Source organism: Paenibacillus doosanensis, from assembly GCF_025060755.1.
Taxonomy (GTDB): Bacteria; Bacillota; Bacilli; order Paenibacillales; family NBRC-103111; genus Paenibacillus_S; species Paenibacillus_S doosanensis.
This window is the reverse complement of sequence record NZ_JANYUY010000010.1, coordinates 1-115,343: the sequence shown is the minus strand read 5'-3', so window position 1 is coordinate 115,343 and position 115,343 is coordinate 1. Positions and strand designations below refer to the sequence as shown.

Genomic DNA, 115,343 nt, shown 5'->3' with positions numbered 1-115,343 from the left:
CACGTTCAACGGCAAAACTTACGGCGTCCCCTTCACTATGGACGGAAAGGCGTTCTTCTACAACAAGAAAGCGTTTGACAAAGCGGGCCTTCAGAAGCCTAAAACTTGGGAGGAATTGATCGCCGCGCTCGACAAGCTGAAAAGCTCCGGCTACGATACGCCGCTCATCGAAGGGCTGCAAAATACATGGGCCATCTCCCACTATCTCGGTACTATGACTCAACGGATGATCAGTCCCGATGTTATCGCGAAGGATTATCAAGCGCAAACCGGCCAATTCACCGATCCGGGATACGTTAAAGTGCTTGAATATTGGGATAAGCTAGTATCTTATATGGGGCCCAATGCGACTTCTATCGATCATGAAGCGGCCCGTAACCTGTTTATTGCGGAGAAGGTGCCGGTCATGTATATGCAATTTGCCGAGCTCGGCTATTTGACGAAAAACGCCGATCTGCAGTTCGATTTCTTCAACTTCCCCGCGTTCGCCGAAGGCAAAGGCAATCCGGCCGCATTAACCGGCGCTCCGGAAGGATTTATGATCAGCAATGTCGGCAAACATCAGGAGCTTGCCGAAAAGTTCGTGAAGTTTATCGTATCACCGGACAATGCGGCGAAATTCCAGAAAGATGCGGGAGCGATGACGGTCGTTAAGGGCTCCGCTACCGCCGACAACTCGCCGAAGGGAACTTTGCAGGCGATCGACGTCATCCTGAACGCCACCGAGACGAGCCCTTGGCAGGACAATGCCTTAAACATTACGGTGGCGGACGCGTTTATGAAAGGCGGACAATCGATGGCAGCCAAGTCGAAAACGCCGCAGCAAGTGATGGACGATGTGCAAAAAGCGGCTAAAGCGCTCCATAACGCCAAGTAGCTCACAAGAGACGGGGGATTTTACGCGCTTGCCCTGAAGACATTGAAGGCGTCTGATCCCCCCATTTTTTTGAAAAGATCAGTCTTGAAAGATCGGAGGAGGCTTAGTGAAACTGAACAAGCGGATGGCTCCTTTTCTGTTTATTCTCCCTTGCGTGCTTATGCTGGCGGCGTTCGTTTATATGCCGCTCATTCAAAATTTTGCGTACAGCTTTCAGGATTTCTCCATTCTTTCCGGAGAAAGAAGCTTTGCCGGATTGGACAACTACAAGACGCTTCTGTCCGACTCCGTCATGGTCACCGCCTTGATCAACAATGCGAAATACGCGATCATCTCCGTCATTTTCCAGGTGGGCCTCGGATTGATCCTCGCCGCGCTGCTGGAGGACGAAGCGCTCCGCAAAATATCTCCGTTTTTACGGACCGTTTATTTTGTCCCGGTCGTCATTTCGATCACGGTGGTCTGCCTGCTGTTCACGTTTATTTACCATCCGACCGACGGCCTGCTCAATCTGTTTCTGAAGGCGATCGGACTCGAAAGCTGGGCGAAGCCTTGGCTCGGAACAGGCTCCACGGCGATTTACGCCGTCATTGCGGTATCGCAATGGCATAGTATCGGCTACTGCATGATGCTGTTCATCGTCGCCATTCAGAAAATACCCGCCGATTTGTACGAGGCCGCCAAAATCGACGGCGCGGGAAAAATCCGCAGCTTCTGCAACGTTACCTTACCACAAGTAAAGGAGATGTTATTTGTCACCTCGGTCATCACGGTCACCGGCGCGTTCATGGTGTTTAACGAACCGTTTATTATTACCAAAGGCGGAGGGCCCGGAACAAGCTCGATCACAATTGCCGTGCATATGTACCAATCCGGATTTTTCAAGGACAATATGGGATATGCCTCCACCATTGCAATGGTCATGTTTCTGATAACTGCTGTTCTGGCGCTCGTACAGACTGTGCTCTTTAGAACAGGCAAGGGGGACTAATCCGTGGTTACGAAATTCGTTATCGGCAGAAGTATTGTCACATTTTTGCTTTTTGCAGGAGTTGTCCTTATCTTCTATCCGTTGTTCTGGATGGTCGTCTCGTCGTTCAAAAGCTACGATGAAATTTTCGGATCGGTTTGGGGGCTGCCCAGCAAATGGCTGTTCTCCAATTACGTGACCGCCTGGAACAAAGGCGTGGCCGGCTATTTTCTGAACAGCGTGATCGTAACGGCGAGCACGGTCGCCGGCGTGGTTCTGATCGCATCTTTATGCGCTTTCGGCTTAAGCAGGTATTCGTTCAAGCTGGATAAAGCGGCGCTGCTGTTTATCATGGGCGGGATGATGCTGAATCCGCAAGTTTGTCTGATACCGCTCTACGTTTTACTGCAGCAAACGCATCTGCATAATACGTATTTGGCGCTGATTCTCACTTATATCGCGTTCAGGCTGCCGCTGATCGTGCTGCTCATCCGTTCGTACTTTCTCGGGGTGTCCAAAGAAATCGAAGAATCGGCGAAAATAGACGGCTGCTCGGCGCTGCAAATTTACTGGCGCATCTTCATGCCCATGTCGATCCCTATCTTGTTGACCTCCACCATATTGATTGCTTATTATGCGTGGAATGAATTTTTATTCGCGATCATCTTCATCGATTCCGACAAATACAAGACGATTCCGGCAGGGCTGATGAGCTTCAAGGACGCATTATCGACCGACTGGGGCGTGCTCCTGGCAGGCTTGGTCATCTCGGCGCTGCCGCTGATCATATTATTTATTTTTATGCAAAAGTATTTCATTAGAGGAATTGCCGCAGGTTCGGTGAAAGGATAAATGAGCTTGACTATGGGAGGAGAATCGGTATGAAAATGATCGCGATTGGAGATAACGTCGTCGATTGCTATCTGGATCAGCAGCTGTATTATCCGGGGGGAAATGCAGTCAACGTGGCGGTCCATTGCAAACGCAACGGCTTTGAGGAGTGCGCATACATCGGCATATTCGGAAACGATAAAAAAGCGGACCATATTCGACGAACGCTTGAGCTTGAGCAAGTGACCTATGAGCTTTCCCGGCAAGTATTCGCCCGCAGCGGCGCGCCCGGCGTTCAACTCGTCGAAGGCAACCGCGTCTTTGTGGCCGGTCCCAAGGATACGGCGCAGCATATCGTCCGGTTAAGGCTGATGCCGCATGATCTGGAATATATCGCCACCTTCGATGTATGCCACACCAGCTGCTACTCGAATATCGAAGGGGAGCTTGGCTCGATCAGCAAGCACTGCGACATCTCCTTCGACTTCTCGACGAATTACAGCACGGAGTATTTGCAGGCGGTATGCCCTCATATCCGATACGCTTTCTTCTCCGGCGCCGAGCTTCCGGAGGAGCGGCTTGATCTGCTGATTGAAACATGCCATTCCTTGGGCACCGCAATCGTCGGCATTACGCTGGGCGAGCGCGGCGCCTTGTTCTCGAGGAACGGCGAACGCTATGTTCAGGCCGTCAAGCCAACGACGGTTGTCGATACGATGGGTGCGGGCGACAGCTTTATCGCCGGATTTCTCACGTCGTTCATCAAGCACGGTCATATGGAGCAAGCGCTCGATTATGCGGCCGATCGCGCGGCAGTAACATGCACCTTTTACGGCGCTTACGGCTACCCCCATCCTTTCGAAACGGAAGAAGCGTGGTGAACAAGTCCGCTTCGGCGCCCATTAGCATAACGAGCAACATAAGCGTTCCAAGACATCTTTCCATTTCAACATCGTTTTGACAGCCTCCACATCATGAGTCATTATGATAACACTGCATTCACGCTTGCCTCTATCTGTCCTAATCGCACACGGCAAAAATAGACTGACTCGAAAGAGCTATATACAAGCTTTACTGCAAAATGCTACTATGATTCCGATATTTTAAGGAGGGATCATATGTATAAATGGACCATGTCCGTCTTAATCGGTATTGCCTGTGTCGTCGGGATTACCGTTCTGTTTATGACAACGAAGCAGGAGGCCTCCGCACCGGCGCTTCCCGACACGCCTCTCAACAGCCAAGCTGCCGAAGCCATTTATAAACAATCGTGCATAGCTTGTCATGGCAACGACCTGGAAGGAAAAATCGGCCCCAATCTGCAAAAAATCGGCGGCAAATATTCGGATAAACAGCTGTACGGCATCGTGCAAAACGGACGCGGCGGCATGCCCGCCTTCAAGAGCACGCTAAAGGATGAAGAAATTGTAAATCTGGCCAAATGGCTGGCGGAAAAACAATGAAGCAGCATCGCTTCAAGCTGCTGGTCAGCCTCTTGATGTGCTTGATGATCGCAAGCGTATACAGCTGGATGAAGCAGGAGCAGCCGGCGCTTCCTGCGATCAAGCAAGCGCCCGATTTCAAGCTGTCCGGCCTTGACGGCAAGCCGGTACAGCTTCATGAAACGGACGGAAAAGTCCGGCTCGTCGAGTTTATGTTCACCAGCTGCCCGGACATATGCCCTATGACGACCTATAACATGGTCAAAATTCAAAACGAGCTTAAGCAGCAGCAGCTCTGGGGGACCAAGGTTCATTTTATGTCGATCACCTTCGACCCGCTGCAGGATACCCCGGAGGTGTTCAAAGCTTACGGCGACAAAATGGGGATCGATTATAGCGGCTGGACCTTGCTGACCGGCACAGAACAGGAAACGGCCGACGTCGCCAAAAATTTCGGGGTGATGGTTCAAAAAATGCCCGACGGCACCTTCGTACATACGGTCACTTCCTTAATGCTTGTCGACACGCAAGGCAAAATCCGTAAAATATACAAAATGGGCGATGAAATGAATAACGATGAAATAATAGAAACGATCCGGCAGCTGGCCGAATCGTCATCATAAACTATTCCTGGAGCAGCGGATCGTAACCATCCTCTGCTCCGTCTTTTTCTTGGCGATACCATTGAAAAAAAATATAGCCCAGCATACAGCCGTAGGATACTTCCTGGACGATTTTCATCACGACGCCTCCCAGCTGTTGATCGTTTAGCGGCGTCAGCCAGTCCAGGCTAAGCGGTAAACGCTCGACGGTTACCGAATAAAACGGCAAGCACAGCAAATGCGTGCTGCCGGTATACGTCGTATACAGCAGGTCGCCGGCAAAGATAATCAACGCGCAAGCCGGCGTCAGCATAATGCCGTTGATGAAAATATATGCCATTTTTTTAAGCGGACTGAGCGAATATAATCCGGCCGGATTATATACAGGCCACCAAAGCCCGAAGGCGGTCAATAACAGCAGCAGGTGGAGCATATTATGAAGCGCATAGTTCGACATCGTCGCATCGAATATAAACGGAATATGGTAGAACGACAATGCCCCGTTAAACAAAAATATTGCGATGAGCGGATTCCCGATGACAGCGATGACGGCTTTGCAGACTTTGTTTTGCAAAATATGCTCAAACCATTCCGCAGGCATCCCCCTATAAATTAGCGGCGGAGCAACCAGATACAATATCGACTGCTGAAGCATGTGAACGCTGAACCAGAAATGACCGAATAAATTGAGCGGCCCTCCCAAAGCCAGGTAGAACAGAAATAACCCCAGCAAGAAATAAGCCGTTTCCGCACGTGAATTCCCGCCCCTTCGATATTTCACATAAAAATAAGCTATAGCCGCAATACCGATCAGCAGTTCGGGGCTGAAGACGGCCCGGAATCCGTAAGCCTTGACGATGGTCAGCAAATCCATGGGTATCGTAAAACTCCTTCACCTTTTTTCATAGCCCGCTTTGTTTACGCGAATCCATCCTTTTTCATAGGCATAGCGGGTCAGTTGAACCCGATTGTTCAGATGCAGCTTTTGCAGAATGTTTTTCAAATGGTTCTTTACCGTATGCTCCGATATGAATAGATCATTAGATATTTCTTTATTCGATTTCCCGCGGGCGACGCAGGTCAATATCTCTTTTTCCCTCGATGTCAAGGGGGATGTCTCTTGAGCCGTCGTTTGCACGGAAGAAAATTCCTTCAGCAGGCGCACGGCCAGCTCCCGGGACATCGGCGCTTCGTCGAAGGCGACCGCCCTTAAATATTCGTGCCAGGAGGCCGGATGAAGGTTCTTAAGCAAATATCCCTGGGCTCCCCGCTTAATCGCTTCAAACAAATGCGTGATGTCGTCCGACACGGTCACCATAATAATTTTAATATGCGGGAACCGTTCTTTAATTTGCTTGGTTGCCTCCAGACCGTCCATGTCAGGCATCGAAATATCCATCAGAATCATATCCGGAAGCTGCTCTTCCGCCATACGAACCGCTTCATACCCGTTCACGGCCTCGCCTGCGATTGCAAAGGAATCGTCCGTCAATATAATCTCTCTCATCGCTTCCCGGGCCAGGGCATGGTCATCCGCAAGAAGAATTCGTTTCGGATTCATAACTGGCCTCTTCTCCCCTCTTCAGCATCGTGCGTTCAGTCTGTCATTAAGAACAGCCGACCGTTTACGGCCCCGGCTGTGGCTGCGGCTGAACACTCTCCATTAACGAACGGATTTGCTGCGTATTCGTCAACTCTCCGGGAATGATCCGCTTCACCAGTCCCTGGGCGTTGATCAGGAACGTGGCGGGAAGCCCGTTCACCCGGTATGCATTGGCCGCTTCGCCGCTCGGATCGGTCATAACGTGAAAAGGAATCGCGTGAAGCCGGATAAATTCCATAATCGTTCCCTTGGATTCTCCGACGTTCACAGCCACTATTTCTACCCCGTGAATATCTTCCGATTCATAAGCCGCTTTCAATCTGGGCATCTCGCTTACGCAAGGGACGCACCAGGAGCCCCAGAAGTTCAGCAGTACACCTTGTCCCCGATAGTCCGACAGCTTGACCGGCGAACCGTTCATATTCGTCACCTGAATATCCGGTGCAGGCCGGCCAACCTGGACCGGTTCGTCCGTTTTATGCCGGTTCGCTGTAACGAACGTATACGCCAGCAAGATCAATAACGCCGCTCCCGCTATCCGCATCCTGCCGCTTTTCATTCCATTTTGTTTGATACTCATCCTCAATGGAGTCTGGCTCCCTCCTTGTCTAATCCTGCTTCTCGCCGGCATGCAAACCGAACAGACGTTGAAAAGCGCCTTGAAGACCGTGACTTCCGTATTTATGATTGAACGAATCTACCGTTCCTTCTTCCATGATCCGGCCTTCTTTCATAAATACGACATGATCGGCGACGACCTCGGCGATCGTAAGCTGATGGGTCGAGAAAATGACTGCATGCCCTTCCTGCCTGGCCGAACTGACCAGGGCGATGAACGATTCCAGCCAATAGGGGTCCAATCCGTTCGTCGGCTCATCCATAATGATAAGCGGAGGCTTCGTAAGCAGCGCCTGAGCGAACAGAAGACGCTGCCGCATACCTTTGGAGAAGGAAGACACGGCGCTGCCCTTCACATCTTCAAGACCGACGATCCGCAGCGTCTCTCTGACTCTATCCTTGGAAACTTTGCGCAGCGTTCCCCAGAACGTTAACGTTTCTTCGGCGGATAAGCCTTGACCGAACAAATAGTCATCCGGCATATAGCCGATTTGCTCCGCGTAAGCTCGGCGATTGTGCTTCCAGCTTACTCCGCTCACCTCGATGCTTCCGCCCGTCGACTGCAGGATGCCGGCAATCATGCGCAGCAGGGTGCTCTTGCCTGCGCCGTTGCCCCCGCACAGCGCAAGCACTTGGCCTTGATACACCGTAAGATCAAGCGGATAAATAATCTGCTTCCTGCCGATTTGTTTGGTAACTTCCCTGACTCTAAGCACCGGCTTATCCACGGACCCGCCCCCTTTCCCATACCCAGTGTGCCAATCCGATAGCCGCGCTTACCCAAATCAGACAAATCGCCAGAAAGCTGACAGTCCCCGACGGAGCCTGAATCCAGCGAACCCATTCATAATATTCCGGTCCGAGGGCCGAGCCCCCGCCTAACTTCACTACGACGAACAGCCGCACCAGCTCGGCCGGATTAAGCACGGTTAATGCCGTCAGCAGCGGCTTGATCCACATATAAGGCAGCAGACCGAGCACGGCAACGAGCAGCGTCGGCCAGCCGATCACTGCAAAAAACCAGATCGCAACCCCGATCGTCAGCGCCTGCCACCGGTTGCGAACCCATGTGCCGACGCATAGAGCGACGGCAAGGAATAATATTATAAGTCCGGCGGAGAAAGCTATAAATAATCGATACGTCTGAAAATCAAGCCCCCTGCCGAACAGAGAACCGGCGATACCGGTCACTCCGTAACCGACGGCGATAATGATCAGCAGTACGACGGCTACACCGGTATATTTGCCGACGATGAACGAAAAGGTGCTTATAGGATACGTCGAGAGCAGCGTCCAGCTTCCCTCTTCCTTCTCGGATGTCAGGGAGAACGACCCGATCAGCAGCGTCATTAACGGAAGCAGATATAGTATGAAATTCAGCATTGTCGAGGTGCCGCTGGAATAGCCCTCGATAAAGCTTTGCGTGTTGATCAGCAACAACGACAAGCTGAAGACGGTGAATAGTATCATGAAGGAGTAAGCCCACGGATTACGGAATCCGAGCTTAACCTCCCTCACCGCAATATGGAGAAGATTCATAATTAATGCTTCCCGCTGTGATCCGTCTTCATATCACTTCCGGATTCCGAAGGGGCGCCGCTGTCGTGACTGTGCATATCGCCCATATCCATCGCGCCCTTGGCCCGCTCCCAAGTATGATTTTTCAAATCGGCGGCGCTCATCAATTTTCCTTTTTTCTGCTCGTCGATAAATGTTTGCGCAGTGCTTTTATCCTTGAAGGAATAAATCCCGTAGGCCATCGGCGTTTTAAAGGAAGCGTCGTACACGTAGGTCGCCTTATCATAGTTGATCCATTCCTTCGTATTGTAATCCCGCACGAACTCCGCTCCTACGGTATCGATTCCATATTTGCCGACCCATTCGTTCATGCAGCCGATATCGTCGAATTTGTAGTTTTTCCCCTCCTTCGTCGTCAGCTGCGTAGCAAAGGCATCGTCTTTGACCTGCATATTGCAAATCGCGCATTTATCCGTCGCTTCATTGATCGGCACGGCGGCGTACTTTTCTTTACCGCATCCGGACAGCATCACAATCAGAATCATTAAAAATACCGAAGCCGCTGCAAATTGTTTCATATTCTTTTTACCCCCATCATGGTTATTATCGTTAATGAAAATAATGTAAACAGCAAGCCTAACATCAACACGCCCGTCGTTCCTCCGCCTCTCCCGTCCCCTTGCCGTTGTTCTTCAGCTGCAGGGTTCATCAGCGGCGCCGTGTCAATCGTCCATTCATCTTTCCCGGACGAATACATGCCTTCCAGAAATTGCATACCGGGGGATTGGAAAAACAGCTGAAACGCGGGAGTCGCCGAGGTCAGACGCTGGAAGAACGGATTCATCGCATAGGCGATATCGCTGATCCCGTCTCCGTCGGCATCAATTCCGTGAAATTCATCCCAATAATTGCGTTCGAAACGGTTATCGCTGCTTTCGTTGGCTTCCGCCTGAATCACGTTACCCGCCAAGCGATTATGGGTAAACCGGTTTTGATTGGACTCCAGAAACTGAATTCCGACGAAATTTTGAACGACAACATTGTCAATAAATTCATTCTTATCCGATTGCTCGATATACAACCCTACTCTATTACCCTCCACTTTATTATTCGCAATGCGAGACGTCTGTACGTCAAAAAACAACAGCCCTTGCGAGTTGACATTCTCGCTTTGTTTCATAAACGTATTCCCCGTCACTAAGGCATCGCGAACTCCCATCACCATGCCGCCGGTTACATTGAACTCCCCGTAATTGTCTTTAACTACGGTACCGTCCGTATACATACAGTGAACGCCGTACCGGGAACGATCTATCGAATTATGTTCTACGACATTTCGGTGGCTGCTCTCCAGATAGATTCCGTCGTTCATCCGGGAAATCCGGTTATCGTGAATCCGGTTGTCGTGCGAATTATACAGATCGATGCCGTTTCGCTTCAGCGAGGTTTCATCGGATGGCTGTGATGCATCGACCGGCTCCCAATCAATGGTCGTTCCGGAGATGTCATGCTGTCCGCTGTCGCGCAGGACGATGCCGTAAGAGCGGGTGCGGATCGTTAACGTATCCAGCACCGCTTGATTCCCCGCAACCAGCACTGCGGCGTTATCCCCGCCCGACGGTTGAATAACGGCTACGTTGCGCAGGCTGACGCGAGCCGCTTCAATCCGGATCACGGGCGAGTCGCTCCCGTCTCCGGTGATGACGACATGACCTGTTCCTTGTACGGAAATCGCTTTCCTGATCACGAGCGGGCCTTGGTAGCTGCCTTCCGGAAGCTTGAGCGTGCCTCCATCCGGCGTGTTGTCCGCCATCGTCTGAAGCTCGTGGTCTCCACTTGGCGCTGCAATAACGCTGCCGGGAATCCAGATCCATATCCACGCTAAGACGAGCAGGCCCATCGCCGTTAAGAAGCGCGTCCACAGCTTCGGTATCCTTCTCATGACACCTCCAGCTCTTTCTTCTTCGTAATGTGCAGATCCCCTTGATACAGATGAATATAGATCGAATACGCTCCGGGCTTATCGAAGGTTTTTTCTGCCGAATATTGCCCGTTTCCAACCGTTTGTGCATCCTTCGTATCAGGAAGAAGACTGTTGTCCGATTTGCGGATGTCAATCTGCACGTTAGCTCCCTCCTCTTTCACCAGGCCCGCGATTGTGGCCGTCAGCTTGACCTTCTGCCCTGCTTGCACCGTGACCGGATCTGTCGACAGCTCGACTTTGATCTTGGCCGGGTCCTGCCCTTGCCGGCCGGAGGAACACGCCGTAGCGATTATCCAGAGCCCTGCGAGTACCAATAAAATGATAGCTCGTCTCAACGCCGCCGCCCCCTTTCTTTTTATATCCATGTCTTATTTTACGGATAATCGCCCCTATTCCTATCACCCGATAGGGCTATTACGGTTACTATCATGTGAAAAATTTGCAACAAGATTAGGAAGCCAATTGGCTTGTACTTTTGTCAAATTGATCGCCAATCCGGTTAAAGCAGGCGTTTTATTGTACAATTGTTGAAATAGAAATAAAAATTTAATATAATATTGTCGCCGCACCAGCGGGTGGGAGGACACGCCATGAACAAAGAAGATCAGGTCATACTGGGTTTCAGGGACTTATACAACAAGATGGTTTGGCTTAATAAAGATAAGATGGAGAACAGTCTTAAGGGTTATAAGCCTTCTGAAGTACATTGCATTGAATACATTGAAAAAAATGCAGATTCCAACGTGACAAAACTTGCGGAATCCTTTTATATGACTCGCGGTGCCATAAGTAAATTAACTAAGAAGCTCATCAAAAAAGGCCTTATCGAAAGCTACCAGAAGTCGGATAACAAGAAAGAAATCTATTTCAGGCTTACCGAGCAGGGGAAAGTCATTTATAAAATCCATGAGGATCTGCACAAAGAGTTTCAAGATCGGGATAAAGCCGTATTTGAGCAGGTAACCGAGGAGCAATTTGACAGTATGCTTAGATTCGTGGAAAAGTATAATAAGCATCTGGATGCGGAAATAAAGAAACTGGGTATAGATTTTAAGGCCGAATAAATGAATACTGAAAATGAAATCACGGGGCAGCCCAGTTCTATCGAGAGCGGGCTGCATTTTTATCGTCATCAATTTGTTGACAAGGAAACAAAACAGCGTTATTATTTTGTTGCCAAGGAAATAAAACCGTAACTATTGAGAGGAGAATTTAATGTTCAAATTTAGATCACACTATGAACAAAGCACAGAACAAACCGTCGATAAACATGCTTTACTATTCGGTCTTATCTCTGTGTTTCTTTGCGGAATAGGCTTCAGTATCATTGCACCAGTCGTCCCCTTCTTAGTGCAGCCTTACACAAGCAATCCCGAAGAACAAGCTATAGCCGTTACTCTGCTGACCTCTGTTTATGCAATCTGCGTATTTTTTGCGGCCCCCGTGGTTGGTGCTTTGAGCGACAAATACGGCCGCCGTCCCTTGCTCTTAATATGCCTTCTTGGTTCCGCAATCGGGTACTTCGTTTTTGGCATAGGGGGAGCTCTATGGGTGCTGTTTGCCGGGCGCATAATAGAAGGTATAACGGGCGGGAGCATCAGCACGATCTTCGCCTATTTTGCCGACATCATTCCTCCCGATCAGAGAACCAAATACTTTGGATGGGTAAGTGCGGTTGTAGGCGTAGGCACCGTCATCGGCCCAACTCTAGGCGGGATGCTTGCCAAGTTTGGTTATTCCGCACCTATGTATTTTGGAGCCATAATCACTTTACTGAACGTTATTTACGGATTGTTTTTTATGCCTGAGAGCCTCAGCAAGAATAATAGACTGAAAGAGATTACCTTTGTAAGGCTGAATCCTTTTACACAGCTTGCCAATATACTTTCCATGAAAAACTTAAAATGGCTGCTTGTCTCGGCGTTCTTACTTTGGATTCCCAACGGGTCCTTACAGGCCGTTTTTTCACAGTTCACAATGGATACTTTCAACTGGAAACCCGCGCTAATCGGGCTTATGTTTTCAATTATGGGTGTCCAGGACATCATTTCACAAGGCTTCATTATGCCCAAACTTTTGAGGAAACTTAGCGATAAACAGATAGCGATTCTTGGAATGGTATCGGAGATGGTAGGCTACAGTTTCATTGCGCTATCTGCGTTGTTCACATTCTACCCTCTTCTTATCGCTGGAATGTTTATATTCGGGTTTGGCGATTCGATCTACGGGCCTTCATTCAACGGAATGCTCTCCAAGTCTGTCGATGCCAGCGAGCAAGGAAGGATTCAAGGAGGCAGCCAATCCATTCAGGCTTTGGCAAGAATGATTGGGCCTATCGCGGGAGGTCAAATCTATGTATCGTTCGGTCATGCCGCACCCGCTTTTATGGGGATGATCCTTATAGCGGCGGCAATACCGGTTTTATATAAGAGGAAGCATGTCAATATGTGATCTACCTGCTTTATTGGGGCAAGCACCCCTATAATAATAAGGGTTCAGAGCTTAAGGACAAGTTCTGAACCCTTCTTCGTCTACAGTCAGCCCCTATCCCTATCGGCGGGACTAATCTTTTTTTATTTTGGAGATGCCCCCGCTGTACAGCTTCGCGTCGACTTCGACCGATGCCAGAGAGTTTTCGTCCAGCGGAATGGCTCCATTGTTCTCCAACCGGTGCCAATCCTGCGGTTTCGCACGGAATAAAACCTCCGACAAATTGAGGGCGTCGATCCCTTTGGACAATCCTTTGGCGTACGACTCCCTGATTTCTTTTTCGATTTCCTCCGAAGCCAGCCGGTTCAGCTGCTTTTCCGTCAAGTTTTGGATCAATTGCGGAATATTGCCCTGAGCCGACACTTTGATCCGAAACTGGGCCTTCCCTTCCTTCATCTCCGGTTGAATTTGAAATTTCACCTTCTCCATCACCAGCATCACTTGGGGAATATTATCTTTCCTGACGAATACGTTGGTCCTTTTCAATTTCGCGTTAAACCATCGCAGCCCGCGCGTCTGCGCTCTCGGCAAATCCCCCAAATACCGGTTGTTTTGAAAAAAACCTATACCGTTCATTTCCAATTTGGGCGAAACCTTTTGATTTTCGATCCAATTGTCGGTCACTTTTAAAAACGGAACTTTAAGCGTCTGGCTCTTATCGTACCAGCTGCGCATGAAATCGAATAAGTAGAGCGGTTCGATCACCGAATTTTGCGAATACGTATCGTTCGGGTCGTTCAGCTGCGAATACACTACGGATATGTTTTGTACCGGAGTAGCGTAAAACACGGATTCAATGGAATCTTTTGTCGCATATACCCAATTCGTATAGCGAAATTCGTAGTAGCGGTCCCATACGTCCAGCACCTGGTTAATGATCTTTTCATTTAAAGCCGCTTCGCTGAACAGTACGGTCTTGACATGACTCCAGGCGATGCGCTGCTGGGCGGTTGCATACAGATTAAAGATCGCCTTATCGAAGGTTTCTCCTTCTGCTCTGGCAACGGAGATCACCTGCTGTTCGTCCTGAGCTCCCGCTTCCTTTTTGGCGATATTGAAAAAGCTTGCCAATTGCACGTAAATGACGATTTTATTGTTGGCATAGTCGATCCCCACCGAGTTGACGTAAATCAGATGCTCGATTTCCCGGAGTCCCCAGCAGCCGGTCAACAGTGAAGACAGCATGACGATCGCCAGCATGGAGCGAAGCCACCTTATCGTTTTTTATCCCCTCCGCTTTGTTTCAGAAACGTCGGCACGTTGACGATCTTGCCCCAAGGAGTCCGTACCCAAGCCGCCCAGATGCTCTTGATCGAAGGAGGAGCGAGCGGCTCCATATAATAGACGCCGAAGGAACGCTGGTTGACCAGGTATACGACCAAACCCATGAGGCATACGAGAAAACCGAACAAGCCGAGCATTCCGCTTATAATGAGGACGATCATTCTAAGGATGCTGACCATGCCGACCATACTCTGATTAGTCAAGGTAAACGTCGATAAAACGGATAGAGCGATCACGACAAGTATCCCCGGCGCCGTAATTCCCGCGCTGATGGCGGCTTGACCGATAATTAGTCCTCCGACTACGGACAAGGTTTGGCCGAAGGTGGACGGCAGGCGCATCCCCGCTTCGCGGAACAGTTCGAATAGCAGCAGCATGACCAGGGCTTCCAAAGGAACCGGGAGCGGAACCCCTTGTCTTGATATCACGAGCGTTGCAAGCAATGAAAAAGGGAGCTGATCTTGGTGAAAGGTCAGCAGCGCAATCCAGAACCCCGGCAGGAACAAAGAGAATAACAGACCGAGCATTCTCATGCAGCGGGTGAACATGACGAATAAATTGAAATTATAGGAGTCCTCCGATGAGTTTAGTATGAATGTTAAATTCACCGGAGCGACCGAAGCCGTAGGCGAACCGTCGATAATTAGCACAAAACGCCCGTGCAGCAGCGAGCTTACGATGTAATCGGGTCTGCCGCTGTACACGAACATTGGAAATAGCGAGAATCCGGCAAGCGCCTCCTCCAGTTGAGTAGAGGTGGTAAGCTCCTTGATGCGCAGTTCGCCAAGCTTTTGCTCGATTTCTGCGAGCGTTTCCTGTTTAATGATGTTTTGCATAAACAGCAGGCTGACTTTCGTTTCGGTCTGTTCGCCGAAAGTATAGGTACGCACGGCCAAACGGTTCGTTTTCAAACGTTTGCGAATTAGCCCGATGTTGACGATGCGCTCCTCCGTGAAACCGTCCCGGGGCCCTTTAATAGAAACCTCCGTGTTGGATTCCTCGGTTCCCCGGCTCGGCGGATCTGCCAGATTGACGCTGTAGAGCTCCTGCATCGGTTCAAAGAGCATCAGCAGATCGCCTCTAAACACACGGTTCACGATATCCTCCGTATCGGACCGGTCCGTTATGCGCTCCAATCTCATCGCGGCATGCCGTTCCAATGCTTCGCTGCCGGCGATTTCGCTCCTTTGATACATGTCCAGCAAACTGGGAACGACAAAAGAATTCATTTGTTTGACATCGCACATGCCTTCGCAATAAATCAATAACACTTTGGCGGGCTGCGCTTGATTAGGAAGATTGAGCGGATCGAACATCACGTCGTCGCACCGACCGAATAACTCGCGAAGCCTGCATTCCGGCGACGGATCATTCATGCGGGACTCCCCCTCTTTTTTTCCAATGAATAAGAGCTATGACGATGAGGCTGTAGATGACCATGGACAGTACCGACAGCGGTAAAATAAGGTCGCGCAGCATGTCCAGAAAGTAGTTATCGCTGAAGGGAAGCATGGAAAAAGCGACCGATAGCAAAAAGACGCAGGCCATAATCACCCGCTTTTGGCGATAACTGCGGATCATCACAATATCCGCTATCAGAAACATCGTCAGCGAAATGCGCACGAATGCGCCGGAAAACCATTGGTAAATGCTTAAAAAATCAAGATGCTCGATGTAGCGCCCTATCGATACCAGCCTCCACTCCTCATAGGCCGGATATCTCAGCTTAGACAGCTGCTCCGGTCCGAACTCCGCTATGCCGCCCATGATCGGTCCCGCCGTCAAGCCGATAAGTATAACCGTCAGCAGAAGCACGCTGACCAAGGAATATTTATTGCGTATATGCGGTTGAAGAAACAGCAGCATAATCACCTCGATAAAGCCGGCTCCGGCGTAAACCATGCCTTCCCAGACGGGATGCATGCCCATTTCCAAAAACGGCTTCAAGAGAGCGTATCGTTTGTTGGGGAGATTGGCAAGGCTGACAAAAATACCGAATAAGATCACGAACGGAACCAGCAGCGCAGATGTGTTCGCGATGGATCGGATGCCGCAAGCCGCGTTAATAAAGCACAGCAGACCGAAGATAAAGGCAAGAGGCAGCATAGGCACTCTCGGTAAAAAGGTCAGATGAATCCAAGTGGAAGTGTCCCGCAGCGTGACCGCGCATAAAACGAGCATGTATAACCCGGCGATCCCAGCGAGCGCATGTCCCAAGACGGGCGAATAAGCCTGTTTGATCCATTGGAAAATATGCACTCCCCGCGTCTTGTTCAAAGCGGTGTATAACAAACCGACCCAGACGATTCCCGCTAATCCGGCCAGGCCTACGGAAATCCAGGCATCCCTCTTCGCCGCATCCAGCAGAATCGGAATGACAATCACGTGATCCATTAAACCGATGGCTAATAGCAGGATCATCACAGTCTGGATAAATGTAATGGTGCCGTTCACCGCTCCTCCCCCCGTTCCGATGTTTTATTTCCTGAAATGGCATTTAATAGTATGCCTGTTGTTCCGGGAAAACATGTGTACCGGGAGATTATTCATCATGATCATACCGGGAACCCTTGACGATAATTCGTATGGTGCATAGTATTGCCAATTCATGTATCTTTATAGTAAGGGCAAGCGTTCAAAGCTTGCACTGCGCGCGTCCTAGCGCACGCATAACGGAGGAGGTGGATGTTCATGGAGCATAATGGAGGTTCGCTTGGCAGTTTGATTCTTGTCGTGTCCATCTCGTTTATCATTCCCGTGCTGTTATACCAGTTAAGACTGAGAGTAGTGCCTGTTGTTGTTGCGGAGATTTTCGCCGGTCTTGTCATAGGAAGAAGCGGATTCAACCTGGTTGGGGATGATCCGTGGGTTGAGCTTCTCTCCCTGCTCGGATTTATTTACCTGATGTTTCTAAGCGGCCTGGAGATCGATTTCAGTTCGTTTACGAAACAGAAAGGCGGAAAAAAAAGGAAATACGAACCTTTGACCGCGGCCGCCGTGATTTTCTTGGGAATTTTTATCCTTTCCGGCATATTGTCGTGGCTGCTCGTCGCCGCCGGATTCATCGACCGAGTATTTCTTACCACGTTGATTATCGGCACTATATCGCTCGGTGTTGTCGTTCCTGTCTTGAAGGAAAGAAAACTGCTGGCGACGGATTTGGGACAAACGCTGCTGCTGGTTACCGTTCTCGCCGATTTTTTCACAATGATTCTTCTTTCGTTTTACGTAAGCTTTCTTTCTAAAAGCATGTCAAAAATGCTGCTGCTCTTGTTATTTTTCTTTCTAATCACCTTCATCTATATGTTCGTCAAGCGATTTGCTTCCGGCAAAGCGTTTCAAGTTCTGGAGGAAGGCTCGATCCAGTTCGGCACCAGATTTATATTTACCTTGATTATGGTGATCGTGTTTATTTCGGAGCGGCTCGGTGTGGAAAATATTTTGGGAGCTTTTTTGGCCGGTGTCATCGTCTCCTTGATCAAGCCCAAGAAAGAATTCGTTCATCAACTCGAATCGTTCGGCTACGGCTTTTTAATTCCGATTTTTTTCGTTATGGTCGGCGCCAAGCTGGAACTGAAGTATTTGTTCGCAGACTATAAAATTTTGTTATCCATCCCCCTGCTCTTGATCGTGATGTTCGTAGCCAAGCTCGTTCCGTTGATTTTATTAAAAAAATGGTATAACTGGAGGGACGTCATTAGCTCGGCCATACTGTTATCCTCCAAACTGAGCTTGGTTATAGCTGCGGCAACGCTCGCCCTGGATTTGCATCTGATCAGCGAATCGTTCCACGGAGCGTTAATCTTGGTCGCCATTCTCAGCTGCTTGATATTTCCCATTCTCTTCAATAAATTGGCCCCTAAGCAGCAGAATAAGAAAATATCGATCTCCATCATCGGCCTGAACCATATTTCGTTGCCTGTGGCGCAAGACCTGTCCCATGAAACGGTGTATAACATCCGTATATTCACCAAGGCCAGCTCAGAGAGAAAAGAAATGGATATTCAGCCGTCGTCGCTGCTAAACATATACCATCTGCCGCAAATGAACGAAGCCGCATTAAAGGAACGGCAAGCATTCGAAGCGGATATCCTGGTCATCGCGACAATGGATGATGCATTCAACGCGAGCCTGGCCAAAGAAGTAAAGGCGCAGTATAACGGCAGAATTCTCGTGCGCATAGAATCGCCAGAGCTGCAATCGGACATGGTTCACTACGGATTCGAAGTATTTTCTACCCTATATGCCGCCCGTACCGTGCTGAGGGCGCTTATCGACAGTCCGGGCGCGCTTAAACTGCTCTCTGAAGACGAAGGCATGATTTTTGAAGTGACGATTCAGCATCTGCCTTACCGGACAACCTATCTCCGGCAATTGCCAGGGCTGGAACATATATTGATTTTACGTATATATCGCGGACAATCTTTTATCATTCCGCACGGCAATACGGAAATTCGGCTCGGAGACCGTCTGCTGATTAGCGGCAATGCGGAGCAAGTTGATTTCTTTCGTTCGCTGGTGACGAGTTGAAGCTTGACCTCCTGCAATTCAATGCATCCAACCGCTGTTTGCAGCCGGTTCCGGCAGCGTACATCATCGATAAGGATAAAATCATCCGTCACTCCTATGTCAACCCCGACTTCATGCAGCGGATGGAGCCGCAAGAGATCGTCGCTCAGTTGAACAAGCTTTCCGGCTCGAATTAGCGCTCTAGTATTAACGCAGCAAGGCTGCCGGTCGATGCCGGCAGCCTCCCTACATGCTGGATGCTCTCATTTTCGAACATGCCGTGTTATTGAATGATTGCGCTGGCAACAGCCGCCAGATCGGCAATATCAATGATGCCGTCATGGTTGCTGTCCATGTATTCGATCGAGCTCCAATCCGGACTTGCCGAATTTTTGCCGTAGTTCGCTGCGACAAGCGCAAGATCGCCGATGGTTACCTTGCCGTCCCCGTTCATATCGCCCGGCACGGAGCCGTTGACCGACTCTTTAAATTGCTGCAGCGCTTGATTCAAGGCGATAACCGCCTGATCGATTTCAGCCTGGGTATTGGCGTTTGCGGATACTGCCGCAGCAGCATCGATGGCCGATTGCAGAGCCGCTTTGGAACCTGCCGGATATTGCCCCGGCGCGCTGCCTTCCACCGCCGCGTTCAGAACCGACCGCGCTTGATCGATCAACGCATTCAACGCTTCTTTGTTCAAATCCTCCTTGCCGATAATTTGCACGTTATACGCAACCGGATCGAGCGAATTCTCTTCGCCCGCAGCATTGGCAAGCAATAACCGTGAGAGCGTAATGCCGGTTCCGGCCGTCTTCTGGACCGCTCTCCAGTTTAATGTAAGCAGTTCTCCGTCCGAGGTGACGGAATGATCCGCGCCTTGGCTCGCAAGCAGAATGCGTACCTGGCCGGGAATATCCTTCTTCACCGCCAGGATCATAAGACCTTCCTTCAAGGGTTCGGCAGACACGAAATCAAGCTTATCCGGGTCATATGTGAACTGCAAATCCTGGGCGTAGATAGCATGAGCCGCTCCGCCCGGCACACGGGTTAACCCGTAGCGCAGCTCGAAGCTTTGTCCCGCCGGAATTTCAGAGACGCCTGCCAGCGTTCCGGACAGCTTGGTCGGCACGACCGGATTCGGCACATCCGCCTTGTACATCGTTATATAGTCCAGATTCACATTGCCGATGGAACCGTTGTCAATCCGGTAGCTGATGACATTTTTCCCTTTCTTCAGCGCCAGCCGCTGCGAATCCGTAAACCATTCATCCCAGCTGATAGCCGTTTTATCCGGTGTAATCGATTTGACATGAATCCCGTTGACAAATACGTTGATCAGCGCTCTTGACGGAAGCTGCACCGTAGGATTATTGGTCGACTCTCCTTCTGCCTGCTCGCCGTAAGCATATCTGGCTCCTACGATATAATCTCCTTCCTCCGCCGCACTGACGACAAAGCTGGCTTCGGCGCCGGCCGTTTTGGACAAGTGAACATACCCCGTCCCTTGATAATTGGCGTGGCTGTTATCTTTGGCAGCATCGCCGTACAACACGGCATCCTCGGCTTGATACATATCGCCTTGTCCCAAATCGCCGGATGGCAGCTGCTGCCAATCATAAGGAGAAGCAGGCTGGCCGAAATTAGGCGTTCCATCGGCATTCCAATCGAATTTCTTAAGATTGACTTCGCGCCACCAGTTACGATTTGTATCCTTATATACCCGCGAATGATAAATCATCCAATCCTCCGTACCGTCCACCGATTTGACGAAGCCCGCTCTGCCGGGGCCGGATACGTCGGCAGTCGACACGAAAACGTTATTGGTACGGGTCCATGAACCGGGGTTCAGGAAATTGCCGTCCGTATTCATAAAATAAGATAACCGGTAGCCGTTGGACGCATAATCGCCTTCCGACACGGTAACGAATACTTTGCCGTCCTTCTGCAGCACGCGCGGGCCTTCTCCGCCGCCGCCGGGCAAAATCGAACGGTCCGCCGTAATCGTATAAGGGTTATCCATCGGAGCTATGGCAGGCCCCGCCGGCTCTCCGGAGCCTAAAGTTCCCCAAATCGCATAGAGCTGGCCGTTATGTTCAAATACCGTAAAATCGTTCGCTTGCTTGTACTCGCCACGTTCGCCGGTATACAAAGCGCCTTTGTCCACATAAGCCCCCTGCGGATCGGAGGTAACGGACTCCAGCACGGTAGCCATATGCTTGTACCCGTAATCTTTCAGATCGGCGCAATAATAGATATACCATTTACCGTTAAAGAAGAAGATTTCCGGAGCAAAGATCCGGGTTTGCGTGCCCTTCGAATCAAACACCATGATCTTTTCCCCTTGATCCGTCAAGGTGCGCGATTTGGATACGTACACTTTGTTGTTCGAGTCCAGATTGCTCGAGGACACGAAATAGTAGAAGCCGTCTTTATACGTTACGAACGGGTCTTGTCCTTGATAGAGCGGATTGCTGAATTTGCTAAATACGGATGAGCTTGTCACTCCCATCTCTTTCATGAAATCGGACCGGGCAGCCGACACGCGATTCATCGTTCCCATTAATAATTGCACTTTCTCTTCGTCGCCGATGCTTTGGCTATCGATGGTAAGAAGCAGCTGCTCCGCGTCGTTTTTAACGGCAATGAAGCCGTTCAATGCCGATGGGTCGACTTTATCGGCGAAGTTGTCGGCCAAATAAGCCGCCTTTTGAATTTCTGCGGTCAAATCGGCTTTTTTCGCCTTCATAACGCGGTCCAGCGGCAAATAAAGCGCGGATTCCGGCACGATTTCCCGCTTTTGGCTTGCGCTTTCCCATTCCATGCGAAGCCAAGTGCCGCCCCAGCCTTGCAAATATTCTACTTTGATATCGTAATGCTTGCCGGCTTCCAAACTAATCGGCTTGCTGACTTGCGGAACTTCCCAAACCTGCTGCCAAAAATCGATGATCAGCTCCCCGTTAATCCACAGCCGAAACCCGTCATCCCCCTCCATGTGAAACGTATAGTCTTCCGTGTACTTCGGTACGATCGTACCGGTAAACCGTGCGGTATTATAATCGGGCGTTCCGGTCAATTGTTTGAAAATGCTTTCAAAAGAATCGCCGTTTAAGTTCGCCACCGTGCGTTCTCCCCGAAAATCGTCAAATGTAAATACGTTAATATCGCTCCGGTTATCGGGATTTTTCTCGCATTTGAAGAACTCCCCCAACAAACCGTGGCCATCCATCGTCGGATCTGCCGCAAGAACATTCGCAGGGATGTTCCACGCGCTTACCATGAAGATGATCGCCATGACCAGTATTCCGATCGTTCTTTTCATTGATGCGCCTCCCGGTTTCCAAATTCGTTTTCGTCTCTTCGCTCCGCCGCCATGCCGATTTTCGTTTATTGTCCGTATGGTTGTAGCCCGATCCCCCCTAACCGAATGCATTCAGACTGCATAACTCCAAGGATAGCTTTCTTGCTGCTTGACCAGTGTCGATGCGAGCGAGATGATCATACGCTGCATTTGTTTCTAACTTACCATATTTTTAAAATTATAGATTTGTAATAACCGGACCTTTTTTACGTTTTTCTCCCCTTCTTTTCTATCGGAAACCGCGCGCTCGCCTTCCCGGTAAACGCAGCGAGGCCGCCGTTAAATAACGGCAGCCTCTATTGATTGATACTATTTAATTAAAGCTTTTCCGTGCTTCCTTCTGCTTCCCCGCAAGGAGATTGCAGCGATCCAAGCGGCTGCCGCAGCGATGACCACAACGGCAACCCACAGCCAAATGCGGACATGGGCGTGCTACTGCAGCAGCATCAGCCATACATAAAGCCCTGCAAGAGTAATAAACAGCGTAGGGACGGTCAGCAGAACGCCCGTTTTAAAATAATATCCCCAGGTGATCTTCACTTTTTTGGCGGACAATACGTGCAGCCACAATAAGGTCGCCAATGAGCCTATGGGCGTCATCTTCGGACCCAAGTCCGACCCGATGACGTTGGCGTAAATCAGCGCCTCCCGGACGAAGCCCTCGGTCTGCGTTCCTTTGATCGCCAAAGCATCGATCATGACCGTCGGCAGGTTGTTCATGATCGAGGAGAGAATTGCCGCGATAAAGCCCATACCGACCGCTGCGGCGAACAGCCCACGGTCTGCGACAGCTTGAATGACTTGGCCTAGAGCATCGGTCAAGCCCGAATTTCTAAGGCCGTACACCACCACGTACATCGCGATGGAAAATATGACGATGGTCCACGGAGCGCCTCGGACAAGCTGCCACGTCTTAACGGCCGGGCTTCTTCTCGCGGCGATCAACAGAGCGGCCGCTGCGGCCCCCCCGATCACGCATACCGGAACCGGTAGCAGCTCGCTGCCGAAATAGGCGGCGAGCAGCGCGGCTAATATCACCCACGATAATCGGAACAGCCTCGGATCTTTAATCGCCTCCTCCGGACTTTTCAGCTCAGCGAGAGAATAGCTCCCGGGAATACTGCTCCGGAAATATAAATACAGTACAAGCAGACTGGCTGCGATGGAAAAGCAATTCGGCACGATCATCCGGCCGGCATATTCCGCAAAGCCGACGCCGAAATAATCCGCGGAGACGATATTGACCAAATTGCTAATGACAAGCGGCAAAGAAGCCGTATCCGCTATAAATCCGCTCGCCATAATAAACGGGAGGATCAGCTTGCCGTCAAACTTGAGGGCGCGTACCATAGACAAAACAATCGGAGTCATAATCAAAGCGGCGCCGTCGTTGGCAAACAAGGCGGACACCGCCGATCCGAGCAGAACGATCAGGAAGAACATGCGCAGTCCATGGCCGCGCGCAAGCCTCGCCATATGTAGAGCCGCCCATTCAAACAATCCGATTTCATCCAACACTAGCGAAATAATAATAATGGCGACAAACGTTAACGTTGCATTCCAAACGATACCGGTGACCGTACCTACATCCTCTAGGCTGACTACACCGAACAGCAAAGCGAGAACCGCCCCCGCGCTTGCCGACCATCCGATGCTTAACCCCTTTGGCTGCCAAATGACGAAAACAAGGGTGAGCGTAAAAATTAGAAATGCCGTGACAGCCATAACATCCTCCTAAATAATGAATGACGCCAAAAAACGGCAAGCTTCCAAAAATAGGAATTCTTGCCGTCTCGATTAATGAAGCAGACGGGGTAAGCCGGATTACTTCGCTTGAATATAGCCTTCCGCTTTGAGCAGCTCGGCGATCAGTACGGCTCCGCCCGCCGCGCCGCGAAGCGTATTATGGGAAAGACCGACAAATTTATAGTCGTACACGGAGTCTTCGCGCAATCTGCCTACGGACACGCCCATGCCGCGTTCAATATCGCGGTCCAATTTCGTTTGCGGTCTGTTGTCTTCTTCGAAATAAGTAATGAATTGCTTAGGCGCGCTTGGCAAGCCCAGCTCCTGCGGACGTCCTTTGAACTGCAGCCAGCGGCTGAGAATTTCTTCTTTGGACGGCTTGTTCTCGAACGATACGAAGACGGTAGCCAAATGCCCATCCGTTACCGGAACGCGAATACATTGCGTTGTAATAAGCGGCGCGCTCGCTTTGACAATCTGGTCGTTCTCAATGCTGCCCCAGATGCGCAGCGGCTCCTGTTCGCTTTTTTCTTCCTCGCCGCCGATATACGGAATCACATTGTCCAGCATTTCCGGCCAATCGGTGAAGTTTTTACCGGCGCCGGAAATCGCTTGATACGTCGAGGCGACCACCGTCGTCGGTTTGTAATCGAGCAGCGCGTTAAGCGCCGGAACGTAGCTCTGAATCGAGCAGTTCGGTTTCACGGCGATAAATCCGGTCGAAGTGCCGAGCCGTTTTCTCTGCGCCTCAATGATTTGGATGTGCCCCGGATTAATTTCCGGAATGACCATCGGGATATCCGGCGTCCAGCGGTGAGCCGAGTTGTTGGAAATGACCGGCGTGCCCGTTTTGGCGTAAGCTTCCTCCAGCGCTTGAATTTCATTTTTCTTCATATCGACGGCGCAGAATATAAAATCGACCCCGGCGGCAACCTCTTCCACCTTGGAAGCGTCCTGCACGACGATATGTTTCACGGCTTCAGGAATCGGGCCGGACAATTTCCAGCGGTTTTGCACCGCTTCTTCATACGTTTTGCCTGCCGATCCGGCGCTTGCCGCAATCGCCGTTACTTCAAACCAAGGGTGCTGATCCAGCAGCTGCACAAACCGCTGCCCTACCATTCCCGTTCCTCCGACAATACCTGCTTTTAATTTTTGCGTCATAATACCATTCCAATCCTTTCCGTAGGGTCTGATTAAGCGCTCTTTTTCATCATATACGTCTGGCTTCCGGGTCGTGTGTTACCTTGACTGCAATAAAAAAAATCCCACCCCCAAGACTAATGTCTTGGGGACGAGATTCGTATGCTCGTGGTACCACCCCAGATTCGCCAATATGTCGCCATATTCGCCTCTTCAAGTACGGCATTACGCTGTAATGCTTATACTCTAGCTCTGTAACAGGAGCTCCTGGCGCACCATCCCCATCCTGATCCGGTTCCGATGTGCTGCTCTGAGCCTTTTTTCAATAAAGAAATCTTTACTCCTTTTCAGCTGCCGGAGCTCTCTGCAAAAGAATTTCATTTATCTACTCTTCTCATCATCGCATTTGAACGTGTTTGCGATAATAATACCAAATATCCGCGGTTCGGTAAACATTTTTTTTGAAAGTTCGATTTTTTGTTTCATTTCAGCTGTCCGCACGGCAGCTCTGTCCTACATTCTAAGCTGCATATGGTGTAAATTAGCGTAAACGCCGCTTCGGGCAAGCAGCTGTTCGTGCGTTCCCTGCTCTTCAATTCCGCTGTCCGTCAATACAACGATTCGCTGCGCGTTTCGGACCGTGGACAAGCGATGGGCTATAACCAGCGTCGTGCGATGACGGGTCAGTCTCTCCAGCGAATCCTGCACGGCCCGCTCGCTTTCATTATCCAGCGCGCTCGTCGCTTCATCGAGAATAAGAATCGGCGGATTTTTCAGGAACACGCGGGCGATGCTTAATCTTTGCTTTTGCCCGCCGGATAATTTCACGCCGCGCTGCCCGATATCCGTATCGTATCCGTGCGGCAGCTCCATAATGAACTCATGGGCGTTTGCCTGCTTGGCCGCTTCGAGGATCTCTTCCCTGGTCGCCTCCATGTTGCCGTAACGGATATTGTCCAGAACCGAGCCCGCGAACAAATAAACGTCCTGCTGAACGACGCCGATGTGCTTTCTTAACGATCGCAAGCCGATCTTCCGGATGTCGCGGCCGTCAAGAAGAATCGTCCCCTCGCTGACTTCGTAGAAACGCGGAATTAACGAGCAGAGCGTCGATTTGCCTGCGCCCGAAGGCCCGACGACGGCGACGTATTCTCCGGACTGAATATCGAGCGTGACATGCTTCAGAACATGGCCGTAATCTTCTTTATATTTAAAGCTGACATCGCGGAACGCAATATGCCCCCGAACATCCGTAAGCTCCTCCGCGTCCTTCGCATCCTGAATATCCGGCTCGATCTCCAGCATATCCATGAACCGGTCGAACCCGGTTATGCCTTCCTGGTACAGCCGGGCGAAATTAACCAGCCGCTTGATAGGCTCGATAAGGATGCCGACGCATAAAATATAAGTCAGCAGATCGGCCATTTCCAATGAAGCCCCCACGATCGCAGCTCCTCCGAAGACGACCACGGCCGTCGTAATGAGATGTGTGAACGCATTCATGCCTTCGAAGAAATAGGCTTCGCTCTTATATCCTTCGCTTCGGCTTTGAACGAAACGCTCGTTCGCGCAAGCGAATTTCTGCCGTTCCACCTGCTCGTTGGCAAACGATTTGACCACTCGAATGCCTGCCAGCGTATCTTCCACCTGGGCGTTGATATCGCCGATCCGCTCCTTGGTTCTTCTTAACGCGGCATTCATCCGCTTGTTCAAATAACATGCATAAACCGCCATCACAGGCAGAAATAAAAAGACAATCAGCGTAAGCTTCACATCGATCGTGAACAAAATGGCGAGCGCGCCAATCAATTTGAGCGCCGAAATGACAATATCCTCGGGCCCGTGATGATACAATTCCGCCAGCGACAAAATGTCGTTCGTGGCCCGGCTCATGAGCTGGCCTGTTTTATGCTCGTCATAAAAGCTGAAGGACAGCTTCTGATAATGATCGAACAGCTCGCTGCGCATATCGCTTTCCATCATCGCCCCCATCCTGTGTCCCTTGTAGGAAATGAATATGTCGCACACGGTATGAACGGCAATCAGAGCGAGCATAACGGCGCCCATCATATAAATCTTCTTCAGCGCGCCGGGCTGGCTCGCTTCCAACACATATATAGTAATGTACCTGACGCATAAAGGCAGAATCAGAGTAATCGCGGAAACGACGAATGCGCAGGCCATGTCGGCCCAGAACAAACCTAAGTAGGGCTTGTAATAAGACAAAAACTTCTTGGTTCGAGAATTCAAACGGTTCTCCTCCATATGACGGAGGGTTAAAGTATAGTCGCCCTCCGTGTCGGCTTGGCGATGGACGTCAAAGTTGTTTTCATAATCAACACCCGTTTCATATTGGATTGGTCCTGCTACCTCCCATTATACTGATGAAGCCGCGGCGCTGCAGCGGGAAGATTCGGTTATAATAAAACAATACGGTTTATAACCGATGACCTTGCCCAGGATGCTTTCTTGCGGAATCGTTCCGAAATGCCGGCTGTCCGCGCTGCGAAACCAATCGTCCCCAATAAGGTAATATTGTCCATCCGGTATTCGAATCGGCTGCTTGCTCGTTTCTTCGCTCTCCAGAATAAATTTCACATTCGTTTTGAAGTTCACGCGTATATTGTCGGGCAGGCCGGACTTTTCGGAAGCCGCTTGCAGTTCCTGCACATTCATTCCAAGCCGGCGCGCTTGACCGTAAAAGGTGTCCAGTTTTCTTCCATCGATGTAAATCTGTCCCTTATCTATACGGATGCTCTCTCCGGGTAAGGCGACAATTCTCGAAATCTCCTTCTCGCTCCCATTGTCGGTTGCGCCGCCCTTTTTCGGATTTTGATAATAGACAACGTCCCCTCGTTGAACCGGATTCGCTTGGTAATAGGTTGGATCTACGACGACATCGACGTTATCGTATTCATGATGTCCGCGGTCCATATTGTCATAACCGTGATGGTATACTACCATTCCTGCCGTCGCTTCGATCGGCTTCACGTTCTCTTGCGTTACGTTATCCCGCAAAGGCTCGCGGGCGCAAGCCGCCAATGCAACAGCTATCGTCAAAATAAATACGCCAAAGCGCAATGAAGACACCTCCCCAAATAGCCGCTCAAATAACCGTTCCAATTCCCATTATACGATAAAGCATGTATCCGGCATCCATAATTGGTGAATGATTCCTGAACTCTGGGGCGAACGGAGCCAAAAAAACGGAGTGCCGCAACTGGTTCCAGTTTGGCACTCCGTGTGTAAAGCATATGCGGTTCCGTCAGCCGCGGCGTTTGCTTCAAGTACCGCAGTAAGTTCGATAAGGATAGCTTGAAGGCACCGAAGGTGCAGCGTATTCCTCTTGTTCGGGAGAATACGAATAAGGGTCGGCGAGAGCTTCCAGAAGCCTCTCCATTACGGTAACGTCTCCATGCCGCTCCGCCGCTTCCAGCGCTTCTTCAACCCGGTGGTTGCGGGGAATGACCGCAGGATTGCTGCTTCTCATCAGGCGAAGCGAGTCTTCCTTCGTCTCCTGCTGGCGGTCGCGTCTCGCCTGCCACCGCTCATGCCACTCGGTAAATCCTTCGGAGCCGAAACATGCCGTATCCTCCGGCTTCTCCAAGGTCAATGCGCGGAACGTATTCGTAAAGTCCGCATGATGCTTCTCCATCAGAATGAGCAGATCTTGAATAAGGGCTTCATCCTCCGGCTCTTCGTTATAAAGTCCCAGCTTCGCCCTCATGCCGGCGAGCCAGCCGCGCTGAAACTGCTTCGGAAACTCGGCAATCGCATCCTCGGCCAGCTTGACGGCTCGTTCCTCGTCGCTGTGCAGCAGCGGCAGCAGCGTTTCGGCGAAGCGCGCCAGGTTCCACGCGGCGATCTGGGGCTGATTGCCGTAGGCGTATCGCCCTTGACGATCGATGGAGCTGAATACTGTCGCCGGGTCGTAGGCATCCATAAAAGCGCACGGGCCGTAATCGATGGTCTCCCCGCTAAGCGCCATGTTATCGGTGTTCATAACCCCGTGAACGAAGCCGACAAGCTGCCATTTGACGATCAGCGATGCCTGCCGTCCGATCACTCCCCGCAGCAAGGCGAGATAGCGGTTATCGTCCGCCTCCGCTTCCGGGAAATGCCTGCGCAGGGTGTAATCGGCCAAGGCGCGAAGCTCCTCTTGCGTCCCCTTGCCGGCAGCGTATTGAAACGTGCCGACGCGCAGATGGCTGGCGGCCACGCGGGTCAGAACCGCACCAGGCAGCTCGGTCTCGCGCATAATGGACTGTCCGGTCGCCGTCACCGCCAGACTGCGGGTCGTAGGAATCCCCAGCGCATGCATCGCCTCGCTGATGATATATTCGCGCAGCATCGGTCCGACAGCCGCTCTGCCGTCGCCGCTGCGGGAATACGGGGTCCGGCCGGGGCCTTTCAGCTGAATGTCGAACCGGTCACCCCGGGGCGTTATTTGTTCGCCGAGCAGGATCGCCCGACCGTCCCCCAGCATCGTTAAATACCCGAACTGATGCCCCGCATAAGCTTGCGCGAGCGGCTCAGCCCCTTCGGGAATTGTATTGCCGGCCAGCACGGCGGCTCCTTCCTCGCTTCGCAAAGCTTCGGCGTCCAAGCCCAGCTCCGCCGCCAGCGCCCGGTTCAGCGCCAGCAGCTCCGGCGATCGTACGGGGGTAGGAGCGAGCAGCGTAAAAAAAGTTTGCGGCAGCCGCGCATAGCTGTTGTCGAAGTTCCATCCTGCGCCGATTATTGATCTATGATCGCTCATCATGTCACCTTGTTTCTTTATGATTATTTTTCAGAAGGGTGGCGAAAACCGCTGATTGCGCATGCGAAAGCATCTAGATTATGTACGGCGGTACGCCTTTTCGTGGAAACGGGTTATGCTGCGAAACAGCGCTTTGCCGTCCTCCGGCAGCCGGTCCGTCTCGCTGAAGCTGCAGTACATCGCCTGATAAGGCTCGGGCACCCAAATGTATTGATGCACATACGAAGTAAGCTGGAAGCCGTTCGCTTCCCAGAAGCGGATACGCCGCTTGTTCTCCTCCGTAGGCTCGGATTCCACTTCGACGATAATCCCCTTGGCATCCGCCTCGGCGCGCGCCCACTGCTTGATATGGCCCAGCAGCGAACGGCCGATTCCCGTACCGCGCACATCGCGGCGAACCGCCAAATAATCGATGATCACGGCTCTCGCCTGCTTATCGATACCGGTTAAAGCCATTCCGGCGAGTTCCCCGCCTCGGGCTACGGTATGCAGCCGGCACATCCGTCTTTCAAACATGCGGCGGATGATCGCGCGGCTCTTCCTGCCTTCGTGAGGAAACGCCTGCTCGTAGATCCGCTCCGCCTCGTTCCAGCGCTCTTCGTCCCACTCGCCGCTGATGCGATAATTCAAAGTGTCCAATCATGCTCCCTGCTTTCGGAATCCGATTCGGTATGTATTGTTGGCGCTCCAACAACATCATCATACCACTAGCTGAAGCCATATACCAAACCCGTTCCAGTACGGCGGGAGCTAAGTCTCCGATTAAAGGAAAAAGCGGCCGGCCAGAAGTTTTCCTCCGGCCGGCCGCTGGTATTCGAAGATTTCATTAAACGGTAATAACCGTAATTCCGCGGTCCTCAAGCTGATCTACCGTTTCCTTGGCGATGCGGCGATCCGTAATGATGACGTCGATTTCGGATAGATCGGCGACTTGCGTAAACGATTGCACGCCGAATTTGCTCGAATCGACGAGCAAAATCACTTCGTCCGCGATGCCGATCATCCGCTCTTTAATTCGGGCTTGGAGCTCGTTCGACTCGCTGATGCCGCGATCCAAATGTACGCCTTTGCAGGACAAAAACACTTTATCCACGTGATAAGTATCGAGAGAACGTTCGGCCAGCGGCCCGACGAAAGATAAGGAACGCTGAGCCAGCCGGCCGCCCGTCGAAATCACTTCAATCTTCTCCTTATTGCTCAGCTCCGTTGCGACCTTGATCGAATTGGTAAGGACGGTCAGAGGAAGATCGGGAACTTCCGCCGCCATGTACCAAGCCGTAGAGCTGGCATCAAGAAGAATCCGGTCTCGCTCGCCGATCCGCTCGATCGCGGCCTGGGCTATTCTCTTCTTCTCTTCGGCATAGGCGATTTCCCGTTCAAAGTAAGGGATCTCCGGCTGCTGGTCGTCCTTGATGCTGACCGCCCCGCCATGGGAACGGGTCAGACGCCCCGCTTGCTCCAATCGGTCCAGGTCGCGGCGAATCGTCTCCTCCGTAACCTGGAACAGCTCGCTAAGCTCGGAAACTCTTACTGCGCCTCTTTGGTTAACCAAACTTACAATTTTCTCGTAACGCTCCGCAACTAGCATAAGGTGCTCCTTTTCACTATTGTGCAATTCCCGTCAGCTTAACGAATCGTTCATAAGCCGCGGACCACTGCTCCTGCTCTTCCGGCATGTACTCTTCGACTGGGAACGAGTCGCGGATAACGCGGCGCGCTTCCCAGATGTCCTTGAACACGCCTTGCGCGATCCACTGCACGGCCATATTGCCGATAGCGCTGCCTTCCGAAGGCCCCGCCCATACGGGCTTGCCGATCGCATTGGCCGACCATTGGCAGAGCAGCGTATTGTTAATGCCGCCGCCGACCATATGCAGGCCGTTCAACGTCTGATTCGACAGCCGTTCGGTCATTTCGAACACAAACCGGTATTTCAAAGCCAAGCTTTCCAAAATGCAGCGAACGATTTCTCCTGCCGTCTCCGGCGCCTGCTGTCCCGTTTCGCGGCAATACTGGGCGATACGGGCGGGCATGTCTCCGGGAGCCAGAAACATCGGATGATCGGGATCGATGAATGCGCCGAACGGTTTGGCCGCTCCCGCCAGCTGTACGAGCTCGGGGAAGGTATACGATTGCCCTGCCTTCTCCCATTCGTGGCGGCTTTCCTGGAGAATCCACAGTCCCATAATGTTCTTCAGCAGGCGGTACGTGCCTTCGACGCCACCTTCATTGGTGAAGTTAAACTGCTGCGCCATATCGTTTATGACCGGCTCCTGAACCTCAGTTCCCATGAGCGACCATGTTCCGCAGCTCAAGTAAGCGAAGGAACGGTCGGTTGCCGGCACCGCCGCTACGGCCGATCCCGTATCATGCTCGGCTACGGCATAGACGGGAATGGACGGAATGCCGAGCTCTTCGCATACGGACTCTTGCAGCTTCCCTGCCGGACTTCCCGGCTGCAGCACTTCACCGAACCATGATTCCGGAAAGCCGAGCTGCTGAAGAAGCTCTTGATCCCAAGTGCCCTTCACAGGGTTGAACAGCTGCGTCGTCGTTGCGTTGGAAAACTCGTTATGCATTTCTCCCGTCAGGAAATACCGGAGCAAATCCGGAATCATCAGGAAGCGGTTGCCTTCCTGAAGCCAAGGCGAGTTCGCCTGTTTCAGCGCAAACAGCTGGAAGATCGTATTAAACTGAAGAAATTGAATGCCGGTTCGTTTAAAAATCTCCGACGCCGGGAGCTGCGCGAACAGCTTCTCCATCATCTGATCCGTATGCCGGTCCCGATAATGGTAAGGATTGCCGACCAGCTCGCCGTTCGCCCCGATAAAGCCGAAATCGACCGCCCAGGAATCGATCCCGACGCTGTCCACTTCGATTCCCTGGTTTTTGGCCTTCAGCAATCCCTGCTTGATTTCATGGTATAGCCGCAAAATATCCCAATGCAGGCGGTCGCCCACCTGCACCGGATCATTGGAAAAGCGATGAAGCTCCGTAATTTCAATCTTGCCGTCTACCAGGCGGCCCAGCATCGCTCTGCCGCTGCTGGCCCCCAGATCAAAAGCGATAATGTTTCCCAAGGATATCACCCTTATCCGTTAATTAGCCGCGTTTGAGCAGCACTTCTTGCTCGTACGCTTTCACTTGGGACAGCCATTCCTCGCGCACAGGAACGCCTTTGGATGCGCAGTAGTAATCCCATACGGCGCCGAAAGGATACGATTTGAATTCTTCCGTCAAGGCCAGACGCGTCGTATAATCCCCTTCCAGCTCGGCTTTTTTCAAAGCTTCCACCGGATCGAGCATCGCCCGCATCAGCGCTTTGATCGTGTTGCGCGTACCGATAACCCAAGCGGCTACACGGTTGATGCTGCCGTCGAAGAAGTCCAGACCGATATGCGTTTTGCCGAGCAAATCGCCGCGAACCAGTTCCCGGCCGATATCGATCAGCTCGTCGTCCAGCGTAACCACGTGATCGCTATCCCATCTCATAGGGCGGCTTACGTGAAGCAGGATACCGTCGGCGAACAGGGACAGGGAAGATAACTTATTGGAAATCACTTCCGTCGGATGGAAATGGCCCGCATCCAGGCAGATTAATTTATTATTTTGAAGGCCGTAGCCCATATAAAACTCATGCGAGCCTACGACATACGCTTCGGAACCGAGGCCGAACAGCTTGCTTTCTACGGCATCCAGGTTATGTGCAGGGTTCAGTTCTTCCGCGAACACTTCGTCCAAAGCGGATTTCAGACGCTGTCTAGGCGCCAGGCGGTCCGCCGGAACATCCTTGAAGCCGTCCGGTACCCAGACGTTGGTTACGCAGGTTTGACCGAGCTGCTCGCCGAAGTAAGCGCCGATTTTTCTGGACACTTTGCAGTGGTCGATCCAGAACTTGCGGATCGCCGGATCGGGATGGCTTAACGTGAAGCCGTCCTTGGAATTCTCATGAGAGAAGCAAGTCGGATTGAAATCCAGACCCAAGCCCTGTTCCTTGGCCCAATCCACCCATTTGTCAAAATGCTTCGGCTGAAGCTCATCCAGCTCCACCTTCTCGTCCGTATCGGCGTAGATCGCGTGAAGATTCACCTTATGCTTGCCGGGAATCAGCGAGAACGCTTTCTCCAAGTCCGCGCGAAGCTCTTCGGGAGTGCGCGCCGCTCCGGGATAATTGCCGGTTACGGAAATGCCGCCGGTCAAATCCTGATCGCGGTTCAAAAAGCCTCTTACATCGTCGCCTTGCCAGCAGTGCATGGAAATTTTAATTTGTTCCAGCTGCTTCAGCACTTGATCGACGTCAATGCCGTGGGCTGCATAAAGCTCTTTTGCCAATTCATAATTGGCCGCAACGTTTTTATCCATTTGTACAGCTCCTTTTAACGTATTTTATTTGATCGGATAAGCGATAACGGACATAAGGGCGTTCTCAGCCTGAGTTGCGTCCAAACGGCTGTATTGCACAATAACCGGAATGTCGCTCTTCACTTCGATGGCATAAGGAACGCCGACCGGAATCGGCGTCCCTTCCTTGGCCAAAGAGCTTGTGCGTATATGCTTCGTGCGCCGGGCCGCGACGACCTCGGCGATATTCTCCAGCGGATCGCGGTCCTCGAAGAAAATCGTGATGGTCAGATGGGCATCCTCGGATGCGGTGTTAAGCACGCAAATCGATTCATGGCTGGTTAACGTTCCGGAGCTGTGCTCCGGAATATAACCGTCAGGAATAATCCATACTTTTTCCCCTGTAGCCGTTGGCATATGGCAAATCCTCCTTTAAATGAAACTCGTCATTTATAGATGATTAGCGAGTGAACGCAGCAGGTACGCCGCCGTCGATCGTCAGCATGCAGCCCGTCGTTTTCGCCGATTTCGAGGAAGCGAAGAACGCGATGCCTTCGGCAATGTCACGAGGATAAATGTTAACGAGCAAGGTCGTACGCTTGCGGTAGTACTCTTCCAATTGATCCGGCTCGATGCCGTAAGCGGCGGCGCGTTCGTTGCGCCAGCTTCCGTTCCAGATCGCCGAGCCTTGCAAAATTGCGTCCGGCAAAATCGTATTGACGCGGATGCCGAATTCCCCGCCTTCTGCGGCGATGCAGCGCGCAAGATGAGCTTCCATCGCTTTGACCGCGCTGTAGGCCGTTGCGTTTTTGCCGGCGTACACCGAGTTCTTGGAGCCGACGAACACCATGCTGCCGCCGACCGCTTGTTCTTTCATAATAATGAACGCTTCGCGGGCAACGAGGAAGTACCCTGTTCCAAGCACGTTCATGTTCAAGTTCCATTCTTTCAGCGACGTTTGGTCGAACGGGCTGGAGGTTGCGAGACCCGCATTATTGACGATAATGTCGACGCCGCCGTAAGTAAGCGCCGTTTGCGCGTAAGCGGCTTTGATCATCTCTTCGCTCGTTACGTCCATCTTCACGGCAAGAGCGCGGTTCTCGCCGAATTTCTCGTTGATTTCCGCTGCGACCTTCTCGGCGCCTTCCAGGTTAAGATCGGCCAGCACGACATGCGCGCCTTCGGAAACCAGACGGCGTGCCGTTTCGCTGCCGATACCGCCCGCTCCGCCGGTGATGAAAGCGATTTGACGGGAGAACTCCGCTTCCGCAGGAGCCAAGGACAGCTTGTAAAGCTCAAGCGGCCAGTATTCGACGTTGTAAGATTCGTTCTCGCTGAGGGAAACGAATTGACCGAGAGCCGTAGCGCCTCTCATCACCGCGATTGCGCGATGGTACAGCGCGCCGCTCACTTGGGACATAACCCAGCTCTTGCCGGTGTTGATCATGCCGACGCCGGGGATAAGGATAACGCGCGGCGCCGCTTCGAACATAACGTCGCCTTCATTTTTGTTGCGCTCGAAGTAAGCTTTATATTCTTCTTTATATGCGGCAATGCCTTCTTTCAGCTTCGCTTTCAATCCGTCGATGTCTTCAGCGTTCGGAGTCCAGTCGATGAACAACGGAACGACCTTCGTATGAACGAGGTGATCCGGGCAAGCTGCGCCGACCTGCGAAAGTTTGGCGGAGTCTTGTCCTCCTACGAATTGCAGCACGTCTTCGGCGTCGTCGAAGGAAAGGATCATTTTCTTCGCATCGCTTACCGCGCCGCGGATCGTCGGCATCACTTGCGCTGCGACGCTTCTGCGCTCTTCGGCCGTCAAGGCGCCGTGCTTCACGCCGCCGAATACGCGGCTCTCGTTAATGCGGGATTCGATGAAGCTTTCCGCTTCGGTAATGATTTTGATTGTTTGCGCGTAAGCTTCGTCGGAAGTTTCACCCCAAGTAACCAAACCGTGTTTCTCCATAAGCACCAGTTCGGCTTTAGGATTGTTTCTAACGCCTTCTGCGATCATTTTGGACAATTTGAAGCCGGGGCGAATATAAGGAACCCATACGAAGCGGTCTCCGAAAATTTCGCGGGCGATTTCTTTGCCGTTATCCGCGCAGCACAGGCTGATGATCGAATCCGGGTGAGTATGGTCTACGTGTTTGAACGGAAGAAATGCGTGAAGCAGCGTTTCGATGGAAGCGCGCGGATGCTTGGCGTCGATCATGCAGTTGGCCAAATAAGCGACCATATCTTCATCGGACATGTCGTCTTTTTCGTACAGAGGACGAATATCGTCCATGCGCAAGCCGGTGAAGTTAGACGCCTTCATCGTCGCCAGGTCGGAGCCGCTGCCTTTGACGAACATCACTTCGATGTCGCGGCCGCGGAAATCCTTAACGACCGTCTTGCTGGAGGTATTCCCGCCGCCGTAGTTACAAACGCGGCGATCCGTACCGATAAGATTCGAGCGATAAACCAGTTGTTCAAGACCTGTCGTAAGCTCTGCTGCTTTAGATGCATCCCATAAACTTTGTACCATTGATTTATACCTCCAGATGAATGTTGATTTATGTTTGTTTACATCTTATCATATCTGTTTCTCTTTGGATACTATAAATTCAAAAATAAACAAAAATAAAAACGGAAAAAATAAAATATGACTCCGTCGCGTCCTCAATCCGCCTTCCATATCTTCAAGGGCAATATTTAACCAATAACAGACATCCCTGCGCCTCTGTCGCCGAAGTTGAACACCTAAGAAAGCGGGCCCGAATATAGTTAGATATTAGATAGCTTTAATTCCCGGATTTCCGCCGATCTTCGGACCAGTCCTCTCAAGAAATCCGGGTCGGGCGGCGAGCGGAAAAAGCTTTCGCCTGTGCAGCCGGCGTTTTCTTCCCCGTTTAGGACTCTGTCAGAAGGAGTTGCTTGATAGAAGTTTCCAATCGAGCTGAAATCGGATTTTTGGATGGTTGTTCCTTTTTCTATGAAGAACATTCGTTTTCTTAGGTGAACGCTAACGTTTTTCCAGATTCAAATGGTCCCTCCGCTCTTAGTTCACCATCCTTTATCAATGAAAGGAGCTAATGACCGTGTCGCAAGCAAACTTTCCGAATATAACTCCTTCCATTTCTATAACGAGAGAACAGGCGATCAATTTGCTTTTATCCTCCATCGCTTTTGAGGAGCTGGGCCTCAGTCATATTTTGAATGCGGAAGGGGAAAAACTGCAATATGTGCTTGGCACCCTGCCGGGCTTGTCGCCAGCGGCGAGCATAGACGATCTTCTTGCCGTCAATAACAGCGTGTCGAATACGATCCAAACGATCATCCAGAAAGAATGGATTCTAAGCGATAACCTGGACAGCATACTTCGTACGCCGGTCACGGTCGGCCCGACGGGAGCCACGGGAGCGACCGGAGCGACAGGTCCTGCGGGAGGACCGCCGGGGCCGACCGGACCGACAGGTGAGGCGGGAGCGACCGGACCCGCCGGCCCTACAGGCCCCCCGGGAACCGCCGTCACCGAAAACAACGCGGATATTGGATTCGTCGGAACGTTTGCGGGCTTTTCACCGGTACCGTTAACAACGAATTATTCCATTAACGGGTTGGCAATCAGCCATCTGCCGGATACCACGGACATCCTTCTCGCTCCCGGGCATACTTATCAGGTTGTATACACGTTCGAAGGCGTGCCGGGCGTCGGGCGCAATTTGCAGGCAAACTTATTATTGAACGGCAGTCCGGTTCCAGGCAGTGAAGCGGTCAACCAAATGACTTCAAATCCAAACCCCGAACTTGCTGTCGGTATTTCCATCGTCACCACTGCGGGGATTTCGCCGAGCATTCTTCAAGTTAACAACATTACGGCGAACACTGTATCCAGGGTGAGAATCATCATAACGCAAATCGCCTGACTTTCAATCCAAAAAGCCTCGATTCCTGTATTACAGGAACGAGGCCTCTTGGATTATGCCGGTATTAAGATAATCTGTGGACGGAGAATACGATTCCCCCGCTGTTGACGCCGCCCAAATTAATTGCAACCGTCAATCCTCCGCTATCATAGTAAAGATTGATGACATCACCCGCATTGAGCTGTACGTCTCCAGCCAATGTAATCGTTCCATTTCCCAAAATGGCTCTTAGAGTAAGCACCAGCGCAACGTTGACATTCAGCAGCGGGAAAAGCCCGCTTATCAGATTCGTTGCCGTGGCCGATGTCCTCCGTACAATAAACCCGGGATTCACTCCGGAGCCGAGCGATGCCGAAATCGCCGCTGATGTGGAATAATTAATGGTGGCTTTAATAGAATAGGTGCCTGTGCCAGGCACTGTATAATTACCGGACGCTGGATCAAATCCGCTTGTGTTGTAATAGGGAGAAGCGACCGTCCATCCCGCAAGCTGCCCGCTGGCGGAAATGGTCGCTGTTGAAATAAATGCGGAGAAGCCTTGCTGCGTAACTGTAGGCCCTGTGGCGCCCGTCGCTCCTGTTGCACCCGTGACACCCGCGGCACCTGTGGCTCCCGTGACGCCCGTAGCTCCTGTCGCTCCCGTGGCTCCGGTTTCGCCTGCGGCTCCCGCTGCACCTGTCACGCCTGTGGCACCTGTCGCTCCCGTTGCGCCTGTGGCTCCTGTGGCTCCTGTGGCTCCTGTGGTCCCGGTTTCGCCCGTCGCTCCTGTCGCTCCTGTTGCACCCGTCACTCCCGCGGCACCTGTGGTTCCGGTTTCGCCGGTCGCACCCGTGGCTCCCGTGACGCCCGTAGCTCCTGTCACTCCCGTTGCACCTGTTTCGCCCATGGCTCCTGTGACGCCTGTCGCTCCGGTAGCCCCTGTGGCTCCTGCTGCACCTGTCACGCCTGTTGCCCCGGTGGCTCCCGTGACGCCCGTCGCTCCTGTCGCTCCCGTTGCGCCTGCGGCTCCTATTACGCCTGTGGCTCCTGTTGCCCCCGTCGCACCCGTCGCTCCTGTTTCGCCTGCAGCTCCTGTTGCTCCTGTTTCACCTGTAGCTCCCGTCGCTCCTGTTGCACCCGTCACTCCTGTGACGCCCGTAGCTCCTGTTGCGCCTGCTACTCCTGTTGCTCCAGTTTCACCCGTAGCTCCTGTCGCTCCCGTTGCGCCTGCGGCTCCTGTTGCCCCAGTTGCACCTGTGGCGCCCGTAGCTCCTGTTGCCCCAGTTGCACCTGTGGCGCCCGTAGCTCCTGTTGCCCCAGTTGCACCTGCGACGCCTGTCGCTCCTGTTGCCCCGGTTGCTCCAGTAACTCCCGTTTCACCTGTTACACCTGTGGCCCCGGTTTCTCCCATGGCTCCTGTGACGCCTGTCGCTCCGGTAGCCCCTGTGGCTCCCGCTGCACCTGTCGCTCCCGTTGCGCCTGTTGACCCGGTTTCGCCCGTCGCACCTGTTGCACCCGTAACACCGGTCGCTCCCGTTACGCCTGTTGCCCCAGTTGCACCCGTGACGCCCGTAGTTCCTGTCGCTCCCGTTGTACCTGTTGCACCCGTGACGCCTATGGCTCCTGTTGCACCCGTGATACCTGTCGCACCCGTGGCTCCTGTGACGCCTGCCGCTCCTGTGGCCCCCGTGACACCTGTGGCTCCTGTTTCGCCTGTCGCTCCTGTGGCTCCTGTTGTACCTGTTTCGCCCGTAGCCCCCGTGGCTCCCATCGCTCCTGTTGCCCCAGTTGCACCCGTGACGCCTGTCGCTCCTGTGGCTCCTGTTGCACCCGTCACTCCCGCGGCACCTGTGGTCCCGGTTTCGCCCGTCACTCCCGTTGCACCTGTGGTTCCGGTTTCGCCGGTCGCACCCGTGGCTCCCGTTGCGCCCGTAGCTCCTGTTGCTCCCGTTGCTCCTGCGGCTCCTGTTGTACCTGTTTCGCCCGTAGCCCCCGTGGCTCCCATCGCTCCTGTTGCCCCAGTTGCACCCGTGACACCTGTTGCGCCTGTGGCTCCTGTTGCACCCGTCACTCCCGCGGCACCTGTGGTCCCGGTTTCACCCGTCGCTCCTGTCGCTCCTGTCGCCCCGGTGGCACCCATAACTCCCGCGGCACCTGTCGCACCCATTGCGCCTGTTGCACCCGTGGCACCTGTCACTCCTGTCGATCCCACGGCCCCCGTTGCACCTGACGCTCCTGTTACTCCCGTTGCTCCAGTAACTCCCGCGGCACCTGTCGCACCCGTTTCACCTGTGGCTCCTGTTGCCCCAGTCGCCCCCGTTACGCCCGTCGCACCCGTCGCTCCTGTCGCACCCGTTGCACCTATTGCGCCAGTGCTGACAGCAGCCATCAGCACAACTTCATCTACAAGAATTCCGCTCGCTCCCGTTAACGGAGCCCGCGTGATCGTCATTTGCGCATATGCTGTATTTAAAGGCGCTGCCGTTGTCACTCCTTCGAACACATTCCAGTCAACGACTTTGAAATCCGTGAAATAACCTTGGGGAATTGTAAAAACGACGGCGGAGCTTGCCAAGTTAAAAGCGGCGTCCAAATAATCCACCAATATGGAAATAGCCGGACTTTCCCCAGGCATCGACTTGGCGAGGCTGACCGAAAAGTATAAGCCCTCGCCCGGACTGGCTGCAACGTTCTGCTGGAGAGACGAGGCAAAATTTCCGCCCAGCAGCTCCGCGCTGCTTAGCCCTTCTTTGCTAATCGGGCTTAAACCGGCGTTCACGGCGGTCCATGATGCCAACCCCGCCTCAAAGCTGCTATTTATGATTCTATTTTCCAGTTGAGTCGTCATGAATTCACCTCGATCTGTTCTAAAATAAGCCTAAGCCATACCATGATATTCAAGTTTATTCTCACGGTTTGTGTTTTTGCCAAACTGAACGGGGCAAAAGGTCAAAAGCAGGTTGGCCGCTCATGGAAATCACAAACGGTTCCCGCCCCGTTCTTCCGTAATTCCTCTGGGATCGTTCTATGGGTAGACTTTACTTTCGGGGGAGACCCCGGATATCCACAGGATATGGCTGCGCATCATTTCCTAAACAATAAAAAAAGCGCACACCTTCGATCAGGTATACGCTTGCAACTATAAAATGGTTAGCCGAGCTCATGACAACAAATACTTTAATTGGCGGATATGCGAACGAAGCTCGGGAATCGCATCCAAGTAAGACGCAAGCACCCGAATGAGCGTTTTGTCAGAAGGCTGCCGCTCGCACTGCTCACCGAGCATCGCCGCGACTTTAAGCAGCTCTTCCCGCTCGTCTTCCGGCTTCGACAGCTCGCCGATCCGGCCGGCCATGCAGGCGATCAGCTGCTGAACCGTCGCCTGGCGCGCCGGAGCATCGCTGGGATTTAAGTAATTGAAAGGCATACTGCGTTCGTCGATCACCGGCTTCGGCGCCGTCCGGATCAGATCCTCGGCCAAGGCGTCCATCCGGTCGACGATGAAAGCCGCCAGCTCCGACATCGGCAGCGCGATGACTTTTTGCTGGACGTAGCTTAAATATTCGATATGAATGCCGCGGAAAATAGCGACCACATCCCAAATATAGGGGATGATTTTCTCCCCGTACGCATCGATAAGCAGCTCGCGGCGCCAAGTCTGCAGCGCGGCTTTCTTACGCTTCCAGGCCGCGATGAACTGTTCGTTGGCGGCGATGGGCAGCTCTTTGAAATCGATCATAAACAGATGATTTTCCACCGTATATAGCAGTTGGAGCTCGATTTTGCGCCGCAGCTTTTCTTTGGGAGACAGATTCAGTTCGGCTCCCACTCGATCGAGTGCGCCCGCCTGATCCAGCAATGTCTGATGGCATACGACAAACGCAGCCGTAAACAGCTCTTCTTTGGAAGCAAAAAATTTATAAATGCTGGCCTTGGCCATGCCGCACGCTTCTGCAATATCCTGCATGGAAGCGGCGCTGTACCCCTTCAACCGGAACAGTTCGATGGCCGTTTGCAAAACTTTCGCTTTTTTCGCGTCTTCCATCGTCATTCCCCCTTCCTCATATCTTGACATGAGACAAGATGCGCGTCAACGTTTTCCCATTGACCAAAAAACTAGCTAGTTCTATAATGAACTCATAAGTTTCGGCCCATTCCATCAGATAAAGGAGGTGGCCGGTCCTGTCTTACGACATCCTTATAAGGTCAGGTATCGGCATGTACATGCGAATTGCACAAGGTATTGAGATGTTGGATTTAACAAAGGGGTCGGCGGCGTTATGCCCTACGATTTTGTACGATGAGAACGGCTGGATATTGATCGATACCGGCGTTCCGGGGTCCGCACCGGCGATTCGTGAATTGGCGAAACAGGCCATAGGCCGGGATTTGCCGCTTCTTTCGATTATTTTGACGCACCAGGATATAGATCATATCGGTGGCCTGCCCGAGTTTCTGACTTCAGAGGAAGGGACTCCGGCGGTTTATGCCCATGAAGACGACAAGGGCGCCATTGACGGCACGCTGCCGATGATCAAGATGACGCCGGAGAGGATGGCCGGGCTCCTTGCACAAATGACCGAATCGGTGCGCGGTTCATTCGAGCGGATATTCCTTCATCCGGTCGCTCCCAACGTAACCCGCATCGTTGCGGACGGCGACACGCTGCCGATCGCAGGCGGCCTGACGGTTATTCATACGCCGGGACATACGCCAGGCCATATCAGCTTGTACCACCAGCGGAGCAAGACGCTGATCACAGGAGACGCCACGGTCGCCGAAGACGGCGAGTTGAAAGGGCCTAACCCTCCCTACACGCCGAATATGGATCAAGCTCTGCAATCGCTCAAAAAATTCACGTCCTTCGATGTCGAGAACATCGTCTGCTATCACGGCGGACTTATTCAGGGCGACGCAAACCGCCGGCTGGCCGAACTGGCCGGCCGATCATGATCCGGTTCCTGGTCACTCTTGCCCTGGCGCTTGCGGGCGGAGCGCTGTTCACGCTGATTCATTCGCCGCTGCCCTGGCTGCTTGGACCGATGGTTTTTTCCTTGCTGGGGGCGCGGCTGCTGAAGACGATCAAGCCGTTATGGCCCAGTTACTTGCGCGATACGGCGATGATTATTATCGGTTATTCGATCGGCCTGTCGTTTACGATGGAGACGCTGAAAGAGATGGGCCGGCAATTGCCGACCATGATTTTGATGACGGTGCTGCTGCTTCTGTTCAGCGCGCTGATCGGTTATGGCGTCGCGAAGGTGTCGGGGCTTCCGCTGCCGACGGTGCTGATGGGGAGCGTTCCCGGCGGCTTGTCGCAGATGATTCTTCTTGCAGAGGAAACCGAAGGAATCGACCTGACGGTCATGACGTTTTTGCAGGTGTCGCGGGTCATCATGATTATTTTCTGCGTGCCGCTGCTCGTCTTCAGTCCGCTCTTCGGAGGCAATCATCAGGACATCGGCGTCTCTTCGGGAGCGTTCGGACGATGGGAGGATTTGTTCCCGGGCATTCTGCTGTTCGCCGTCGTCTGTGTTGCATTTGCCATGCTGGCAAAGAAAATCCGTTTCCCTTCCGCCTACTTGCTCGGACCGATGATCGCTACGGCGATTCTTCATGTGGCGGGAGTGCCCGGCCCGGCTCTGCCAGCCAGTCTTCTGGACGTTTCGCAGCTGCTGATCGGCACCTACGTCGGGCTGCTGCTTCGCCCGGAAAGTCTGACGAACAAATTCCGCGTCATCAGCTTATCGTTCCTTAGCGGCGCCGTGCTGATCCTCGGTTCGCTCGGGCTTAGCGCGCTGCTGACCCAGCTGCACGGCATATCCTCCGCCACGGCCTTTCTGAGCATGGCGCCCGGAGGTATGGATCAAATGGGGATTATAGCCAAGGAGATCGACGCCGACATTGCCGTCGTCAGCTGCTACCAGCTGTTTCGGACCTGGTTCATCTACTTTGCCGTACCGCCGATATTGCGGCTGGCTTTCAAGCGTATTGCGCCGCGGGCGAAGGCAGCGGATGAAGCGGCCGGCGGACGCTGAGGCGGCACGGCATCAACGCAAGCCTACTTTCACAACGGTTCGACAACATTTCGAAGCGGTCGGCTCCAGGCCCGGCCTAGAACAGAAGAAGACCTTCTCCGGCCATTCGGAAAAGGTCTTCTTCCTCTATCCGCGCGCAAGCTTCACACTCAACTCTGCGGCGAATAAAATCCCTTAACAAGCTCATCCATCACCCGGTTCGTGCGAGCGGCCGATTCTCCTGTACTGGCACAGACGCCGAAGCCCAGCAAATCGTTCACGACCGTCTGAATCAGCGGCTGCTGAATATGCTGCGGAGGTTCGAACGGAAACAGCTGCGTTCCGTCCGCCGTGTCGAGCCGAATCGGCTCATGACCGAAGGTGGAGAAGCTCAGTTTGCCCAGCGAGCCGACAATCTCGTTGCGATCCTCCCTCGCAAATGCCGAGAAGCACCAGCTGCCAATGCCATGCACACCGCTCTCAAACCGGTATGTCGCTGTGACAATGTCCTCGATTCCGGCATACTGTCCCTGCTGATTCGATGCGATCCCTTTGGCTTCGGCGATAGGCCCGAGCAGAAAATCAAACAAGTCCAGCGTATGGCTGGCCAGATCGAAAAAGAGCCCTCCGCCCGAAAGCTCCGGCTGCAGCCGCCAAGGGATCTCTCCTTCCTTCGCTTGCGGAGCCGGCTGGTACTGCACCATCGCCGCATAGCGAACATCGCCGATCGCTCCTGCTTCGAGCAGTTCCTTAACTTTAAGAAACCGCGGCAGCGCCCGCCGGTAATAAGCTACATACAGCGGCACTTGCGCCTCGCGGCAGGCCGCGATCATCCGGCTGCACTCCTCGCCGCTGAGCGCCATCGGTTTCTCTACATAGACCGGCTTGCCGGCCTTCGCCGCCGCCAGCGCATACTCAAGATGCGAACCGGGAGGCGTTGCGATATACACCGCATCGACGTCGGGATCGCCGATCAGCTCCCCGGCGTCGGCATACCAGCGCGGCACGCCATGCCGCCGGGCATAGTCCTCCGCAAGCGCGGCGTCTCGCCGCATAACGGCGACGAGCTCGCAATGCTCGGCTTTCTGAAAGCCGGGGCCGCTCTTCACTTCCGTTACATTGCCGCAGCCGATGATGCCAAATCGTATACGCTTCATAATCGATAACCTCTCCTCGCCACAATGTAAACCGCTGCCATCTATTGTAACACGGTTATGCATTGAAGCGCATCACGGGAAATTGCTGCCGAAAGCTTGCCGACCCGAGCCCGTTCATTTTTTATATAAGGCTCATTTCCTTGGCTTTGCGAACAACGAACCGCAGGTCTTCCGCCAAATACTTCTGAAGCGCCGGTCTTCGGCGTACCGCCAACGGATGGTAGGAGAAAGCAATGGGAATCCCTTGAAAGTCATGCCACCTTCCTCTCAAGCTTTTTACGTCGCTCTCATCATGAGGAAATAGCGTTTGCACAACCGTGTTCCCCAAGCCCAGAAGCAGAGAGGCCTTGCTTACCGAGAGCTGATACTGGAAATAAGGGAAACAAGTCTCCCTGGCAAGCGGTTTATTGTAAGCCCGTCTAGGACGACATTTCAGGAGAAAGCTAACATAGACCTTCTCGGGCGCCAATCCGGCTTCATACATCCCTTGCTGCAGCGCTTCGCGCGTGCCGCATACGAACGGATTCCCTTCGGCATCCTCTCGCATTCCCGGGTTATCTAACAAGATAAAAATGGGCGCCCCGGGCGTCCCTTCGCCCCAAATCACTCGTTGACGTTGATTGGCAAGCTCGCATCTCCGGCAATCAACCGCATGTGACGGCGGCGGATCTTCCTTCAGCGGCACCGGCATAAAGTCGGACATGATTTGCTCCCCTTTCTGCTTTTTTTCCGGCGGTTAGCGGACGACGCCGGGTCCCAATATTTTGACACGGGTAGTTACTTTAAACTGAACGTCGGGATAGACGGACTGCCAATGCTTATAATCGTTTTGATCGCCGAAATAAGTGGACAAATACCGAAGCCCGAAGCCGTATGGATCGACCTCCGCATCGCGGATTTTGTACAGCAACTTCTCGACTTCGCGGGAGAACCGCTGGCCCAGCTTGCGCTCAATTCCTTCCCAGTCCCGCTCCAATACGTTCGGAGGACTCTCTTCCAAAATGCCCGATACCTGGACGTCCATCCTCACCTGCGGTACGTCGTCCCGGCTGATCTTCACCTTGGTCCGGGCTTGGTTGACGGTGAGCACGATCCGCTTATTGCCGTAAGGCATTTTCAGCTCGGATTTGGAATATTGATTGGCCGTCATATTGTACAGCAGCGTCTCTTCCGGACTCAAGATAAGACGCATCCGCTTCTTATCCATCAGCAGCGCACGGTCGATCGCATAAGTATCGCCGTTGCTGCGAATGACCGGGAGCACCGGGTCCATTCCCCTTTCGAAATGCCTCCGCACCAGGTCGAAGAAGTAGGTCGTTACCGTATAAGGAGATTCGGAGCCTTCGTTGCCGAACGTAAGGGTCAGGGCATTGCCGGGATACCGTTCCGATTTCGGCGTAATCTTCAGCACCGACAAAGCGTCCGGATCACCGACGCCGACGTAGCTGATCGCCTGGATATCCCGTCTGCGGACAAACCAGGTCATCGATTCGGGATCTCCGTGCTCCAGCAGCGATTTGCCCATCACGAATACGCGGCAGTGCCCGAAATCGAGCTCCTTGTCCACGAACGATTTCAAATGGCGAATACCCTCGGCGATCGAGGGCGCTTCAATCGATTGAAGCTGGGTTTTGGACGAACCGCTTTCGACCTTCGCCGAAGTAATGGCCAGCCGGATCGACACCCGGAAAGGCTTCTCCGGCTTGCCGCTCCAATCGACTCCCGTCGCAACGACATAGAAGCGCTTGTCGATATCCTTCATCCCGCAGCCCGCGAGAAGCGCGCAGAGCAGGAAAGCGATGAACGCTCTGATCATGAAGGGCACCTCCTCCTACTTTCCGTAATTGGCGGAACCTCCTTTCGCGGCGCGAACGTTCGGGTCCTTCCTAGCGAGGAATACAATTATAAGCAGCAGCAGCATTAAGAACACTTCGACACAAAACCGGATCATGAGCCACCACTCCGTAGCCCATTGGTTTTTTTGCTCGTTGGCCCAAAAACAATAAATGAAAGACAATACACCGAAGACTGCGCAATAAATCCAGTTGGCCTTCGGTACGGGCATTTCCTCCGCTTTGGGCCGATGACGCGGGGAGCAGGATTTAAAAAACTCCATCGCACTGTGAAACGTATTCATGACAAACATGAGCGATAAAAACGAGAACACAATGAGAAACGTAAACAGCACCCGCTGCACGAATCCGTATTGCATGATCATGGAATCCGCAGTAATGCTCCAAAGAAACACGTACTGCTCTACCGCCATCGTGCCGTGGAATCCGATCGGAATGAAGAAGGTATAGAAGGCGAAGATCACGCCCACAATCGGAATGACCCAGCGGTGCTTCAACTTGAATCCCGGAGGATTCAATCGATTGAACAGCGACAGATTGAGGTACCCGCTGAACAGAAAGGTCGCTGCCGCAATCGATTTAAACGTCGGCGCTTGATGCACATAGCCGGCCACTACCCTCATTGCATCCCAGCTGACCCAATGGTCGGTTACGGCCTTGTACAGGATGAATAAACCTAACGGAGCGGTTAGCAGAAGCAGTATTTCGAGAGAAAATTGAACGGACCGCGACGACCGCGAGCCGGCAAAGATGCAAGCGACAACCATTATGAACAGAAACAAAAATTCGTTCATCTCCGGGTTGAAGAACATCCCCATCGTCCGCGTAAAGCTGTAAACGACGAGAATGCCCCCGGACATCCAGCTCAAGGCGGTCAACGCGATGAGAGCGGCGGCAAGGCCCTTGGGAAAATAACGATAAAAAATTTCCGGCAACCCCAACCCGGGAAAACGCTGAAAGCATCCTGCCGTTACGATAGAAACCGTCGTGCCGCAAACGATGGCGATAATAAGGCTCATCACCGCTCCGTGGAACCGGTCTCGAATGAGAATATGCGGTACGAACAGCATGACGTTCATAAACCCGACATAAACAAAGTGATAATAGAAATAACGGTTCAGATGCGATCCCCCCGCCCGCTGATTAACGATTTTCTCCAGGCTGGTAGATCGAGAGATACGGCTGCCCGAAGCTGCGCAAATGGCATAAATACACGATAACAAGAAACATAGTGACGATGACGCCGACCATCCCGTAAAAGATCGACATCACGACGAAAACATACTTCAAGGCTCGAATCGAATAACTGAACGAGCTGCTCGGAATAACGAAGTTGGAAATCGCGACAACCGAGGTCACGATGATCATGATGCTGCTGACCAATCCCGCCTGCTGAGCGGCTTGTCCCAGAATAAGCCCTCCTACGGTCGCGGCGGTGGAACCGACGAAACGAGGAAGCCGGATGCTCGCTTCAATCAGCGCTTCAATCATAAAGAGCATGATGAACACTTCGATAAATGCGGGGTAAGGCACGGCGGCGCGGCTTCCGTCAATGGAGAACGCAAGCTGTACGCGAAAAAATTCCGGATTATACGAAGTTACGGCGATATACAGTGCGGGCAGCGTCATAGACAAGAGCATGCCGATGTAACGAAATAAAATGATCACTCGTCCCATCCAGTACGGCTCATAATCGTCGTCCATTGCATGCATGAAGTCGAAAAATCGGACGGGCAACGTAATGGCGAAGCGGCTGCCGTCGAGCAGGATCGCAATCTTCCCCCGTTCCAGAAACTGCGCGACGCGGTCCGGACGCTCGGTCTGCATCGTAACAGGGAACATCGTGTACCTGGAATTGCCCAAATACATCGCGAGCTGACCGGCCGCCTGCAGCAGCTTGATTTGCACTTTGTCCAATCTTTGGTGCAGCTCCTCCAGCGGCTTGCGGTCTACCTTGTCCCGGTCGTATAAAATCATAAACCGGGTTTTGGACGAGTCGCCCTTCTCCATCTTCTCCACCGTCAGCGTCGGCAAATTATAGCGAAGACGAACGAGGTTCGTATTCATATCCAGGTCTTCGGTGAAGGCGGATTGCGGACCTTGCAGGGAAGCTTCTACTTCCGTGTTCTCCGGCTGGGTCTGCATCTTGCGGATCGCTTGCATCGCGTATACGACGCCTTCATATTCGATCAGCGTACAGCCTCGAAGCAGCATGGCTACCCATTCTTGAGAGTCATCCGCCTTTACGAACGCGGGGCTTCCCTCCAGCATCCGCTTAAATTCGCGAGGGTCAAACCGGTAAGAGAACGGAACTACGACGGCGTCTTTCACTTGATTAATATCGCTCATGCTCGCGAAGAAGCAAAATTCCATTTGAGTATAACCGTTGTTCAATAGTTGAGCCGTCAAATCGGCGGGGTTGCCGAGCTGCCGCTTGACTTCGTCAAGCATGTGAATCCCCTCCCTCCGATAGCGTTATCTTGCCATAGATTACCCCGCAGGAGGAAAACTATTCCGAACTATAAGACGCAAAAAAAGAGCCTATCTCCGCTAAACGGAAGATTGGCTCTTGACGCTGCGACGAACCGCGTCTTTAAAAGAGCGAGTGAAAACCTTTCCCTTTTAAAAGGGTGGTGAAAAAGTCCGCTGCGGCGTCCATTTGATCCTCCAATCGCTGTTGAAAACGGATTCTTTGAATTGTTTTTTCGTTTTTCTGTGGAGAGAATCCGTTTTCAAAGGCGAACGCTAACGCTTTTCCAGATTCAAATGGCCCCTGCGCTCTTTTTTCACCAGGCTTTTAAAGCTCTACGGTCTTTGTCGCGATGCGTTTGCAAAACTCGCTGTCATGCTCGACGAAAAGAATGGTCGGCGAATGCTCCAGCAGCAGCTCTTCGATTTGCATACGGGAGATGACATCGATAAAGTTCAACGGCTCATCCCAAATATGCAAATGAACGTTCTCGCAAAGGCTTTTGGCAATCAGCACCTTCTTCTTTTGACCGCCGCTGTAAGAAGCCATATCCTTTTCGAATTGCGTACGTGAAAAATCGAGCTTTCTCAAAATCGCTTTAAACAAGCTTTCGTCGATCCCGGCGCTCTTGGCATAATCGGTCAGATTGCCCTGTAAATGCGACGTATCCTGCGAAACATACGAGATTTTAAGCTGGCTGCCCTTTCGGAATGTACCGCAATAGCATATGTCCTCACCGCAAATCAGCTTGAGAATGCTTGATTTGCCGGAGCCGTTCGGCCCCATGAGCGCAATCCGCTGCCCTTGCTCGATGCTAAAGCTAACATCGCGGCACACCGTCCTATCGCCATAATGAATGGAAATATGCTCCAGCTCCGCCAGCTGACTTTTATGATAAGCGAGCTGGGAAATTTTGAGGCTTTCCGAGCCTTCGATATTTTTCAGAAGCGCGGATTTTTCTTCGATCGCGGATTGCTGCCTGCTTTCAAGCGATTTGGATCGTTTCATCATTTTGGCGGCTTTATGGCCTACATACCCTTTATCGACCTTGGAACCGGAATTGCGAGTGCCGTTTTTCGTTTTTTCCACTTCATGCGACCAGTGGCTCGTTCGGTCGGCCGCTTCGGACAGCCGTTTGATATCTTTGCGCAGCTTGTCGTTCTGGGCCAGCTCATACTGGTCCTGCCTTTGCTTATTTTCCCACCAATCGGAAAAATTTCCTCTTTGGATTTCGATATCCGTTTTGTTAATGGACAGAATATGATCCACGCAATTGTCGAGGAACGCCCTGTCATGGGACACGACAATGTATCCGCGCTTGGTTCTCATATAATCGCTGACAAGCTTCCGCGCGTGCAAGTCCAGATGGTTCGTCGGCTCGTCGATGAGCAGAAAGCTGTTTTCCTTCAGAAACAGCGCCGCCAGCAGCACTTTCGTTTGCTCGCCGTTGGACAAGGATTGGAAGGGACGGTACAGCACGTCCTCGGACACCTTCAGCAGCGACAATTCGCGCATAAGCTCCCAATGCTGGTAATCCGGAATGATCTGTTCGACGACATCCAGCGTATTGGCTTCCTTATCCTCGACATGGAACGGAAAATAGTCGAAACTCACTTGAGCGGAAATCGTTCCGCTGTATTCATATTTGCCGAGCAGCAGATGGAGGAACGTCGTTTTGCCGCGACCGTTTCTTCCCGTAAAGCCCAACTTCCAATCCGTATCGATTTGAAAGCTCACATGATCGAAAATATTATCGTAGCTGCCGTCATAAGCAAAGGTTAGGTTGGACACTGTAATCGTTGACATGGTTGGAATCCTCCTGTATAAAAATAGAAAAGCTGCAAGAAAGTTACCTTTCTTACAGCTCAATAGAATACAGCAAATCCAACCCTGTACCGATCAGAGTAAAACATGCCCTTTGAGTGAAAAGAATAAAGTAACTTTCTTGCTTATAAACAATACAACAGACAAATATGCTGTTCATGTTTATAAAAACCAGCAAGAAAGATTACATTATCCCATTCAACTCCCGTCGTTAAGTTAACGGTAGTTTACCACATTCGCCAGCGCATTTCAATCTTTGTATGGTAAAATGCGGAAAATCCTCATCAGTCCGTGCTTGCAAACGGCTAGCTTTCCGTCTCCCGCCGCTTGGCTTCCAAATACTCCTTTAACAGGACGGCATGATTGCACTGCTCATCCTTGGCGGCATACAGCAGCGTGACCCTGCCCTCCCGGCTCCAACGGATCAGCTGCTCAAGGTAAGGCTGAACCGCCTCTTGCTCCAGCTCGGCTGTATACAGCGTCCGGAAAGCTTCGAACTTCTCCGGCCGATGCCCGAACCATGTGCGCAGCGCAGCGCTCGGCGCGACTTCCTTCATCCAGCGCGTCAGCTGCGCCCCGTCTTTCGACACTCCTCTGGGCCATAACCGGTCGACAAGAATCCTAGCACCGTCCGAGCTGTCGATGCCATCGTAAATCCGTTTGATCCGTATGTCGCTCATGGCTTCTCCGGCTTTCCGTTACGCGTGAAAATCAAGTCCCGACAGCACTTCCTTGACATATCCTGCGCGTATGCAGAAATCGCCGAAATGCTCCCCTTCCTCTCTCTCCTTGGCATACCGGTTAAGAATCGGCCGCAGCACGTCCAAAATTTCGCTTTCGCCGATATTTTCCCGGTACAGCTTATTCAAGCGCTGCCCGTAAAATCCTCCGCCCAAATACAAATTGTACTTGCCCGGAGCCTTGCCGATAAACGAGACTTCCGCAAGCGCCGGACGCGCGCAGCCGTTCGGGCAGCCGGTCATCCGGATGACGATCTCTTCTTCGCGCAATCCCGCTTCATTCAGAATCGTCTCGATCTTCTCAAGCAGCGAAGGCAAATAACGCTCCGATTCGGCCATCGCCAAACCACAGGTCGGCAGCGAGACGCAGGCCATGGAATTTCTTCTTAATGCCGAGTAAGAGGCCCCGTCGGTAAGACCGTGCGCATGGATAATGCGTTCGATCGCTTCCTTCTGACGATCGTCGACATTGCCGATAATCAGATTCTGATTCGGCGTGAGACGGTAGTCTCCCGTATGCACTTTGGCTATTTCTCTTAATCCGGTCATCAAAGGATATCCTTCCTCGTCTTTAACCCGGCCATTCTGAATAAACAACGTATAGTGCCATTTGCCGTTATTGCCTTTGACCCATCCGTAGCGGTCCCCGTTATGGTCGAAGCGATAGCCTCGCGCTTCCTCCAGCTTCCAGCCCAAGCGGTCTTGAAGCTCGTTAACGAACCACTCGATACCGCGGTCGTCGATCGTATATTTAAATCTGGCATGCTTGCGCACCGACCGGTCGCCGTAATCCCTTTGGATCATGACCGTTTTTTCGGCGACGTCGATAAGCTGATCCGGCTTGACGAAGCCGATGACCCTCGCCAGCTGCGGGTAGGTGAGCGGATCGCCGTGCGTCATTCCCATGCCGCCGCCGACGGCGACGTTAAACCCTACAAGCTTCCCTTTCTCCTCGATCGCGATAAGACCCAAGTCTTGGGAGAAGACGTCCACCTCGTTGGCGGGAGGCACCGCAATGCCGATCTTGAATTTGCGCGGCAAATACACGGCGCCGTAGATCGGCTCTTCTTCCTCGTCCTTGCGGCTATCGACAATTTTCTCGCCGTCCAGCCATATTTCGTGATAAGCCGCCGACTTCGGTTCCAAATGCAGGCTCAGCTTGCTGGCCCATTCGTATACCTGCTCATGAAGCTCGGACTGATTCGGGTTCGGATTGCACATGACGTTGCGGTTTACGTCGCCGCAAGCGGCCAGCGTCGTCAGCAGCGCTTCATTCACTTCTTGAATCAATGTTTTCATATTCCATTTGATGACGCCGTGCAGCTGGAACGACTGTCTCGTCGTCAGGCGAATCGATCCGTTGGCGTATTTCTGCGCAAGACGGTCGATCACAAGCCATTGCTCCGGCGTTACGACCCCGCCCGCCGCGCGTACGCGAACCATGAACTGATAAGCCGGCTCCAGCTTCTGCTTGTTGCGTTCGTTGCGCAGATCCCGGTCATCCTGCATGTAGCTTCCGTGAAACTTCATCAAGCGGTTGTCGTCTTCCGGGATGGAGCCCGTAATTTGATCGTCCAGCGACTCCGCCAAAGTGCCCCGTAAGTAGCGGCTTCGCCGTTTAATATCCTCGACATCGCTGTGAGGCGCGCTGTTCGGCGAAATCAAGTTATTGTCTGACATATGTGTCGTCTCCCCTCTATGTCTTGCGTTCGCATTAGTACACGTCCCGCTGGTAGCGTTTTTCCTTCTGCATATTTGCGATATAATCCTTGGCGGCCTCCGGGCTGAGCCCGCCTTCCCTCTCCAGGATGGTCAGCAAAGCCGCATGGACGTCATGCGCCATCTTCTTTTCATCGCCGCATATGTAGATGACGGCGCCTTCTTGCAGCCACTGGTACACATCTTTGCTCTTCTCCAGCATCCGGTGCTGAACGTAAACCTTTTGCTCCGTATCCCGAGAAAACGCCACATCCATACGCGTCAGCAAGCCGTTTTTCAGCCAGCGCTGCCAGTCGGTTTGGTATAGAAAATCGGTGGAAAAATGCTGATCCCCAAAGAACAGCCACGACTTGCCCTTTGCCTGAATCTCCTCCCGCTCGCCGAGAAACGCTCTGAACGGAGCGACCCCGGTGCCCGGCCCGACCATAATAATCGGCGTATCCGGATCGGCCGGAAGCTTGAAGTTCGAATTATGCTGGACGAATACCGGCAAGCGGCCCCCGATCTCCAGCCGATCGGATACATAGGTCGAACAGACGCCGTAGCGCATTCTGCCGTACGACTCGTATGACACCTTCCGTATCGTTACATGCACTTCATCCGGGTAAGCTTTGGGGCTGCTCGAAATGGAGTACAGACGGGCCGGCATTTTCCGCAGCAGCGAGACAAACGCCTTGGCCGGCGTGCCCTTCAGGCTGTAATCCAGCGCCAAGTCAAGCAAGTCACGGCCCTTGATATAATCTTTAAGTTCCTGCTCACGGCCCGCGGACAGCAGCTCAAGCAATGGCTCGCTGCCCGTCAGGCTTGCCGCCTGCTCCAGCAGCGGTCTGGTCAATACCGTAATTTCGTAATATCGCGTCAGCGCCTCCCTAAGGGAACCTTCCTGCTCCGATTTGGGAAGCGGCACAAGCTCTTCCGGATTCCATCCCATCGCCTCGATCAACTCTTCCACCAGTCGCGGATGGTTCTCGGGATAAATGCCCAAACTGTCTCCAGGCTCGTAGGCAAGGTTCGATTCTTCCAGCGAAATCTCAAGATGCTGGGTTTTCCGGTCCGATCCGCGGCCGTTCAAATTGAGGTTCTCCAGCACTTCGGCGTGAAACGGATTCGATCTGGAATATTCCGACGAAGCCGGCGACCCTGCCGTAACGGCGGCAGTTCCTGCGTTCCCTGCTGCCGACGTCCCCGCCCCTTCCTGCAGAGCGTCCAATACTTCGCTCATCCACTTCTCCGCAGATTCGTCAAAGTCCACGTCGCAATCGACGCGCGGAGCGAGACGGCGAGCGCCTAGTTCCTCCAGACGCCGATCGAAATCTTGACCCGTCTTGCAGAACAATTCATAGGAAGTATCCCCCAGGGCGAGCACGGAAAAGCTCATATCCTGCAAGCCGGGCGCTCTCTTGCTGTGCAAAAATTCATGAAAAGTCAGCGCATTATCCGGCGGCTCTCCTTCGCCGTGGGTGCTTACGACAATAAGCAGACGCTGCACCTTTTTAAGCGTATTCGTTTTGAAATCGCTCATCGAGGAAAGCGTGACCTGGAAGCCCGTGTCCTGCAGGCGTCCCGTCAATTTTTTGGCCAGATTATGGCTGTTGCCGCTCTGAGAACCGAAAAGCACGGTCACTTCTTTATTGACGGGCTCGTCGTTCACGGCCGAAGAAACTGCCGGCACAGCGGCCTTCGCGGATTCGGGGCCGCAATGGGCCGACAAGTACCCGCACAGCCAAATCTTCTGCGTATCCGTAAGAGTGGGCAGCAGTTTGTTGATAAGCTCGGTTTGCTCCGGGCTGAAAGGACTATTCGTCGTATGAAATAACATTCGCTTACACCTCTCGTTGAACAGAAATTAAATACAAGTAGTCTGATTGGATTTATTAATTAACTTGCTTTAAAATTATCACAGTATATCCATGGAAGCAATGAAAATGAATTTATGGGATTTATCAGTTTTATTAATAAATCGAAAAACGTCAAAAAAAGCGAAAGCCGAAAACTGCTTCGGCGATCGCTTTCTTTCATAGGGCATTGCTTATTAGACTGCCGCAGGCTCGTTCTCCAAGCTGCCCGCAGGACCGAAAAATTCGTAATGAATGTCCGCCGCGGGCACTCCCCACTCCTTAAGCAGACTGTTGACCGTTCTCATGAACGGTACGGGACCGCAGAAATAATAGCTGGAATCTTTAACGGCAACGATCGATTGCAGCCATTGCAGATCGACATACCCTTCTTTATGGTAAGCTTGATCCGCTTTATCCTGCTCGGTTGGCCGATCGTAACACCAATATGCCGAAATTTGCGGATGCTCGGCCGCCAGCTCCTCTACTTCGCCTCTCAGCGCATGGACATCTCCGTTCTGCGCGGCATGGATAAACGTCACTTGACGCTGCGGATTCGTTGCGGCTAACGTCTTCAGCATACTGACCATCGGCGTAAGGCCGACTCCGCCGCTTATCAACGTTACCGGACGCGTATCCTGCTGGTCCAGAGTGAAATCGCCCGCCGGCGCCGAAATCATAAGGACGTCGTGCTCCTCTACTTTCTCGTGCAAATAGACGGAAACTTTGCCTGCCGGGCGATCCTTCAACGTATCCTCCCGCTTCACGGAAATGCGGTAGTACGGTTTGCCTGGCGCATCGGAAAGACTATATTGGCGGATATGCGTGTACGTTTCGCCGGGAATATCCAGCTTCACGCTAATATACTGCCCCGGCAGGAAGCTTGCGATACGCCCGCCGTCCTGCGGCGCCAAGTAGAAGGAAGTGATCACGTCGCTTTCCCGCACTTTCTTGACGACCTGGAACGGTCTGAAGCCGGACCAGCCTCCTTCCTGCTTCTCCGCCTGATCGTACATCTCGGCTTCCACGCCGATGAACGCATCCGCGATCACCCCGTATGCTTCGGCCCAAGCTTGAATGATTTCATCGGTGGCGGCATCGCCCAGCACATCTTTAATGGCGGCGAGCAGGGTTTGTCCGACAATCGGATAATGCTCCGCTTTAATGCCGAGACTTCTATGCTTATGCCCGATTTGCTTCACAACGGGAATGATCGCTCCCAGATTATCGATATGCTGCGCGGCTGCGTATACCGCATTGGCCAGGGCCGTTTGCTGTCTTCCCTGCTTCTGATTCGCGTGATTAAAAATATGGAGCAATTCCGGATGGTTCGTGAACAGCATTTCATAGAAGCGTTTGGTAATCGCCGTCCCGTGAACTTCCAGTACGGGCACGGTGGATTTAATAATTTGAATCGTTTTATCGTTTAACATAGGATCGTCTCTCCTCTGTATCTTTGATATGAGCTTATTATATACACGGCCGATCCTCCTTCTTGTGATTTGAATCACATTGAAATGCAACGATCTGTGACAACCGGGCTTAAGCTTCTTCCTCCTGATTGACAAAAAAATAGGCAGGGCCTTTCAAACGGTTTAAAATGACCGCCCGCATTTCCGGGGAAGGAACTACTTCCTCCAGTGTGCTCTGCATGCAAGATAGCCACGCCTCGGCGCGGGCTCTCGTAATCGGAAAAGGCATATGCCGGGCTCGCATCATCGGATTACCGTGTCTTTCCGTATACAAGGAAGGGCCGCCGAAAAATTGCGTCAAAAATTGAAACTGCTTCTCCATCAAAGGCTCCATGTCCTCCGGAAATAGCGGGGCAAGCAGCGGATTCGCCAACACTTTCGGGTAGAACGTATTAACGATGTTCCGAATTGTCGTTTCCCCGCCGATATAATCGTACAATTCCATTTCGCCGATTCTCCTCTCCCTATCGTATTTTTATTTCCGACTCTCTTTCCTACTATACAAAAATTCCCCCCGGCCCTTAGTGATTGCCGTCACTTTTTTAGAAAATGATCAAACTCCCGCAGCAAAAAGAACGCAATTCCTATCGGCCGTTCTCCGCAGATGCAAGAAGCGCTGTCCCCCCTCCGGAAAAGCCAATAGCCCGTACCGCGCAACGGCAGTACAGGCTATCCCGGCAATATGTAATAGGCAGGCTTCCTATTTCCGCTCTCCGAGCGTGGCGCCTGTCCAAGCTTCATAGCATTTGGCAATAGCGCTCATGTCTTCCGCGCCCCAGCCGCTGTTGCAAGCGATTTGAAAAATTTGCTGGACGGACGCCTGCATCGGCACCGGAACTTGCAGCGACTCCGCCAACCGCCCGGCCAGCTTCAAGTCTTTGAACATCAGCTGCGTCATGAACTGGGCAGAGAAATCCCGATCCAATATTTTGGGCCCTTTCATCTCGGCCATGCCGCTGCGTCCGCCGCCGCCGGCCAGCACTTCGAGGAACAGCTTAGGATCGCCGCCGGATTTTTGGACCATCGTCAAACTTTCCGCCAGTGCCGCCAAATTCGCCGCCACCAGCATGTTGTTGGCCAGCTTGGCGTTGGCTCCGGCGCCGCTTGCGCCCATGTATACCGCTTTTTTACCCATGGCATCGAACAGCGGCACGCAAGCTTCATACGCCTCGCGCTCGCCACCGACGATAAAAGTGAGAACGCCGTCAATAGCCTGCGGCTCGCTGCCTGTCACCGGAGCGTCCAGCATCGTTACCCCGCAGGAAGCTAACTGCTCCGCGAGTTTTTGACTCGTAACGGGATAGATGGTGCTGCAGTCGACGACAATGCGCGGCTTGCCGGTATCGGCGCTGCCTCGACATACCGAGAGAAGGCCCTGTTCGCCCAAATATACTTGCTCTACCGCCGCGTCGTCCGTCAGCATCGTGATCACGATCTCCGCCTGCGATGCTGCTTCCGCAGGGGAAGAAGCGAGTTGCACCGCGTCCAGCGCTTCGAAGTCCTTGACCCTTTCGCGGCTGCGGTTATAAACGATCAACGGGAAGCCCGCTTTATGCAGGTTTAGCGCCATCGGCTTGCCCATCGTTCCAAGTCCGATAAATGCAATTTTCATCATAGATTCTACCTCCTGACAGTACTAATAACCTGCTTGACGCAAGAAACGATACCCATATCCGATTAATCCAAACGTCGCTTTTTATCCCGGAAAAAGGCTCCGGAAGCGGCTTTATTCATTCTATCAAAATATTCCTCGTAAAGGAACCTCTCTTCTATTTAGCCGGGAAACGCCAAACAAGCCGGCGCCGCGTTATAGCGGGCACTGGCTTGTCGTTCCTGCATTGAGACGTCTCCTTACTGGCACTCCGCGATAAAAGCCTGCAGCCGCTCCTTTTGCAGCAGATGATGGCGATAGTGCATCTCGACTAGGGCAAACCACTCCGCTGCGTTCAACCCGCCGAGCCGGGGATGGGCGATCTTGTAATGAGGCGAAGCCTCATTCATCGCAGGAGCCAGTTCCCCGGCTCGCCGCAATACGGCTTGCAGGCCGTCGACCAATTGCTGCTTGCTCTCCGCTTGCGAAGGGGTATACTGCGGAGAGGCCGGAACCTGGATGCGCATCGGCGGGAAGCCGCCCAGATTGAAGACGGCTTCTCCGACCTCGCTCTTGACCGGCATCTCCGTCTCCGCCGGATCGCCCTCCGCTTCGCTCCCTATTCGGCATTGCTCCGCATTCTTAAGCTGCATATAAAGCGCCGTCTGGATAAGGTGCACATACATTTGTCCGAGGGACCAAGCCTCTTCGCTCGGCTTTAGCTTCAGCTGATCCTCGCTGTAACCGTCCAGCTCTTCAATATAATAGTTCGTCCACTTCTCTAGATTCTGCATGATTTCGGTCGTGTTCATTTGGTTATGGCTCCTTTTTCGGTAGGTGATGTTCACAGTATACCAAAACGCTCCTGACAACTGTATGTCAGTTGACGGCAGTCCGGCAGAAATCCGACAAATGAAAAATGACCCCTCGCAAAAGGGGCCGTCGTACTAATGCATGATGATCATATCGGCTCGATTCGGCGCATACCTGCGCGGCATCATTTGCCGCCGAGCGCAAACCTTACCCGATGGACCCTTCCATCTCGAACTTGATCAGACGGTTCATCTCGACCGCATATTCCATCGGCAGCTCTTTCGTAAACGGCTCGATGAAGCCCATCACGATCATTTGCGTCGCTTCCACTTCCGTTAATCCGCGGCTCATCAGGTAAAATAGCTGATCCTCCGACACCTTAGAAACAGTCGCTTCATGCTCCAAAGTCACGTTATCGTTCATGATCTCGTTATACGGAATCGTATCGTTTGTCGAGCGGTTGTCCAATATGAGCGTATCGCATTTCACATTCGCTTTTGCTCCTGCGGCATTTCTGCCGAAGGAAGCGATGCCGCGGTAGGTCACTTTGCCGCCGTGCTTGGAGATCGACTTCGATACGATCGTCGAGGTCGTATCCGGCGCCAAGTGAAGCATCTTCGCCCCGGCGTCCTGGTGCTGGCCTTTGCCGGCAACGGCGATGGAGAGAACCATCCCTTTTGCCCCGCGGCCCTTGAGCACAACCGCCGGGTATTTCATCGTTACCTTGGACCCGATATTGCCGTCGACCCATTCCATCGTCGCGTTCTCTTCGGCGATCGCCCGCTTGGTAACGAGATTGTAGATGTTCGGCGCCCAGTTCTGTATCGTCGTGTAGCGAACGCGCGCATTCTTCTTCACGACGATCTCGACGACCGCGCTGTGAAGCGAGTTCGTGCTGTATATCGGCGCCGTGCATCCTTCGACGTAATGAACGAAGCTGTCTTCGTCGGCGATGATCAGCGTACGCTCGAACTGCCCCATATTTTCGGAGTTGATGCGAAAGTAAGCCTGCAGCGGAATTTCGCATTTCACTCCTTTCGGAACATAGATGAAGCTGCCGCCCGACCATACCGCGCTGTTCAGCGCCGCAAACTTGTTATCCTTCGGCGGGACGACGGCGCTGAAATATTCCTTGAAAAGCTGCGGATGCTCGCGAAGCGCCGAGTCGGTATCCATGAAGATAACCCCTTGCTTCTCAAGATCCTCCTGCATATGGTGGTAAACGACTTCCGATTCGTATTGGGCGGACACCCCGGCCAGAAACTTCTGCTCCGCTTCCGGGATGCCGAGCTTGTCGAACGTAGCCTTAATTTCCTCCGGCACTTCCTCCCAAGTTTTGCCCTGCTTCTCGGACGGTTTAACATAGTACTGAATGTCATTGAAGTCCAATTCGTCCAGATTGCCGCCCCAGCGGGGGAGCGCCATCTTCTCAAACTCCTCCAGCGATTTCAAGCGGAACCTCAGCATCCAATCCGGCTCGCCCTTCATTTCCGAAATCGTGCGGATGATTTGCGGAGTAAGTCCTTTGCCCGATTGAAACACCGCTTTATGCTCGTCGCGGAATCCGTATTTGTACTCTTCCAGCTCAGGCATTATTTTCGCCATGACGATCCATCTCCTTATCCTTTTTACGATGTGCTTACAATGCGTCCCGGCACGATCTGGCTACCCCAGCTTCTTCACCAGAATGCGCTGCAGCTGATCGCGCATCCACTCCAGCGGAATTTCCGAGACGACCGGATGAAGGAAGCCGTAGATGATCAGCCGCTCCGCCTCGGTGCGCGATATGCCGCGCGACATCAAATAATATACCTGCTCGGCATTGACTTGGCCTACGCTTGCCGCATGGCCGGCCTTCACGTCGTCTTCATCGATCAGCAGAATCGGATTGGCGTCTCCGCGCGCCTTCGGGCTCAGCATCAATACCCGTTCCGTCTGCTCGCCGTTGGCATGCGTCGCTCCCTTCTCAATCTTCGTCACGCCGTTAATAATGGCGGTCGCTTCGTCCTTCATGACGGCGCGGGTGACCATACCGCTCTCCGAGGACCGGCCTATATGAACGGCGCCGGTCGTCACGCTCATTCGCTGCGACCCGGTTCCCACGCAGATGACCTTGGTGTCCGAGGTCGAGCCGCTGCCGCGAAGGATCGTCTTCGTATCGGACAGAACATGACCCTCGTGCATATCTCCGATCAGCCATTCGATACGCGCATCGTTCTCCAGAATAGCCCGGCGGTATGAAATATCGATCGCGGAGCTGTCCATATCATGAACGGCGGCGTATCGGATATGCGCCCCTGCTCCTGCGAACACTTCGACGGCCCCGTTATGAACAAGCGCCGCTTCCGTTCCCCCGAGAGACGAGGAGACGTTCTCCACGAAGGATACGCGGCTGTTGGCTTCCGCAATGATCAGAATATGCGGCGCGAACGTCGCCTCCCCGTCGTCGGCGGACAGAATCGCCTGCACGGGCTCTGCGACCGTCACATCCCGCGGCACGTATAGAAACGCGCCGCCGTTCCATAAGGCGGCATGCATCGCCGCCAGCTTGTGCTCGTCACGGGCGTAAGCGGTCATCAGATGTGAGCGAAGCAATTCTCCGTGCGTCCGGGCCGCTTCCTCCAGGCTCGACAGCACAACGCCTTGAGCCGCCCACTCTTCGGGCAGGCGCGTAAAGACGACGGAAGAGTTATGCTGCACGATCAGCAGCCCGGTCCCTGACGCGTCATACAATGAAGCGATGGCCGGGGGGAGCTGCGCAGCCGATGAGACGGTCTTGCCCGGGCGGTGGACGCCTTGCACGTCCAGCCTCCAGCGCCGGATCGGCGTCTTCTCCGGCTGGGGAAGCTGCAAGTCCGCGACTCGCGCCCCCGCTTCTTCCCGCCAGGCGACGAGCCAGTCCGGCTCGTTCTTGCCGCGGGCAATGGCGGCTGCGGCTTTGCAATCGAAAGAGGCGGCCGGGTTAGTCATGACAGGCATCCTCCCGTCTCCTCCTGCGTTTGTCCGACCGTCTCGTCGGCAATGCCCAGCTCTTCTTTGACCCAATCGTAGCCTTCCGCTTCCAGCCGTTCCGCCAGCTCCGGCCCGCCCGACTTCACAATGCGCCCCTGCATCATGACATGCACGAAATCGGGCCGAATGTAGTTCAACAGCCGCTGATAATGCGTGATGATCAGAAAGCTGCGCTCCTTATCCCGCATCGCATTGACGCCAGCCGCGACGATTTTGAGCGCGTCGATATCGAGACCGGAATCGATTTCGTCCAAAATGACAAGCTTCGGCTCCAGCATCATCATCTGCAAAATTTCGTTGCGCTTTTTCTCGCCGCCGGAGAAGCCCTCGTTCAAATAGCGGTGCATAAATTCGAAGCTCATGTCCAGCTCCTTCATCCGCGCTTCCATCAGCCGGATGAACTTGATGAGCGAAATTTCGCGGCCCTCTCCGCGCCGGACGTTGATCGCGCTGCGCAGGAAGTCGGCATTGGTAACCCCGGCGATTTCGCTTGGATACTGCATCGCCAGGAACAAGCCTGCGCGAGCGCGCTCGTCTACTCCCATCTCAAGCACGTTGTCGCCTTCCAAATAAACTTCTCCCTCCGTCACCTCGTACTTCGGATGTCCCATGATCGAAGAAGCGAGCGTGCTTTTGCCGGTCCCGTTCGGACCCATAATGGCATGCACCTGTCCCCCCTGAATAGACAGATCAAATCCCTTCAATATTTCTTTGCCTTCTATCGTCGACCTAAGTCCTCGAATCTCAAACAAATGAATCCGCCTCCGCTTCTGCTTTGTTTTTCTCGTACCACTCGGCAACAAGCCGGTTCATAGGCTCGCTCGTCTCTTTGGCAATTTCGACGAATCGCCGCGGTTCCCGCATTCCATGGTTTGGAGCCCACATGGCATCGTTCGCAATTTCGATGAGCGATTGCCTTGGAATGGGAGTATCGTTAAATCGATGAACCGTTCACCGCTCTCTAATGGCATGGATTAATTCCATCGTTCTCTCCTCCGTATTTCGTCAAAATATCGAGAAGCCAAGCGATGCATCGGTATCTTTCGACCAGATACGCGATATCCCCGCCAGCCGCTACGATGATATTGATTATCATTTGCATCGGTTTTTTTTTCTACCTGTAAACGGATTTTTTTCGGCTGAAGACGGAGCAGCCTCAGTCTGCATACCATTTTCGCTGAGGCGCTCCGAGGTTTTCAGCCGCAACGCAAATAGCCGTTCGGCTTTCCAAAACGAAAGCGAACGGCTTTGCAATACCAAATTCCATCCTTCTATTGCTTTTGTAACTTTACATATTGAGCGGGCGTACACCCGTATTTTTTGTAAAATGCCGCCGAAAAATTGCTCGGATTGTTATAGCCTACGGCCGCCGCAGCCTCGCCGACATTCAATTGTTCGACCTGCATCAGCAATACGCCCTTCTCCAGGCGCCGATCCCTGACATATTCGAACACGGTCATGCCGAATAATTGTTTAAACCCTTTCTTAAGCTTGAACTCGTTCAATTCCGTTACGCGCGCCAGTTCTCTTAACGACAATGGATTTTCGAGCCGCTCGGCAATGATCCCCTTGGCGGCGTACAGCTTCTCTATATCGTGCTTTTTCAGAAAAGCCCCCGGCGGCGAATCCGGCGCTCTCGTATAAGGTTCCAAAACGAGCAAAATAATCTCCATAATCTTGCTTTCCATATGCAGTTTCTTTAACGAGCGCCGATAAGGCGAGCGGACGATTTCAGTAACCGCGCGCTTAAGCTCCACACAATCCTGCAAAGGGCTTATTCGCCCCATTTGGCCTTCCAACCAGTTCTCCACGCTCCGATAATCGTCGGTATGCTCAAAGTAACGCAGCATCTGCTCCGGCGACATACGTATCTCTACAAATTGATAGCGCTGTTTGGATTGTTTCACCAAACGGAAATCGCCGTCTTCCACCGAATACACATTGCCGGACTGCTCGGAGCTCTTGAATCGGTTGCCCCGATAATAGCAATCCGTGAGTCCGCTGAAACAATAGTTGATCTCCAGCACTTGCTTTTCATGGATGTACTGATCCCATTCTTCTTCCAAAACCATATCCGTAATAACCACTTCAACGCCCTGCCGGATTTTCAGCCGGGATATGCTTCCCTCGCCCAAAAGCGGAGAAAGAACAAGGTGCTGCTCCCCGCTGTCCTCCATCCCGCAATCGGCCACATAAGCGGAGAGCCCGTCAAAATAACCGTGGATAAAATCCGAGCGAATGATCTGCTCCATTGGTACGCCTCCGCCTCCTTTTCTATTTGCGAACCGCCGTCTGCGCGCCGTGCACGCTTGTGGCGTATTGGTTTATCGTATCACCGTTGAGAATCATTATCAACCGATACCTAACGGGGCAGCAGCAATAAGATGCCGAGCACGATAATAATGACGTATAGGCAGCTTTCGAATTTCTTGGCGGGAATACGCTTGTTCACATAAACGCCGAGCGCGGTGGCGCAAAGAATAGCGGGCAGCGAGTAGCCGTACATCACGAGCGCGTCCGCCGTCCATAACCCGCCCAGCGCATGGCCGGCAACGACAAGGACGCCGGATATGAGAAAATGGGCCTGCAGCGTGCCCCGAAACCGCTCCGGATGCCATCGCCGCAAAGTACCGTATACGACGACGGGCACTCCGTTGAAGTTATAGGCGCTGCCGAGCACTCCCGAGGCGAAGCCGAACGGCAGCACCCATCCGCGATCGTTGAGCAGCGGCCGCTCGATCGCGCTGGACAACGTTTTCTTCAGCAGGCAGTACCCGCCGTATACGATCAGAAACACTCCCAAGCCAAATGTAATGACAAAAGCCGGCGTGTAACGAAGCACGACCAGGCCGGCGGGAATGCCGATGACGGCGGCGGCCGCCAGCCGGATCAGCACGGCGCGGTCAATATGGCGCCAGCCGCCGAATACGGTAAACAGAGCCACGGTCAGGCCGGCCAGCCCGATCAGGGACACCGAGGTTTGCAAAGGAATCGGAAGCATCGCAAGCAACGGCATGCTGACGATCGCTTCTCCGAAGCCGAATACGGCTCTCATCAAGGCGCCGATGAACACCGCAGCGATGACCAAGACGATAACCTCAGCCGTCATCGTGCCTGCCTCCCATTAGAATAAGATGCCTCATGCCGCCCAATCCGCCGTTGCGGATAACAAACCATTATTTTCAAATCAAGCCCTCCTTTTTTACATATGATATCACACGACAAATGCTGTTGAAATACGAATTTTAACGAGCAAAATCATCGTTTAAACGCCGTAAAATTCAACTGACAAGGTCACCTACATAAAATCACCGAAACTCGTTAAAACACCTTTTACAAACCTTAAAAAGGATGCTGTTCCATCCAAAAAATACGATAAATTAACTGGCAAGGGAGAGCCCCCGGATATCCACAGGAAATTGCTGCGCATCATTTCCTAAACGACAAAAAAGCCCTTGGAACGCAAGGACTTAATGACGTTCTAAATTCGCTGAATGTGCTTCAATCTCTTCCTCCGCCAAGCGCATTCATCATAAATTGGAATATATCCCGGTCGCCGATCTCGCCGCCGTCGGGCGATACGATGTGCTGCACCTGCAGACCGTTTTTAAAAATGGCGAACATCCGTGCGGCCTTCTCCGCATCGACATGCTCCGGAATGGCGCCGTGCTGCTGCCCGACCTCAATCCACTTCTTGGATGTTTGAACAGCCGCCTCGTAATAACGGTTCAAGATGGCCGCTACGGCGGGCTTATCGTTTTGACTGAGCAGGTAGATAAAGATCAGATTGGCGGCGTTGTCCGTGCCCGCTACATGCCCAAGCCGTTCGGACAGCGTGTTCAGCGGACCTGCCAACCCCTCGCGCCCTTCTGGCGCCCGGGCAACGGATTCGAAAAACCGCTGGTTGGTCGTCTCCATGCCCGCCTCGAGAATCAGGCCGAACAATTCGTCTTTGCTTTTGACGTAGTGATAAATGGCGCCTTTAGTCAGCCCGCCCCGGTCGGCAATATCCTGGAGCGTCGTCGCCCGGCAGCCCTTTTCCAAAATCATCTGTTCCGCGATGTCCAGCAGCATCTTCAGACTGGCGTTCATCGATTTATCCTGCATATCGTTTACCTCCAATAGTTCTTTTACGCCGGTATTTTTGCATACTTTCAAAACAATCGCCAACCCTCGGTCCGAATGCTTTAGAACCTTGCGGCCGCTTCCCTTTTGACCCGTCTAACATAGCTGATATTCCACCAGATCGTCAAGGCGATAATCCCGTAAGTCGCAAACGGCGAAATAGCGAGGAACGTCGGGATGGACAGCGAGTATACCAGCGCAACCTTGACGCAAGCCTCCAGCAGCAGGCTGACTCCCCATACGGACGTCATCAGGCGGAATGTCCGGCGGTAATTCGGCAATCTCTCCCATTTCTCATTCATTTGCGGATCATGTCCCGTGAATCTTTCGGCAAAATAATAAATGAGCGGGCGGGCCCAAAACAGCGACACCAGAAACAGCAAACCCATAATCCCGGTTACATAGGACTCTCTGAGCAAAATAAACCGCTCGTCGCCGCCCAGAAGAACGGCAATGACGCCGAGGATCAGGCCTAGGAAAATAAATCCGGAAAACACATCCGCTTTGCGCGTCTTGATCAGGCTGTACAGCGTGTCGCACAGCGGGACGAGAGCCGCGGCGGAGAGCGCCGTCAAGCTGCTCGTATGGGAAATCAGCAGTTGATAAATAGCATAAGGCAGTGCGATGTTCAGAAGCAATGTAATGATAATTTCTTTTTTAGTTTTATTCATAATGATTCTTCCCTTCATTCTTCTTTATCAACAAACCGTCGGTAGGTATCTTTAGTATACATACCGTCGGTAGGTATGTCAATGGGCTGACATTTCGAAGCGCTAATTTTTTTCGGCATGACATGTTCAAGCTCTCTACAGCTTCAAAAAAGCCGCTCGACCTGCCCATATGAGAAAAAAAAGCCCCTTCGCTTCGTCTCGGAAGCGAAAGAGCCTGCTCTAATGAAGCGGAGCGGCGATGAACTTCCTGTTTTCTCTGGTTAGCGCCAAGCTAAGCGCCCGATGCCGCTTGTCTAAAACCAGCCGTGCTTATAATAAGATTCCAGCGGGTGCATTCCGTTCATAACGTCGTTTCTTACGTGATTTTCCGTTGCGACGAGCGCTTCCGCGCGTTCCAGCGCCTGCAGGGCGATCTGCTTGGGGATGACGACGACGCCGTCTTTGTCGGCCGCAATAATGTCCATCGGATGCACGTCGACATTTTGAATCCGAATCGGCACGTTGTACTCCTTCAAGCACCAGCGCCCGACGATATCCGCCGGCGTCGTATAGAGATGAAATACGGGCAGCCCGAGCTTCTCGATGTAATCCACATCCCTCACTCCGCCGTAAATAACGGCGCCGACGCCGCCCCGAGCCTTGATGGTCGTGGAGGAGAGCTCGCCGAGATGGGAGCAGGCGCTGTCGTTAGGCTGACTTACGACCACGTTGAATTTCTGCACGTCGCCCAGCATTTTGAGCATCGGCACGAAGACGACGTCCGCGTCCTCCGAATGCGTAGCCTCTCCTCGCACCGTAAGCGCCGTTCCGCATAATTTGGCATCGGCCGTCAAGCCTTTAAGTTCTTTCGGCAGCACTTGATGTTTATACCCTAACTGATCCAGCGCGTCGGAAATGGCTCCGGTATATATGCGTGAAAACCGTTCGATGATTTCCTCTATGGCGATATCCCCGTATAATCCGTTTTGCTCTTGTTCCTTCTGCATTCTATCCACTCGCTTTCCTCGTTATGATGTGTACATGTCGCAGGCTCTTCCCGGCTTGTAAGGAATCGCATATTCCTTGTGTCCGAGACGCTCCGCTTTCGTCCGCTCTCCGGCTGCGACGCGCTGAATGAGCTTCAGCAGCTCCGCGCCTACGTCTTCGATCGTATCCGTTCCTTCGATGATCCCGCCGGCGTTGATATCGATGTTATCGGCCATTTTGACGGCTGTCTGCGGATTACCGCATATTTTGACGACCGGAGCGACGACGGAACCTACGACGCTGCCGCGGCCGGTCGTGAAGAGAAGCAGCTGCGCTCCCGAAGCAAGCAGCGTGACCAATCCGTCGCTGTCGTTTTCCTCGTACAATGTCAATGAGCTCGAATCGAGCAAGCCGACTTTGTCCAGAATATACAGGCCGGGCAGCTCCGGTCTTTGCGCGGGCTTCAATATGCCGCTGATCGGCTTCGTGCCCGCCTTGCATAGAGCGCCGAGCGACTTTTCCTCAATCGTCGTCAAGCCGCCTTCTTCGTTGCCGGCCGAAACCGCAAACGTGCGCAGCGCATTGCCGAGCGCCCGCGCCCGTTTCAATCCGTCCGTGAGCCGGGCTTTGACCGCCTCACCCGCTGCCCGCGAGAGCAAGTAGTCGTTGCAGCCGAGCAGTTCGGGCAGCTCGCTGAAAATGACGGTCGCCCCCTGCTCGATCAGCCGGTCGACAGCCCAGCCGGCAGCGGGATTGGCCGACAAGCCGGAAGTCGCATCGGAGCCTCCGCACTCCACTCCGATAATGAGATCACCTAGCCCGATCGGTACCCGCCGATGCCGCTCGGCATCGCGAATCATGCGGGCCGCTATCGTCTTGCCCAGCTCGATGGAGGCGAGCGAACCGCCGGCCTCCTGAATTGCAATCAGTTCCACCGGCTTGCCGCTGACGGCGATTTGAGCTGCAAGCGCATTCACATCGGTGCTTTCGCATCCGAGACGAACGATGAGTACGCCCGCGACGTTCGGATGACGCCCAAGCTCCACGAGCATCCGAAATGCGTAAGTATCCTGATAGCACCCGGCAAAGCCGAACACCTCGGTACCCGGTACGCCTCGCGAAATCGTATCGGCTACATGATGCGCGCATTCTACGGTATAAATAACCGCGACATGATTACGTATGCCGATTCTTCCATCCGCTCTTTTGAACCCCATCATGTTCATTGTCACCTCCTTCCTGCTGCATGCTGCGCAAATTATGCAAATGAATGTGTGCTCCTGCCGGAATATCGGACATTGCGATTCCTATCGGAACGCCGAATTTGAGCACGAATTGTCCGGCAGGAATCAAAGTGAGAGCGAACTTATGTCCGAACGGAATCGTGTCCTGCAATATAACGGACGGACCGCCTCCGGTTTCGTCCGGTGTCACCTCCGAGCCTTGGCGCAGCACGGCGAGCGCGGTCGCCGTATTATCTTTGGCGGACAAAACGAGCAGTCTTCTGGCTTGCGTGCGCTCTTGCATGTCAACCCTCCTTATGTTGCGTTGCAATCACATCTCCACATCTCCGGCAAACATGTCGCGTTTTTTCTTAATCGTCGTATAAATGCTGAAGACGAACATGAGAATGGCGATAACGAGCAGCGTTCCCGAAATAGGCCGCTGAAAGAACCCCCAGAAATCTCCCTTAAAATAAATCAGCGATTGCAGCAATGAATTTTCCAGCAGCTTGCCCAAAACAAATGTCAGCACAATCGGAGCCATCGGAATGTCGAGCTTCTTCATCGCGTAGCCGACCACGCCGAATACGACCATAACCGCCACGTCCCAAAGGCTGTTGTTGACCGTATATGCCCCTATGACAGAAATGATCATGATGAGCGGGAACAATATTTTCGGAGGAATCATTGCGATTTTCGCCCAGACGCCGGCCATAGGAAGGTTCATGATCAGCAGCATGCCGTTGCCGATGAACATACTGGCAATGACGGCCCATACGAATATGGGATTGCTCTCGAACAATGTCGGCCCCGGCGTCAGGCCGTGCATAATGAACGCACCCAAAATAATCGCGATCGTCGGAGAACTCGGAATGCCTAGCGTAAACAAGGGAATGAGCGCCGAGCCGCAGTAGGCGTTGTTCGCCGTCTCGGGGCCCGCCACGCCCTCGATCGCGCCTTTGCCGAACCGCGACGGGTCCTTGGCCACCTTTTTCTCCAATGAATAGGACAGGATGGCCGGGATGACGGAATTGGAACCCGGGATCAGCCCGGTAATCATTCCGAGCCCTGTGCCTCTCGCGATAGCCATCAGCGTAGGGCGCCATTCCTCGCGTTTGGGCAGCAGTCCTTTGACTTTAGGCAGCTTCTCGCCATTCATGCTTTGTTCCATGCCGATCAGAACTTCGGAAATCCCGAACAGCCCCATAGCGATCGTTACAAAATCGAGCCCGCTCATCAAATGCGCTTCCCCGAACGTAAACCTCATCGCCCCGGAGACGGGGTCCATCCCGATGAGCGACAGCGCCAGCCCTAAAATAGCGGATACGAGCCCGCGAACGACCGATTTGCCCATCAACCCGATAACCATAACGAGCCCGAACACCATCAGCGCAAAAAACTCCTGAGGACCGAACTGCAAAGCCAGCTTGGCCAGCGGCGGGCCGATCACCGCCAAAGCAACGATCGAAACGGTACCGCCGATGAAAGAGCCGATCCCGGCTACGCCCAGCGCCGTTCCGGCGCGCCCCTGCCTGGCCATCGGGTGACCGTCCAAACAGGTGATGACCGAAGCCGCTTCTCCCGGCGTGTTAATCAGCACGGATGTAATCGTTCCGCCGTACATGGAGCCGTAGTAAATGCCCGACAGCATAATGATGGCGGATACGGGCTCCATCGAGAACGTAATGGGCAGCAATAACGCCGTGCCCGTCGTCGGCCCTAACCCGGGAAGAACGCCTACCAGCATCCCGATGGTGACTCCGATAAGGCAGTACAGAAGGTTCCACCAGGAAAACGCCGCCGCAAATCCTTCCGCTACTTGCATAAAACTATCCAACATTCATCCCTCCTTACCATCCGAAATCGTTTACAGGCAGCGGCACATCGAGCAAAGTCTGGAAAATGACAAATACGGCGACGGAAATTCCGCCCGAAATACAAAGCGCCCAGTGCCATCTGAATTCTCTTGCCAGAACGATGAACAGCAGCGCCGTTGCCGCAATGACGAATCCGGTAAACGATACGATCAGCATGAATACGATCAGCGCTCCGATGGCGCAGCCTATGTTCCCGAGCGCCCGGCCCCTGGGCAAAAGAGCATGCAGCCGGATCGCTTCCTTCTTCAAGGACTCTCCGATATACAGCAGCGAAACCAGCATCAGAGAACCGCTTAACCATAATGGCAAAAATCCGGGACCAGGCCCCAGGGCAGTGCTGTATTCTAGCGTCAGCGATTGCCAGAACAAAATTCCGCCGAAGCCGAGCAGAAGGAGCCCGGCCCAAACGCCGGCATTGTTCATTGGAACACATCCTTTGATATAAAATAATAGTTACGGTTTCTGCTGTTTTTTAGCCGCTTCAACGATCGGCACTAACGCTTTCGTATCATTATCAATATAGGCTTTGAAGTCGGCTGCATTTTTATAATCGATTTCGGCAAACGATTGGTTCATAAAATCGATGAATTTGGGATCTTTCACCGCTTTGGCTACCGCCGCCTCCAATTTTTTCACGATCTCATCGGGCGTTTTCTTCGGAACGGCCAACCCGCGATACGTCATGGCGATCACGTCGACTCCCTTTTCTTTCATGGTCGGAACGTCCTTTAATCCTTCGAGCCGCTGGTCGGACATGATGGCGAGCGGGCGTAAATTACCGCTGTCGATATGCGTTTTTACTTCACCCGGGCCGTATAGGCCGAAGTCCGCCCGTCCGCCCAAAATTTCCACAATGGCCGGGGCCGCTCCCTGGAACGGTACCGTTACGAAATCCGCTTTGGCTGCCTGCGCGAAAGGAATGGCATAGTAATTGGGCACCGCCGAAGCGGCAAAGTTCAGCTTGCCGGGATTCGCCTTTAACGCAGCCATCAGATCTTCAAAGGTCCGGTATTTCGATTTGGCGGACACGACCAGCACAATGTGATCCGTATTGACGTTGCCGATGTAAGTAAAGTCATCCGTCTTGAAAGGAGCGAGCCCCATCATAGGAAGCGAGGCTACTTCCCGCGTGACCATAGTGAGCGTGTACCCGTCGGGCTGCGCATGGAGCCCCTCGTTCATCCCTACAGAACCGGAACCGCCGGTTTTATTGGCTACTACTACCTCTTGTCCAAGGCTCGCCTTCATCGCTTCGGCCAACGCGCGGCCGATCGTGTCCGTACCTCCGCCGGCGGCGAACGGAACGATCAGTTCAATGGGCTTGGAAGGGAAATTGGCGGCTCCGCTTTTGTTCGAGCATGCGGACAACACCGGGAAGACGAGCAGAACGGCAATCAGAAGCCAAGACATTATTTTCTTCATATGAAATAACCTCCTACGATAATTAAGAAAAGCTGCTATTCGGAGTCTCCTCGAAGATGGATTGACAGCGTTTCCAATCTTGCGGAGCCGGAAGCTGTCGAGCGACTTGTTAAGTAATCGTCAGCAATGAACCGTCTTATCGTTTTTTCATAAAAGAGCGAACCCCTCTCATCAATTTCACATATGTGAAATTATATTTTACATATATGTATATGAAGATGATATTATTATGGCTTCATGCTATAATGATGTCAATATATTTTTTCGGGAAGGACTGTCTTTATGAGCAAAAGCGATTTCTCGCCGGTGAAGTCGGCCGACCGCGTATTCGATATTTTGGAGGAGCTTATCCATCATCCGCACGGCATTACGACCCACGAGCTGGGCAAGCGCCTCGGCATCGCGGCCAGCAGCATTCACGCGCTGATTCAAACGATGGTGCACCGCAAATACGCCAAAATCAACGAAGAACGCAAAATTACCCTCGGAACCAAGTTTTACGAATTTGCGGCGCGATATTCCAACGATCCTCTTCTTCTGCATGCTAAGCCGATTATGAAATCGCTGGCCCGGCAAGTGAACGAAAACATTCATCTTGCCGTGCTCGACGGCTTGGATATCGTCTATATTGCCTGCGAGCAAACGACTCATCCCGTGCGCTACCATGTCGAAATCGGACAAACCCAGAAAGCGTATGTAACCGGCGTTGGAAAAATGCTGCTCTCCCAGTATTCCGATAAAGCGATTCGGGATATGTTCGCAAGCTATCATTTCGAGAAATTGACGGAACATACGATCGATTCCATCGAGATGCTCGCGGAACGCCTGGAGCTCATCCGCCGGAACGGCTACAGTCTCGACGACAGCGAGTCCTATGTCGGCGCCAAGTGCTATGCGGCTCCAATTTATGATGCCAACGGCGCAATGATTGCGAGCATCAGCATCAGCATCCCCTTCCTTCGCGCCGATTCGGCCCACGACGATGCCTATGTGGCTCTCATAAAGGAAGCGGGCCGGCAAATTTCCGCGCTGTTCGGCGACCGGTAACGACAAACGCTGCCGGCGTCCTTCGCACGGCTGCCCCGCTCGCATTCACCTCTGCGCTGTACAAAAACATCCTTTATCTGCAAATAGCCTAAGCTTCCGCATTTCGAAGCTTAGGCCGTGCTGCGGATCATTCCGATACGGCGAACCAATCCGCATTCTGCTTGCCGAGCAGCTTGCGATGTCCTTGAAATTCATCGTAGACGCTCAGGCTGTATTGTTTTAAAAACTCCGTTTTGTAGATCAGATCCTCATCGCTTACCTCAATCGTAAACTGCTGTTTCTTGCCCGGCCTTAGCGCATTGTCGTTCCCCGACTCGGACGCCTTGCCGTCATCCTCCGCTTCCCAATCCTTCAGATCGTACGACCTCTCAAACGATTGATTCCCCGAATGATCCTCGAAGACAAGGACCAGTCGATGTCCCGCCATGTCCGTCTCGATGTGCCCGGTCCTCGTAATTTCGTAATCGAACTTCAAATACAGCTTGCCGGTATGGATCGAGGTGTTGATCCGGCTCAAAGAAATCATGTAAGGAAACAGCTCGATTTGTTTCAACGAAGGTTGTACATCGCTCTTCTCGGACGGCATCTCGAAGGCAACCGGGCTCGCGTATGCGTCCGGTTTGCTCTCTCCCTCGCTATCGCTATCGGCGGCCATGGCGACAGCGTCTCCGACGATGATCTGCATATCGTCCGCGCTGCAGCCTTCAGGCAGCTCGGCCCACACATGGAACAACGCTTTTCCGTCCGGTCCGATCGGTTGGCGCACTTCTGATACTTGCGCCAGAAATACCGCGCCGTCTTTGGCAAGGAAGCGCGCGGCCAGCGGAGCCATGTCGGCAGCCCGCTTCTCCAGGTTGCTTACTTCCAGCTCTGCGGATATGAGCCGGCCCGAAGGTCCGGAATAAGTATTGACGGCCGCTATCGAATATCGGGCCCTCCGCCCCTCGGCTTCACGCGTATAAGAGGAGCCTGCCGCTGCGAGCGGAACGGACTGGATGCCGATTGGAACCGCGATCTCCAGCGTATCGGCCGATGGAGTATCGCTAGCTTTCTCCTGCAGCACTAGCTTGGCCTGTGAATAACGGTACGTATAAGGAATTTTACCGATCGCCTGAAATTCGATGGCCGAGTCGGCGCCAATGCCGATCGCTTGACTGCCGTTAACCAGCTTGGCGTCTACTTTGACCGAATCGTCAAACAGGAAGTACGCGGTCATATCGGGAACCGGCAGCGTATCCCCTCCTTGATTCGTTAGCTTGACGGCGGCGTTTACAATATCCTGGCCGTCCCAAGGAACGCGGGAAACACCGGCCAGCTGCACAGTGTAAGAGCCGGCCTCATTATGAAACGCAAATGATTCCCCAAGCTCTCCGGACGGTGGCGCGGCTGCCGGCAGCTTCAAATCGCCGATAGGCATGATGATGCCCGGTTCGGGAATGGCCAGGCCGATCAGCAGCTCTCCGTCATCCGCATTAACAGAAGCGGGAATACTGCCCGTAAGCTCCAGCTCCTTCGCCTCTTGCGGAGCGATGCTCAAGCCTTGCGCCTGTTTGGCTTGCAGCGGATACATAAGGCCGTCGCGCGTCCGGAATTTGTATTCGTATGCGGGTACCTTCAGGTTCCCATTTCCGGCATTCTCCAGACGAAGTACTATGGCGGGCGAGCTGTTCTTCGCATTCCTGGCCATATGCAGCTTCTTAACCGACAGCTTCATAGAAATTCCGTCGACTTGGACGGTTTCCTCCCCGCCCTCCGGGATAACGGTCGGATAGGACCCGGGAACCGATAGCCGGGCGAGCACACGCTCGAACCCGGGCTCACTGAAATCCCATTGGATGAATTCGAACGTGAGATCATGCAGATCAACCGCCTGCTCCGGCACGGCGTAGAAGTGGATATCCTGCTGCGATTTGGCGGCAATCCGGTTTTTGTTCCTATCCTGCGGCAGCGTATGCACCTGGATCTCGCCGCCGTCTTTGGTTCTTAAGCGCACCCAGTAATCCATGAACAGCAGGTCGGAGGTTCCTCCGTTATCGACATGAACGGTGAAGCTGATCGCAGGATTCGTTGCATCCGGCTGCATCATGACATCGATCAATTCCACAGAAGCGGAATCGTTTAACTGGACGTTTCCGATAGACGGAGCTGTTCCCGAGGAGAGCGGGGCCGCCGCTGCGGCTCCCGGATTATCCCCTTCCGCATAAGCCGGGATAGCGGCTGCGAAACTAAGGACAGCGGTTAATAGAAGGGCGCAGCTTCTTATTCGCGTGCGCGAGTTGCTTTGTCGTTTCATACATACCTCCGCGTTGGTTCTTGTTGTATTATTCGTTTAAGTAGGTCGTCACCCGGTTCTGGATTAACTTGGCCGTCTCCTCCGCCGATTTTTGCCCGGCAAAGTAAGACTTGGACTCTTCCCCGACAATCGAATTGATCTTCGCGTCCGATTGGGTGAAGCTGTTGGCTTCAGCGATCATTTCGCGGACCGACTGCAATTCTTCATCCGTCAAAGGTTTGGGAACCGCTCCATTGAGCAGCTTGATCGAGCCCTGCTTCAGCTTCTCCTGCAGCTCGCCCAGCTGCTTCTCGGCTACGGCGCGATGAAGCGGAAAACCGTTCAAATCCGGCGATGACTGCATGTCTTCGGATAACAGAAACTTCAGGAAATCCCAGGCTTCCGGCTTGACGCCCGATTTGGCGTTAATCCCAAACATCATTCTGGATAGGAAAGTAATGCCTTGATCCGTTCCCGGCTTCCGGTATACTTTACCGTCGTCATACACGGACTTGGGATACAGCACGAAATTTTCCAGCGAATTGACCGACCACGGACTGAAGAACTGGTTTCCCCAGCTCGTCGCTTCATCCGACAACAGCCCGTCGTCATACATCTGCTTGATCTGCTTCATCAGATCCATGAACTCTTTCGAATCAAAGCGGGCTTCCCCTTTGGCCGGATCGACATACTTGCCGTAATGATCTCCAAGCACATTGACGAGCAGCGATTCAGGCGGGTTATTCGTCATAACGTATTTATCCGGGGTTCCGTCCCCATCGGAATCTCGGGTCAATTGCTTGGCTATCTCCGCAAACTTGTCCCAGGTCCACTGCCGGTCATCGATCGGGACCCCTGCGGCTCGAATCGCAGCGGCGTCGCCAAGCAGCGTATTTAAGGAAAAGCTGAGCGGCATGGCGTACAAGCCGCCGCCCTGCTTCGTTGAATTCAGAATGTTGCCGTAATATTGATTGATGTCGAACGCCTTGTCGTTTGCCATCATCTCGTTCAAATCGGCGAGCAGCTTCTTCCCCGCATATTTGGATACGGGCAAATTTTGCAGCGAAATCAGATCGGCTCCTTTGCCGGACAGCACTTCCGTGTTAACCGAGTTGACATACTTCTCGAACGAAGCCGAGTCCATTCCAAGCTTCATCGATGTATTCCCGCCATCGGGCGCAGCTTGATATTCCTTGATTTGAATGTCGATGTCCGGATGAGACCGCTCATATTGTTGCTCCGCGAGCTTCAGAAATTTGTCGGCTTGCAGCACGGAGACGGTCACGATCTTTTTGCCGTCCGCCGCGACAGCCGCCCCCCCTTTGTTTGACTCGCTTCCTCCGGTGCATGCCGTAACGGTTACGGCCAACATGCCGCTGATGACGGCAAGACTGATTCGTTTCATTGATCATTGCTCCCTTCGTATCGATCCTTGACGGTTTTATTGCAGCCGAACGCGATTGCCCTCCTGCAGCGGCTCGCTGCTTTCAATAACGATTTTATCCTCCGGCGAAAGACCTTTGGCGACGGCCGTTTCCTTGTCGTTCGCATCGCCTTTGGTCAGATAGGACTTTTCCACAGTAAATTCGTTTCCAAGAGGCCCCTTGTTCTCGCGAATGGTATATACATAGCTGCCGTCTCCATCCTCTTTGATCGCGCCATTCGGGATCAGCAGGCTCTCTTTGGCAGCCAGCTTAACGATGACGCAGCTTGCGCTTTCTCCTCCCTGAATGCCTTCGCCTTGTACTGAAATGACGATCCGCTTCTGCGGGCCTGCGGCTTGAGTATCCGCTTCTTTCTTGTCCCGCGCAGATAATGCGGCGCCCTTTGACGTTCCGCTTGATTCAACCTTTTCGATCTCCGTAATTAGCCCTTCCACCTGCCGGTTCGCGCTTCCCTCCGAATCGATCCGGACCGGCACTTTATCTCCCGTCTTCAAGAGATTGGCCGAACTTGCCGGAAGCTCGATCTCCAGTTTGTATCCCTTATCCGTCCGGGAAATCCGGATGAGCGGCTGCCCCGGCGACGGAGGAAGCGTCTCGTCTTCGAGCAGTTTAGTCACCGTCCCGTCGAACGGCGCTTTCAGTTCTCTCTGCTCGTTCGACTTCTCCTGCATGCTTGCGATTTTTCTTTCCTGGATGCCGATATCGATAGTCTGGCTCTCCAAGCTGCGGTTTGCCGCCCGTGCAGCGAGTTCATCTCCGTTCTGCCGTGCGGCAATATAATCGTCCTGCGTTTTTTCAAGCGCCAATTGCTGCTGCCTAAGCCTCGCCTGTTCGTCCTGAAGCTGCCGCTCCGCTTCTTTATTATCGAAGGCGATAAGCACTTGGCCTTTTTGGACGAAGTCCCCCTCCTTGACAAGCGTCTTGCTCACCTTCAGACCGGCCGCGTTCGTCAGCTCTGCCGCTTCTTGCGGTTCGATCGTTCCGCTGCCTTCCATCGTGTGTTGAAGCTTCGCCTTTCGGGGCTGTTCTGTATTTACTTTCGGCAATTTCATCGCGAGCAGGGTATTGCTGAATAAAGTAAGCAGCAGCAGCAAGGTTAGAAAACAGCCGAATATGGCGGCTATCGTCTTCTTTCGTTTAGCGGCCGTCTGTTCATTCATTGCTATCTGCACGTTTCGTTCCTCCTAACGGTTCTTTCGGCGCAAGCTACCCTTTGACCCCGGACAATTGAACCCCTTCTATGAAATGGGGCTCGGCATATAAAAACAGCAGCACCATCGGCGTCATATAAAGGACGGAAGCCGCAAACGCCACGCCCAGCGCTTCCCCGTTAATCCGGGATAAATAGACGGATAACGGCTGTTTAAACGCGTCCTGTAAAAAAATGAGCGGCTGTTCGACCATATTCCAATTGTCCGCGAACAATAAAACGACCAGCGCCGCAAGCGCGGGCTTGACGAGCGGCATCACGATGGTAAAAAATATTCGCAGTTGACCCGCTCCGTCGATCTTCGCCGCTTCCATATACGTATAAGGAATATGCAGCATAAATTGTCTGAGCAAAAACACGCCGAACGCCGCAAAAATTCCCGGCAGTATAATCGCGGCCTGGCTGTTCATAAGCCCCAAGCGATCGGCAATAATATAATTGGGCACGAGCGTAACCTGAAACGGCATCAGCATCGTCATAAGATAGACAAGAAACAGCTTGTCCCGCCCCCGGAATTTCAGCTTCGCAAAAGCATACGCGGCCAGCGAAGCGACTGCGACCTGCCCGGCAATGATCGGAACGACCAGCAGCACGGAGTTCCAGAACATGAGCAGAAACTGCGGCGTGTCAACCAGCACCTTGGCATATTGCTCCCAGGACACCCAATCGGGAAGCAATTTCAAGTTGACGAACAAGCCGGAATCGGAACCGATCTGACCGATCGCGCCGTAGTTCGTGGAAATTTCCTGCTCGGTCATCAGCGAATTCGTCACCGTCAGTATAATCGGAGCGAGCAGCAGCAGAGCTATACCGGCAAGGAAGAACGTCGCAAGCGCCTTCCTGGCCGTGTCGGTTTGGATCATGACGACACCTTCCTTATCCTTATTCCATAAAGCTGCGAAACCGCTTCTCTACGGCAAACAGCGCGATGACCAGCGCCAGTATGCAGACGGCCATCAGCGTCGCGGCGGCAGTCAGCTTCTGAATATCGAGCGACATAAACATGTTGTTCATATAATGCTGCAGCATATAAATGCTGTCGTGCGGATAGTCGCCGGCGATCAAGTACGTTTCCCGGAACACTTTGAACGAATTGACGATCGACATCAGCACGACGAAGAAGGTCGTCGGGAGTAAGTAGACGAGCGTGATGCCGGTAAACTTGCGCACCGCTCCGGCCCCTTCGACATCGGCGGTTTCGTAGTAATCGCGCGGAATGTTTTGCAGTCCGGCCAAAAACAAGACGATGTTGTAGCCGATGTTTTTCCAAACATAGACGAAAATGACGACGACTCTGGCCCAATCGGTCTTCATCCAATCGACCCGGCTCCAGCCGAAAGCGTGCAGCATCGCGTTGAGGGTTCCGTTCCAGTCGAACAAGATTTGCCAGATCAAAATGATCGAGGCGACCGGAACGACCAGCGGCATGACGAAGGCCGTACGCAGCCAATTACGCAAATAAGCGCTCCGGTTCAGCAGCATGGCGATGAAGAGCGAAGCCGCGATCATAAGCGGAACGCTGATGACGGTAAACCGGAACGTATTGCCCGCAGCTTTGCGAAACGATGAACTGGCCAGCAGCTCCTGATAATTGGCGAATCCGGCAAAGCTGCCGTCTACGGAAGAGCTCTGAAACGAATAAGCTGCTCCCATACCGAACGGGATCAAATAAAACAGTGAAAATCCGATCAGGCTCGGCAGCAGGAACAGCCATGCGGAAGCCGAGTCCCTGCGCATCCATCGCCGAAATCTCATGGCTCTCACCCCCGTTCTTGTAATCTAAGCGCCGCAGTTTCCCGCCGCTCTTTCATCATAAAGGCCGTATGTGGAGTTTCTGTGGAGCTGGCTTGTGGATTTTGCGGAGAGCGGCCGTTTCCGTCAAACGCAAAAAAAGAGAAGACCCTCTCACAGGTCTTCTCTCGGAAACCGGATCGTAAATAAAATGCCGCCGTCCGCATTCGTTACGGCATAGGACGCCCGGTGCGCCTCCAGTATTTGCTTCACAATATACAGGCCGAGCCCGCTTCCTCCGGTGCCGCGGTTTCTCGATCTCTCGATCCGGTGAAACGGCTGGAAAATTTCCTCCAGCTGATCCTCCGCAATAGCGGTCCCTGCATTCCATACCTGCAGCATGACGTGCCGCGGGTCGCTCTCCGTCCGAATCTTCACTTGTTCGCCGGCGGGAGAATATTGAATCGCGTTCCGAATTACATTCGTGACCGCCTTCTGCAGCAAATTGCGGTCCGCCCGAATCTTCGGCGAACCGGCCGTCTCCGAGACGATTGTAATCCGCTTGTCGGCGGCCATATAGTCGAGCCGGCGCAAGCTGTCCCGGACGACATCGGACAGATCGACCGTCTCCCATTCGGGCCGAAAGTCGGAACTTTCCATTCTCGAGCTGTCCAGCAGCTCCTGCACCAGCTTCTGCATATCCATCATCACTTCATGCGAGCGGTGCAAATACTTATCCCTGTCCTGAAAAGCCCCGATACGGTGAATCATGCCTTCCAGCTGCCCCGTCACCGTCGTAATCGGCGTCTTCAGTTCATGGGAAATCGTCGCGATCCATTCTTTTCTCTTCTCTTCGAGCTGCCGCACCTTATGAATTTCGGTATTCAGCTGGGCATTGGCCTGCCGCAGCCCCTCCATCGCATCCTGCAAATTCTGGGACAGCCGGTTCAAGCTCCGGGACAGCTCGCCGATCTCATCCTCGGAATGAATCTGCAGAGCGCCCGTAAAATCCAGATTCGCCATGCTCTTCGCCGCCCTGTTCATATTCAGCAGCGGCCTTGTGAGCCATCTCGAATAAACGGCCGCTCCCGCAATCGAGACAAGCAGCACCAGCAGCAAGACATCAGGCGCGAAAAGAAGGATCGCCCGGGAAGCTTCGTCAATAGGCTGCAGCGTGGCGTTTACCATCAACGTGTACCTGGCGTCTTGGAAGGAGATTGGTTTACTTACGGCGTACATATTCTCTATAGGGGTATCCAATTGAATTTTTCTTAAAGGCATATTTTGCATGCCTTGTGCATCTTCCGATGCCGCCTCATCATGCCGGACGAATACGGACGGCACATAAACGAGGCGTCCGTTCTCATCCTGGACTCCCATCCAGACGTTATGCTCCTGCGTAAACAAGTCCAGCTGCCGCTGCGCTTCGTGAAAAGTCTCATGCTCCGATAGCCGGATCAGCTCGTCCAGCGCTTCATTCAACGTTTTGATTTTGTATTGATGATAATACCCGGGCAGCAGGAAATAAAATAAAATGAAGATGACGACGGTGCTGCCGATCAGCAAGCCGCTGGTGAACAAAGACGTTTTGAACGTGATCCCTTTGCTTTTCCGTCTAAGTCTGTTCATCGAACTTGTACCCTATCCCTTTAACGGTTTGAATATAAGGAACGCCGAGCTTCTTTCGCAAATTTTTGACATGGGTATCGACGATCCGCGCATCCCCGTAATAGTCATACCCCCACGCATGATCCAGCAAAGCTTCTCGGGAGACGGCGCGCCCCCGGTTGTCCAGCAAATAAACGAGAATCGCGAATTCCTTGACCGTCAGCTCGATTTTATTGCCGCCGACCGTGACGATAAAGCCCTCCTTATCTACGGCCAGCTCTTTAAATTTGACCATGCTTGAGTCCGAGTCGGCCTTCGCCCTTCGAAGCACCGCCTCGACCCGTTTGATCAAAATGTTGAAGGAAAACGGCTTTGTGATGTAATCGTCGATTCCGAGCTCGAAGCCTTTGATCTGAGCGGCCTCGTCGTCGAGCGCCGTCAGCATGACAATCGGCAGGGACGAGGATTGGCCGCGGATCATTTTGCAGACGTTGTACCCGTCCAAATTCGGCATCATCACATCGAGCAGCACGAGATCGTAGCTGTTGTCCTTAAACATCCTGATCCCGTTAACGCCGTCGTCCGCCGCATCCACCTCATAGTTTTGCGCGCTTAAAAATTCGCGGAGCAGCTCCTGAATATCCGCATCGTCTTCAATTACCAAAATTTTGACCATACCAAACAGCCACCTTATAAAAATCCATGATTAGTTATTCATGAACCATTATACATACTAACTAAAAACATGGCGAATTACTGCGGACATGTCAACGATTTTGTTCATCCGGCCGCTGCGGAGCGTTTTTCATTTTCCCGGGCGTTTTTAAATAAATGCTGTTCAAAATTTTCACATCGGCGGTAATTTCATGCTTCAACTGCGGGAACCATACCAGCTTCCAGTCCTTCAGCTGCTCCTCCGTCATGCGGCTCCGGAAATATTTGCCGACGCCGAGCGAATCCGCCTTCTCTTCCTGCAATTTGCCAATTAATTTTCTCCCGCGCATTTCTACCAGATCTTTAAGCTTTTGGGAAATATCCGCCTCGGCTTCATGCTGCTTATTCTCGGAGATGACCACGTTCAGACGAATATGGCTGTTCATTTGCGGGCCTGAAGCGGCCCATGCGATTTGGTTGCGGATCGTCGCTTTTTTGATAAGGACGCTGGCTTGATCCGAAACCTCGATCGTGCCTCCCGTATATTTTTCTTGGAATATATTGTAGATCATCGTTTCATCGGAAGAAATTTCGCCGACAATCTTATCCTTGCGCAAAATGGCGGAGCCTTCGAACTTGTAGAGGGTGTCCGTTCCTTTGCTCAATATGGGAATGGCCATATCCTCCGTGTACGATTTCATGTCGCGGTAGGCTTCCCACAAGCGAAAAATCGTATTATTCGGCGTCCATCCGGCCTGCTCGCTGAAAAAATCATAGGACGAAAGCTCCGGATTCGCCTGCACATGATGATACATCAGCTGCTCGAAGTTGCCTCGGACGATGCCGAGCAGACCTTTGATCGAAATATCGTTAGCCTGCACGGCGTAATCGATAATATCGTTGATATTGCTCTTGGCCGTTTTTTCACAAATCAAAAACAGCCGGATATGCAGCAGATCGATGCTTTTCTCCGCTTTGGAACGAATATGGTCTATCGCTTTATTGATCGTGGCCGAGCTGCTCTCCAAATATTGCGAGCCTTTCTTCTCGGGACTCGGGATTTGCAGAATGATCCGGTACGTTTGATCCGGGTTTTTGCATATCCCCATCACGACGGGCATCAGTCTTTTATTGATATCCTTCGTGTCCCAACAGCCGGTAAGCACTCCCGCCATACCGAACCATAGCAGCGCCGCGCAAAGCAATGAACGGGGGATCAAGCCGGATTCCTCCTATCGTGCAAACTCATGAGCCATACGGTAACCGGGACAACGCAGATGCTGTAGACGCAAAAGACCGAGTTCATCGTCACCAGCTGCTCCAGCGAGTCCATATTGGGAATGAAAGCGCTGAATCCGTAAGAAAGCAGCCCCAAGGCAATGACGATCCAGCCTCTGCCTACCGGCAGCAGCAGCCTTTGAATCAGCGTCGTGATCACCCACAACGAGACTGCGGATTCTACCATCGACACGCCGATCATCGAGATGACAAAAAAAGTCGGCAGCCAATCGAAGACGACCCACTCGTTATCGACCGTGTCCAGCGTCAGCACATTGGGATAGCGGAAAGACAGAATCGCTTCCGGCCCGAAAATAAGCATCGGCAAATAAACCGAAGCCAATCCGAAAATAAACAATACCGCTAACAAGTAAGAAAGCTGAAGCGGAGCCGGCTTGCTCTTCTTCGGCATCAAGCCGAGAAACAGGAACCCCGCATGAGGAAATAAGCTCGCATAGAATGCGGGTCTCTTCAAGTAACTCAGCTGCGCGTCGAACAGCGGGAAGATGTTATGGATATCCATATTCTTTACGCCGCTAACGAGTGAGAACAAGATCAGCGGCGCCACGCAGATAAATAAAGCGACGCCCCCTCTTGCTATAGCTTCAATGCCCTTCCAGGCGATGTAGCAGGGGATCGAATACAGCAGCAAAATAAACAGCGTCGGCGTCTTGGGCAGCAGCAGCACGTTAACCGACTCATACTCATAGCGGTGGATTAGGTTGAGGTCCAGAAACAGGAAGATGGCGAGCGGGACGAGCAGCACGGCCGACAGCCATTTGCCCGACTTCTGTCGGTACACGCCGATCACATCTTTGTCCGGAAATCGGGACAGCCCCTTCAAATACATCCACATGAACGCCAGCTCCGTAAGAAATCCCGTGAGGATCGGCTCCCAATGCCCTTTGGACGCCGTCTCGATGATTTTTACCGGATAGACGTAGTAGAACAAGGAAATGTGGACGATAAAAAACAGCGTCAGCAGCAGCCGTTTGCTCATTCGGATTTACCTCTTTTTACCGACAGACTTAAATAGGGTACTTCAAATGTCGTCATCGTTCCCATGTAAAAACAGAGCAGCACAATGGACGTCATCAGCCCCAATATCCCGTATAAAGCGCTGAACACGATGACGACGTATTTGTAAATGCGAATGGACACGGTGTTCATATAGGTGCCGAGAGTAAAATGGGCGATGGTCGAAGCGGCTACGACAATAATCAGAAAGTAGCTGACGAGCCGCGCCTGCACGACCGCTTGTCCGAGAATAATGCCGCCGATCATGGTGATGGTCGGACCGATGCTTTTCGGCAGCCGTATGCTTGCTTCAATGACCATTTCGATAACCAGCAGCATCAGGATCAATTCGATCAGCACGGGGTAAGGAACCCCTTCTCTGGAATTGGTGATCGATACGGCCAGCTGAATGCGCAGCAGCTCGGGGTTGACGGAGTTGAGCACGACGTACAGACCGGGCATAGAGACGGCAACGATCAGGCTGACGATGCGAATCATCCGGTACAAATACGTGAATAACCGCGGCTGGTTCTTATCGGTCTTCACGTTCCAGAAATCCGACACGATGGAAGGAAACGAGAGCGAGAACGGAAATTGATCCATCATGATGACGATGCGGCCTTCCATTAAATGATGCATGGCCGTCGAAGGCAGCTCTGAAGACACATAGGTCGGAAACGGGCAAAACCGCGGCTGCTTCAACACGCCGAGCAATCCTTGAATATCGTATACATCTGCGGATTGGCCCTCATCCAAGCATTGGCGGGCAAGCTCAACCGCCTTCGGGTCGGCCTGCCCCTCGACATAGATTAGCGCCGCATCGCGGCGAACGTCTGAACCGAGGCGGTACGTGCGGATCACCAGATCCTCGGTGTTCACCTTTTTGCGGATCAGGCTCAGGTTGGTCGTCAAATCTTCGTTGAAGGAATCAAGGGAGCTCTGTATCGGGTTCTCGGTCTGAGCTTCCGTAATGCTGCGGCTGTTCTCGATGGGAACCGGACTTACGATCAGGCAGCCGGTACCGTCTTCCGGAAGCAATACCAGCAGGCCGTCGCGGATCGATTGAACCGCTTCCTCTGGCGAACCGCAGACTCGGGTCAGATAGGACGAAGCAAGGTCTTGCATCGGGTCCGCGCCGCCATCCGGCTGCCGGGGCACATGAGTAAGGATGAGGTTCATCGTGTCGTCGTAATCGACCAGCGTCTCTAAATAACAAACCTCTGCTTTCGCTCCGCAGATGAACGCTTCCGTATAGACAAAATCGGAGGTGTTACCGAACGCGCTGCGAATCGATTGCTTCAGCCGCAAGCTGCTTGTGTTGTTCATAGTTGATCTCGCCTTTTGGTATGTTCTTAATTCGTCTGTATACATTATCCTCCATTTCGGTTGTAAATAACCGGAAAGCAGCTAATAATCCGCCCCTTCCCTTCGACTGCGGCTCTAGCTCGCGGCGGCGCTTCCATCCTGCTAACGGCCTACCGTTTGAAAATAACGGTAAATTTTGTCCAGCTTCTCCTTCTGCCTCCCGCTCTTGCTCTCCATACCGCCGAATTCAAAAAAAGTGACGTTCCGTATGCCCACATAATGAAATAGAGCCTTTTTCATCAGCGCTTTATGAGCGTTGTTCAGCCAGAACAGCGGATAATGCGCCGGGCCTTTCATTAAGGAGATGCAGACGACGGATTTCCCCTTCAGCAATCCTTCGGGCAGCAGCCCTCCCTTCTCGCGGTAGGCAAAGCCGGATGCAAACATTTTGTCGATGTATCCCATTAGCATCGCCGGCGGGCGCCCCCACCAGATCGGGTAGACGAATACGATTTTATCGGCCCATACGATTTGTTCCCGGTACTTGGCAAGATCGGGATCGGCGTGCATATCCCTCCTTCGCTTTTGCTCATGAAACACTAGGACCGGATCGAATTTCTCTTCATACAAATCGAGCGTCCGAACCTCATCGATACGGGGATTGTCAGCGCTGCCTTCAAGAACCTTGTGGAAGCTTTGATGATTCGGATGCGTATAAATGACCAGTGTGTTCATAAAACCACCTCTTTAGTTATCTTTTGATAACTAAAGCGTAGCACGCCCAATACAAGCCGCGAGCTGCGGAAATTATGCGAAAAGCGCCTATGCGAGAAAATCGCCGACGGCGAGGACCGGCGCAAGCAGCTCGTTCGTCTTGCCGAACCGGGCGAGGCTATGATGAGCGAAGCGTTCCCCTTGTGAGCGGCGCGTTCGTTCGTTGGAAGATCCGGCCAGCCGCGGCGATGCAAATTCAGGGCAGTGAACAAATCCCCCAAAAGCCATCCATGCCGCTACGCGGCACCACAGACAATGGAAATGGGGTACCAAGAGTAATTTCCAGGGTAGTGACGTGATGCTCTGAAGCTTATTCCGTCCGCATCCAGCTTCAGCTGGATCGGCGTCTAACCATTCAGCCAGGATCGTTCTATGGTTAGACATTACTTTCGGGGGAGCCCACGGATATCCACAGGATATTGCTGCGCATCATTTCCTAAACAACAAAAAAACCGGCCGGGCGGCGAAGCTATCGCCATCCAGCCGGTTTTCGTTTGTCATGCCTTCATATCGACTTAATTGTGTACCGTTCTGCCGCTCACACGGGTGTCGGAGCGTTCCTCCGCTTCTTCCCCGTACCGTTCGCGCTCGATTTGCGCCAGCGTCTTGCCCTGCGTATTCGGAGCGAAGACGATGCCGATCACGGCCGATACGACAAGGAACGCGATCATGATCATGCCTGCCGCAGCAAATCCGAGCTTCGTAATCAGCGTCGGCATAATCAGGCTCCAAACCGCGACCGCGAGCCGGGCAAAGAAAAACATAATGCCCTGCGCTCTTGCCCGGTAACGCGTCGGAAACAGCTCGCCGGCCCACAATCCGTAGAACGCTTGAGCGCCGAAGCCTGCCGCTACGCCCCACAAGAGGACGAAGACCAGCAACACAGGTATGCTCATGTTCATGAAAGTAAGCAGCAGCCAGGCGGCTATGCCCATTACGGCGGAAACCGCAAACAGCATACGGCGGTTTTTCTTATCGCCGAGCCTCATGAAGATGAAATAGCTGGCCAGCACGGTAAAGATCCACAGCACCGATTGCAGCAGGTTCGCATGATTCGCGGAGATGCCGCCGACCGTTTCGTAAATGTACGGCATGAAGAAGCCCATCGCGCCTGCGGTCAAGTTCCAGAACATATAAATGCCGAGCAGCACGAGCAGCGACTTGCGGTTCGCTTTATGCTTGAAAAATTCGGACAGCGACTGACGGGTTGCCCTGTTCTGCGTCGAACGCTCCTGCTCGCTTGCCTTCTCTTCCTTCCAAACTTTCGATTCCGACAAGCCCTGCCGGATGTACCAGGTAATAAACGCAATCACGAACAGATGCGCAAAAATAATCCGGCTGCCGAGAAGCCCCAGCGGCGCAAGTGCGACGGAGAGCAGCAGCGCGATGACAGGACCCATGGACCAGGCCAGCTGAGCCATTCCCGTATGCTTGGCGCGCTGCTCCGCCGGCGCTTCTTCGGCGATATAGGTCCAGGAAGCGGGAACGCCTGCGCCTACGGCCAGTCCGACAACAATATAGCCGATGAGCAGCATCGGGAAGTTCACCGAACACATGATGAGCAGCATCCCGATCATATAGATGATCAAATCGTACGTATAGATGAATTTGCGGCCGTATTTGTCGCACAAGTGGCCGCCGATCAGCGCGCCGATGGCCGCGCCGAGCGCGTTTGCGCTTACAGCGCCGAGCAGCCCGACGGAAAAATCGTTCAAGTGCAAATATTCCGTCCATAAGGACAGCCCGCCTGCGCCGGCGACAATGGAACCGGCTTCAATGTAGTTCGACATGGCCACCGACGCCGTGGCCTTCATTCCGGTCGTTTTTTTGCTTCCTACTCGGAAACTCATAGTGATCCTCCTCTGCGATGATGCCTTTTCCTTAAGTTTTCGTTGATACTCCTACTATAGGAAAAAGCGCCGCCGCGGCATAGATCACAAAGTTCAGGATAGGTACACGTTATTCAGAACATCACTTTCTTTCGGCAAGAAGCGCCTCTCTGTATTTGGAGGGAGACTGCCCGCTCCACTGCTTGAACAGCCTGCTGAAATATTTGGGATTCTGGTACCCTACGCTCACGCTAATGTCCTGCAGCTTCGCCCCCGGATCGCGCAGAAGCGCGGCGGCCTGTTCCATCCGCCTGCGCGTCACGTAATCGAGAATCGTCTCTCCGGTTTGCAGCTTGAAATATTGGCAAAAATAATTCGGATTCATAAACACATGGTCGGCAATCCGCCTGATGGTAATATCCCCTCCGAGATGCTCTTCGATCCATGCTTTGGCCTGCTCAACCGGATGCGAGCTGTCGCGCTCGCGCACCGATTCGATCTGCCCGGCCGACGCCACGACGAGCCGCTCCAGCTCCCGTCTCATGTCCTGCATCGTAACGACGCGCTTCACGGCATTCAGAGCTTCTTCGACCGGGAAGCAGGGCATACCGCAGCTCTCCAGGCCGACGGAGTGAATCAGAACGACGGCGCTCTGCACAGCGCGCTGAATCGCGTCCGGAAGCTGCATCCGCTCTATCGCGCCGAAGAGCGCCTTGCACAGCTCCTGCGCCTCTTCCTTCCTGCCTTGGCCGATCGCTTGCTTTAACTTGTGCTCGAGCCCGGCGATTTCATTATCGCGCTTATTCTCATGCGCTCCCCGCTCGCCCGCCGTCTGCGGCGTAAAGCGCTGATTCCCTCCGTGAAGCAGCCGGTAATGAATGAGCGATTGCGCCTCCTGCTTCGCTCCGGGGAGCAAATACAAATCTTCCAGCCAATCGCCGTGGGCGATCGAAACCGTGAAAGGCGTATACGTTTGGATCGCTTTGCGGATCGACTCCGAGACGGCTTCCGCCGCCGAATCGAGCGCGTCGGGACCGGCCGCCGCCGGACGGTACAGCAGCGACCAGAACTCGGCGCCGCTGCCGCGCCACGACCAGCCTTCGCAGACTTCGGAATCGCACCAATCCTTCCCCGATACGATCTCGTCGATCATATTCCCCAGCGCATAATAATAAGCCTGCCAGTCCTTTTCCGTATACGATCTCGTCTTCACCGGCATCGCGTCCAGGCTGATATAGAGCAGCAAATACAAACCGCGAGGAAACTCGTCGACCCAGAAGCCGAGATGGGATAAATCGCTGCCGATTTGCGCCGAAGTAATGTAGCTTAGCACCTGCTTTTGCCGGGTCTGCTTCAGCTTGCCCGCCTGTCTGGACAACTCCTTCCACTGCAGACGGCTCATCCTCTCCCGTTCCACCTTCTCCTTCACCTCGTCCAAGCGGGCGCGGAACAGCTCGCGGTCGATCGGCTTCAGCAGATAGTCTACGGCGCCTTCCCTAAGCGCGGTCTGCACATATTCAAAGTCGTCGTAGCCGGTCAGAAGCAGCGCGCTGATCGCATAGCGGCTCCTGGCCTCCTTGATCAGGGTGAGCCCGTCCATCTCCGGCATTTTAATATCCGTGATGAGCAGGTCCACCTCGCCCGGATGGCCGGACATATATTCCAAAGCCTCGATGCCGTCGGCCAGCGCGGCCGCGATCTCCCATTCCGGACCGCAGGAGCGAACCAGCCGTTCGACTCCCCGGCGGATTCGCGGCTCATCGTCGACGATCAATACTCTAATGATGCTCATCGTTATCCTTCTCCCCACTGCTGCGATGTTCAAGTTGTTGCGGTTCGTTCAGCACCGGAATCCGAAACATGACGAACGTGCCTTCTCCCGGCGCGCTGCGTATGTGCAGCCCGTACTGCGGACCCAGCAATAGCCGGATACGAGCCTGCACGTTCGTCAGCCCGAATCCGGAATCCGCCTTTTTGAGCGCATCGCCGCCGAGCTGCCGTTCCAGCTCCGCAAGCTGGTCCGCGGCAATGCCCGGCCCGTTGTCGGACACCTCGAAGGCCAGCTCCTCTCCGCTATCGGCGGCGGCAATCATCCGAATCCGAATATGCACCTCGAGCCGTCCGCGCGCTTCAAGTCCGTGCTTGATCGCATTTTCGACAATCGGCTGCAAAATGAATTTGGGCGTATACAGCCGGTTTTTTTGCTGTTCGTCCAAGCCGTCCTCCAGCGTGTAATGAAGCCGATCTTCGAAGCGGAATTGCTGAATGGTCAAGTAGTCGCGAACGTGACGAAGCTCTTCGGCCACCGTAACGAACTTCGACTGGTTTCCGACCGAGAACCGCAGCATCCGGCCGAGCATCGTAACCATATCTACCGCCGAATCGTGCAGCCCTTCCTCGACCGCCATGCCGATGGACTCCAGCGTATTGTATATAAAATGCGGATTAATCTGCGACTGCAGCGCGTACAGCTCGGCTTCCTTCTGGTTCGTTTCGATTTTGACGTTGCGGTCGATCAGCTCGTCGATCGTGCCGACCATGGAATTGAAGCTGCGCGCCAGCATCCCGACCTCGGCGCCGCCCAGCGCCTGCTCGTCCGCCTGGCGGAACCGTCCCAGCTCGGCTTCGCGCATGAAGCCGCTGAGCCGCTTTAACGGGCGGGTCACATTCATGGCGAACACAATCGAGAGTACGCTCGTCACGGCTGCAAAGCCGATGAATAAGGAAATCGTCACGTTCCTGATCAGGTCCGTTCTCTCCGTCAGCTCACGCAGCGGCACGTCGTAGCTGAGCAGCCAGGCATAGGAAGCCGACGTGCTAACGCTAATGAGCGAATCGCCTCCCCCCGCGCGGCGGATGAAGCTGCCGTTCTGCACCGGGTACTGTACGACCTCAGCGTCCGTCGATCCGATCTTCGTGCGGTCGGCATCGTATATAATTTGCCCCGCGGACGTCTGCAGCCGGATGAATTCGCCGCCGCCCGTCCCGAAATGCTGCAAAATCCGGTCCATGAACGACAGCCGGACGGCGACGAACATCGTGCCGAGAATTTTTTGATTGTCCGTGTCGTATAGCTGCTTCAAGATAAGCAAATACGGCTCCTTGTCTTCGAAGGAAAGCCCGACTTCCCACGGAAGGACAATTTTGGCCTGGCCGCGGAGCTCCAGATCCTGCCCGTAAGGAATTTGCGAATGCTCCCAATCGAACCCGGTATAAGACAATCTGGCGCTTTCGAACAACCGGTTTTTGGACAAGATGAAAACGCCCAGCACGTCGGAGTTGCCCCCTTCCAAATATGTGCGGGCCAAATAGCTGTTGACCGTAAAACGGTCCCTGTTCAAATCAGCTTGACTCTGATACGACTCGCGCCGCAAAATGGACATTACCGTGTCGGAGCTGGCGAGCTGCTCCGGCAAATGCGATAATTCATTGACATAATTGTCGAGATTGGCGGTCGCGTGCTGAAGCAGCTTCGGCAAATATTCGCCGTTCTGCTCCTCGATGGAACGGGTGTACTGCTGATAGGAGAGGAAGCCGAGTAGAGACATCGGAACGACCGTAAGGCAGAGGTAGGCGATAATCAGCTTCGTGCTCAGCCGGAAATCCCGGAATCTCCGGCTCTTCTGCGGCGGCTTCCGATCTTCCGGACGACCCTGCCGCTCGCGCTCAGAAATCATATTGACCTGCGTTCTGCTTCGTAAAATCGAGCGGTTCTCCCATAATCACCTTATCTCCGTTCACCCTGATATGGCCGACATTGTTCACCGCTTCACCGTTGTAAGGCAGCTCTCCGTCCAAATACTGCTTCGCCAAAGCGACGGTCAAGTAGCCTAGCCGTTTGGGACTCCACAGCGTCGCCATTTGCGCGGAGCCGTCTTTCAGATACGAGCCGATAAGCACCGGCGTCGATAACCCGACGACCTTGACGACGCCCGCTTGGCCGGCTTCTTTTATCGCTTGGGCCGCCGCCGGCGTCGCTATTGCGGAGTTACCGATAATGCCAGCCAGGCGGGGATGGTCCTTCAGCAGCCGGCTGGCCGCTTCATACGCCTTCTGGGGCAGATCGTCGGTCGGCGCGACTTCAACCAGCTTCATATTCGGATAAAACTGCTCCTGCTGCGTGCGAATCCATTGAATAAATTCGTTCAAACTTGCGGCGGAGAGCGACCCGGTCAACACCGCAAATTCGCCGTGATCCGGTATATGGGCGGCCATCGTGTCCATCAGATGCCTGCCCAGCGTCTCGGGATCGACCATGTTGACAAAGAACGCTCGCGATTCCGGGAACGTGTCCGAATCCCATGTGATAACTTTCACACCCTTCTCCTTCGCCTGTCTCAATACGGGATCGAGCCGTTCCGGGTCGTTCGCCGATACGGCCAGCAGATCGACGCCGCTTGCGAGCAGACTTTCGATGGCTTTCGCCTGCTGGTCGGAGTCGGCCGTCTGCGGCCCGCGGAACAGAACTTTGACGCCCAAATCGGCCGCCGCCTCCTGCGCTCCGTCGTTGGCTACGTTGAAGTAAGGATTTTCCATCGCTTTGGGCACCATGCCGATCGTATAGCTCTTCTTTTCGCCATCCGGCGGCTGCGGCGTTTCCTCCGCAGACCCGGACCCTGCCGGAGGAGGCGAATCCAGCGTATAAATCACCTCGTACTGCGGCTTCCCTCCGCCTGCCGAGCAGGCGGTCAGCACAGCGACGGCCAGCAGCAAACAGATGCTCATCCTGCGAACCATATGTTCTCCTCGTTCATTGTGAAATGATCTTTACTGACTAAGATGCCCATTCCGCCATTTTACCAGTCATTCCCTTTAATAAAAACGATCTTCACCCCGACGATTTGCCCTTGCTCGTTCGACGCGGTGTATGCCCCGTAGGCTCCGTCCCCGATCCCGGTGCGAGAGACGACGCCCCCGTCCATCACCCCGGCTTCATGGCCGCTCTCGGTAATGTCGCAGCAGGCGAGATACCAGTCGCTGTCCATCTCCTGCTGCTGCCCCGGCTTCGCCCCGGCATCGGGAATGCGGTATTTGGCGCTGTCGAAAATACCGGCTTGGCCGCTGTCAACGCCGACGATAAACTGCGTTTTCACCCAAAACAGCTCTTCTTTGTTGTCTTCGCAAGAGCTGTGGCAGGCGATGAGACGCGAGCAGGCTTCGCCCCAGTCTCTCACCTCCGTCTTGTCCACGTAAGCCGACCAAGTGCCGTTCTGTACATGGTCCAGCACGCCCATAATAATCGTATTCGTGTCGGCCTCGTAGCATGGATCGGCGACGACGAGCTCGCCCGAAGCGACTTCGAAATTCCCCAAATGAATCATCATTATTTCTCTCCCTTTTATGTATGGTTTCATTCCTATAATAATAATCGTTTCGCGCAAATCTTTTCAACCTTGTAATTACTAGGGGGAAAGTGGCCGGAGAGCAGCGGGTAGAGAATTGGAACAGTGTAAGCGGTCGCCTTGGTATACGGATTTCCCCCCGCTTCCTTCTCAGGAACGGGTACGCGCGCTCGAGCGGCCTGGAGGAGAGCGGCAGGAGATACAGCCCCCGGAATCAAGCATCGAACCGCTTCTAAGTTTAACGGACACCCGGGAGCTAAAGTCGTCGCAAACAGACATTTGTAAACGTAACGGTCGTCATGGCGCTTACATAGCTCCGAATTGTTTTCTAAGGCGGCTTTGCCAATAAATAGCTGCATCTGCGTCCGTTAGAAATTCAAAATGGTCGATAGGGTTGATATAACGGCCGCTGTGTCCGTTGCGAGTGTGCTGCGTTAGCGCTCGCCTTTACAGCGGATTTTACGAACGGTCGCCTACTGCACATGCAAAATCATCTTCCGATCGCTGTTTAGCTTCAAAGCAAATTCAGATCAATTGCGGCCGGCCTCGAAATGAATACCATACCGCAAAAAACAAACAAGCAGCCCCTTTAAGAGACTGCTTGCATGTTGCAAAAAAATGAACGGTCATTCAGAGGGGGAGGACTGACTCCCCCCTTCGGAAAATGTCTGACGATAACGGCGCCCGCCGCGATTACTTCCAGCACACGAGCAAATCGATCGGGTACCGCCCCGCGTTGCGGCCGTACAGAGCGAGCCCGCCCGCTTCGCCGCCCGGCGCTGCGCTCTCCGCGCTAAGCCGCAAGGTGAATCCGCCCTTGGCGAGGATGCTTGCTGCCAGTCTGCTCGGGATTCGCACGCGCTGTAAGTAGCCATACGAACCCGCCTCATCCAGCTTGCGGTCGTCCGATTGATAATGCCACGATAAGACGCCCCGGCTGTCGGCGGGATCGTCCGGCAAATGCAGCGTGCACACGGACTCCCCGTCCACCTGCACATCGATCAAGGACGAATGGCTCCGCTCATCGGTCATAAAGTAGGAGTTAATATTCATGCCCGGGTCCGCCTTGGCGCCGTGCATATACGAAATATCATTCGGTTTGACGGTCGTCATTTCTTTGTCTTTGCCGAGCACCGTCTTTGCTCCCGCCTCGAACAGCACTTCGATTTCGCTTACCGTCATATAGTTCGCATGCGCCGGCAAAGCGATCTCATATTGCACGAAGCCCGCCCCGCCGCCGTTCAGCTTATGACCCGCTAATGCCTGCCATTCATACTCCCATTGAGAGGCCGAGTACGAAGCCGGACGAACGCTCAGCCACTCTCCTTCGAGGGCATACACGCCGCCGGTTTGCCCGCTTTGGACGTCGAAAGTAATAAAGTTGCGCGTGATGATCGTCCCCTCCGCCGATTGCAGCGTGACAGCGAGCACGGCCGCCGCGTCTACCTGCGGCATAGTCAGGCGCAGCGCCGCCAATTGCCGCACGCCGTAGCCGCCCCATCCGACGGCCAGCTCTCCTGCCCCTGCGGACGCTCTTCCCTCGAGACTGTCGTAATACAGCTCCCACTTCAGCTGCACGGCTTGCCCGTGATAGCGATCCGAGTAGCTTGACGCCAGCAGCGGCACTTCCACGGCTTGCCCCGGGCCCACCGTCCGGCACGGAGGCGCATCGATAACGATAAAGTCGGGCGAATGCAGGTCGCGCAGGCTCATCCCCGGGCAGAACGAGCCGTAGCCGAAGTCTTTTTCCTGACGATCCATCCGGTAATACCCGTTAAATTCGTTGATCACGTCATGAAATTCGGTGAAAATAAATCCGCACATGGCATCATGACGGCGGAATTCGTTGATCATGTACCGGTAATGCCAGGCCAGGTCGCTGTCCCCGGCGCTGCCCTCGATGCCCCACACGGCGCCGCATTCGCTGTTCATCAGCGGAGCGTCGCTCTGCACGTTGCCCTCAGTATAGTTGAACGGAGAGCCCGGATACGTCTTGTCGACGACCTCCTGGATATGGTCGCGCACCGCTTGATAACCGTTGATATAAAAATGCCACGTGTTTAAATCCGATTCCACATGGTCGTAATTGCAGGGGGAATTGTCCTCAACCAGCCGCGTCGGATCTTCGCTCTTCGCCCAACGATAAACGGAGCGGACCCATTCCTGCGTTTCCGGAAGATAGCGGCGCTCACCCGTCTCGGTTTTCGTAAACAGCCCCCATGTTTCGTTGAACACGACCCAGGATATGATCGACGGATGGTTGAAATCGCGCTCGATGATTTCCCTCGCTTCCCGTTCGTAAGCCGTCCTCGCCTTCTCGTCCGGTTCACCCCAGAAGCACGGCATATCTTCCATGACCAGCATGCCCAGCTTGTCGGCCCAATACAGCTTGACCGGCTCCTCCGGCTTAATATGAATGCGTACGAAGTTAAGACCCAGGCGCTTCAACCGCCAAATTTCGTCGCGGATATAATCTTCGCTTGGGAACGTGAAATATCCGTCCGGAATGAACGATTGATCCAGCGTTCCGCTTAAGAATACAGGCTTGCCGTTTAAGGTGATCCAGCGATGACCGCGCCCGCCGAACTTCGCGCTCCCGATTTCGCGGATGCCGAAGTACGTCGCCACCCGGTCGCATCCGTTCTCCGCGGACGGGTCGCCCAGCTCCAGCGTGCCTTCATACAAATAAGGCGTTTCCGGGGTCCATAGCTTCGCCGCCTCGACTTGAAACGAAGTCCGAAACGCATTGCCGCCTTCAGCCAGCTCCAGCGTCATCCGATGCTCGACCGCTCCGTTATCGAAACGACAGCGCAGCTCCGCCTCCCCGCTGCGGTGCGCCTCGATCATCCCTTCCACCTCGACGGTCCCGTCGATCTTCGTCACGAACCGGGCGGAAGCTATATACTGCTGCGGACGCGCCTCCAGCCATACCGTCTGCCAAATGCCGCGCAGCTCGCCGTAGCCTTGTTTGCCGCGGGTTTGATACGCCTCGTCGTCATCCTGCACGCGCAGGACGATCCGGTTGTCCTCCCCCTGCTTCCATGCTTCCGTAATATCGAACTCAAAACTGCCGTATCCGCCTTCATGCGTTCCGATCTCAATCTGATTCACCCACAGCCGGCAGCGGTAATCGACCGCGCCGAACCGGAGAAATACGCGATGCTCCTTATGGCTAGGGCTCCATTTCACTCGTTTGGCGTACCAGGCTGTTCCTTTCACATCCTCACCGATGCCCGACAGCGGGCTAACCCAGGAAAAAGGAACTTGAATCTGTCTGTCAAAAGCCGGTCCGCCGGCCAAATACCATTCCTCCGTTAACCCCTCGTCCTTGCCGTCGAACATGAACTCCCAGCTGCCGTTCAAATTAAGCCAATCGTGACGCTGCCAATCCGGTCTCGGGTATTCCGGTCTCGCCGCTTGCGATTGGACAGGCTCTGCCGTTTCCATAAATGTCATTTGCCGCACCTGCTTTCTTCATTATGTAATAACGGGGATTGATCCGGCCGACGCAGTGTCATGAACGCTCATGTTAGCGCTTCCGGCAATCGTTACTTACAACATTATCCAAGGTGTTTCAATGTGTCAATGGTTTTTTACCGATTTTCGGTTTATTACAAAATATCAGTAATGAATTGGCGACTTGTCCAGCTTTTTCAGTTCCTCCGTGATTTCCCCATTCCTTTCTGTTCCGCTTGATGCCGCGTCCTCTATTCCGATCCGGTCAAAAAAATAAGCCCGCGATCCGCGCCGGGCGGATCATGGGCTTGCCTGCCGGCTTAAGCATAAATCATTCTCATCACAATATCTTGATCGTGATCGCCAAAGCCTTTGCCAAACAGATTGATTCCTCCGATATGCTCCGCATTCGGCAGATTGCCGACGCGAAAGCGGATCGATGGATGCCGGTCCAACTGAAGGTCGTTCAAGGCGACGTCCGATATTTTCACATCGTCCAGATAACTGCCCGAAGCGTCGACCTTCCATGTTTTCAGCAATCCGTACTGAGTGTGATAATCGGGAAACCAATGCGGGTTCAGTCTTCCTCTGCGGTCTCCGAAATCTCCGGGACACGTCCACGTGCCGATCAGCCGCTCGTTAATCCAGACGGTAATATCCGAAGGCCAGATATGGTCGTACTTCGGCGCCTCCGAGCATAGCTCCATGGAAAATTGCAACGAGTGGATGACGGCATTCGGTACCGTCAGCGTCGGAAAGCGATATTCGACGAAACCTTTGCGGAACCAGATCATCTGGGCGGACATCCGGTTCGGGTGAAAAAACGCGGAAGGCTCGTCGTCCGGCTTGCAGACGCCGTTATTGTTGATCATCCCGCATGTCGGATGAATGTCGCAATCCGTGAAAAATCCGACCGGCATATCGATTTGGAAGCAGTTGGGGTTGTTATAACCGGCGCTTGCGCTCAGATTCATATGAATATCGTCGAACGTGCGGGCGCATACCTTCATCGTTCCCCGCGAAGCCCGCCGAATCTCCGTCATAATAATCCCCGCCTCTTCCATAACCTTGACGTTCGAGGCGACCGTGGAAACCGGCAAACGTAGCTTTTCGGCAATATCCACGATATTTTCGTTCTGATGATGAAGCAGCTTCAATATATTTACGCGAACTTCCGAAGACAGCGCATGAGCCACTCTGATCAGCCGTTCCGGCTCGTCGATCGTCAGCTCCAGCATGAAATCACGGCTCCTCTGCGAGTTTGGATCGTCTTCTTGCCCGCCCGCTTCTTGCTCATTCCCTGGCAGGCCGGGCTGCAGACGGTATTACGAGGCGGCGGCGCCCCCCGAAAACTGGCTGTTGTACAATTCGGCGTAAAACCCGCCGCGTGCCAGCAGTTCTTCATGCCTACCCTGCTCGATGACGCTGCCGCGGTTCATGACCAGAATCAGATCGGCGTCGCGGATCGTCGACAACCGGTGGGCGATGACGAAATTCGTTCTACCCTGCATCAGCATGCGCATCGCGTGCTGAATATGCGCCTCTGTCCGCGTATCGACGCTGCTCGTCGCTTCGTCGAGAATCAGAATGGCCGGGTCCGCCAAAATCGCGCGCGCAATCGTCAATAGCTGCTTTTGGCCCTGCGAAATATTGGTCGCCTCCTCGTTGAGCACCGTGTCGTATCCGTCCGGCAGCGTGCGGATGAAATGGTCGGCATGTGCCGCCTGCGCCGCTTCGACGATCTCCGCTTCCGTCGCTCCCGCCCGGCCGTAGGCGATATTGTCGCGAATCGTGCCGTTAAACAGCCACGTATCCTGCAGTACCATGCCGAACAACCGGCGCAGCCCTTCCCGTTTCATCTGCGTAATATTCAAGCCGTCGATGGTGATCTCGCCGCCGTTAATCTCATAGAAGCGCATCAACAGATTGATCAGCGTCGTTTTGCCGGCACCGGTCGGCCCGACGATCGCGACGGTCTGGCCCGCTTTGACGTCGATATTCATGTCTTGAATAATCGGCGTATCTTCCGTATAGCCGAAGCTGACATGCTCGAACCTTACATGGCCCCGGTGTTCGCTACAGGTTTCCGCAGCTTCCGTATCGGGCTCCTCTTCCCGTTCATCGAGAATTTCGAATACCCGCTCCGCGGAGGCCAGCGTGGATTGGATGATGTTGGCGATGTTCGCCGTCTGCACGAGCGGCATCGAGAACTGCCGCGCATATTGGATGAACGCTTGAATATCCCCGATATTGATCATGCTTCGGGTAACCATCAGCCCTCCGACGACACAGATCAGCACATAGCCGATATTGTTGACGACCGCCATCAGAGGCATCATAATACCGCTGATGAACTGCGCCCGCCAGCCCGCCTCGTACAGCCTTTCGTTAATGGCGGCGAAGGTTTGTTCGGATTTCTTCTCGTGCCCGAACGCCTTGACGATCGTATGTCCGGTATACATTTCCTCCACATGGCCGTTCAATTCACCCAGCGACTTCTGCTGTCCTGCAAAATGGGCCTGCGACCGGGAGGCGACCGCTTTGATCACCAAAAAGCTTAAAGGCAGCGTCAGGAGCAGAATCAGGGTGAGCAGCGGGCTGATCGTGAGCATCATGACGATAATCCCGATGATCGTGATCGCCGATGTCATCACCTGCGTCAAGCTTTGCTGCAGCGTGCCGCTGATGTTATCCATATCGTTGACGGTCCGGCTCAATATTTCTCCGTGCGTTTGCGTGTTGTAATATTTGAGCGGCAGGCGCGACAGCTTTTCGTTGACGTCTTTGCGGAGCCCGTAGACGGTTTTTTGCGCCACTCCCGCCATCAGGTATTGTTGGATGAACGCAAATAAAGAGCTGCAAACATATAATCCTATCAACAACGTAACGATGTTCAGGATATAGGAGAAGTCGAACGACGCCTCCGATCCCCCGTTCCATTGGGCCATGACGCCTTCAAACAGATGCGTCGTAATATTCCCCAGCAGCTTCGGGCTGACAATGTTGAACAGCGTGCTTAACACCGCCGTTATCAGGACGGCTGTAAGCTGCACCCGAAACGGCTTAATATAATGCAGCAGCCGGAGGAATGTCTTCTTGGAATGCTTCGCCTTTTGCCCCGGCATGCCCATCGGCATTCCAAAGCCGCCCCCCATCGGTCCGCGTCCGGGCCCGCGCATTCCGGGACGCCCGCCCGCGGCTTGCGTTCTATTTGCTTGGCTCATGCGATTTCCTCCTCTGCCAGCTGGGAGGAGACGATCTCCCGATACACGGCGGATGTTGCCATCAGTTCCTTATGTTTGCCGATTCCGGCGATTTCTCCCTCATCCAGCACGATAATCCGGTCCGCGTCCATAACCGTGCTGACTCTCTGCGCAACGATAATGACCGAAGCTTGCCCTGTTTCCCGTTTGAGCGCAGCCCGCAGATTGGCGTCCGTCTTGTAATCGAGCGCCGAGAAGCTGTCGTCGAACACGTAGATATCAGGCTTGCGCACAAGCGCGCGCGCAATCGCCAGACGCTGCTTCTGACCGCCGGAGAGATTGGTTCCCCCTTGCGAAATGGGCGTATCGTAGCCGGTCTCCTTATCGGCGATGAACGAAGCGGCCTGAGCGACCTCGGCGGCGCGGCGCACTTCTTCGTCGGATGCGTCCTCTTTGCCGTAGCGGATATTCTCTTGAATCGTTCCCGTGAACAGCACCGCCTTCTGCGGGACGAGGCCGATCTTGCGGCGCAAGCTTTCCTGCGTCATCTCGCGCACATCCACGCCGTCGACCTTAACGCTGCCGCTCCCGGTGTCGTAAAACCGCGCAAGCAGATGAAGCAGCGTCGATTTGCCCGAACCGGTGCCGCCGATAATCGCCGTAATCTCCCCCGGCTTCGCTTCGAAGGAAATGCCGGATACGGCCGGTTTCTCGGCCCCCGGATAGCTGAACGTGACGCGGTCGAACACGACGTAGCCCCCCCTCTTCTCCGCGGCCGGCTCTGCAGCCGGCGGGTCGATAATTTCGGGCTCGGTGTCCAGCACTTGATTAATCCGCACCGCCGCTGCCGAAGCGCGGGGCAGCATGACGAACATCATCGATACCATGATGAGAGAGAACATGATTTGCATGGCGTACTGCAAAAAAGCCATCAGATCGCCGACCTGCATATGTCCCGTACTGATGCGCAAGCCGCCGAACCAAATGATCGTGATCGACGTCAAGTTCATGATCAGCATCATCATAGGCATCATCCCGGCCATAATTTTATTCGCCCGAACGGCCGTATCGGTCAAATCGCGGCTTGCTTCGTCAAACCGCTTCTTCTCGTGCCCGGCGCGGTTGAATGCCCGGACGACGCGCATTCCGGTCAAATTTTCGCGCAGCACCAAATTCAATTTATCGATCTTGCCCTGCATCGATTTGAAATACGGAATCCCTTTTCTGGCGATCAAGTAGATCGTCAGCGCCAAGACGGGCATCACACAGAGGATGACCAGCGCCAGCACCGGATCTTTGGAAAAGGCCATGATCGTGCCGCCGATACACATCATCGGAGCCGACACCATCATACGCATCATCATCAGGAACACCTGCTGAACCTGCGCAATGTCGTTGGTCGTGCGCGTAATGAGGGAGGCCGTTCCGAACCGGTCGAATTCCTGCAGCGAGAAACCGCCGACTTGCGAAAACATCCTGCCCCGCACCAGCTTGCCGAAGCCTGCGGATATGCGCGACGAGTGATAGCTCGCGATGACGGAGAACACACCGCTGGCGGCGGTGACCAACAGCATGAAGCCCCCGATCCGCCATATATAACCGTTATCCCCGTTCACGATCCCATAATTGACAATGTCGGCCATCAGCGTCGGCAAATACAGCTCCGACAACGATTGCAGAAATATAAGCAGCAGCACGAGCCCGATCGCCAGCCGGTACGGCCGCAAAAATGGAAACAGCTTGATCATACGTTCTCCTCTCCCTTCGGAGGATGGCAGTCCGCTGCCGCCGGAGCCAGCAGCGCCATGCAGCAAGCAACGGCATCCTCCAAGTCTTGCCGGACCTCTTGCCTGATTTGCCCCGGGTCCATCCCTTTCTCCTGAAGCTCCAGGAACGATTGCCGCAAATATACCATACCGTGCATCATCGCGCCCCAATATTGCGTGGCCAGCAGCGGAGGAGACATGCGCCGCAGTTCTCCCTGCTCCATCCCTTTCTTCACCATGCCGCGAATGACGGTCATATTGTCGAGATGCCAGCTCCAGTTCTTCAGCTCTTCCGGCGTAAACAGCTCGCGCAGATCATGCCGCATCCTCATAAAAAATAACACGCTGTCCGTCTGCCCGAGCATGTTATTGTACATGGAGCGGACGAAATCCTCGAGCATCCGCAGGATCTGTCCTTCTCCGCTAAAATGCGATTGGACATGCTTTCTCGATTGGTCGAACATAAACATGAACAGTTCCTTGAAGAGCGAATGCTTATCTTTGAAATAATAATAGACTAGCCCTCTGGCAACTCCAGCCTGCTCCGCCACTTCGCCGATTTCGGCGGCGGCGTAGCCCTTCTCCGCATACACCTTCAGCGCGCCTCTAATAATCGCCTCTTTTCGCTGCTTGCGTATTTCTTCGTTCTGCTCTTTATTGCGGGGCAACGATTCATCACCTTTCTTTCATTGACTTTCGTGTCAACCAAAATATATCGCAGCGGCAATCCGTCTGTCAAGACCTTCCATGCAAATGAGACGGACGCCCCGTTGCCCGGTTTGCCCCCCGGACGAAGCGGTGCAGTATGCCTGCAAAAGTGCGCCTAACGCGTCAGGACGGCTGCGGTTTGTTATGATACTATAGGCTTGATACGCCGATCTAGCAAAGAAAGGAATTTAAGCTTATGCCACTTCATTCCGGCCACACCCCGGACGTCGAGCTTTACGACCGGCATTCGGCGCAGCGAATCCCGTTCCCACCTACGGCAGAAGGACGCCGGGCAGCGGATCTGCTGCTTCCGTGGCTGGAACGATCCGCTTCGCACTACGTCGCCAATGTGACGACGGACCTCTATGTGCTGCGTCTGGGCGATATGCTGCTGCCGGTGACGGTGAACAGCGGGCAATACGAGAACAGCTACGTCTGTTCTCCCTACACGCATTACGTCACCTATGCGAAGGAGGAGCTGTACAAGCTGAACCGGCCTTCGCTCGAATCGATGCTCGGTCTGCTGCTCGGCGGAGTCGGCCTCCTCTTGAAGGCCGGGCGCTTGAACCAGGCGGTGCAGGTCAATAACGGGCTGCTGTCCACGAACCTGTACCCCGCCCAAGCTTCCACCTTCTTGCCCGAAGGGCTGCGCCTCTTGCGAACCGCATTCCCCGAGCACGCGATCCTATTCCGCTCGCTGACGCCAAGCTTGAACGAGAGCTGGATTCGCTCCCTGCGCGAGGAGCGGTTCCGCTTCGTGCCGAGCCGTCAGGTATATGTATTCCGCCCGCCTAACGCCAAAGCCAGGTGGCTGATCAAGCGCGACCGGCAGCTGCTTGCGAAGAACGGCTACGCTGTCGTGACCTGCGATGAGCTGAGCGCGGAAGACATTCCGCGGCTGAAGTCGCTGTACGATATGCTTTATCTGGAGAAGCATTCGCGCTGCAATCCGTGGTTCACGGAAGCGTTCTTCGCCCAGGCGCTTCAGTCGGGAACGCTGCGGCTGCACGCGCTGCGGCATCAGGAAACCGGCCGGCTCGACGCCGTACTCGGCTTCTACGGCATCGACGGCGTCATGACGACGCCCGTCTTCGGCTACGATACGTCGCTGACGAAGGAGCTCGGCCTGTACCGGATGCTGTCTGCCGTGCTTATCGGCTTGTCCGAGCAGCTCGGCTTGCAGCTGCACGAAAGCTCCGGCGCCGCGGAATTCAAGCGCAACCGCGGAGCGGCGGCGGATATCGAATACAGCGCGGTATTCGACGCCCACCTGCCTTGGTCGCGCAGGGCGGGCTGGATCGCGCTGGACCGGCTGCTGAACCGGATCGGCGTTCCGCTAATGCGCAAGTGGAAGCTGTAAACGCGGCGATTGCACCTGCGGATCACACTCCGCCTAAGGCTTCCGTTCGGAAACGGATTATGCTGAAGACGGCGGCGCGCTATTTTGAAGAAAAACCGGTCCATGCTATAATTTACTTTAAAAAATGAAGAGGTACTTATCGATGACGACTACCATAGATAAAATCGCATGGCTGCATATCGAGAACGGCCGAATCCTATGCGCCCGTTCCCGAGGCAAGGACACCTATTACTTGCCGGGAGGCAAACGCGAGCCCGGCGAAGCCGACCGCGATACGCTGATCAGAGAAATCGAAGAGGAGCTGTCCGTCCGTATCAAGCCCGAAACGATTCTCTACTTCGGAACCTTCGAGGCCCAGGCCCATGGAAAAGCGGAAGGCGTCACGGTGACAATGGCCTGCTATACCGCAGATTTCGAAGGAAGCATGCAGCCGGCTTCGGAAATCGAAGAATTGGCCTGGTTAACGTATAAGGACCGCGACCGGGTGTCGGCCGTGAACCAAATCATCTTTGATCGGCTGCGTGAAGCGAATCAGCTTGCCTGAGCGAAGCGAGAGCCCGTAATGATAAGCCGCCCTTCAGGCATGCTTAGGCATTACGGGCTTTTTTGCGCAGCCAATGCAGATCGCGGAGCACATATTCCGGCCGGGGAAATCGGGAAACCGCCGCTCCCGTGCACCAGGAATCGTTGCTGACGGCCATCGCAAACCGCCGATCGACCGCCCATGCTCATAGCGCCGTCTTGCGGATCTGGAGTGATCGGCCACCGCTTCCGTGTTCACATCGATCCGCTTCCCGTCAAATTAATCCTTGCCGGGGCATTTGCCCGTTCGCCGAGAGGGTAAAGAACAAATCCCCCAAAAGTGACGTGATGCGCTGAAGCTTATTCCGTCCGCATCCAGCCTAGGCTGGATCGGCGTCTAACCCTTCCTCTGGGATCGTTCTATGGGTAGACATTACTTTCGGGGGAGCCCCCGGATATCCACAGGATATGGCTCCGCATCATTTCCTAAACAACAAACAAGCTCCGAAGTCGGAGCTTGTTCCAGCATTGTATCTTACCGCGTAAGCGATAGCCGCCCATGCCGTTTGCACCTTCCGGCGCTTGAGCGTATAGCGCGTTGCTTCCTAACGATACCAGCCGCCGCCATAATATGTAGGTTGAGGCTGATACCGGTAATTTCTCATGGCATTCGGCTGATTGTTCGCGTTCGCGGCAGACGTGCCGGCTTGCGGCTTTGCCGATTTTTGCGTTTGGGCGACGCATTGATCCGTAGGTCCTATGACGATCGTTTCGTTATGAAGTGGCTCCAGCGTTTTCTTCAACAACTCGGGGTCCAGACAATACGTGTGGGCAAGAACTTCGATCGGCGTCTTCGTCAAAATATCCGAACCGAAAATATATTCCGGATACGGCGCATCGAAAATGGCCAGCAAGTGGGTTTTATCTTCCGTAGCGATTTCCCAATGCCACCAGCCTTGCGGAACATTGGCCACCTGCCCCGGAGTGATCGGAATGTTGCTGATTTGGTTGTTAAAAGGATTGATCAGCGATACCGTAGCGGCCCCGCCAATGCAATATACCAGCTCCGCCGCGTTCTGGTGATAATGCGGCTCGACGACGCGCCCTTTGCTTAAATAAATATCGAGCAGAGATACGTTGCCCAGCGTGTTGAGATTATCCCGGCCCAGCCGGTTAATGAAATTGTCCGCATTTCGGGTGGTAATTCGGTTTTTATTGACGTCAAAAAAATACTGCACACCGGGCTTCGTATAATCCATATACAATGTCGCCATGACTTGATCCACTCCGTTCCGATGTCTGCTTACTATGTAGGCATGATATGCCGCAAAATCGAAATCGTGACAAATGACCAGTCACAGACAAACAAGGCCTCAAGTCCGCATGGACTCAAGGCCTGTTTCTATTCCCCGCTGTCAATCCTTAATCCGCTGCGTCATTCCGTTACAATGCCGTGCACGAGCACCGGAGCTTCGGCATGATCGGCGATCCGGATGTTCGCGTAAATTTTCTCGATCACATCCGTCACCTCTTCCCGGTTCGCATGGATCGTGACCAGCGACTCTCCGGCTTTGACCGGGTCGCCGATTTTCTTGTTCAGCATCAAGCCTACGGCCAGATCGATCTCGGAGTCCTTCGTCGCGCGTCCGGCCCCGAGCCACATAGCCGCCGTGCCGATTTCGTCCGCGACGATTTCGGCGACGACGCCGTCTTCCCGGGCAGGCACTTCGATTTGAAAAGCCGCCTGAGGCAGCTTCTCGGGATGATCGACGATGGACGGATCGCCGCCTTGATTGGCGACAAATTCTTTGAACTTCTCCAGCGCCTTGCCGCTGCGGATCACCTCGCGCAGCTTCTCCTCCGCTTCTTCGAGCGACGAAGCTTTATTCGCCAGAAACACCATCTGACGCCCCAGCGCCAAACAGAGCTCTTCCAGATCTTTCGGACCTTTGCCGCGCAGCGTATCGATCGCTTCCTTCACTTCCAGCGCGTTCCCGATCGCAAAGCCGAGCGGCTGAATCATATCGGAGATGACCGCCATCGTTTTGCGTCCGACGCTGTTGCCGATGCGAACCATCGCTTGCGCCAGCTCCTTGGCGTCTTCCGCCGTCTTCATGAAGGCGCCTGCGCCCGTTTTCACGTCGAGCACGATCGCGTCGGAGCCTGCGGCGATTTTCTTGCTCATGATCGAGCTCGCGATGAGAGGGATCGAGTTCACCGTCGCGGTCACGTCGCGCAGCGCGTACAGCTTCTTGTCGGCCGGCGTCAAGTTGCCGGATTGGCCGATGACGGCGATTTTATGGCGGTTCACCAAATCGACGAACTGCTCTTTGCTGATCTCGACGTGAAACCCTTCGATCGCCTCCAGCTTGTCGATCGTTCCGCCGGTATGCCCGAGTCCGCGGCCGGACATCTTGGCGACCGGGATGTCGAGCGCAGCCACCAGAGGCGCAAGCACCAGCGTCGTCGTATCGCCTACCCCGCCGGTGGAATGCTTATCCACCTTCACGCCTTCGATGGCCGACAGATCGATCGTGTCTCCGGAATGCACCATCGCCATCGTCAAATCGGCCCGCTCCCGCTCGGTCATATCCTTGAAAAATACGGCCATCGCCCAAGCGCTGACTTGATAATCGGGGATTTCGTTGTTCGTGTAGCCTTCAATGATGAAGTTGATCTCCTCGGTCGTCAATTCTCCGCCGTCACGTTTCTTTTCAATCAGATCTACCATTCTCATCGCTTGCTTCGCCTCCTTTTTCACTTGTACGTCTAAAAGGGTGGTGATTATTTACAGAGCTATCGCCGTATCCAGCGCCACTTCCATCATATCGTGGAATGTCGTCTGGCGCTCTTCGGCCGTCGTTTCTTCGCCGGTAAGCAAGTGATCGCTCACCGTCAGAATCGTCAGCGCATTAACGCCGAATTTCGCCGCGAGCGTGTAGAGAGCGGTCGTTTCCATCTCCACTCCGAGCACCCCGTAATCCATCAGCTTTTGCACGACCGATTTATCTTCCCGGTAAAACATATCCGAGCTGAAAATATTGCCGACATGCAGCTTCAGCCCTTTGGCTGCGCCGCGCTCATAAGCCGCCTTCAGCAGCGGGAAGCTGGCGATCGGCGAAAAGTCGAAGCCTCCGAACACATGACGGTTCATGCTGGAATCCGTGCAGCAAGCTTGGGCGAGAATGACATCGCGCACGCGGACATGCTCCTGCATCGCGCCGCAGGTGCCGACGCGGAATAAATTTTTGACGCCGTATTGGCTTATAAGTTCATTGACATAAATGCTGATCGACGGAATCCCCATCCCGGAGCCCTGCACGGATATGCGCTTGCCCTGATAGGTTCCCGTAAATCCGAGCATCCCCCGAACCTCGTTGTAGCAAACGACATTTTCAAGATACTTCTCGGCAATATATTTGGCCCGCAGCGGATCGCCCGGCAGCAGGATCGTTTCGGCGATGTCGCCTTGTTTAGCCCCGATATGAACGCTCATTTCTTTTTTCCCCCTAAATGCTTATTTCAAATCTTGCAAAAAGCTGGTCCCGTGCTCCGGCAATGCGACGCCGAAGTTCTCGGCCACGGTGGCCGCTATATCCGCAAACGTCCGGCGCAGCGGCAGCTCCCGTCCTCCTTGGGCAAAACGCGGCGAATACACAATAAGCGGCACATATTCGCGGGTATGATCGGTCCCCCGGTAAGTCGGGTCGTTGCCGTGGTCGGCGGTGATGATGAGCAGATCGTCGGCCGTCATCTTGGACAGAGCTTCCGGCAGCCGGGCATCATACTCCTCTAACGCTTGTCCGTACCCCTGCGGGTCGCGGCGGTGGCCATACAGCGCGTCGAAATCGACGAGATTGACGAAGCTGAGCCCTTCGAACGGCTCGCCCATGACATGGATGAGCTTATCCATTCCGTCCATGTTGGACACGGTGCGAATCGCTTTGGTGACGCCTTCGCCATCGTAAATATCCGATATTTTGCCGATCGCGATCACGTCATAGCCCGCTTCCTGGAGCGTGTTCATCGTCGTCTTGCCGAACGGCTTCAGCGCGTAGTCGTGCCGGTTGGCCGTCCGGGTGAAGCTGCCCGGCTCTCCTACGAACGGACGGGCGATAATGCGGCCGAGCATATACGGGTCCTCAAGCGTAATTTCGCGGCAAAATTCGCAAATCTCATACAGCTCCTTGAGCGGCACGACGTCTTCGTGCGCGGCGATTTGCAGTACGGAGTCGGCGGACGTGTAAACGATCAGCGCCCCGGTCTTCACATGCTCTTCCCCGAGCTCCGCAATAATTTCCGTGCCGCTGGCCGGCTTGTTGCCGATTACCTTGCGGCCGGTCTTTTCTTCGATCCGGGAGATTAACTCCTTCGGAAACCCGTCCGGAAATACCCGGAACGGAGTAGCTATGTTAAGTCCCATAATCTCCCAGTGACCCGTCATCGTATCTTTGCCGTTCGAGGCTTCCTGCATTTTGGTGTAATAGGCCATCGGTGCGGCCGCCTTCGGCACGCCCTCGATCTCCCGAATGTTGGACAAGCCGAGCTTGGCCATATTCGGCATGTTCAGTCCGCCCCGCTCGCGGGCGATATGTCCGAGCGTGTCGACGTCGTAATCGTCGAATTTGGCGGCATCGGGCGCTTCCCCGATTCCTACGGAATCCATAACGATAAGGTGAACTCTTTTGAATCGATCCATATATGTACTCCTTTATGACAATATTTTTCGGCCGTTACAAAAACAAGCCGGCAACCGTGGCCGATAACACGCTGACCATCGTCGCCCCGTACAGCAATTTCAGACCGAACCTTGCCACCACGTTCCCCTGCTTCTCATGCAAGCCTTTCACTGCGCCGGCGATAATGCCGATAGAGGAGAAATTGGCGAACGACACGAGAAACACGGATACGATACCGACGGTTCTGGCCGACAATTCGGCATGCTTGCCGAGATCGAGCATAGCCACGAACTCGTTGGCCACCATCTTGGTCGCCATAATGCTCCCCGCCTCCACCGCTTCCCGCCAAGGCACGCCCATGACGAAAGCGAACGGAGCGAAAATATATCCAAGCAGCTGCTGGAACGAAATGCCGAGAATACCGCTGAAGATGCCGTTGACCAGGGCAATGATCGCTACGAAACCGATCAGCATCGCCGCTACGGTGATTGCAACCTTGAAACCGTCCATAATATATTCCCCGAGCATTTCAAAGAAGGACTGCTTCTCTTCATCGTGAACTTCAAGAATGTCCTCTTCTCTGGAAACGACGTAAGGATTCAAAATCGAAGCGACAATGAATCCCCCGAATAAGTTCAGAACAAGCGCTGTGACGACATATTTGGGGTTGATCATCTGCATATAGGCTCCGACGATCGACATCGAAACGGTCGACATCGCCGAGGCGCACAGTGTGTAGAGCCGCTGCTTCGGCAGCATGCCGATCTGTTTTTTGACGGAGATGAACACTTCGGATTGTCCCAAAATCGCCGAAGCCACCGCATTATATGATTCCAGCTTCCCCATTCCGTTTACTTTACTCAAGACCAAGCCGATATATTTAATAATAAACGGCAAAATCCGGGTGTACTGCAAAATGCCGATGAGCGCCGAAATAAACACGATCGGCAGCAGCACCGAGAGAAAGAACGGGGATTGCCCTTCGTTGGCGAGACCTCCGAATACAAAATTGACGCCTTCCGCCGCATAAGTCAGCAGCTTCTCGAATACCGAAGCGAACCCTCCGATCAGGAACTCCCCGATACCTGTATGGAGCAGGATAAAAGCAAGCACCACCTGCAATACGATCATTACTGCAAGCGGACGGTAGCGGATGCTCCGCCGGTCGTTGCTTCCCGCATAAGTGAGAACGAAGACGACCAGCACGCCTAGAATGGCAACTAAAAATTTCATGGTGTTATTCCTCCACAAAGTTAGTCGTTTTAGTATGCCTGCTCTAAGCGTATCCAACACCTATTCAGAAAATAATATCCAGCATGACTCGTTTTCCCCGAAAGCTTGCCGGCGCTTAATAAGACGAATCCGAACGGCCGCCTTCCATAATCTTGACTCCGGAGCTGGCTCCGATCCGGTTAGCGCCCGCTTTGATCATCTTTTGCATATCTTCCAGACTTCGTACGCCTCCGGATGCTTTTACTCCTGCGCGTTCGCCGACCGTTTTGCGCATCAACGCAACGTCTTCGGCTGTGGCTCCGCCCGTGGAGAAGCCTGTCGACGTTTTTACGAAATCGGCGCCCGCTTGGACAGCGAGCCTGCAGGCGCGCTCTTTTTCCTCATCGCTTAGAAGGCATGTCTCAATAATGACCTTCACAATTGCTTTGCCCGCCGCGGCGTCGACAACCGCTTTAATATCGTTCTCGACGAGCTCGTCGTTCCCATCCTTCAAGGCGGCGATATTCACGACCATATCGACCTCCGTCGCACCGTTTGCGATAGCATCCTTCGTCTCGAACGCCTTCACGGCCGAAGTCGAAGCTCCGAGCGGGAATCCGATCACCGTACAAACCTTCACTTCCGTCCCCGACAGCTGTTCCGCCGAATAAGCGACCCAGGTCGGATTGACGCAAACCGAAGCGAACTTATATTTTTTGGCTTCTTCCGTGAGCTTCGTGATCTCCGCTTTCGTAGCATCCGCCCGCAGCAACGTGTGATCAATCATACCGGCTAAATTCATGTTATTCTCTCCTCGGCTTTTTTAAAATTAATGTGTGCCAATGCGATGATTTTCATGACTTCATCGTTATCATAGCACGCGAATGAACGAATGTAAAATCCATTAAGTAATTATGTTCAAGAAAAGAAATCTACTCTCCGGCAAAAAAGACTCTGCCCCAATCTTCCGATAACGGAGACTTGGCGGCAGAGCCTTATATCGTGCTCTCGCGGGCAAAAACAGGTTACGGCTTGACCGTGACCGTTCCGTAATACATATACATCCCGCAATGATATTCATATGTGCCCGGCTTCAGATCGGATAGCTCGACCAGGTTATTCCCTTTATCCAAATTGGCGTCGATCCCGAGCTTCTCGAACATCACATTTTTAATGCAGGTAAGATTCGATTCCTTCTTAAAATTCAGTTTGACCGGGACGCCGGCTTTCAATTCGATATGCTCAGGCTCGAAGCCGTCGGATTTGACATTTACCGTTACGATTTGATACCCCTGATTCTCCGGCAATGACGACGGATCGGCCGCAGACGCGTTCCCGTCCGTAAACAGCAGGATCAACGCGGCGATCAGCACGACGCCTATGCCGGCAGATAAAAACATCCATTTCTTTTTCATACCATCCACCTCTCCAAGCGGTCTTATACCGGCTGCAACAATTCCAGTATAATAGAAAGAACGCCGGCAAACCGTGAACATTGGGTGAATATTATGAACAATCTATTAAAATCCGTCTACAAAGGCGACCGCTTACGCTGCTCCAACTTTCTATCGACTCTTCGGCCACTTGTTCGCCACGCTTCTAAGTTCTGTTCTCAGTTCCACCAGTCGTCGAACACCGTTATCGGCGGTTTCCGTTTATGCTTCGTACGTACGTACCAGCCTTCGATGGTCAGCCGCGCTTGTTCCGGCACGAGCTTCCCTTCCAAGTAGTCGTCGATCTGATCGTAAGTCACGCCGAGCGCATCTTCATCCGGAAGCTGCGGACGGTTTCCTTCCAAATCCGCCGTCGGCGTTTTGCGGTACAGCCGCTCCGGGCATCCGAGCAGCTCGAGAATGCGGCGGCCCTGCCGTTTGTTCAGCCGGAAGATCGGCGTCAAATCGGCCGCGCCGTCGCCGAATTTGGTGTAGAAGCCCGTTACGGCTTCGGCGGCGTGATCCGTCCCTAGCACGACGCCTTTATAATGACCGGCAATCGTGTACTGCACCTCCATCCGGTGGCGAGCCTTCATATTCCCTTTCAAGAAATCCGAAACCGGTGCTTGGATCGCCGCTTCCACGGCCGCCGCGCTGGCGTCGACCGCTTCCTTAATATTGACGCTCAAGACGACGTCGGGCTGAATGAATGACATGACCGCTTCCGCGTCCTGTTCGTCCGCTTGAATGCCGTACGGCAATCTGACGCCGATGAAGCGGTATTTTTTGCGGCCAAGCTCCAGGTTCAGCTCATCGCATGCGACTTGCGCGCATTTGCCCGTCAGCGTCGAATCTTGACCGAGCGACAGACCCAGCACGAGAGCTTCGACGTTGTCGTGCTTCTGCAAATATTGTTTCAAGAACCGGACGCTTCTCCGAAATTCCTCCAAGCCGTCAATGTCCGGTTTCACTCCGAGCTCCGCGATAATCTGTTGTTGAAGTGTCGTCATAAGTCACAACCTCCTTATTGATGTTAACTCCGGTACAACCCGTGTTCCGCAATGTAACGGTAGCAGGAATCCGGCAGCAGGTAACGAGGCTCTCCGCCGCGGGCGAATTCCTCGCGTATATAAGTAGAACTGATTTCCATTGCCAGTCCTTTATCGACCAGTTGGAACCGGTCGCCGTCATCGTGATTGCGCAGCAGCGGAGACTTGGCGATGGCCGCCAGCATATCGATGCCGTTTCTGGCCATCACGATGAACTTATTCTTGCTGACCAGCTCCTCTCCGTGCGACCATTTGCCTGCGCCGATATCGACAAGCAGATCGGCTCCCATAATAAAGTACAGATCGTCCGCCGGGTACCGCTGCTTGAAATATTCCATCGTATAATACGTATACTGCATGCCCGCAAGGACGTTCAGCTCATAGCAGTCCAGCTCGAACTTCGGATTGTCGGCAATCGCCAGCTTGATCATGGCGACGCGGTGCTCGTCGGCCGCATGCGGCGACTTATCCAATCTTCGGCTGGAGGACGGCAAAAAAATCACCTTATCCAGCCGTTTGCGGTGGGCGATTGTCGAGGCGGTCCATAGATGCACATTCGTGACCGGATCGAAAGACGAACCGTAAATTCCTATTTTCATAGCCGTATCCCTTCTTTCTCTGGCTCTTGCATGTACGTTTTTCGTTAACGGTAAATAGAAGCGACCGGTTCGTAGTCGTTGAAGCGAAACAACCGCACCCTCTTCGTAACCCCTTCGCGGCGGGTCGTCTTAATGCGGCCCTCCTCATCCGTCGCCGGCTCGATGAACGGCAGCTTCGGCGCCTTATCCCAGAAGGTCGATTTGACGTAAATCATCGGATCGTCGGCCAGCACCGTCATCAGCACGTCCCGCAGCTCCGCAAGCGTAAACTCGGCCGGCAGAAAATGCCTGGCTACGGTCGTCTGCATCATCTCCCGTTTAATGACCGCCGCCGCCGTCGTCAAAATATCGGCATGATCGAAAGCGAGATCCAACGCTAAAGCTTCTTCGATCGTGAAGAGCTCGCATTCCTCCGCATCGTCGGCAGCCTTTCGCTTCTCCAAATAGTCGCCGGGGACGATCGCGTAATGCGCGTTGGATATAATCCAGCCTCTGCGGTCTCTTCCGGGCTTGTCGAACACGGCGAAATGCTCGACGTGAATGCCGGTGACTCCCGTCTCTTCGGATAATTCCCGCACCGCGGTCTCGTAAGCCGTCTCCTTGTCGGAGCCAAACCCGCCGGGAATAGCCCATTTGCCTCCCTCGATATTCGGATTCCCCTCCTGATCGGCGGCCGCCCGCTTAATAAGCATAAGCTTCAGCACCGGCTTCGCCGCCGTTAGATTGTCCCCCTCGCTGTCCCGGACAATGGTTGCGCAGACGATATCGGAGGTATAACCGTCCGGCGTGCGATATTTCTTCGGATCGTAATGGCGCAAAACTTCTTCTTCGGTCGTATATTTGGACATCGCTCGTTCCATCTTTCTTTATTTTAATTTGTTATTTCCGAATTACTAATTAAGATTATACGCCAACGAAGTTGCCGGCACAATAGGCCTCTGGACGGAATACTGCATAACAAATCGCCCAAAAGCCATCCATGCCGCTGACGCGGCACCATTGATGATGAAAATGGGGTTGGTACTAACAAAAAACGTTAACACTGCTACTATGGCTGGCGAGGAAGGTCGGTTCACTTTGGTGTCCTGAACC

At 53.6% G+C, this 115,343-nt stretch carries 99 protein-coding genes, 1 pseudogene and 1 other annotated feature (1 of these 101 running past the window's edge); of the genes and pseudogenes, 16 read left to right on the top strand and 84 right to left on the bottom strand.

All coding sequences use genetic code 11. The features are described from left to right. From N0M98_RS10495 to N0M98_RS10470, 6 genes are all read left to right on the top strand, one after another. Window positions 1–877, top strand: the 3' portion of a protein-coding gene (locus tag N0M98_RS10495; RefSeq protein WP_259617816.1) for an ABC transporter substrate-binding protein. Its footprint begins 428 nt before the window's first position; 877 of the gene's 1,305 nt are visible here — the last part of the coding sequence; its start codon lies beyond the left edge, outside the window; the stop codon is at window positions 875–877. Window positions 878–1,001: 124 nt separating this feature from the next. Next, entirely contained in the window at window positions 1,002–1,868 is an 867-nt protein-coding gene (locus tag N0M98_RS10490; protein WP_375295471.1) for a carbohydrate ABC transporter permease, read from the top strand. Window positions 1,869–1,871: 3 nt separating this feature from the next. Then, window positions 1,872–2,699, top strand: coding sequence for a carbohydrate ABC transporter permease (locus N0M98_RS10485; protein WP_259617814.1), 828 nt, complete (start codon window positions 1,872–1,874; stop codon window positions 2,697–2,699). Between the two features lie 29 nt (window positions 2,700–2,728). Then, a complete protein-coding gene (locus tag N0M98_RS10480) occupies window positions 2,729–3,559 on the top strand; it encodes a PfkB family carbohydrate kinase (protein WP_259617813.1) in 831 nt (276 codons plus the stop codon). 237 nt (window positions 3,560–3,796) lie between these two features. Next, window positions 3,797–4,141, top strand: coding sequence for a c-type cytochrome (locus N0M98_RS10475; protein ID WP_259617812.1), 345 nt, complete (start codon window positions 3,797–3,799; stop codon window positions 4,139–4,141). Next, complete coding sequence (locus N0M98_RS10470) at window positions 4,138–4,743, top strand: SCO family protein (protein ID WP_259617811.1); 606 nt, start codon at window positions 4,138–4,140, stop codon at window positions 4,741–4,743. The genes N0M98_RS10475 and N0M98_RS10470 overlap by 4 nt, the downstream gene beginning before the upstream one ends. Before the next feature lies 1 nt (window position 4,744). Here the strand turns inward: N0M98_RS10470 and N0M98_RS10465 are convergent, their stop codons facing one another. The 8 genes from N0M98_RS10465 to N0M98_RS10430 form a co-directional block, all read right to left on the bottom strand. Further along, window positions 4,745–5,596, bottom strand: a complete 852-nt coding sequence (locus N0M98_RS10465; protein WP_259617810.1) for a cytochrome c oxidase assembly protein — start codon at window positions 5,594–5,596, stop codon at window positions 4,745–4,747. Window positions 5,597–5,614: 18 nt separating this feature from the next. Further along, window positions 5,615–6,283, bottom strand: coding sequence for a response regulator (locus tag N0M98_RS10460; RefSeq protein WP_259617809.1), 669 nt, complete (start codon window positions 6,281–6,283; stop codon window positions 5,615–5,617). A 64-nt stretch (window positions 6,284–6,347) separates the two neighbouring features. Beyond that, entirely contained in the window at window positions 6,348–6,905 is a 558-nt protein-coding gene (locus N0M98_RS10455) for a redoxin domain-containing protein (RefSeq protein ID WP_259617831.1), read from the bottom strand. Between the two features lie 28 nt (window positions 6,906–6,933). Then, a complete protein-coding gene (locus N0M98_RS10450; RefSeq protein ID WP_259617808.1) occupies window positions 6,934–7,671 on the bottom strand; it encodes an ABC transporter ATP-binding protein in 738 nt (245 codons plus the stop codon). Beyond that, a complete protein-coding gene (locus N0M98_RS10445; protein ID WP_259617807.1) occupies window positions 7,664–8,482 on the bottom strand; it encodes an ABC transporter permease in 819 nt (272 codons plus the stop codon). Before N0M98_RS10445 ends, N0M98_RS10450 begins: the two co-directional genes overlap by 8 nt. Before the next feature lie 2 nt (window positions 8,483–8,484). Beyond that, complete coding sequence (locus N0M98_RS10440) at window positions 8,485–9,039, bottom strand: nitrous oxide reductase accessory protein NosL (protein ID WP_259617806.1); 555 nt, start codon at window positions 9,037–9,039, stop codon at window positions 8,485–8,487. Beyond that, window positions 9,036–10,403, bottom strand: a complete 1,368-nt coding sequence (locus N0M98_RS10435) for a right-handed parallel beta-helix repeat-containing protein (RefSeq protein ID WP_259617805.1) — start codon at window positions 10,401–10,403, stop codon at window positions 9,036–9,038. The genes N0M98_RS10440 and N0M98_RS10435 overlap by 4 nt, the downstream gene beginning before the upstream one ends. Next, on the bottom strand, window positions 10,400–10,780 hold the full coding sequence (locus N0M98_RS10430; protein ID WP_259617804.1) for a FixH family protein: 381 nt from the start codon (window positions 10,778–10,780) through the stop codon (window positions 10,400–10,402). The genes N0M98_RS10435 and N0M98_RS10430 overlap by 4 nt, the downstream gene beginning before the upstream one ends. Before the next feature lie 255 nt (window positions 10,781–11,035). Here N0M98_RS10430 and N0M98_RS10425 point away from each other — a divergent pair, with 255 nt between their 5' ends. Together N0M98_RS10425 and N0M98_RS10420 are read left to right on the top strand one after the other, a co-directional pair. Next, window positions 11,036–11,509 (top strand): MarR family transcriptional regulator, encoded by a 474-nt coding sequence (locus tag N0M98_RS10425; RefSeq protein ID WP_259617803.1) that lies wholly within the window; start codon window positions 11,036–11,038, stop codon window positions 11,507–11,509. Window positions 11,510–11,660: 151 nt separating this feature from the next. Further along, window positions 11,661–12,896: an MFS transporter gene (locus N0M98_RS10420; protein WP_259617802.1), complete on the top strand. Its 1,236-nt coding sequence runs from the start codon at window positions 11,661–11,663 to the stop codon at window positions 12,894–12,896. Window positions 12,897–13,007: 111 nt separating this feature from the next. On the opposite strand, the gene N0M98_RS10415 is transcribed toward N0M98_RS10420, so the two are convergent. Genes N0M98_RS10415 through N0M98_RS10405 form a run of 3 tightly spaced genes read right to left on the bottom strand, consistent with a single transcriptional unit; the run spans window position 13,008 to window position 16,673 of the window. Next, complete coding sequence (locus N0M98_RS10415; protein ID WP_259617801.1) at window positions 13,008–14,135, bottom strand: Ger(x)C family spore germination protein; 1,128 nt, start codon at window positions 14,133–14,135, stop codon at window positions 13,008–13,010. A 14-nt stretch (window positions 14,136–14,149) separates the two neighbouring features. After that, entirely contained in the window at window positions 14,150–15,595 is a 1,446-nt protein-coding gene (locus tag N0M98_RS10410) for a spore germination protein (RefSeq protein WP_259617800.1), read from the bottom strand. Beyond that, window positions 15,588–16,673 carry a GerAB/ArcD/ProY family transporter gene (locus N0M98_RS10405; protein ID WP_249863466.1) on the bottom strand — a complete coding sequence of 362 codons (1,086 nt, stop codon included), beginning with the start codon at window positions 16,671–16,673 and terminating at the stop codon, window positions 15,588–15,590. Before N0M98_RS10405 ends, N0M98_RS10410 begins: the two co-directional genes overlap by 8 nt. Window positions 16,674–16,910: 237 nt before the next feature. Between N0M98_RS10405 and N0M98_RS10400 the strand changes: the two genes are divergently transcribed. Together N0M98_RS10400 and N0M98_RS10395 are read left to right on the top strand one after the other, a co-directional pair. After that, window positions 16,911–18,749 carry a cation:proton antiporter family protein gene (locus tag N0M98_RS10400; protein WP_259617799.1) on the top strand — a complete coding sequence of 613 codons (1,839 nt, stop codon included), beginning with the start codon at window positions 16,911–16,913 and terminating at the stop codon, window positions 18,747–18,749. After that, window positions 18,746–18,925, top strand: coding sequence for a type II secretion system protein GspJ (locus tag N0M98_RS10395; protein ID WP_259617798.1), 180 nt, complete (start codon window positions 18,746–18,748; stop codon window positions 18,923–18,925). Before N0M98_RS10400 ends, N0M98_RS10395 begins: the two co-directional genes overlap by 4 nt. A gap of 86 nt (window positions 18,926–19,011) precedes the next feature. Here N0M98_RS10395 and N0M98_RS10390 read toward each other — a convergent pair whose 3' ends face one another. From N0M98_RS10390 to N0M98_RS10335, 12 genes are all read right to left on the bottom strand, one after another. Further along, window positions 19,012–22,047, bottom strand: coding sequence for a family 43 glycosylhydrolase (locus N0M98_RS10390; RefSeq protein WP_259617797.1), 3,036 nt, complete (start codon window positions 22,045–22,047; stop codon window positions 19,012–19,014). Between the two features lie 471 nt (window positions 22,048–22,518). After that, window positions 22,519–23,811, bottom strand: coding sequence for an arsenic transporter (locus N0M98_RS10385; protein WP_259617796.1), 1,293 nt, complete (start codon window positions 23,809–23,811; stop codon window positions 22,519–22,521). Between the two features lie 99 nt (window positions 23,812–23,910). Then, on the bottom strand, window positions 23,911–24,996 hold the full coding sequence (gene asd, locus N0M98_RS10380; protein WP_249863469.1) for an aspartate-semialdehyde dehydrogenase: 1,086 nt from the start codon (window positions 24,994–24,996) through the stop codon (window positions 23,911–23,913). A gap of 123 nt (window positions 24,997–25,119) precedes the next feature. Continuing rightward, window positions 25,120–25,385: a binding site (T-box leader), on the bottom strand. 103 nt (window positions 25,386–25,488) lie between these two features. Then, window positions 25,489–27,225: an ABC transporter ATP-binding protein gene (locus tag N0M98_RS10375; RefSeq protein ID WP_259617795.1), complete on the bottom strand. Its 1,737-nt coding sequence runs from the start codon at window positions 27,223–27,225 to the stop codon at window positions 25,489–25,491. A gap of 126 nt (window positions 27,226–27,351) precedes the next feature. After that, window positions 27,352–28,056: a signal peptidase I gene (gene lepB / locus N0M98_RS10370; RefSeq protein ID WP_259617794.1), complete on the bottom strand. Its 705-nt coding sequence runs from the start codon at window positions 28,054–28,056 to the stop codon at window positions 27,352–27,354. A 202-nt stretch (window positions 28,057–28,258) separates the two neighbouring features. Beyond that, the gene (locus N0M98_RS10365; RefSeq protein WP_259617830.1) at window positions 28,259–29,734 is read right to left on the bottom strand and encodes a protein adenylyltransferase SelO; all 1,476 of its coding nucleotides are present in this window, start codon (window positions 29,732–29,734) and stop codon (window positions 28,259–28,261) included. 78 nt (window positions 29,735–29,812) lie between these two features. Further along, window positions 29,813–30,373, bottom strand: coding sequence for a GNAT family N-acetyltransferase (locus tag N0M98_RS10360; RefSeq protein ID WP_259617793.1), 561 nt, complete (start codon window positions 30,371–30,373; stop codon window positions 29,813–29,815). Between the two features lie 187 nt (window positions 30,374–30,560). Next, the gene (locus tag N0M98_RS10355; RefSeq protein ID WP_249863473.1) at window positions 30,561–31,322 is read right to left on the bottom strand and encodes a DeoR/GlpR family DNA-binding transcription regulator; all 762 of its coding nucleotides are present in this window, start codon (window positions 31,320–31,322) and stop codon (window positions 30,561–30,563) included. 16 nt (window positions 31,323–31,338) lie between these two features. Further along, entirely contained in the window at window positions 31,339–32,814 is a 1,476-nt protein-coding gene (locus N0M98_RS10350; protein WP_259617792.1) for a rhamnulokinase, read from the bottom strand. A 22-nt stretch (window positions 32,815–32,836) separates the two neighbouring features. After that, window positions 32,837–34,096, bottom strand: coding sequence for an L-rhamnose isomerase (gene rhaA, locus N0M98_RS10345; protein WP_259617791.1), 1,260 nt, complete (start codon window positions 34,094–34,096; stop codon window positions 32,837–32,839). Window positions 34,097–34,120: 24 nt separating this feature from the next. Beyond that, a complete protein-coding gene (locus N0M98_RS10340; protein WP_249863475.1) occupies window positions 34,121–34,492 on the bottom strand; it encodes a sensory rhodopsin transducer in 372 nt (123 codons plus the stop codon). A gap of 43 nt (window positions 34,493–34,535) precedes the next feature. Continuing rightward, window positions 34,536–36,605: a bifunctional aldolase/short-chain dehydrogenase gene (locus N0M98_RS10335; protein WP_259617790.1), complete on the bottom strand. Its 2,070-nt coding sequence runs from the start codon at window positions 36,603–36,605 to the stop codon at window positions 34,536–34,538. A gap of 553 nt (window positions 36,606–37,158) precedes the next feature. On the opposite strand from N0M98_RS10335, the gene N0M98_RS10330 reads away from it, so the two are divergent. After that, window positions 37,159–37,986, top strand: a complete 828-nt coding sequence (locus N0M98_RS10330; RefSeq protein ID WP_375295469.1) for an alpha-helical endospore appendage domain-containing protein — start codon at window positions 37,159–37,161, stop codon at window positions 37,984–37,986. Window positions 37,987–38,050: 64 nt separating this feature from the next. Here the strand turns inward: N0M98_RS10330 and N0M98_RS10325 are convergent, their stop codons facing one another. Together N0M98_RS10325 and N0M98_RS10320 are read right to left on the bottom strand one after the other, a co-directional pair. Then, entirely contained in the window at window positions 38,051–40,813 is a 2,763-nt protein-coding gene (locus tag N0M98_RS10325) for an NTTRR-F1 domain (RefSeq protein WP_259617788.1), read from the bottom strand. Between the two features lie 312 nt (window positions 40,814–41,125). Continuing rightward, complete coding sequence (locus tag N0M98_RS10320) at window positions 41,126–42,010, bottom strand: TetR/AcrR family transcriptional regulator (RefSeq protein ID WP_249863480.1); 885 nt, start codon at window positions 42,008–42,010, stop codon at window positions 41,126–41,128. Window positions 42,011–42,213: 203 nt separating this feature from the next. Between N0M98_RS10320 and N0M98_RS10315 the strand changes: the two genes are divergently transcribed. After that, window positions 42,214–42,918 carry an MBL fold metallo-hydrolase gene (locus N0M98_RS10315; protein ID WP_259617787.1) on the top strand — a complete coding sequence of 235 codons (705 nt, stop codon included), beginning with the start codon at window positions 42,214–42,216 and terminating at the stop codon, window positions 42,916–42,918. Next, window positions 42,915–44,003 carry an AbrB family protein gene (locus N0M98_RS10310; RefSeq protein ID WP_259617786.1) on the top strand — a complete coding sequence of 363 codons (1,089 nt, stop codon included), beginning with the start codon at window positions 42,915–42,917 and terminating at the stop codon, window positions 44,001–44,003. Before N0M98_RS10315 ends, N0M98_RS10310 begins: the two co-directional genes overlap by 4 nt. Before the next feature lie 149 nt (window positions 44,004–44,152). Here N0M98_RS10310 and N0M98_RS10305 read toward each other — a convergent pair whose 3' ends face one another. From N0M98_RS10305 to N0M98_RS10180, 27 genes and pseudogenes are all read right to left on the bottom strand, one after another. Further along, window positions 44,153–45,139, bottom strand: coding sequence for a Gfo/Idh/MocA family protein (locus N0M98_RS10305; protein ID WP_259617785.1), 987 nt, complete (start codon window positions 45,137–45,139; stop codon window positions 44,153–44,155). A gap of 121 nt (window positions 45,140–45,260) precedes the next feature. Continuing rightward, on the bottom strand, window positions 45,261–45,842 hold the full coding sequence (locus N0M98_RS10300; protein WP_249863484.1) for a uracil-DNA glycosylase: 582 nt from the start codon (window positions 45,840–45,842) through the stop codon (window positions 45,261–45,263). Between the two features lie 33 nt (window positions 45,843–45,875). After that, a complete protein-coding gene (locus N0M98_RS10295; RefSeq protein ID WP_259617784.1) occupies window positions 45,876–46,955 on the bottom strand; it encodes a Ger(x)C family spore germination protein in 1,080 nt (359 codons plus the stop codon). Window positions 46,956–46,970: 15 nt separating this feature from the next. After that, on the bottom strand, window positions 46,971–48,062 hold the full coding sequence (locus tag N0M98_RS10290) for a hypothetical protein (RefSeq protein ID WP_259617783.1): 1,092 nt from the start codon (window positions 48,060–48,062) through the stop codon (window positions 46,971–46,973). A 73-nt stretch (window positions 48,063–48,135) separates the two neighbouring features. Then, window positions 48,136–49,443 (bottom strand): spore germination protein, encoded by a 1,308-nt coding sequence (locus N0M98_RS10285; RefSeq protein WP_249863487.1) that lies wholly within the window; start codon window positions 49,441–49,443, stop codon window positions 48,136–48,138. 346 nt (window positions 49,444–49,789) lie between these two features. After that, complete coding sequence (locus N0M98_RS10280; protein WP_259617782.1) at window positions 49,790–51,268, bottom strand: Lsa family ABC-F type ribosomal protection protein; 1,479 nt, start codon at window positions 51,266–51,268, stop codon at window positions 49,790–49,792. A gap of 323 nt (window positions 51,269–51,591) precedes the next feature. Next, the gene (locus tag N0M98_RS10275) at window positions 51,592–51,966 is read right to left on the bottom strand and encodes a DUF488 domain-containing protein (protein WP_249863489.1); all 375 of its coding nucleotides are present in this window, start codon (window positions 51,964–51,966) and stop codon (window positions 51,592–51,594) included. An 18-nt stretch (window positions 51,967–51,984) separates the two neighbouring features. Further along, window positions 51,985–53,706: an assimilatory sulfite reductase (NADPH) hemoprotein subunit gene (gene cysI, locus N0M98_RS10270; protein WP_249863490.1), complete on the bottom strand. Its 1,722-nt coding sequence runs from the start codon at window positions 53,704–53,706 to the stop codon at window positions 51,985–51,987. A 34-nt stretch (window positions 53,707–53,740) separates the two neighbouring features. Then, window positions 53,741–55,564: an assimilatory sulfite reductase (NADPH) flavoprotein subunit gene (locus tag N0M98_RS10265; protein WP_259617781.1), complete on the bottom strand. Its 1,824-nt coding sequence runs from the start codon at window positions 55,562–55,564 to the stop codon at window positions 53,741–53,743. A gap of 213 nt (window positions 55,565–55,777) precedes the next feature. Next, window positions 55,778–57,013, bottom strand: a complete 1,236-nt coding sequence (gene hmpA, locus N0M98_RS10260; protein WP_249863492.1) for an NO-inducible flavohemoprotein — start codon at window positions 57,011–57,013, stop codon at window positions 55,778–55,780. A 109-nt stretch (window positions 57,014–57,122) separates the two neighbouring features. Beyond that, window positions 57,123–57,497 carry a globin domain-containing protein gene (locus tag N0M98_RS10255; RefSeq protein ID WP_259617780.1) on the bottom strand — a complete coding sequence of 125 codons (375 nt, stop codon included), beginning with the start codon at window positions 57,495–57,497 and terminating at the stop codon, window positions 57,123–57,125. A gap of 255 nt (window positions 57,498–57,752) precedes the next feature. Then, window positions 57,753–58,667, bottom strand: coding sequence for an NAD(P)-dependent oxidoreductase (locus N0M98_RS10250; RefSeq protein WP_259617779.1), 915 nt, complete (start codon window positions 58,665–58,667; stop codon window positions 57,753–57,755). 236 nt (window positions 58,668–58,903) lie between these two features. Further along, on the bottom strand, window positions 58,904–59,455 hold the full coding sequence (locus N0M98_RS10245; protein ID WP_249863495.1) for a DinB family protein: 552 nt from the start codon (window positions 59,453–59,455) through the stop codon (window positions 58,904–58,906). Between the two features lie 208 nt (window positions 59,456–59,663). After that, window positions 59,664–61,061, bottom strand: coding sequence for a Fe-S cluster assembly protein SufB (gene sufB, locus N0M98_RS10240; RefSeq protein ID WP_259617778.1), 1,398 nt, complete (start codon window positions 61,059–61,061; stop codon window positions 59,664–59,666). Between the two features lie 60 nt (window positions 61,062–61,121). Then, window positions 61,122–62,426, bottom strand: a complete 1,305-nt coding sequence (gene sufD, locus N0M98_RS10235; RefSeq protein WP_259617829.1) for a Fe-S cluster assembly protein SufD — start codon at window positions 62,424–62,426, stop codon at window positions 61,122–61,124. Then, complete coding sequence (gene sufC, locus N0M98_RS10230) at window positions 62,423–63,220, bottom strand: Fe-S cluster assembly ATPase SufC (RefSeq protein ID WP_249863497.1); 798 nt, start codon at window positions 63,218–63,220, stop codon at window positions 62,423–62,425. The genes sufD and sufC overlap by 4 nt, the downstream gene beginning before the upstream one ends. Further along, window positions 63,213–63,404 (bottom strand): annotated as a pseudogene (locus N0M98_RS33865) (nitroreductase family protein); the annotation flags it as partial. The gene sufC and the pseudogene N0M98_RS33865, both read right to left, overlap by 8 nt. Window positions 63,405–63,739: 335 nt before the next feature. Beyond that, window positions 63,740–64,720 carry an AraC family transcriptional regulator gene (locus tag N0M98_RS10225; RefSeq protein WP_259617777.1) on the bottom strand — a complete coding sequence of 327 codons (981 nt, stop codon included), beginning with the start codon at window positions 64,718–64,720 and terminating at the stop codon, window positions 63,740–63,742. Window positions 64,721–64,830: 110 nt separating this feature from the next. Continuing rightward, window positions 64,831–65,577 (bottom strand): sulfite exporter TauE/SafE family protein, encoded by a 747-nt coding sequence (locus N0M98_RS10220; protein ID WP_249863500.1) that lies wholly within the window; start codon window positions 65,575–65,577, stop codon window positions 64,831–64,833. Window positions 65,578–65,969: 392 nt separating this feature from the next. Then, on the bottom strand, window positions 65,970–66,575 hold the full coding sequence (locus tag N0M98_RS10215) for a TetR/AcrR family transcriptional regulator (RefSeq protein WP_249863501.1): 606 nt from the start codon (window positions 66,573–66,575) through the stop codon (window positions 65,970–65,972). Window positions 66,576–66,655: 80 nt separating this feature from the next. Next, complete coding sequence (locus tag N0M98_RS10210; RefSeq protein WP_259617776.1) at window positions 66,656–67,264, bottom strand: VC0807 family protein; 609 nt, start codon at window positions 67,262–67,264, stop codon at window positions 66,656–66,658. 293 nt (window positions 67,265–67,557) lie between these two features. Beyond that, the gene (locus N0M98_RS10205; protein ID WP_249866152.1) at window positions 67,558–68,250 is read right to left on the bottom strand and encodes an RraA family protein; all 693 of its coding nucleotides are present in this window, start codon (window positions 68,248–68,250) and stop codon (window positions 67,558–67,560) included. A gap of 21 nt (window positions 68,251–68,271) precedes the next feature. Continuing rightward, window positions 68,272–69,450, bottom strand: a complete 1,179-nt coding sequence (locus N0M98_RS10200) for a UxaA family hydrolase (RefSeq protein WP_249863503.1) — start codon at window positions 69,448–69,450, stop codon at window positions 68,272–68,274. Then, entirely contained in the window at window positions 69,407–69,757 is a 351-nt protein-coding gene (locus N0M98_RS10195) for a UxaA family hydrolase (RefSeq protein WP_249863504.1), read from the bottom strand. Before N0M98_RS10195 ends, N0M98_RS10200 begins: the two co-directional genes overlap by 44 nt. 27 nt (window positions 69,758–69,784) lie before the next feature. Further along, on the bottom strand, window positions 69,785–71,293 hold the full coding sequence (locus N0M98_RS10190; RefSeq protein WP_249863505.1) for a tripartite tricarboxylate transporter permease: 1,509 nt from the start codon (window positions 71,291–71,293) through the stop codon (window positions 69,785–69,787). 10 nt (window positions 71,294–71,303) lie between these two features. Further along, window positions 71,304–71,753 (bottom strand): tripartite tricarboxylate transporter TctB family protein, encoded by a 450-nt coding sequence (locus N0M98_RS10185; RefSeq protein ID WP_249863506.1) that lies wholly within the window; start codon window positions 71,751–71,753, stop codon window positions 71,304–71,306. Between the two features lie 30 nt (window positions 71,754–71,783). Next, window positions 71,784–72,752: a tripartite tricarboxylate transporter substrate binding protein gene (locus tag N0M98_RS10180; protein WP_259617775.1), complete on the bottom strand. Its 969-nt coding sequence runs from the start codon at window positions 72,750–72,752 to the stop codon at window positions 71,784–71,786. 282 nt (window positions 72,753–73,034) lie between these two features. Here N0M98_RS10180 and N0M98_RS10175 point away from each other — a divergent pair, with 282 nt between their 5' ends. Next, the gene (locus tag N0M98_RS10175) at window positions 73,035–73,799 is read left to right on the top strand and encodes an IclR family transcriptional regulator (RefSeq protein ID WP_259617774.1); all 765 of its coding nucleotides are present in this window, start codon (window positions 73,035–73,037) and stop codon (window positions 73,797–73,799) included. Window positions 73,800–73,926: 127 nt separating this feature from the next. On the opposite strand, the gene N0M98_RS10170 is transcribed toward N0M98_RS10175, so the two are convergent. The 21 genes from N0M98_RS10170 to N0M98_RS10065 form a co-directional block, all read right to left on the bottom strand. Beyond that, the gene (locus tag N0M98_RS10170) at window positions 73,927–76,092 is read right to left on the bottom strand and encodes a hypothetical protein (protein ID WP_259617773.1); all 2,166 of its coding nucleotides are present in this window, start codon (window positions 76,090–76,092) and stop codon (window positions 73,927–73,929) included. Window positions 76,093–76,120: 28 nt separating this feature from the next. Next, window positions 76,121–77,476: an ABC transporter substrate-binding protein gene (locus N0M98_RS10165; RefSeq protein ID WP_259617772.1), complete on the bottom strand. Its 1,356-nt coding sequence runs from the start codon at window positions 77,474–77,476 to the stop codon at window positions 76,121–76,123. 36 nt (window positions 77,477–77,512) lie between these two features. Then, window positions 77,513–78,688 carry an efflux RND transporter periplasmic adaptor subunit gene (locus N0M98_RS10160; RefSeq protein WP_249863511.1) on the bottom strand — a complete coding sequence of 392 codons (1,176 nt, stop codon included), beginning with the start codon at window positions 78,686–78,688 and terminating at the stop codon, window positions 77,513–77,515. A 34-nt stretch (window positions 78,689–78,722) separates the two neighbouring features. Next, a complete protein-coding gene (locus N0M98_RS10155; protein WP_249863512.1) occupies window positions 78,723–79,589 on the bottom strand; it encodes a carbohydrate ABC transporter permease in 867 nt (288 codons plus the stop codon). A 19-nt stretch (window positions 79,590–79,608) separates the two neighbouring features. Continuing rightward, window positions 79,609–80,481 carry a carbohydrate ABC transporter permease gene (locus N0M98_RS10150; RefSeq protein WP_249863513.1) on the bottom strand — a complete coding sequence of 291 codons (873 nt, stop codon included), beginning with the start codon at window positions 80,479–80,481 and terminating at the stop codon, window positions 79,609–79,611. Window positions 80,482–80,631: 150 nt separating this feature from the next. Continuing rightward, complete coding sequence (locus tag N0M98_RS10145; protein ID WP_249863514.1) at window positions 80,632–82,086, bottom strand: sensor histidine kinase; 1,455 nt, start codon at window positions 82,084–82,086, stop codon at window positions 80,632–80,634. Further along, the gene (locus N0M98_RS10140) at window positions 82,073–82,741 is read right to left on the bottom strand and encodes a response regulator transcription factor (RefSeq protein WP_259617771.1); all 669 of its coding nucleotides are present in this window, start codon (window positions 82,739–82,741) and stop codon (window positions 82,073–82,075) included. The genes N0M98_RS10145 and N0M98_RS10140 overlap by 14 nt, the downstream gene beginning before the upstream one ends. Window positions 82,742–82,832: 91 nt before the next feature. Continuing rightward, window positions 82,833–83,939, bottom strand: coding sequence for a Ger(x)C family spore germination protein (locus N0M98_RS10135; protein WP_259617770.1), 1,107 nt, complete (start codon window positions 83,937–83,939; stop codon window positions 82,833–82,835). Then, window positions 83,936–84,997, bottom strand: coding sequence for a GerAB/ArcD/ProY family transporter (locus tag N0M98_RS10130; protein ID WP_259617769.1), 1,062 nt, complete (start codon window positions 84,995–84,997; stop codon window positions 83,936–83,938). Before N0M98_RS10130 ends, N0M98_RS10135 begins: the two co-directional genes overlap by 4 nt. Then, window positions 84,994–86,340 carry a spore germination protein gene (locus N0M98_RS10125; protein WP_259617768.1) on the bottom strand — a complete coding sequence of 449 codons (1,347 nt, stop codon included), beginning with the start codon at window positions 86,338–86,340 and terminating at the stop codon, window positions 84,994–84,996. The genes N0M98_RS10130 and N0M98_RS10125 overlap by 4 nt, the downstream gene beginning before the upstream one ends. Window positions 86,341–86,481: 141 nt before the next feature. Next, window positions 86,482–87,054: an NAD(P)H-dependent oxidoreductase gene (locus N0M98_RS10120; protein WP_259617767.1), complete on the bottom strand. Its 573-nt coding sequence runs from the start codon at window positions 87,052–87,054 to the stop codon at window positions 86,482–86,484. A 554-nt stretch (window positions 87,055–87,608) separates the two neighbouring features. Continuing rightward, window positions 87,609–88,943 (bottom strand): MFS transporter, encoded by a 1,335-nt coding sequence (locus tag N0M98_RS10110; protein WP_259617766.1) that lies wholly within the window; start codon window positions 88,941–88,943, stop codon window positions 87,609–87,611. A 121-nt stretch (window positions 88,944–89,064) separates the two neighbouring features. Beyond that, the gene (locus N0M98_RS10105) at window positions 89,065–90,714 is read right to left on the bottom strand and encodes a response regulator transcription factor (RefSeq protein ID WP_249863521.1); all 1,650 of its coding nucleotides are present in this window, start codon (window positions 90,712–90,714) and stop codon (window positions 89,065–89,067) included. After that, window positions 90,701–92,599, bottom strand: a complete 1,899-nt coding sequence (locus N0M98_RS10100) for a cache domain-containing sensor histidine kinase (protein ID WP_259617765.1) — start codon at window positions 92,597–92,599, stop codon at window positions 90,701–90,703. The genes N0M98_RS10105 and N0M98_RS10100 overlap by 14 nt, the downstream gene beginning before the upstream one ends. After that, window positions 92,589–93,659, bottom strand: coding sequence for an autoinducer 2 ABC transporter substrate-binding protein (locus N0M98_RS10095; protein WP_259617764.1), 1,071 nt, complete (start codon window positions 93,657–93,659; stop codon window positions 92,589–92,591). Before N0M98_RS10095 ends, N0M98_RS10100 begins: the two co-directional genes overlap by 11 nt. A 59-nt stretch (window positions 93,660–93,718) precedes the next feature. Beyond that, window positions 93,719–94,246 (bottom strand): DUF4241 domain-containing protein, encoded by a 528-nt coding sequence (locus tag N0M98_RS10090; RefSeq protein ID WP_259617763.1) that lies wholly within the window; start codon window positions 94,244–94,246, stop codon window positions 93,719–93,721. A 711-nt stretch (window positions 94,247–94,957) separates the two neighbouring features. Next, window positions 94,958–97,720 (bottom strand): glycoside hydrolase family 2 protein, encoded by a 2,763-nt coding sequence (locus tag N0M98_RS10085; protein WP_259617762.1) that lies wholly within the window; start codon window positions 97,718–97,720, stop codon window positions 94,958–94,960. Between the two features lie 320 nt (window positions 97,721–98,040). Continuing rightward, complete coding sequence (locus tag N0M98_RS10080; protein WP_249863527.1) at window positions 98,041–98,958, bottom strand: ArsR/SmtB family transcription factor; 918 nt, start codon at window positions 98,956–98,958, stop codon at window positions 98,041–98,043. Window positions 98,959–99,045: 87 nt separating this feature from the next. Continuing rightward, on the bottom strand, window positions 99,046–100,944 hold the full coding sequence (locus N0M98_RS10075; RefSeq protein ID WP_259617761.1) for an ABC transporter ATP-binding protein: 1,899 nt from the start codon (window positions 100,942–100,944) through the stop codon (window positions 99,046–99,048). Further along, complete coding sequence (locus N0M98_RS10070) at window positions 100,941–102,671, bottom strand: ABC transporter ATP-binding protein (protein ID WP_259617760.1); 1,731 nt, start codon at window positions 102,669–102,671, stop codon at window positions 100,941–100,943. The genes N0M98_RS10075 and N0M98_RS10070 overlap by 4 nt, the downstream gene beginning before the upstream one ends. Further along, window positions 102,668–103,357, bottom strand: coding sequence for a TetR/AcrR family transcriptional regulator (locus N0M98_RS10065; RefSeq protein WP_249863529.1), 690 nt, complete (start codon window positions 103,355–103,357; stop codon window positions 102,668–102,670). Before N0M98_RS10065 ends, N0M98_RS10070 begins: the two co-directional genes overlap by 4 nt. 236 nt (window positions 103,358–103,593) lie before the next feature. On the opposite strand from N0M98_RS10065, the gene N0M98_RS10060 reads away from it, so the two are divergent. Beyond that, window positions 103,594–104,757, top strand: coding sequence for a GNAT family N-acetyltransferase (locus tag N0M98_RS10060; protein WP_259617759.1), 1,164 nt, complete (start codon window positions 103,594–103,596; stop codon window positions 104,755–104,757). Window positions 104,758–104,899: 142 nt separating this feature from the next. Then, window positions 104,900–105,301, top strand: a complete 402-nt coding sequence (locus N0M98_RS10055) for an NUDIX hydrolase (RefSeq protein ID WP_259617758.1) — start codon at window positions 104,900–104,902, stop codon at window positions 105,299–105,301. A gap of 583 nt (window positions 105,302–105,884) precedes the next feature. Here the strand turns inward: N0M98_RS10055 and N0M98_RS10050 are convergent. The 11 genes from N0M98_RS10050 to N0M98_RS10000 form a co-directional block, all read right to left on the bottom strand. Further along, window positions 105,885–106,553 (bottom strand): cupin domain-containing protein, encoded by a 669-nt coding sequence (locus N0M98_RS10050; RefSeq protein WP_259617757.1) that lies wholly within the window; start codon window positions 106,551–106,553, stop codon window positions 105,885–105,887. Between the two features lie 161 nt (window positions 106,554–106,714). Then, window positions 106,715–108,016 (bottom strand): pyrimidine-nucleoside phosphorylase, encoded by a 1,302-nt coding sequence (locus N0M98_RS10045; RefSeq protein ID WP_259617756.1) that lies wholly within the window; start codon window positions 108,014–108,016, stop codon window positions 106,715–106,717. A 51-nt stretch (window positions 108,017–108,067) separates the two neighbouring features. Further along, the gene (gene deoD / locus N0M98_RS10040; protein ID WP_259617755.1) at window positions 108,068–108,775 is read right to left on the bottom strand and encodes a purine-nucleoside phosphorylase; all 708 of its coding nucleotides are present in this window, start codon (window positions 108,773–108,775) and stop codon (window positions 108,068–108,070) included. A gap of 21 nt (window positions 108,776–108,796) precedes the next feature. Continuing rightward, window positions 108,797–109,978, bottom strand: a complete 1,182-nt coding sequence (gene deoB / locus N0M98_RS10035; protein WP_259617754.1) for a phosphopentomutase — start codon at window positions 109,976–109,978, stop codon at window positions 108,797–108,799. A 34-nt stretch (window positions 109,979–110,012) separates the two neighbouring features. Further along, window positions 110,013–111,191 (bottom strand): NupC/NupG family nucleoside CNT transporter, encoded by a 1,179-nt coding sequence (locus N0M98_RS10030; RefSeq protein ID WP_249863536.1) that lies wholly within the window; start codon window positions 111,189–111,191, stop codon window positions 110,013–110,015. Between the two features lie 115 nt (window positions 111,192–111,306). Further along, window positions 111,307–111,972 carry a deoxyribose-phosphate aldolase gene (deoC, locus tag N0M98_RS10025; RefSeq protein WP_259617753.1) on the bottom strand — a complete coding sequence of 222 codons (666 nt, stop codon included), beginning with the start codon at window positions 111,970–111,972 and terminating at the stop codon, window positions 111,307–111,309. A 223-nt stretch (window positions 111,973–112,195) separates the two neighbouring features. After that, window positions 112,196–112,585, bottom strand: a complete 390-nt coding sequence (locus N0M98_RS10020; protein ID WP_249863538.1) for a cupredoxin domain-containing protein — start codon at window positions 112,583–112,585, stop codon at window positions 112,196–112,198. Window positions 112,586–112,782: 197 nt separating this feature from the next. After that, on the bottom strand, window positions 112,783–113,613 hold the full coding sequence (nadE, locus tag N0M98_RS10015; protein ID WP_259617752.1) for an NAD(+) synthase: 831 nt from the start codon (window positions 113,611–113,613) through the stop codon (window positions 112,783–112,785). Between the two features lie 23 nt (window positions 113,614–113,636). Then, window positions 113,637–114,251 carry a nicotinate (nicotinamide) nucleotide adenylyltransferase gene (gene nadD / locus N0M98_RS10010; RefSeq protein ID WP_249863540.1) on the bottom strand — a complete coding sequence of 205 codons (615 nt, stop codon included), beginning with the start codon at window positions 114,249–114,251 and terminating at the stop codon, window positions 113,637–113,639. Between the two features lie 44 nt (window positions 114,252–114,295). Further along, complete coding sequence (locus tag N0M98_RS10005) at window positions 114,296–115,099, bottom strand: NUDIX domain-containing protein (RefSeq protein ID WP_259617751.1); 804 nt, start codon at window positions 115,097–115,099, stop codon at window positions 114,296–114,298. A 45-nt stretch (window positions 115,100–115,144) separates the two neighbouring features. After that, a partial coding sequence (locus N0M98_RS10000) for a hypothetical protein (RefSeq protein ID WP_259617750.1) occupies window positions 115,145–115,343 on the bottom strand: 199 nt, incomplete at its 5' end.

Bases quoted from the DNA above. Each gene is read 5' to 3' on its own strand.
- N0M98_RS10110 (WP_259617766.1), bottom strand. From the start codon at position 88,943: ATGAGTTTCCGAGTAGGAAGCAAAAAAACGACCGGAATGAAGGCCACG.
- N0M98_RS10100 (WP_259617765.1), bottom strand. From the start codon at position 92,599: ATGATTTCTGAGCGCGAGCGGCAGGGTCGTCCGGAAGATCGGAAGCCG.
- N0M98_RS10225 (WP_259617777.1), bottom strand. From the start codon at position 64,720: ATGGAGCAGATCATTCGCTCGGATTTTATCCACGGTTATTTTGACGGG.
- N0M98_RS10385 (WP_259617796.1), bottom strand. From the start codon at position 23,811: ATGGCTGTCACGGCATTTCTAATTTTTACGCTCACCCTTGTTTTCGTC.
- N0M98_RS10295 (WP_259617784.1), bottom strand. From the start codon at position 46,955: ATGATCAGAGCGTTCATCGCTTTCCTGCTCTGCGCGCTTCTCGCGGGC.
- N0M98_RS10255 (WP_259617780.1), bottom strand. From the start codon at position 57,497: ATGGAATTGTACGATTATATCGGCGGGGAAACGACAATTCGGAACATC.
- N0M98_RS10220 (WP_249863500.1), bottom strand. From the start codon at position 65,577: ATGACGGCTGAGGTTATCGTCTTGGTCATCGCTGCGGTGTTCATCGGC.
- N0M98_RS10390 (WP_259617797.1), bottom strand. From the start codon at position 22,047: ATGAAAAGAACGATCGGAATACTGGTCATGGCGATCATCTTCATGGTA.
- N0M98_RS10180 (WP_259617775.1), bottom strand. From the start codon at position 72,752: ATGAAGAAAATAATGTCTTGGCTTCTGATTGCCGTTCTGCTCGTCTTC.
- N0M98_RS10480 (WP_259617813.1), top strand. From the start codon at position 2,729: ATGAAAATGATCGCGATTGGAGATAACGTCGTCGATTGCTATCTGGAT.
- N0M98_RS10030 (WP_249863536.1), bottom strand. From the start codon at position 111,191: ATGAAATTTTTAGTTGCCATTCTAGGCGTGCTGGTCGTCTTCGTTCTC.
- N0M98_RS10460 (WP_259617809.1), bottom strand. From the start codon at position 6,283: ATGAATCCGAAACGAATTCTTCTTGCGGATGACCATGCCCTGGCCCGG.
- N0M98_RS10210 (WP_259617776.1), bottom strand. From the start codon at position 67,264: ATGAATAAAACTAAAAAAGAAATTATCATTACATTGCTTCTGAACATC.
- N0M98_RS10195 (WP_249863504.1), bottom strand. From the start codon at position 69,757: ATGCAAGAGCGCACGCAAGCCAGAAGACTGCTCGTTTTGTCCGCCAAA.
- N0M98_RS10145 (WP_249863514.1), bottom strand. From the start codon at position 82,086: ATGAACAGACTTAGACGGAAAAGCAAAGGGATCACGTTCAAAACGTCT.
- N0M98_RS10465 (WP_259617810.1), bottom strand. From the start codon at position 5,596: ATGGATTTGCTGACCATCGTCAAGGCTTACGGATTCCGGGCCGTCTTC.
- N0M98_RS10305 (WP_259617785.1), bottom strand. From the start codon at position 45,139: ATGAAGCGTATACGATTTGGCATCATCGGCTGCGGCAATGTAACGGAA.
- N0M98_RS10125 (WP_259617768.1), bottom strand. From the start codon at position 86,340: ATGAACAACACAAGCAGCTTGCGGCTGAAGCAATCGATTCGCAGCGCG.
- N0M98_RS10300 (WP_249863484.1), bottom strand. From the start codon at position 45,842: ATGTCCGACTTTATGCCGGTGCCGCTGAAGGAAGATCCGCCGCCGTCA.
- N0M98_RS10335 (WP_259617790.1), bottom strand. From the start codon at position 36,605: ATGGTACAAAGTTTATGGGATGCATCTAAAGCAGCAGAGCTTACGACA.
- N0M98_RS10435 (WP_259617805.1), bottom strand. From the start codon at position 10,403: ATGAGAAGGATACCGAAGCTGTGGACGCGCTTCTTAACGGCGATGGGC.
- N0M98_RS10120 (WP_259617767.1), bottom strand. From the start codon at position 87,054: ATGAACACACTGGTCATTTATACGCATCCGAATCATCAAAGCTTCCAC.
- N0M98_RS10185 (WP_249863506.1), bottom strand. From the start codon at position 71,753: ATGAACAATGCCGGCGTTTGGGCCGGGCTCCTTCTGCTCGGCTTCGGC.
- N0M98_RS10315 (WP_259617787.1), top strand. From the start codon at position 42,214: ATGTTGGATTTAACAAAGGGGTCGGCGGCGTTATGCCCTACGATTTTG.
- sufD (WP_259617829.1), bottom strand. From the start codon at position 62,426: ATGACTAACCCGGCCGCCTCTTTCGATTGCAAAGCCGCAGCCGCCATT.
- N0M98_RS10070 (WP_259617760.1), bottom strand. From the start codon at position 102,671: ATGATCAAGCTGTTTCCATTTTTGCGGCCGTACCGGCTGGCGATCGGG.
- N0M98_RS10320 (WP_249863480.1), bottom strand. From the start codon at position 42,010: ATGGAAGACGCGAAAAAAGCGAAAGTTTTGCAAACGGCCATCGAACTG.
- N0M98_RS10150 (WP_249863513.1), bottom strand. From the start codon at position 80,481: ATGAGATTTCGGCGATGGATGCGCAGGGACTCGGCTTCCGCATGGCTG.
- N0M98_RS10410 (WP_259617800.1), bottom strand. From the start codon at position 15,595: ATGAATGATCCGTCGCCGGAATGCAGGCTTCGCGAGTTATTCGGTCGG.
- N0M98_RS10190 (WP_249863505.1), bottom strand. From the start codon at position 71,293: ATGTTGGATAGTTTTATGCAAGTAGCGGAAGGATTTGCGGCGGCGTTT.
- N0M98_RS10105 (WP_249863521.1), bottom strand. From the start codon at position 90,714: ATGAGCATCATTAGAGTATTGATCGTCGACGATGAGCCGCGAATCCGC.
- hmpA (WP_249863492.1), bottom strand. From the start codon at position 57,013: ATGTTAAACGATAAAACGATTCAAATTATTAAATCCACCGTGCCCGTA.
- N0M98_RS10205 (WP_249866152.1), bottom strand. From the start codon at position 68,250: ATGCAGAAGGAACAAGAGCAAAACGGATTATACGGGGATATCGCCATA.
- N0M98_RS10170 (WP_259617773.1), bottom strand. From the start codon at position 76,092: ATGAAACGACAAAGCAACTCGCGCACGCGAATAAGAAGCTGCGCCCTT.
- N0M98_RS10310 (WP_259617786.1), top strand. From the start codon at position 42,915: ATGATCCGGTTCCTGGTCACTCTTGCCCTGGCGCTTGCGGGCGGAGCG.
- N0M98_RS10325 (WP_259617788.1), bottom strand. From the start codon at position 40,813: ATGACGACTCAACTGGAAAATAGAATCATAAATAGCAGCTTTGAGGCG.
- N0M98_RS10280 (WP_259617782.1), bottom strand. From the start codon at position 51,268: ATGTCAACGATTACAGTGTCCAACCTAACCTTTGCTTATGACGGCAGC.
- rhaA (WP_259617791.1), bottom strand. From the start codon at position 34,096: ATGGATAAAAACGTTGCGGCCAATTATGAATTGGCAAAAGAGCTTTAT.
- deoC (WP_259617753.1), bottom strand. From the start codon at position 111,972: ATGAATTTAGCCGGTATGATTGATCACACGTTGCTGCGGGCGGATGCT.
- N0M98_RS10005 (WP_259617751.1), bottom strand. From the start codon at position 115,099: ATGTCCAAATATACGACCGAAGAAGAAGTTTTGCGCCATTACGATCCG.
- deoB (WP_259617754.1), bottom strand. From the start codon at position 109,978: ATGGATCGATTCAAAAGAGTTCACCTTATCGTTATGGATTCCGTAGGA.
- sufB (WP_259617778.1), bottom strand. From the start codon at position 61,061: ATGGCGAAAATAATGCCTGAGCTGGAAGAGTACAAATACGGATTCCGC.
- N0M98_RS10355 (WP_249863473.1), bottom strand. From the start codon at position 31,322: ATGCTAGTTGCGGAGCGTTACGAGAAAATTGTAAGTTTGGTTAACCAA.
- N0M98_RS10130 (WP_259617769.1), bottom strand. From the start codon at position 84,997: ATGAGCAAACGGCTGCTGCTGACGCTGTTTTTTATCGTCCACATTTCC.
- N0M98_RS10095 (WP_259617764.1), bottom strand. From the start codon at position 93,659: ATGGTTCGCAGGATGAGCATCTGTTTGCTGCTGGCCGTCGCTGTGCTG.
- N0M98_RS10050 (WP_259617757.1), bottom strand. From the start codon at position 106,553: ATGGCGACATTGTATATGGATTATACGAAGCCCGGTGTGCAGTATTTT.
- N0M98_RS10055 (WP_259617758.1), top strand. From the start codon at position 104,900: ATGACGACTACCATAGATAAAATCGCATGGCTGCATATCGAGAACGGC.
- N0M98_RS10490 (WP_375295471.1), top strand. From the start codon at position 1,002: ATGGCTCCTTTTCTGTTTATTCTCCCTTGCGTGCTTATGCTGGCGGCG.
- N0M98_RS10075 (WP_259617761.1), bottom strand. From the start codon at position 100,944: ATGAGCCAAGCAAATAGAACGCAAGCCGCGGGCGGGCGTCCCGGAATG.
- N0M98_RS10365 (WP_259617830.1), bottom strand. From the start codon at position 29,734: ATGAGCGATCATAGATCAATAATCGGCGCAGGATGGAACTTCGACAAC.
- N0M98_RS10215 (WP_249863501.1), bottom strand. From the start codon at position 66,575: ATGCAGGATAAATCGATGAACGCCAGTCTGAAGATGCTGCTGGACATC.
- N0M98_RS10250 (WP_259617779.1), bottom strand. From the start codon at position 58,667: ATGATGAAAATTGCATTTATCGGACTTGGAACGATGGGCAAGCCGATG.
- N0M98_RS10165 (WP_259617772.1), bottom strand. From the start codon at position 77,476: ATGAAACGAATCAGTCTTGCCGTCATCAGCGGCATGTTGGCCGTAACC.
- N0M98_RS10420 (WP_259617802.1), top strand. From the start codon at position 11,661: ATGTTCAAATTTAGATCACACTATGAACAAAGCACAGAACAAACCGTC.
- nadD (WP_249863540.1), bottom strand. From the start codon at position 114,251: ATGAAAATAGGAATTTACGGTTCGTCTTTCGATCCGGTCACGAATGTG.
- N0M98_RS10440 (WP_259617806.1), bottom strand. From the start codon at position 9,039: ATGAAACAATTTGCAGCGGCTTCGGTATTTTTAATGATTCTGATTGTG.
- asd (WP_249863469.1), bottom strand. From the start codon at position 24,996: ATGACGCAAAAATTAAAAGCAGGTATTGTCGGAGGAACGGGAATGGTA.
- cysI (WP_249863490.1), bottom strand. From the start codon at position 53,706: ATGTCAGACAATAACTTGATTTCGCCGAACAGCGCGCCTCACAGCGAT.
- N0M98_RS10470 (WP_259617811.1), top strand. From the start codon at position 4,138: ATGAAGCAGCATCGCTTCAAGCTGCTGGTCAGCCTCTTGATGTGCTTG.
- N0M98_RS10455 (WP_259617831.1), bottom strand. From the start codon at position 6,905: ATGAGTATCAAACAAAATGGAATGAAAAGCGGCAGGATGCGGATAGCG.
- N0M98_RS10265 (WP_259617781.1), bottom strand. From the start codon at position 55,564: ATGTTATTTCATACGACGAATAGTCCTTTCAGCCCGGAGCAAACCGAG.
- N0M98_RS10200 (WP_249863503.1), bottom strand. From the start codon at position 69,450: ATGATGGGGTTCAAAAGAGCGGATGGAAGAATCGGCATACGTAATCAT.
- N0M98_RS10425 (WP_259617803.1), top strand. From the start codon at position 11,036: ATGAACAAAGAAGATCAGGTCATACTGGGTTTCAGGGACTTATACAAC.
- N0M98_RS10415 (WP_259617801.1), bottom strand. From the start codon at position 14,135: ATGCTGGCGATCGTCATGCTGTCTTCACTGTTGACCGGCTGCTGGGGA.
- N0M98_RS10060 (WP_259617759.1), top strand. From the start codon at position 103,594: ATGCCACTTCATTCCGGCCACACCCCGGACGTCGAGCTTTACGACCGG.
- N0M98_RS10290 (WP_259617783.1), bottom strand. From the start codon at position 48,062: ATGCTGTTCGTACCGCATATTCTCATTCGAGACCGGTTCCACGGAGCG.
- N0M98_RS10155 (WP_249863512.1), bottom strand. From the start codon at position 79,589: ATGATCCAAACCGACACGGCCAGGAAGGCGCTTGCGACGTTCTTCCTT.
- N0M98_RS10275 (WP_249863489.1), bottom strand. From the start codon at position 51,966: ATGAGCGACATACGGATCAAACGGATTTACGATGGCATCGACAGCTCG.
- N0M98_RS10140 (WP_259617771.1), bottom strand. From the start codon at position 82,741: ATGGTCAAAATTTTGGTAATTGAAGACGATGCGGATATTCAGGAGCTG.
- N0M98_RS10445 (WP_259617807.1), bottom strand. From the start codon at position 8,482: ATGAATCTTCTCCATATTGCGGTGAGGGAGGTTAAGCTCGGATTCCGT.
- N0M98_RS10340 (WP_249863475.1), bottom strand. From the start codon at position 34,492: ATGCCAACGGCTACAGGGGAAAAAGTATGGATTATTCCTGACGGTTAT.
- nadE (WP_259617752.1), bottom strand. From the start codon at position 113,613: ATGACGACACTTCAACAACAGATTATCGCGGAGCTCGGAGTGAAACCG.
- N0M98_RS10175 (WP_259617774.1), top strand. From the start codon at position 73,035: ATGAGCAAAAGCGATTTCTCGCCGGTGAAGTCGGCCGACCGCGTATTC.
- N0M98_RS10020 (WP_249863538.1), bottom strand. From the start codon at position 112,585: ATGAAAAAGAAATGGATGTTTTTATCTGCCGGCATAGGCGTCGTGCTG.
- N0M98_RS10085 (WP_259617762.1), bottom strand. From the start codon at position 97,720: ATGACATTTATGGAAACGGCAGAGCCTGTCCAATCGCAAGCGGCGAGA.
- N0M98_RS10285 (WP_249863487.1), bottom strand. From the start codon at position 49,443: ATGCTTGACGAAGTCAAGCGGCAGCTCGGCAACCCCGCCGATTTGACG.
- N0M98_RS10245 (WP_249863495.1), bottom strand. From the start codon at position 59,455: ATGAACACGACCGAAATCATGCAGAATCTAGAGAAGTGGACGAACTAT.
- N0M98_RS10400 (WP_259617799.1), top strand. From the start codon at position 16,911: ATGGAGCATAATGGAGGTTCGCTTGGCAGTTTGATTCTTGTCGTGTCC.
- N0M98_RS10475 (WP_259617812.1), top strand. From the start codon at position 3,797: ATGTATAAATGGACCATGTCCGTCTTAATCGGTATTGCCTGTGTCGTC.
- N0M98_RS10080 (WP_249863527.1), bottom strand. From the start codon at position 98,958: ATGCTGGAGCTGACGATCGACGAGCCGGAACGGCTGATCAGAGTGGCT.
- N0M98_RS10090 (WP_259617763.1), bottom strand. From the start codon at position 94,246: ATGATGATTCATTTGGGGAATTTCGAAGTCGCTTCGGGCGAGCTCGTC.
- deoD (WP_259617755.1), bottom strand. From the start codon at position 108,775: ATGAGCGTTCATATCGGGGCTAAACAAGGCGACATCGCCGAAACGATC.
- N0M98_RS10045 (WP_259617756.1), bottom strand. From the start codon at position 108,016: ATGAGAATGGTAGATCTGATTGAAAAGAAACGTGACGGCGGAGAATTG.